This window comes from Delftia sp. K82, from assembly GCF_002193035.1.
Classification (GTDB): domain Bacteria; phylum Pseudomonadota; class Gammaproteobacteria; order Burkholderiales; family Burkholderiaceae_C; genus Comamonas; species Comamonas acidovorans.
In genome coordinates, this window is record NZ_MYFL01000003.1 from 111,702 (window position 1) to 222,703 (window position 111,002).

The 111,002-nt window shown below is 68.4% G+C and carries 99 protein-coding genes (1 of these 99 only partly in view); 41 read left to right on the forward strand and 58 right to left on the reverse strand.

What is annotated here, in order from left to right:
- The 5 genes from KDK82_RS17360 to trpC form a co-directional block, all read left to right on the forward strand.
- Positions 1-828 carry the 3' portion of a VWA domain-containing protein gene (locus KDK82_RS17360; RefSeq protein ID WP_088165737.1) on the forward strand. It extends 783 nt beyond the left edge of the window, so only the last 828 of its 1,611 coding nucleotides appear in the window; the start codon falls outside the window, past its left edge; the stop codon is at positions 826-828.
- A gap of 28 nt (positions 829-856) precedes the next feature.
- Positions 857-1,480 carry a hypothetical protein gene (locus KDK82_RS17365; protein ID WP_088165738.1) on the forward strand — a complete coding sequence of 208 codons (624 nt, stop codon included), beginning with the start codon at positions 857-859 and terminating at the stop codon, positions 1,478-1,480.
- A 398-nt stretch (positions 1,481-1,878) separates the two neighbouring features.
- Entirely contained in the window at positions 1,879-2,466 is a 588-nt protein-coding gene (locus tag KDK82_RS17370; RefSeq protein ID WP_088165739.1) for an aminodeoxychorismate/anthranilate synthase component II, read from the forward strand.
- A gap of 28 nt (positions 2,467-2,494) precedes the next feature.
- Entirely contained in the window at positions 2,495-3,529 is a 1,035-nt protein-coding gene (trpD, locus tag KDK82_RS17375; protein WP_013804671.1) for an anthranilate phosphoribosyltransferase, read from the forward strand.
- 50 nt (positions 3,530-3,579) lie between these two features.
- Positions 3,580-4,383 (forward strand): indole-3-glycerol phosphate synthase TrpC, encoded by an 804-nt coding sequence (trpC, locus tag KDK82_RS17380; RefSeq protein WP_065347113.1) that lies wholly within the window; start codon positions 3,580-3,582, stop codon positions 4,381-4,383.
- Here trpC and KDK82_RS17385 read toward each other — a convergent pair.
- The gene (locus KDK82_RS17385; RefSeq protein WP_088165740.1) at positions 4,380-4,703 is read right to left on the reverse strand and encodes a helix-turn-helix transcriptional regulator; all 324 of its coding nucleotides are present in this window, start codon (positions 4,701-4,703) and stop codon (positions 4,380-4,382) included. The two genes, trpC and KDK82_RS17385, sit on opposite strands and share 4 nt — an antisense overlap.
- Positions 4,704-4,708: 5 nt before the next feature.
- A complete protein-coding gene (locus KDK82_RS17390) occupies positions 4,709-6,037 on the reverse strand; it encodes a type II toxin-antitoxin system HipA family toxin (RefSeq protein WP_088165741.1) in 1,329 nt (442 codons plus the stop codon).
- A 235-nt stretch (positions 6,038-6,272) separates the two neighbouring features.
- On the opposite strand from KDK82_RS17390, the gene KDK82_RS17395 reads away from it, so the two are divergent.
- Positions 6,273-7,004, forward strand: a complete 732-nt coding sequence (locus KDK82_RS17395; RefSeq protein WP_088165742.1) for a uracil-DNA glycosylase — start codon at positions 6,273-6,275, stop codon at positions 7,002-7,004.
- Here the strand turns inward: KDK82_RS17395 and KDK82_RS17400 are convergent.
- The gene (locus tag KDK82_RS17400; RefSeq protein ID WP_088165743.1) at positions 6,998-9,031 is read right to left on the reverse strand and encodes an alkyl/aryl-sulfatase; all 2,034 of its coding nucleotides are present in this window, start codon (positions 9,029-9,031) and stop codon (positions 6,998-7,000) included. The two genes, KDK82_RS17395 and KDK82_RS17400, sit on opposite strands and share 7 nt — an antisense overlap.
- Before the next feature lie 87 nt (positions 9,032-9,118).
- Here KDK82_RS17400 and KDK82_RS17405 point away from each other — a divergent pair, with 87 nt between their 5' ends.
- Positions 9,119-9,832, forward strand: a complete 714-nt coding sequence (locus tag KDK82_RS17405; RefSeq protein ID WP_088165744.1) for a Crp/Fnr family transcriptional regulator — start codon at positions 9,119-9,121, stop codon at positions 9,830-9,832.
- A 27-nt stretch (positions 9,833-9,859) separates the two neighbouring features.
- Here KDK82_RS17405 and KDK82_RS17410 read toward each other — a convergent pair whose 3' ends face one another.
- The 5 genes from KDK82_RS17410 to KDK82_RS17430 all read right to left on the reverse strand — a co-directional run bounded on the left by KDK82_RS17410 (position 9,860) and on the right by KDK82_RS17430 (position 13,258).
- Positions 9,860-10,219 carry a hypothetical protein gene (locus KDK82_RS17410; RefSeq protein ID WP_043820161.1) on the reverse strand — a complete coding sequence of 120 codons (360 nt, stop codon included), beginning with the start codon at positions 10,217-10,219 and terminating at the stop codon, positions 9,860-9,862.
- 95 nt (positions 10,220-10,314) lie between these two features.
- The gene (locus KDK82_RS17415; RefSeq protein ID WP_016449547.1) at positions 10,315-10,698 is read right to left on the reverse strand and encodes a roadblock/LC7 domain-containing protein; all 384 of its coding nucleotides are present in this window, start codon (positions 10,696-10,698) and stop codon (positions 10,315-10,317) included.
- Entirely contained in the window at positions 10,688-11,236 is a 549-nt protein-coding gene (locus tag KDK82_RS17420; RefSeq protein ID WP_043820163.1) for an ATP/GTP-binding protein, read from the reverse strand. Before KDK82_RS17420 ends, KDK82_RS17415 begins: the two co-directional genes overlap by 11 nt.
- Positions 11,233-11,901, reverse strand: coding sequence for a hypothetical protein (locus KDK82_RS17425; protein WP_088165745.1), 669 nt, complete (start codon positions 11,899-11,901; stop codon positions 11,233-11,235). The genes KDK82_RS17420 and KDK82_RS17425 overlap by 4 nt, the downstream gene beginning before the upstream one ends.
- Positions 11,902-12,337: 436 nt before the next feature.
- Positions 12,338-13,258, reverse strand: coding sequence for a LysR family transcriptional regulator (locus KDK82_RS17430; protein WP_088165746.1), 921 nt, complete (start codon positions 13,256-13,258; stop codon positions 12,338-12,340).
- 153 nt (positions 13,259-13,411) lie between these two features.
- Here KDK82_RS17430 and KDK82_RS17435 point away from each other — a divergent pair, with 153 nt between their 5' ends.
- Positions 13,412-14,419 (forward strand): tripartite tricarboxylate transporter substrate binding protein, encoded by a 1,008-nt coding sequence (locus KDK82_RS17435; RefSeq protein WP_065347108.1) that lies wholly within the window; start codon positions 13,412-13,414, stop codon positions 14,417-14,419.
- Between the two features lie 18 nt (positions 14,420-14,437).
- Entirely contained in the window at positions 14,438-16,039 is a 1,602-nt protein-coding gene (locus KDK82_RS17440; RefSeq protein WP_088165747.1) for a gamma-glutamyltransferase family protein, read from the forward strand.
- 22 nt (positions 16,040-16,061) lie between these two features.
- Here KDK82_RS17440 and KDK82_RS17445 read toward each other — a convergent pair whose 3' ends face one another.
- From KDK82_RS17445 to KDK82_RS17470, 6 genes are read right to left on the reverse strand one after another with little or no spacing between them, the layout of a single operon-like run.
- Positions 16,062-16,703 (reverse strand): nucleoside/nucleotide kinase family protein, encoded by a 642-nt coding sequence (locus KDK82_RS17445; RefSeq protein ID WP_088165748.1) that lies wholly within the window; start codon positions 16,701-16,703, stop codon positions 16,062-16,064.
- On the reverse strand, positions 16,700-17,569 hold the full coding sequence (locus KDK82_RS17450) for a sugar phosphate isomerase/epimerase (protein ID WP_088165749.1): 870 nt from the start codon (positions 17,567-17,569) through the stop codon (positions 16,700-16,702). Before KDK82_RS17450 ends, KDK82_RS17445 begins: the two co-directional genes overlap by 4 nt.
- Positions 17,566-18,603 (reverse strand): ABC transporter permease, encoded by a 1,038-nt coding sequence (locus KDK82_RS17455; protein WP_088165750.1) that lies wholly within the window; start codon positions 18,601-18,603, stop codon positions 17,566-17,568. The genes KDK82_RS17450 and KDK82_RS17455 overlap by 4 nt, the downstream gene beginning before the upstream one ends.
- Positions 18,600-19,634: an ABC transporter permease gene (locus tag KDK82_RS17460; RefSeq protein ID WP_088165751.1), complete on the reverse strand. Its 1,035-nt coding sequence runs from the start codon at positions 19,632-19,634 to the stop codon at positions 18,600-18,602. The genes KDK82_RS17455 and KDK82_RS17460 overlap by 4 nt, the downstream gene beginning before the upstream one ends.
- A complete protein-coding gene (locus KDK82_RS17465; RefSeq protein ID WP_088165752.1) occupies positions 19,627-21,126 on the reverse strand; it encodes a sugar ABC transporter ATP-binding protein in 1,500 nt (499 codons plus the stop codon). The genes KDK82_RS17460 and KDK82_RS17465 overlap by 8 nt, the downstream gene beginning before the upstream one ends.
- A gap of 13 nt (positions 21,127-21,139) precedes the next feature.
- Positions 21,140-22,129: a substrate-binding domain-containing protein gene (locus tag KDK82_RS17470; protein ID WP_088165753.1), complete on the reverse strand. Its 990-nt coding sequence runs from the start codon at positions 22,127-22,129 to the stop codon at positions 21,140-21,142.
- Between the two features lie 178 nt (positions 22,130-22,307).
- On the opposite strand from KDK82_RS17470, the gene KDK82_RS17475 reads away from it, so the two are divergent.
- Positions 22,308-23,342 carry a LacI family DNA-binding transcriptional regulator gene (locus tag KDK82_RS17475; protein WP_256974506.1) on the forward strand — a complete coding sequence of 345 codons (1,035 nt, stop codon included), beginning with the start codon at positions 22,308-22,310 and terminating at the stop codon, positions 23,340-23,342.
- A gap of 92 nt (positions 23,343-23,434) precedes the next feature.
- On the opposite strand, the gene KDK82_RS17480 is transcribed toward KDK82_RS17475, so the two are convergent.
- Positions 23,435-23,782, reverse strand: a complete 348-nt coding sequence (locus KDK82_RS17480) for a helix-turn-helix domain-containing protein (RefSeq protein ID WP_143343490.1) — start codon at positions 23,780-23,782, stop codon at positions 23,435-23,437.
- A gap of 34 nt (positions 23,783-23,816) precedes the next feature.
- Positions 23,817-24,734 (reverse strand): LysR family transcriptional regulator, encoded by a 918-nt coding sequence (locus KDK82_RS17485; RefSeq protein ID WP_088165754.1) that lies wholly within the window; start codon positions 24,732-24,734, stop codon positions 23,817-23,819.
- A gap of 111 nt (positions 24,735-24,845) precedes the next feature.
- Here KDK82_RS17485 and KDK82_RS17490 point away from each other — a divergent pair, with 111 nt between their 5' ends.
- The 3 genes from KDK82_RS17490 (at position 24,846) to KDK82_RS17500 (ending at position 27,769) form a co-directional block, all read left to right on the forward strand.
- Positions 24,846-26,081 (forward strand): alpha-hydroxy acid oxidase, encoded by a 1,236-nt coding sequence (locus KDK82_RS17490; RefSeq protein WP_088165755.1) that lies wholly within the window; start codon positions 24,846-24,848, stop codon positions 26,079-26,081.
- 51 nt (positions 26,082-26,132) lie between these two features.
- Positions 26,133-27,119, forward strand: coding sequence for a tripartite tricarboxylate transporter substrate binding protein BugE (locus KDK82_RS17495; RefSeq protein ID WP_012202722.1), 987 nt, complete (start codon positions 26,133-26,135; stop codon positions 27,117-27,119).
- A 146-nt stretch (positions 27,120-27,265) separates the two neighbouring features.
- Complete coding sequence (locus KDK82_RS17500) at positions 27,266-27,769, forward strand: carboxymuconolactone decarboxylase family protein (RefSeq protein ID WP_088165756.1); 504 nt, start codon at positions 27,266-27,268, stop codon at positions 27,767-27,769.
- Positions 27,770-27,784: 15 nt separating this feature from the next.
- On the opposite strand, the gene KDK82_RS17505 is transcribed toward KDK82_RS17500, so the two are convergent.
- The 5 genes from KDK82_RS17505 to KDK82_RS17525 form a co-directional block, all read right to left on the reverse strand.
- Positions 27,785-28,765, reverse strand: a complete 981-nt coding sequence (locus KDK82_RS17505; RefSeq protein WP_179217936.1) for a tripartite tricarboxylate transporter substrate binding protein — start codon at positions 28,763-28,765, stop codon at positions 27,785-27,787.
- 42 nt (positions 28,766-28,807) lie between these two features.
- Positions 28,808-30,010: a tricarballylate utilization 4Fe-4S protein TcuB gene (gene tcuB / locus KDK82_RS17510; RefSeq protein ID WP_047328023.1), complete on the reverse strand. Its 1,203-nt coding sequence runs from the start codon at positions 30,008-30,010 to the stop codon at positions 28,808-28,810.
- A 5-nt stretch (positions 30,011-30,015) separates the two neighbouring features.
- Positions 30,016-31,440 carry an FAD-dependent tricarballylate dehydrogenase TcuA gene (gene tcuA / locus KDK82_RS17515; RefSeq protein ID WP_088165757.1) on the reverse strand — a complete coding sequence of 475 codons (1,425 nt, stop codon included), beginning with the start codon at positions 31,438-31,440 and terminating at the stop codon, positions 30,016-30,018.
- An 87-nt stretch (positions 31,441-31,527) separates the two neighbouring features.
- The gene (locus KDK82_RS17520; RefSeq protein WP_012202727.1) at positions 31,528-32,490 is read right to left on the reverse strand and encodes a LysR substrate-binding domain-containing protein; all 963 of its coding nucleotides are present in this window, start codon (positions 32,488-32,490) and stop codon (positions 31,528-31,530) included.
- Between the two features lie 101 nt (positions 32,491-32,591).
- Positions 32,592-33,398: an IclR family transcriptional regulator gene (locus KDK82_RS17525; protein WP_013804645.1), complete on the reverse strand. Its 807-nt coding sequence runs from the start codon at positions 33,396-33,398 to the stop codon at positions 32,592-32,594.
- Positions 33,399-33,551: 153 nt separating this feature from the next.
- Between KDK82_RS17525 and KDK82_RS17530 the strand changes: the two genes are divergently transcribed.
- From KDK82_RS17530 to KDK82_RS17555, 6 genes are read left to right on the forward strand one after another with little or no spacing between them, the layout of a single operon-like run.
- Complete coding sequence (locus KDK82_RS17530; RefSeq protein WP_088165758.1) at positions 33,552-34,589, forward strand: tripartite tricarboxylate transporter substrate binding protein; 1,038 nt, start codon at positions 33,552-33,554, stop codon at positions 34,587-34,589.
- 56 nt (positions 34,590-34,645) lie between these two features.
- Positions 34,646-36,145, forward strand: coding sequence for a class I adenylate-forming enzyme family protein (locus tag KDK82_RS17535; RefSeq protein WP_088165759.1), 1,500 nt, complete (start codon positions 34,646-34,648; stop codon positions 36,143-36,145).
- Positions 36,146-36,176: 31 nt separating this feature from the next.
- Complete coding sequence (locus KDK82_RS17540) at positions 36,177-36,962, forward strand: citryl-CoA lyase (RefSeq protein ID WP_088166323.1); 786 nt, start codon at positions 36,177-36,179, stop codon at positions 36,960-36,962.
- Positions 36,963-37,010: 48 nt separating this feature from the next.
- Positions 37,011-38,177 carry a CaiB/BaiF CoA-transferase family protein gene (locus KDK82_RS17545; RefSeq protein WP_179217937.1) on the forward strand — a complete coding sequence of 389 codons (1,167 nt, stop codon included), beginning with the start codon at positions 37,011-37,013 and terminating at the stop codon, positions 38,175-38,177.
- 36 nt (positions 38,178-38,213) lie between these two features.
- Positions 38,214-39,218, forward strand: coding sequence for a tripartite tricarboxylate transporter substrate binding protein (locus tag KDK82_RS17550; RefSeq protein ID WP_088165761.1), 1,005 nt, complete (start codon positions 38,214-38,216; stop codon positions 39,216-39,218).
- 11 nt (positions 39,219-39,229) lie between these two features.
- Entirely contained in the window at positions 39,230-40,012 is a 783-nt protein-coding gene (locus tag KDK82_RS17555) for an enoyl-CoA hydratase (RefSeq protein ID WP_013804640.1), read from the forward strand.
- A gap of 2 nt (positions 40,013-40,014) precedes the next feature.
- Here KDK82_RS17555 and KDK82_RS17560 read toward each other — a convergent pair whose 3' ends face one another.
- A complete protein-coding gene (locus tag KDK82_RS17560) occupies positions 40,015-40,941 on the reverse strand; it encodes a LysR substrate-binding domain-containing protein (protein WP_071954083.1) in 927 nt (308 codons plus the stop codon).
- 103 nt (positions 40,942-41,044) lie between these two features.
- Here KDK82_RS17560 and mnmA point away from each other — a divergent pair, with 103 nt between their 5' ends.
- Both mnmA and KDK82_RS17570 read left to right on the forward strand, forming a co-directional pair.
- Positions 41,045-42,163 (forward strand): tRNA 2-thiouridine(34) synthase MnmA, encoded by a 1,119-nt coding sequence (gene mnmA / locus KDK82_RS17565; RefSeq protein ID WP_013804638.1) that lies wholly within the window; start codon positions 41,045-41,047, stop codon positions 42,161-42,163.
- A 141-nt stretch (positions 42,164-42,304) separates the two neighbouring features.
- Positions 42,305-43,864, forward strand: a complete 1,560-nt coding sequence (locus KDK82_RS17570) for a serine hydrolase (protein ID WP_088165762.1) — start codon at positions 42,305-42,307, stop codon at positions 43,862-43,864.
- On the opposite strand, the gene KDK82_RS17575 is transcribed toward KDK82_RS17570, so the two are convergent.
- Entirely contained in the window at positions 43,833-45,785 is a 1,953-nt protein-coding gene (locus tag KDK82_RS17575) for an ATP-binding protein (RefSeq protein ID WP_088165763.1), read from the reverse strand. The genes KDK82_RS17570 and KDK82_RS17575 overlap by 32 nt on opposite strands.
- 5 nt (positions 45,786-45,790) lie before the next feature.
- Entirely contained in the window at positions 45,791-46,474 is a 684-nt protein-coding gene (locus KDK82_RS17580) for a response regulator transcription factor (protein WP_088165764.1), read from the reverse strand.
- Between the two features lie 191 nt (positions 46,475-46,665).
- On the opposite strand from KDK82_RS17580, the gene KDK82_RS17585 reads away from it, so the two are divergent.
- The gene (locus KDK82_RS17585; protein WP_088165765.1) at positions 46,666-47,301 is read left to right on the forward strand and encodes a TetR/AcrR family transcriptional regulator; all 636 of its coding nucleotides are present in this window, start codon (positions 46,666-46,668) and stop codon (positions 47,299-47,301) included.
- A 15-nt stretch (positions 47,302-47,316) separates the two neighbouring features.
- On the opposite strand, the gene paaN is transcribed toward KDK82_RS17585, so the two are convergent.
- A complete protein-coding gene (gene paaN / locus KDK82_RS17590; RefSeq protein WP_088165766.1) occupies positions 47,317-48,975 on the reverse strand; it encodes a phenylacetic acid degradation protein PaaN in 1,659 nt (552 codons plus the stop codon).
- Between the two features lie 148 nt (positions 48,976-49,123).
- On the opposite strand from paaN, the gene paaK reads away from it, so the two are divergent.
- From paaK to paaE, 6 genes are read left to right on the forward strand one after another with little or no spacing between them, the layout of a single operon-like run.
- A complete protein-coding gene (paaK, locus tag KDK82_RS17595) occupies positions 49,124-50,443 on the forward strand; it encodes a phenylacetate--CoA ligase PaaK (protein WP_088165767.1) in 1,320 nt (439 codons plus the stop codon).
- 45 nt (positions 50,444-50,488) lie between these two features.
- Positions 50,489-51,511, forward strand: coding sequence for a 1,2-phenylacetyl-CoA epoxidase subunit PaaA (gene paaA / locus KDK82_RS17600; protein WP_012202742.1), 1,023 nt, complete (start codon positions 50,489-50,491; stop codon positions 51,509-51,511).
- The gene (gene paaB, locus KDK82_RS17605) at positions 51,508-51,813 is read left to right on the forward strand and encodes a 1,2-phenylacetyl-CoA epoxidase subunit PaaB (protein WP_016454266.1); all 306 of its coding nucleotides are present in this window, start codon (positions 51,508-51,510) and stop codon (positions 51,811-51,813) included. The genes paaA and paaB overlap by 4 nt, the downstream gene beginning before the upstream one ends.
- Positions 51,814-51,826: 13 nt before the next feature.
- Positions 51,827-52,609: a 1,2-phenylacetyl-CoA epoxidase subunit PaaC gene (gene paaC / locus KDK82_RS17610; RefSeq protein ID WP_088165768.1), complete on the forward strand. Its 783-nt coding sequence runs from the start codon at positions 51,827-51,829 to the stop codon at positions 52,607-52,609.
- Positions 52,609-53,178 (forward strand): 1,2-phenylacetyl-CoA epoxidase subunit PaaD, encoded by a 570-nt coding sequence (gene paaD, locus KDK82_RS17615; RefSeq protein ID WP_088165769.1) that lies wholly within the window; start codon positions 52,609-52,611, stop codon positions 53,176-53,178. Before paaC ends, paaD begins: the two co-directional genes overlap by 1 nt.
- Positions 53,175-54,272 (forward strand): 1,2-phenylacetyl-CoA epoxidase subunit PaaE, encoded by a 1,098-nt coding sequence (gene paaE / locus KDK82_RS17620; protein WP_047218904.1) that lies wholly within the window; start codon positions 53,175-53,177, stop codon positions 54,270-54,272. The genes paaD and paaE overlap by 4 nt, the downstream gene beginning before the upstream one ends.
- 33 nt (positions 54,273-54,305) lie before the next feature.
- Here paaE and KDK82_RS17625 read toward each other — a convergent pair whose 3' ends face one another.
- The 7 genes from KDK82_RS17625 to KDK82_RS17655 form a co-directional block, all read right to left on the reverse strand.
- Positions 54,306-54,998 carry a hypothetical protein gene (locus KDK82_RS17625; protein ID WP_016449342.1) on the reverse strand — a complete coding sequence of 231 codons (693 nt, stop codon included), beginning with the start codon at positions 54,996-54,998 and terminating at the stop codon, positions 54,306-54,308.
- Positions 54,999-55,000: 2 nt separating this feature from the next.
- Positions 55,001-55,309 carry a hypothetical protein gene (locus KDK82_RS33220; RefSeq protein WP_256974507.1) on the reverse strand — a complete coding sequence of 103 codons (309 nt, stop codon included), beginning with the start codon at positions 55,307-55,309 and terminating at the stop codon, positions 55,001-55,003.
- Positions 55,310-55,705: 396 nt separating this feature from the next.
- Positions 55,706-57,160 carry a SulP family inorganic anion transporter gene (locus KDK82_RS17635; protein WP_256974508.1) on the reverse strand — a complete coding sequence of 485 codons (1,455 nt, stop codon included), beginning with the start codon at positions 57,158-57,160 and terminating at the stop codon, positions 55,706-55,708.
- A 351-nt stretch (positions 57,161-57,511) separates the two neighbouring features.
- Positions 57,512-58,765: a type II toxin-antitoxin system HipA family toxin gene (locus tag KDK82_RS17640; RefSeq protein WP_088165772.1), complete on the reverse strand. Its 1,254-nt coding sequence runs from the start codon at positions 58,763-58,765 to the stop codon at positions 57,512-57,514.
- On the reverse strand, positions 58,749-59,069 hold the full coding sequence (locus KDK82_RS17645) for a helix-turn-helix transcriptional regulator (protein ID WP_088165773.1): 321 nt from the start codon (positions 59,067-59,069) through the stop codon (positions 58,749-58,751). Before KDK82_RS17645 ends, KDK82_RS17640 begins: the two co-directional genes overlap by 17 nt.
- 219 nt (positions 59,070-59,288) lie before the next feature.
- A complete protein-coding gene (gene ssb / locus KDK82_RS17650) occupies positions 59,289-59,855 on the reverse strand; it encodes a single-stranded DNA-binding protein (protein ID WP_088165774.1) in 567 nt (188 codons plus the stop codon).
- Positions 59,856-60,015: 160 nt separating this feature from the next.
- A complete protein-coding gene (locus KDK82_RS17655; RefSeq protein WP_034348262.1) occupies positions 60,016-61,191 on the reverse strand; it encodes an MFS transporter in 1,176 nt (391 codons plus the stop codon).
- A gap of 273 nt (positions 61,192-61,464) precedes the next feature.
- Between KDK82_RS17655 and uvrA the strand changes: the two genes are divergently transcribed.
- Both uvrA and KDK82_RS17665 read left to right on the forward strand, forming a co-directional pair.
- Complete coding sequence (gene uvrA, locus KDK82_RS17660; RefSeq protein WP_088165775.1) at positions 61,465-64,578, forward strand: excinuclease ABC subunit UvrA; 3,114 nt, start codon at positions 61,465-61,467, stop codon at positions 64,576-64,578.
- 8 nt (positions 64,579-64,586) lie between these two features.
- Complete coding sequence (locus KDK82_RS17665; RefSeq protein WP_088165776.1) at positions 64,587-65,741, forward strand: FAD-binding oxidoreductase; 1,155 nt, start codon at positions 64,587-64,589, stop codon at positions 65,739-65,741.
- A 3-nt stretch (positions 65,742-65,744) separates the two neighbouring features.
- On the opposite strand, the gene KDK82_RS17670 is transcribed toward KDK82_RS17665, so the two are convergent.
- The 4 genes from KDK82_RS17670 to pyrF all read right to left on the reverse strand — a co-directional run bounded on the left by KDK82_RS17670 (position 65,745) and on the right by pyrF (position 69,765).
- Positions 65,745-66,722: a succinylglutamate desuccinylase/aspartoacylase family protein gene (locus tag KDK82_RS17670; protein ID WP_043825318.1), complete on the reverse strand. Its 978-nt coding sequence runs from the start codon at positions 66,720-66,722 to the stop codon at positions 65,745-65,747.
- Positions 66,723-66,872: 150 nt separating this feature from the next.
- Positions 66,873-67,856, reverse strand: a complete 984-nt coding sequence (locus KDK82_RS17675; RefSeq protein WP_088165777.1) for a tripartite tricarboxylate transporter substrate binding protein — start codon at positions 67,854-67,856, stop codon at positions 66,873-66,875.
- Positions 67,857-68,011: 155 nt separating this feature from the next.
- Positions 68,012-68,917: a LysR family transcriptional regulator gene (locus KDK82_RS17680; RefSeq protein WP_047328043.1), complete on the reverse strand. Its 906-nt coding sequence runs from the start codon at positions 68,915-68,917 to the stop codon at positions 68,012-68,014.
- A 20-nt stretch (positions 68,918-68,937) separates the two neighbouring features.
- Positions 68,938-69,765 (reverse strand): orotidine-5'-phosphate decarboxylase, encoded by an 828-nt coding sequence (gene pyrF / locus KDK82_RS17685; protein WP_034389730.1) that lies wholly within the window; start codon positions 69,763-69,765, stop codon positions 68,938-68,940.
- An 88-nt stretch (positions 69,766-69,853) separates the two neighbouring features.
- On the opposite strand from pyrF, the gene KDK82_RS17690 reads away from it, so the two are divergent.
- The gene (locus tag KDK82_RS17690) at positions 69,854-70,735 is read left to right on the forward strand and encodes a DMT family transporter (protein WP_034389732.1); all 882 of its coding nucleotides are present in this window, start codon (positions 69,854-69,856) and stop codon (positions 70,733-70,735) included.
- A 74-nt stretch (positions 70,736-70,809) separates the two neighbouring features.
- Here the strand turns inward: KDK82_RS17690 and KDK82_RS17695 are convergent, their stop codons facing one another.
- The 8 genes from KDK82_RS17695 to def all read right to left on the reverse strand — a co-directional run bounded on the left by KDK82_RS17695 (position 70,810) and on the right by def (position 76,704).
- Positions 70,810-71,409 (reverse strand): FlgO family outer membrane protein, encoded by a 600-nt coding sequence (locus KDK82_RS17695; protein ID WP_012202758.1) that lies wholly within the window; start codon positions 71,407-71,409, stop codon positions 70,810-70,812.
- Positions 71,406-71,945 carry a hypothetical protein gene (locus KDK82_RS17700; RefSeq protein ID WP_012202759.1) on the reverse strand — a complete coding sequence of 180 codons (540 nt, stop codon included), beginning with the start codon at positions 71,943-71,945 and terminating at the stop codon, positions 71,406-71,408. Before KDK82_RS17700 ends, KDK82_RS17695 begins: the two co-directional genes overlap by 4 nt.
- A gap of 119 nt (positions 71,946-72,064) precedes the next feature.
- The gene (locus tag KDK82_RS17705) at positions 72,065-73,258 is read right to left on the reverse strand and encodes a phosphoglycerate kinase (RefSeq protein WP_043783159.1); all 1,194 of its coding nucleotides are present in this window, start codon (positions 73,256-73,258) and stop codon (positions 72,065-72,067) included.
- A 183-nt stretch (positions 73,259-73,441) separates the two neighbouring features.
- Positions 73,442-73,777, reverse strand: a complete 336-nt coding sequence (locus KDK82_RS17710) for an AzlD domain-containing protein (protein ID WP_012202761.1) — start codon at positions 73,775-73,777, stop codon at positions 73,442-73,444.
- Entirely contained in the window at positions 73,777-74,640 is an 864-nt protein-coding gene (locus KDK82_RS17715; RefSeq protein WP_088165778.1) for an AzlC family ABC transporter permease, read from the reverse strand. Before KDK82_RS17715 ends, KDK82_RS17710 begins: the two co-directional genes overlap by 1 nt.
- On the reverse strand, positions 74,637-75,620 hold the full coding sequence (gene fmt, locus KDK82_RS17720; RefSeq protein WP_065347710.1) for a methionyl-tRNA formyltransferase: 984 nt from the start codon (positions 75,618-75,620) through the stop codon (positions 74,637-74,639). Before fmt ends, KDK82_RS17715 begins: the two co-directional genes overlap by 4 nt.
- Positions 75,621-75,655: 35 nt before the next feature.
- Positions 75,656-76,195, reverse strand: coding sequence for a hypothetical protein (locus tag KDK82_RS17725; RefSeq protein ID WP_063327534.1), 540 nt, complete (start codon positions 76,193-76,195; stop codon positions 75,656-75,658).
- Complete coding sequence (def, locus tag KDK82_RS17730) at positions 76,192-76,704, reverse strand: peptide deformylase (protein ID WP_012202765.1); 513 nt, start codon at positions 76,702-76,704, stop codon at positions 76,192-76,194. The genes KDK82_RS17725 and def overlap by 4 nt, the downstream gene beginning before the upstream one ends.
- Positions 76,705-76,903: 199 nt before the next feature.
- On the opposite strand from def, the gene KDK82_RS17735 reads away from it, so the two are divergent.
- Positions 76,904-78,109, forward strand: a complete 1,206-nt coding sequence (locus KDK82_RS17735; protein WP_088165779.1) for a LysM peptidoglycan-binding domain-containing protein — start codon at positions 76,904-76,906, stop codon at positions 78,107-78,109.
- Positions 78,110-78,134: 25 nt separating this feature from the next.
- Complete coding sequence (gene dprA, locus KDK82_RS17740) at positions 78,135-79,352, forward strand: DNA-processing protein DprA (protein WP_071954104.1); 1,218 nt, start codon at positions 78,135-78,137, stop codon at positions 79,350-79,352.
- 129 nt (positions 79,353-79,481) lie between these two features.
- Here dprA and KDK82_RS17745 read toward each other — a convergent pair whose 3' ends face one another.
- The 5 genes from KDK82_RS17745 to KDK82_RS17765 all read right to left on the reverse strand — a co-directional run bounded on the left by KDK82_RS17745 (position 79,482) and on the right by KDK82_RS17765 (position 89,141).
- Positions 79,482-81,875 (reverse strand): DUF1631 family protein, encoded by a 2,394-nt coding sequence (locus KDK82_RS17745; protein ID WP_088165780.1) that lies wholly within the window; start codon positions 81,873-81,875, stop codon positions 79,482-79,484.
- Positions 81,876-81,914: 39 nt separating this feature from the next.
- Positions 81,915-82,865: a protein translocase subunit SecF gene (gene secF, locus KDK82_RS17750; protein WP_088165781.1), complete on the reverse strand. Its 951-nt coding sequence runs from the start codon at positions 82,863-82,865 to the stop codon at positions 81,915-81,917.
- Positions 82,866-82,878: 13 nt separating this feature from the next.
- A complete protein-coding gene (secD, locus tag KDK82_RS17755; RefSeq protein ID WP_088165782.1) occupies positions 82,879-84,801 on the reverse strand; it encodes a protein translocase subunit SecD in 1,923 nt (640 codons plus the stop codon).
- Positions 84,802-84,892: 91 nt separating this feature from the next.
- The gene (gene yajC, locus KDK82_RS17760; protein ID WP_012202771.1) at positions 84,893-85,228 is read right to left on the reverse strand and encodes a preprotein translocase subunit YajC; all 336 of its coding nucleotides are present in this window, start codon (positions 85,226-85,228) and stop codon (positions 84,893-84,895) included.
- A gap of 331 nt (positions 85,229-85,559) precedes the next feature.
- Positions 85,560-89,141 carry an indolepyruvate ferredoxin oxidoreductase family protein gene (locus tag KDK82_RS17765; protein ID WP_088165783.1) on the reverse strand — a complete coding sequence of 1,194 codons (3,582 nt, stop codon included), beginning with the start codon at positions 89,139-89,141 and terminating at the stop codon, positions 85,560-85,562.
- A gap of 188 nt (positions 89,142-89,329) precedes the next feature.
- Between KDK82_RS17765 and KDK82_RS17770 the strand changes: the two genes are divergently transcribed.
- Together KDK82_RS17770 and KDK82_RS17775 are read left to right on the forward strand one after the other, a co-directional pair.
- Positions 89,330-89,833 carry an Lrp/AsnC family transcriptional regulator gene (locus KDK82_RS17770; RefSeq protein WP_012202773.1) on the forward strand — a complete coding sequence of 168 codons (504 nt, stop codon included), beginning with the start codon at positions 89,330-89,332 and terminating at the stop codon, positions 89,831-89,833.
- A gap of 161 nt (positions 89,834-89,994) precedes the next feature.
- On the forward strand, positions 89,995-91,755 hold the full coding sequence (locus tag KDK82_RS17775; protein ID WP_088165784.1) for an MFS transporter: 1,761 nt from the start codon (positions 89,995-89,997) through the stop codon (positions 91,753-91,755).
- A gap of 210 nt (positions 91,756-91,965) precedes the next feature.
- Here KDK82_RS17775 and KDK82_RS17780 read toward each other — a convergent pair whose 3' ends face one another.
- Positions 91,966-93,150 (reverse strand): murein transglycosylase A, encoded by a 1,185-nt coding sequence (locus tag KDK82_RS17780; RefSeq protein WP_034389752.1) that lies wholly within the window; start codon positions 93,148-93,150, stop codon positions 91,966-91,968.
- Here KDK82_RS17780 and KDK82_RS32830 point away from each other — a divergent pair.
- From KDK82_RS32830 to KDK82_RS17790, 3 genes are all read left to right on the forward strand, one after another.
- Positions 93,149-93,319: a hypothetical protein gene (locus tag KDK82_RS32830; RefSeq protein ID WP_016449371.1), complete on the forward strand. Its 171-nt coding sequence runs from the start codon at positions 93,149-93,151 to the stop codon at positions 93,317-93,319. The two genes, KDK82_RS17780 and KDK82_RS32830, sit on opposite strands and share 2 nt — an antisense overlap.
- A 146-nt stretch (positions 93,320-93,465) precedes the next feature.
- Positions 93,466-94,194, forward strand: a complete 729-nt coding sequence (locus tag KDK82_RS17785) for an OmpA family protein (RefSeq protein ID WP_016449372.1) — start codon at positions 93,466-93,468, stop codon at positions 94,192-94,194.
- 105 nt (positions 94,195-94,299) lie between these two features.
- Complete coding sequence (locus KDK82_RS17790; protein ID WP_088165785.1) at positions 94,300-95,574, forward strand: amino acid deaminase; 1,275 nt, start codon at positions 94,300-94,302, stop codon at positions 95,572-95,574.
- Between the two features lie 5 nt (positions 95,575-95,579).
- On the opposite strand, the gene KDK82_RS17795 is transcribed toward KDK82_RS17790, so the two are convergent.
- From KDK82_RS17795 to KDK82_RS17810, 4 genes are read right to left on the reverse strand one after another with little or no spacing between them, the layout of a single operon-like run.
- Positions 95,580-96,209 carry a response regulator transcription factor gene (locus KDK82_RS17795; protein WP_088165786.1) on the reverse strand — a complete coding sequence of 210 codons (630 nt, stop codon included), beginning with the start codon at positions 96,207-96,209 and terminating at the stop codon, positions 95,580-95,582.
- Positions 96,210-96,225: 16 nt separating this feature from the next.
- A complete protein-coding gene (locus tag KDK82_RS17800; protein ID WP_088165787.1) occupies positions 96,226-98,313 on the reverse strand; it encodes a PAS domain S-box protein in 2,088 nt (695 codons plus the stop codon).
- Between the two features lie 17 nt (positions 98,314-98,330).
- On the reverse strand, positions 98,331-99,146 hold the full coding sequence (locus KDK82_RS17805) for a carbon-nitrogen hydrolase family protein (RefSeq protein ID WP_088165788.1): 816 nt from the start codon (positions 99,144-99,146) through the stop codon (positions 98,331-98,333).
- Positions 99,143-103,288 (reverse strand): YhdP family protein, encoded by a 4,146-nt coding sequence (locus tag KDK82_RS17810; RefSeq protein ID WP_088165789.1) that lies wholly within the window; start codon positions 103,286-103,288, stop codon positions 99,143-99,145. The genes KDK82_RS17805 and KDK82_RS17810 overlap by 4 nt, the downstream gene beginning before the upstream one ends.
- A gap of 133 nt (positions 103,289-103,421) precedes the next feature.
- Between KDK82_RS17810 and glnE the strand changes: the two genes are divergently transcribed.
- The gene (glnE, locus tag KDK82_RS17815) at positions 103,422-106,166 is read left to right on the forward strand and encodes a bifunctional [glutamate--ammonia ligase]-adenylyl-L-tyrosine phosphorylase/[glutamate--ammonia-ligase] adenylyltransferase (protein WP_034389764.1); all 2,745 of its coding nucleotides are present in this window, start codon (positions 103,422-103,424) and stop codon (positions 106,164-106,166) included.
- 374 nt (positions 106,167-106,540) lie between these two features.
- Here the strand turns inward: glnE and KDK82_RS17820 are convergent, their stop codons facing one another.
- Entirely contained in the window at positions 106,541-107,161 is a 621-nt protein-coding gene (locus KDK82_RS17820) for a glutathione S-transferase family protein (RefSeq protein ID WP_013804599.1), read from the reverse strand.
- 115 nt (positions 107,162-107,276) lie between these two features.
- Between KDK82_RS17820 and purB the strand changes: the two genes are divergently transcribed.
- Together purB and KDK82_RS17830 are read left to right on the forward strand one after the other, a co-directional pair.
- Entirely contained in the window at positions 107,277-108,656 is a 1,380-nt protein-coding gene (purB, locus tag KDK82_RS17825) for an adenylosuccinate lyase (protein WP_065347260.1), read from the forward strand.
- 104 nt (positions 108,657-108,760) lie between these two features.
- Positions 108,761-109,321 (forward strand): YaeQ family protein, encoded by a 561-nt coding sequence (locus tag KDK82_RS17830; RefSeq protein WP_088165790.1) that lies wholly within the window; start codon positions 108,761-108,763, stop codon positions 109,319-109,321.
- A 26-nt stretch (positions 109,322-109,347) separates the two neighbouring features.
- Here the strand turns inward: KDK82_RS17830 and KDK82_RS17835 are convergent, their stop codons facing one another.
- The 3 genes from KDK82_RS17835 to KDK82_RS17845 form a co-directional block, all read right to left on the reverse strand.
- Positions 109,348-110,061, reverse strand: coding sequence for an N-acetyltransferase (locus KDK82_RS17835; protein WP_088165791.1), 714 nt, complete (start codon positions 110,059-110,061; stop codon positions 109,348-109,350).
- Between the two features lie 140 nt (positions 110,062-110,201).
- Positions 110,202-110,336 carry a hypothetical protein gene (locus KDK82_RS17840; RefSeq protein WP_256974509.1) on the reverse strand — a complete coding sequence of 45 codons (135 nt, stop codon included), beginning with the start codon at positions 110,334-110,336 and terminating at the stop codon, positions 110,202-110,204.
- Between the two features lie 125 nt (positions 110,337-110,461).
- Positions 110,462-110,893, reverse strand: coding sequence for a DUF3717 domain-containing protein (locus KDK82_RS17845; protein ID WP_012202788.1), 432 nt, complete (start codon positions 110,891-110,893; stop codon positions 110,462-110,464).
- Positions 110,894-111,002 lie beyond the last annotated feature (109 nt).

Sequence of the window (111,002 nt, forward strand, 5' to 3'; positions counted from 1 at the left end):
ATGCTGCTCAACGCTGCGCGGCGCGCAGACTATGACCGGCTGGTCGCCCAGTTCAAGGCCCCCGCCTTCCAGGGCCCGCCGCTGCGCCAGGCCCAGCTGCGCCCCGCCAGCCCCGAGGCGCAGGCCAGCCCGGCGCTGCCCACGGCGCCCGTGGTGGAGTTGAGCTTTCCGAACCGGCTGGAGGTGATCGATGCCGTGCTCTCGGCCTACCAGAGCGATCTGCGCCGCCCGGCCACCAGCATCTTCGTGCTGGACGTGAGCGGCTCCATGAAGGGTGCGCGGCTGGCGCAGATGAAGGAGGCGCTCAAGCTGCTGTCCGGCGCCGAGGCCTCGGCCGCCAGCCAGCGCTACGCCGCCTTCCAGGCGCGCGAGCGCGTGCTGCTGATTCCGTTCTCGGGCCTGGTCGGCCAGCCCGCGCGCGTGCAGTTCGCGGCGGGCGACCTGCAGGCCGCAAGCGCCCAGGTGCTGGCCTATGCCGACAGCCTGGTGGCCGACGGCGGCACGGCCATCTACGACGCGCTCACGCTGGCGCAGCAGCAGGCACGCCAGGAACTGCGGGCCGATCCCGAGCGCTTCGTCAGCATCGTGCTGCTGACCGATGGCGCCAACACGGCCGGCCGCGACTGGGCCGCGTTCGAGCGCGAGCAGCGCATGGCGCGCGACGGCGGCGCGCCGCTGGTGCGGGTCTTTCCCATCATCTTTGGCGAGGCGCAGTCCGGCGAAATGCAGGCCCTGGCCGCGCTGACGGGCGGGCGCGCCTTCGATGCGCGCAACACCGGCAAGAGCGGGCTGCCGCTGGTGTTCAAGGAAATCCGGGGCTACCAGTGACAGCGCCGCCAGCGATGGGACCCGCCTGATGCGCCGCCTGCAGCTTTTCTTCTACGGCAACGGCAACCTCGCCGGCCTGGCGCTGGCCCTGCTGGGGCCGGTGCTGCTGTTCGCGGGCGTGATCGGCGCCGGCTGGGGCTGGATCACCCTGGGCCTGTACGTCGCGGGCCTGCTGCTGGGCTGGGCCCTGCAGCCCGCGGGCGCCAGCTTCGAGCGGGCGCTGCAGCAGCACTGGAGCGCCGAGGACATCCGCGAACGCATCGACGAGCTGGTGCAAAAGGCCCGCCCGATGCTCACGCCCGAGATGCAAAAGCACCTGGACAGCGTGCGCGGCTCGGTGCACGAGGTGCTGCCCTCGCTGGCCGACGCCGGCCCGGTCTTCAACGACGGCCTGTTCACCGTGCGTGAGACGGTGCTGGAGTACCTGCCCGCCACGCTGTCGCACTATGCGGCGCTGCCGCCGCTGTTCCGTGTCACCCAGCCCGTGCAGGACGGCAAGACGCCCAGGCAATTGCTGACCGAGCAGCTGGCGCTGCTGGCCGGGCAGATGCAGCAGGTGGTGGCCCATGTGGCGGCCAGCGACGCGCAGGCGCTGCTGGCCAATGGCCGTTTCTTGAAGCAGAAGTTCGACCAGCCGGATTTCCTGAAGTGAGGCGCCTGCAGGGTCGTCCCGCCACGCTGCGCGGACCCTGTGTTAGCATGCTCCGCCATGCAGCCTGCTGCATTCCCGTCTTCCAGACACTTGAACTCTCGATCCAAGACAGCCATGAACGGTACGCCCGTTTCGATCATCGTTGCACAGTGGTGGCGCTTCCAATAAGGAAGCGGCACGTCGTTGCGGTTGCGTACCGCGCCTTGCCGCCGTGACGGCAGCAAGGCTCACCCAGCAGATGGCTCCCCGGCACGGCGGCTCCCAGAACCCAGGAGATTGCCCAGATGCCCTCAGATTCCCCCTTCCAGACCCAGGCAGCATTGCGCGCATTCCCGCGCCAGCCTTCGCTGCGGCATGCCCGCGCCACCCGTTTTTCCCTTTGAGACCCAGGAGCCGGTATGACCAGACTGCTGATGATCGACAACTACGACAGCTTCACCTACAACATCGTCCAGTACTTCGGCGAGCTGGGTGCCGATGTCACCGTGGTGCGCAATGACGAGGCCACGCTGGACGAGGTGATCGCCCTGGTCGAGCGCGAGAAGATCGACCGCCTGGTGATCTCGCCCGGCCCCTGCTCGCCGGCCGAGGCCGGCATTTCCGTGGCGGCCATCCAGCACTTTGCAGGCCGCCTGCCCATCCTGGGCGTGTGCCTGGGCCACCAGAGCATTGGCGCGGCCTTCGGCGGCGACATCGTGCGCGCGGGCCAGCGGATGCATGGCAAGACCAGCGTCATCACCACCGACCGCAAGGGCGTGTTCGCCGACCTGCCCGAGCAGTTCACGGTCAACCGCTACCACTCGCTGGCCATTGCGCGCTCCAGCCTGCCCGAATGCCTGGAGATCACGGCCACCAGCGAGGACGGCGAGATCCAGGGCGTGCGCCACACCAGCCTGGCCATCGAGGGCGTGCAATTCCACCCCGAGAGCATCCTCACCGAGCATGGCCACGCCATGCTCAAGAATTTCCTGGAACAGAAGGCCTGAGCAGGCCGGCACCAACCGAGACACCGCAATGACCCAGATCACCCCCCAGGAAGCGCTGCAGCGCACCATCGAGCACCGCGAAATCTTCCACGACGAGATGCTGCACCTGATGCGCCTGATCATGCGTGGCGAGCTGTCGCCCGTGATGACGGCGGCCATCGTCACCGGCCTGCGCGTGAAGAAGGAGACCATCGGCGAGATCACGGCCGCGGCCGAGGTCATGCGCGAGTTCTCCAACAAGGTCCATGTGGAGGACAAGCGCCACCTGGTGGACATCGTGGGCACGGGCGGCGACGGTGCCAACACCTTCAACATCTCCACCTGCTCCATCTTCGTGATCGCGGCGGCGGGCGGCAAGGTCAGCAAGCACGGCGGGCGCAGCGTCAGCAGCAAGAGCGGCAGCGCCGACGCCATGGAGGCTCTGGGCGTCAACATCCAGCTCAGCCCCGAGCAGATCGCGCGCAGCATCGCCGACGTGGGCATCGGCTTCATGTTCGCGCCCAACCACCACCCGGCCATGAAGAACGTGGCGCCCGTGCGCAAGGAGCTGGGCGTGCGCACCATCTTCAACATCCTGGGTCCGCTGACCAATCCGGCCAGCGCGCCCAACATCCTCATGGGCGTGTTCCACGAGGACCTGGTCGGCATCCAGGTGCGCGCGCTGCAGCGCCTGGGCGCCGAGCACGCCATCGTGGTCTATGGCCGCGACGGCCTGGACGAGATCAGCCTGGGCGCGGGCACCCTGGTGGGCGAGCTCAAGGACGGCGTGGTGCGCGAGTACGAGATCCATCCCGAGGACTTCGGCCTGCGCATGGTGGGCACGCGCGCCTTCAAGGTGGACAATCCCGAGGAATCCAAGGCCATGCTGCTGGGCGTGCTCCATGGCGAAAAGAGTGCCGCGCGCGACATCGTCTGCCTGAACGCGGGTGCCGCCCTGTATGCGGCCAACGTGGCCTCCAGCATCGAGGACGGCATGGCCCGCGCCCAGGCGGCGCTGGACAGCGGCGCGGCCCTGGCCAAGCTCAACGAACTCGTGGCCTACACGGCCCGGCTGACGGCCTGAGCCGCGCAGCCCCCATCGACCACCGAATACAAGAAACCAAGGAAAGCAACGTGTCCGACATCCTCAAGCAAATCTGCGACGTGAAAGTGCAGGAAGTGGCCGCCGCCCAGAAGCGCATGCCCTTCGCGGACATGCGCCGCGACGCCGAAAGCCGCGTGCTCACGCGCGACTTCGTGGGCGCGCTGCGCGCCAAGATCGCCGCCGGCCATGCCGGCGTGATCGCCGAGATCAAGAAGGCCAGCCCCAGCAAGGGCGTGATCCGCGAGGACTTCATCCCCGCCGACATCGCGCAAAGCTATGCCGATGGCGACGGCAAGGGCGTCAGCGCCGCCTGCCTCTCGGTGCTGACCGACAAGCAGTTCTTCCAGGGCAGCGTGGACTATCTCAAGCAGGCGCGCGCCAGCTGCCACCTGCCCGTGCTGCGCAAGGACTTCATGGTCGATCCCTACCAGATCTACGAATCGCGGGCCATGGGTGCCGACTGCGTGCTGCTGATCGCCGCCTGCCTGGACGACGCGCAGATGGCCGAGATGGAACAGATCGCCCACAGCCTGGACATGGCCGTGCTGGTCGAGGTCCATGACGGCGCCGAGCTGGATCGCGCCCTGCGGCTCAAGACGCCGCTGGTGGGCATCAACAACCGCAACCTGCGCAGCTTCGAGGTCAGCATCCAGACCACGCTGGACCTGCAAAAGAACGTGCCCGCCGACCGCCTGCTGGTCACCGAGTCGGGCATCGGCAGCCGCGAGGACGTCAAGGCCATGCGCGATGCCGGCATCCACAGCTTCCTGGTGGGCGAGGCCTTCATGCGCGCCAAGGAGCCGGGAGAGGCGCTGGCCAAGCTGTTTGCCTAAGACGCGTCGTTGTGCGGGTCGGCCGGTGAATCCGGGGTCCGCACGATGCGCACCACCCCGAGCTTGAGCCCCAGCATGGCCAAGATGCGGTTCATGGTCTGCACGCTGCCTTCGCTGCGCTCCTGCTCGATGTCCTGCAGCGTTCTGTAGGAAACGCCGCAAAGCTTGGCCATCTCGGCCGTGGTCAGCCGCATGGTCTTCTTCAGATGCCGCACGGCCTGCGGCAAAGACCATTCGGGGTGGGCCAGCACATCGTCAATGGCCTGCCTGCGCAGCTCCAGCTGCTGGGCAATGGGAATGGGGGTGAAACGCTTGTCCATGGTCTTCAGCGCAGCGCAGCGAGCTCCTGCGCACGTGCCAGGAGGGCGGGACGCAGGTGGTCGAGAACCTCGGGCTCCAGCCCTAGCGCCAGACCGTCTGCGGCGATGCGCTCCAGCGCGGGAATCATGGCCTTGAGGCCTTTCACCAGTGGATCGCGCTGCAACGGATCCGAGTGCGTGCCCCGGCGTTTTCGAGGGAGCTGCGCGGCCAGCGCACAGACGCTATCCAGCACACGGCCCCAATCGGGCCGGCCGCCCTGTTCATCCCGCCAGCGGATGCGTCGGGCAATGCCGTCCGGGTGGAGATACATGGGCGCAAAGTCGTACAGGGGCGTGAGCGCGATGCGGCCATCGAAACCGCGCTGCACGGCGGTGTTGCGCGCGTGGTTGTCCTTGTTGCCCAGGGCCAGGTTGGCAATGTCGCGTTTGATGTATTCGAGCACTTCCTGCTGCGGGTGGCTGCAGTGCCGCATCAGCTCCAGGCAGACCGTGTCATGGTCGGGCACGGCTTCGAAGCCTGGCATGCCGGTCAGCGTGGCAATGCTTTCCTGCGCCAGTCGCGTGACCGCGCCTTGGCGCACCTGCCGGTCAAACCGTCGTATGAACAGCGCACGCTGGTGCAACTCCAGCGGTGCATGCACCCGCAGTCCCAGATCGGCGGCCAGACGCATATAGGTGGCCTCATGCCTGAGGATGCAGGCCAGCTGCGGGTCGGTGCCGCGTCCGAACTTGACGATGTAGTGCTGCACCGCCTGCTCGTCCGCAAGGGTGTGGTCCAGGTACAGCAGACCATCCTGGGCGCGTGTCAGCAGCACCTTGGGCCACTCGCCTTGTATCCCGGAGGACCCGGCAACAAACAGGCCATGCGAGGCAAGGTACTCGGAGAACTCGTCGCCGCGTTGCGCAACCTCCTCGTCGGTGAACCCGCGCATGCCCCCCGCATGGTTGCCCAGCCATTGCGCCGCTTCCTTGACGCGCAGGTTTCCTATGGGGTTACCTGCCCCGGCCAGCAGCAACTGCCAGTCGGCAACCGCACCTGCCAGGGGAGATTGGCCCAGGCGTTGCAGCAGCTCGCGCCGACCAAAGCCTTGAGGCAGCATGTCGATCAGAAAGACTGGCCAATGCACCTGCTGCAGGGGCTCCAGCCCCACAGGCCAACGGGCACAAAGGGCGCGGGCATCGGTGGCGCCCGCATGCTGGACCGCCCAGTCCACGGTATAGCCGGAGTAGGTGCTGGCCTTCCAGCCTTCTCCTTGCTGCCCGCGCAGGTCCACGCTCGCGACGTCGTGCCAGGCACTGCAGTGGTGCAGTTGTAGAGTGCAGTTTGCGGTCATTTACACGAAATTCTAGGTAAAGCATTGGGCTGACTCAAGGTTTTTCGTATGTTTTTCCGTGTAACCATTGTCTGTCTTTGGGGCGCCATTGGACGCGGACGTACCTCCCCGCCGCTGGGAAAGGTATGCTTGCCGTGATCCAACAGGCATGGCGCTTGCGCCCATGCATTTCAGCTGTACTTTTTTTTGAGGGAGGCTGCTGCCTCGGCATGTGGCGGCGGTGCCCCCATCCGCCATGGCCCTTCAAGACGACGCAATCGCCCCGGCGCAAGCCGACCAACTCCAATCCGCCGATCCCGCCGACTGGCCCGTTGCGCCCGACTGGCAGCCCCTGGTCGAGGACTTCTTCGCGGGTGCCACGGGCCAGCAGCTGCTGACCTTTCTGCACCAGCGCCTGGAAGCCGGCGCGGTGATTTTTCCGCCGCAGCCGCTGCGCGCGCTGGAGCTGACCCCGCCCGAGGAGGTGCGCGTGGTCATCCTGGGGCAGGACCCCTACCACGGCCGGGGGCAGGCCGAAGGCCTGTCGTTCTCGGTGGCGCCGGGCGTGCGCATGCCGCCCTCGCTGCAGAACATCTTCAAGGAGATGCAGCGTGACCTGGGCGTGCCCTTCCCGCCGTTCCCCAACCCGGGCGGCAGCCTGGTCAAGTGGGCGAAGAACGGCGTGCTGCTGCTCAACACCTGTCTCACGGTGGAGGAAGGCCAGGCGGCCAGCCACTCGGGCAAGGGCTGGGAGCTGCTGACCGATGCGGTGATCCGACACATCGCCCAGGGCGCGCGCCCCGTGGTCTTCATGCTCTGGGGCAGCCATGCGCAGTCCAAGCGCGCCTTCATTCCGGCCGACCGGGGCCATCTGGTGCTGACCAGCAACCACCCCTCGCCGCTGTCGGCGCTGCGCCCGCCCGTGCCCTTCATCGGCAACGGGCACTTCGGCAAGGCGCGCGACTTCCGCGCACAGCACGGTTACTGAGCGGCCCTCTCGGGGCGTGGCTCCACGATGGGGAACACGCTGTCGAAGCGGTCCAGCATGGACATGAGCGCCGTCACCTTGGAGGCGTCGCCCTCGATGCGCAGCTGGCCGCTCTTGATGGCCTCGGCCATCGTGGTCTCCTGGCTTGCAATGGCGTCCAGCGTGGCGCGCGTCAGGCGCAGGCTGGCATGGGCGGAGGGCGCAAGGCCCGGGCTCTGGGTGAGGGCGCTGTTTTCCAGGTTCAGGCTGCGCTGCTCGCCGGTGTCGGTGAAGGTCCAGTTGAGCACGATGCGCTGGCCTGCGGCCTTGCCGGCGTCCAGCCGCACGCCCAGGTAGTCGAAGAACATCTCCAGCGGCAGGCTGCGCACCAGGTCGCGCGCGGTGCTGCCGGGCCTGGGCAGCTGGGGCACGCCCTGGCGCAGTTCCGCCGCGCCCTGCAGGAAGGCGTTGCGGGCCGTGGCCGACTCCATCTGGTAGCCCAGCTGTTCATAGGCATTGGCCGCCAGGCGGCGCGCAGCCTGGTTGGCCGGGTCGGCAAAGACCAGTTGCGAGGCGATCTGCGCAACCCAGCGGTATTCGCCGCGCTCGTAGTCGGCCTGCGCACGGCGCAGCACGGCATCGGCGCCACCCATGTATTCCACGGTCTTGCGTGCGGCGGGCACGGGCGGCAGCGCCTCCAATTGCGCCGGATTGCCTTCGTAGTAGCCCAGGTAGTGCTGGTAGATGGCGCGGATGTTGTGGCGCAGGTGGCCGTAGAAGGCATGCGTTGCGCCGTCGCGGGCCAGGGATTCGGGCATCTTCAGCATCTCGGCGATCTCCGAGCCCACGTAGCCGTGGTTCATGAGGCGCACGGTCTGGTCGTGCAGGTATTTGTAGGTGTCGCGCTGGCCGGCCAGCAGGTGCTGCAGCCGGGGCTGGCCCCAGACCGGCCAGTGGTGCTGGGCAATCATGATCTCGGCCTTGCCGCCATAGGTGTGCAGGGCGTCGTTCAGGTGGCGGGACCAGCCCAGCGCGTCACGCACCTGGGCGCCGCGCAGCGGCAGCAGGTTGTGCTGGGTGTGCACGGCGATCTCGGCCATGTTCAGCACTTTGAGCTGGGGGTAGTACATGATCATCTCGGCCGGCGCCTCGGCCCCGGGGGTGAGCGCGAACTCGATGTCCACGCCGTCGATGCGCAGGGTCTCGCGCGGCTTGTCGATCACGCGCGTGGGCGCGATCAGCCCCATGGTGCCGGGCGCACCCGCCTTGCCCAGCCCTGCGTCCACCTGTCCCCTGGCATCGCGCGGCAGCAGCATGCCGAACTGGTAGAGCGCGCGCCGGCCCATGGCGTGGCCGGCGATCACGTTCTCGCCCACGGCCTCGGCCATGAAACCCGCCGGGGCGATGACCTGGATGCGGCCTGCATCCACCTCTTCCTGGCGCACCACGCCGCGCACGCCGCCGAAATGGTCCACATGGCTGTGCGAGTAGATGACGGCCACCACGGGCTTGCGCGGGCGGTGCTGGAAGTACAGGTCCATGGCGGCCTGGGCGGTCTCGGTGTACATCAGCGGATCGACCACGATCAGGCCGGTCTCGCCCTCGATGATGCTCATGTTCGACAGGTCCAGGCCGCGCACCTGGTAGAGCCTGTCCGTCACCTGGAACAGGCCGCTGACGCGGTTGCGCTGGGCCTGGCGCCACAGCGCGGGGTGCACGGTGTCGGGCGCCTGGTCCTGCTCCAGGAAGGCATAGGACTGCATGCTCCAGATGGGACGGCCCTGGGCATTGCGCACGACCAGGGTGTCCGCCGGTGCGATCAGGCCGCGCCGGGCGTCCTCCATGGCCTGCGCATCGTCCAGCGGCTGCTGTGCCAAGGCCGCCTGCTGGGCCGCGCGCGTGGCGGCGCTGGCCGGCTGGGGCCTGGCCATGTCGGAGACGGGCAGGGTGCCGTGGGCGCAGGCGCTCAGCAAAGCGGCTGTGGCCAGGCTGGCCAGCAGGCGGGAAGGGCGCGCCAGCGCGCGGGGCAGGGGGTGTGAGGCTTGCATGGGAAGGTCTCCTGGCATGTTCGATGTCAGCGGCGAAAATACGCAGGCCCGCCGACTGTGTCTGTCAGCCACCCGACATCCCCTCTCATGCAAACTGCCCACGCCTTTTCCTACCTGCCCACGCTGCGCGCCGGCCGCTGGTTCAGCGCATTGGCGCCGCAGTTTGCCGATTTGCTGCTGGCGCTGGCCCAGCCGCGCAGCCTGGAGACGGGCGAGGCCCTGTTCCTGCGCGGCGATGCGCTGGAGGGTGGGCTGTTCGCCGTGGTCCGGGGCAGCATCGGTTTCTCCGGTGTGGGTGGCCAGAGCGAGCAGGCGCGCGAGGCCCTGCTCACGCGCATGGGACCGGCCACCTGGTTTGGCGAGATCGCGCTGTTCGACGGTTCGCCGCGCACCCACGATGCCCACGCCATGGAGCCCAGCGTGGTGCTGCAGGTGCCGCGCCAGCCGCTGCTGGACTGGCTGCAGCAGCGCCCCGCGCACTGGCATGACCTGGGCGTGCTGATGTCGGGGCGCATGCGCGCGGCCTTCGCGGCGCTGGAGGATCTGGCCCTGCTGCCCGCGCCCCAGCGCCTGGCGCGCCGCCTGGTGGCCATGGCGCGTGGCTACGGCGAGCGGCTGGACGATGTGCCGGCCCGGCCGCGCCTGGATATCACGCAGGAGCAACTGGCGCGCATGCTGTCGATCTCACGCCAGACCACCAACGTGCTGCTGCAGGGCCTGCAGGCGCGCGGCCTCATCCGGGTGCAGCGCGGCGAGATCGAGATCCTGCAGTGGCAGGCGCTGTGCGCCGAGCGGTTCTGAGCGGCGCAGCCAGTCAAGGGCTGTTGTTCAGACCACCAGCGCATTCTCCACGTCCTGCACCTTGCGGCGCGCCAGCGCGAGATTGGCCTTGGTCTTGTCGAGCACCAGGTACAGGAACAGGCCCTCGTGGTGGGTGGAGGGGCGCAGGATGTGGTACTGCTTGCTCAGCGTGATGAGGATGTCCTCGATGGTGTCTTCCAGGCCCAGCGAGCGCATGGTTTTGAGTTTGGCGCGCACCAGTTCGGTGTTGCCGGCGGCAGCCAGCTCCAGGTCCACGCCCGAGCCTTCCTGCCCCAGGATCATGCCGCTGTTGTAGTCCACCAGTGCAGCGCACATGGCGCCGTCACAGCGCATCAGTTCATCCATGGTTTGCTTGATATTGGCCATTGTTTTCCTACCTCCCTTGTGTTGCGAAAATGTTCTGCACCTTCGCGGTGCCTTCTTGCCGGATGCATATGAGCAGCCCTTGCCTGCCTTTGCCATCACGCTTGTTCCAGCGTCCGCACGGCCTCGCGCGAGACATAGAGAACCTGGCCCAGAACGGCCTCGCGCGAGGCCACCACGCTGATGACCAGCGTCAGGCCCGGGCGCTGTGCCTGCAGCATGACGATGAAGCCCTCGGCCGCCTCGACCACCACGTTGGCGCAATGCCCGAGCTGGTTCTCCTCGCCGGCGATCATGCCCAGCGCCGCCATCGAGCTGGCCATGGCCGACAGCCGCGCCGTGCTGCCCTGGCCTTGCGCACGGGCGGCCACCTCGAAGCCGTCCTCGGTGCTGACCACGCAGCCACGCACGCCGTGCAACCTGCTCATCAGCGACTGCACCGCCGCCTGGGCTGCAGCCTTCAAGGCAGCGTCATTCTTCATGGGACTTCTCCTGGGCAAGGGCTTCAATCTGCAGCAGCAACAGCTCGATCAGGGCCACCACCTGCTGGGGGTTGCGCACATCGGCCGGCACCACGGGGCACAGCAGGCCGCGCGATTGCAGGTGCACGGCAAAGCTGTCCAGATCAGGCGCTGTGTACTCCTGCATGCGGCATACCGCCACCACGCATGCCGTGCTGCGCAAGACATCGGACAGGCCCTGGACATAGATATCCAGGTCGGCCAGCGGATCGGAGCGGCTGTTGTCGATCAGCAAGATCACGCCCAGCGCGCCGCGCGAGAGGATGCGCCACATGAAGTCAAAGCGCTCCTGCCCGGGCGTGCCGTAGAGGTACAGCTTCTCGCCGTTGTCCAGGGTCAGCTCGCCATAGTCCATGCCGGCCGTCGTCAGCGCCTTGTCCAGGGTGTCATCGGTGTTGCGCACGTCGGTGCTCACGGGGGCGATCTCGCTGACGCAGCGGATGGCCGTGGTCTTGCCTGCGCCTGGAGGGCCGGAAATCAGGATCTTGAGTTCGCTCATGGGCGCGCTCCTGCAAACCGGGCCAGGCGAAGGCGTATGCGTTCGAGCACGCCCCTGTCCGGCGCAGGGTTGCCGGGGGGCGGTGCGGCGGGCGGGCGGGCCGAGGCCCAGCGCAGCAGGCCGGCGGCGTCCAGCTCGTTCAGAAAACCGGCACAGATCTCGGGCGGCAGGCCCGAGCGCTGGCACAGGGTCTGCATCGTCGTGGGCTGGCCTGTCAGCAAGGTGGCCAGGCGGATATGGTGGGATCTCGTCAGCAGTTGCGGCGACGGCCAGCGCCGCAGCTGCAGCAGCATCAGCTGATGCTGCGTGTGCAGGCCGCTGGCGTGTGCCTTGGCGCTGGCCGGTTTGCCGTGCACCGACAGGATGCGTGCGCCCATGGTGTTGAGGCATTCCTCCAGCGCATCGGCGCGCAGGGGCATGCTCAGATGACCGCCCGCAGGAAAGGCCCCCTTGGGCTGCCCGCCCACGCGCAGCGTCAACGCGGGCGGGGCGGCAGGCGCTTCGGCCAGTTCGCCATGCGCCACCGTCATGTCCGCCTGGGATTCGCGCCACGTCCAGCGGTGCCGTGTGCGGTGATTCACCATCAGCACATAGGAGCGGAACAGCTTGGCGTCGCGTTCCGACAGGCCATGCAGCATGAAGGTAAGTTCGGTTCGCTCATCCATGCTGTGCCTCCCGCTGCAATTGCCGCTTGCGCCCTCCGGTCTGGTTCGTGTACATGCCTTGCCTCTTGTTTGCAGGTCCGGCGATGGCCGGGTTGTCCGTGTATTCATTCAGGAGCGGGAGTCAAGGGGTTCCGTAAAGGAAGCCCGGCGACAGAGGTACGAATGATAGGAACGGCGCCGGCGGCTGGCTGTCCGGTCGCGCAGGAGAATCCGAATCGGCTGAGTCAGAATCAGAGTAGTCCTATCCGATTCATGCCCGATCCGCTCCCGTCTTCGGTGGACCGATCAGGGCGATGGATGAATCACGGGTCTGCAGGGCAGTAAAAACCGGAGCTTTCCGAGTTTTGCCCCTCCGCCCATGTTCGGACTGTGGTCTCTTTTCTGGCCGGCCCTGTTTCCGTGGTGTCTGGCGGGCGATGCCCGCGATGCCCTCCGGTTACCAGGGACCGGGCAACCGCAGCTGCAGCATTTCCAGGAACGACTGCGCCGCATGCGGCAGCGTGCGGCCGGCCAGGGTCTGCACCTCGATGTCGCGCAGGTCCATGCCCCGGTCGCTGAGCGCCACGGCCACCAGTGCGCCTGTGGCCACCATGTGGCGCGCGGCGATCTCGCTGGCCACGGCCACGGCGGCGCCCTGGGCTGCAAAGTTCAGCAGGGTCTTGCCGTGGTTGCTCTCCATCACCGGCATCAGCATCAGGCCCTGGCGGCTGCAGGCCGCGTCCAGCAACTGGCGCACGGCAGTATCGGCCGGTGTGAGTGCCAGGGGGTGGCGCACCAGCTGGGCCAGCGACAGGCGCCGCGCCTGCGCCAGTGCATGGCCGGGGGCGACCAGGGCCACCAGCGGCGCCGCCACGCGGCAGGCCACGGCAATTCCTTTTTCAGGCGCGCGGCTGAAGCACAGGCCGATGTCGGCCGTGCCGCTGCGCACGGCCTCTGGCACGGCAGGCGTGGGCAGCACCATGACCTCGAAGACGATGCCGGCGTGCTCGCGCTGGAAGGCCGCGCACAGGCGCGGCAGGAATTCGTTGGCAAAGGCGTCGGAGCTTGCGATGCGCACGCGGCCGCTGCGCAGCCCCTGCAGGGCCTCGATCTCGCCCAGCGCGCGCTCGGCATCCAGGCCGGCGCGGCGCACATGGTCGGCCAGGATCTCCCCGGCCGCATTGAGCACCATGCCGCGCGGGTGGCGCTCGAACAGCGGCGTGCCCAGCAGCGACTCCAGTGCGGCGATCTGGCGGCTGATGGCCGAGGCCGCCACGTGCAGCCGCGCCGAGGCCTCGGTCAGCGATCCGCATTGCGCCACTTCGTGGAAGTAGCGCAGCGCGGTGTCCTGCAAAAGAAGGTGGCGGGCGTCGGGCATGTCGCCCCGATTGTCATCAATTTGCCGCAGAGGCAACGCAGGTTTGCAAATTTGCTGATGGCGGCAAAGGGGAGAGGGTTCTACGATGGCCTGTTGCGGCGTTGCTGGGGAGCAGCGGCTGCAGCCGTCCAACCCCTGTCCAGGAGTGTGCCCATGAAGGCATTGCCCAGCGTTTTACTTCCACGCCGCGCCATCGTGGCTGCAGCCTGTGCCCTGGCTGGCGCCATCGCCCTGCCCGCCGTGGCACAGGGCCAGGCGTCCTGGCCCTCGCACCCGGTGCGCCTGGTCGTGCCCTTTCCGGCCAGCGGCGCCACCGACCTCGTGGCGCGCGTGGTGGCGCAGCGCATGTCCCAGGACCTGGGCCAGCAGCTGGTCATCGACAACCGCCCCGGCGCGGGCGGCACCATCGGCACGGGCGAGGCCGCCAAGGCCTCGCCGGACGGCTACACGCTGCTGTTCACCACCAGCAGCACGCATGCCATCTCGCCGCACCTGATGACCCGTCTGGCCTACAAGGCCGACAAGGATTTCACGCCCATTGCCGAGATCGGCGGTGCGGCCAGCATCCTGCTGGTCACGCCCTCGCTGCCCGTGCGCAACGTGCAGGAGCTGATCGCCTATGCCAAGGCCCATCCGGGCGCCCTCAACTACGCCAGCAGCGGCAACGGCACCATCGTCCACCTGAACGCGGCGGCCTTCGCGGCGCGCGCGGGCCTGCAACTGACCCATGTGCCCTACAAGGGCACGGCCCAGTCCATCACCGACCTGGCCGCTGGCCAGGTGCACCTGCTGTTCGACTCCATTCCCACCGGCATGCCCCATGTGGCCAGCGGCCGCCTGCGCGCCCTGGCCGTGACCGGCGACAAGCGCAGCGCGCTGGCGCCCGACCTGCCCACGGTGGCCGAGTCCGGCCTGCCTGGCTATTCTTCGGTCACCTGGTTCGGCGTCTATGGTCCGGCCGGCATGAAGCCCGAGCTGGTGGCGCGGATCAATCAGGCCTTCAACAAGGCCATCCAGAATCCCGAGGTGGTGGCCAGCCTGGCCAAGCAGGGCGTGGAGGCCGCATCGCCCCGCACGCCCGCGCAGTTCGCTGCCATGGTGCAGGCCGACAGCGTCCGCTGGGCGCAGGTCATCAAAGACAACAAAATCACCCTTGACTAACCTTTTCCCCATCGAGACATGACAAGCACCATCAAGGACTGGACACTTCCCTACGCCTCGCACCGCTCTTCGGTGCTGGGTCGCAACATGGTCTCCACCTCGCAGCCGCTGGCCGCGCAGGCCGGCCTGTCCATGCTGCTGGCCGGCGGCAATGCCGTGGATGCGGCCATTGCCACGGCCATGGCGCTGACCGTGGTCGAGCCCACGGGCTGCGGCCTGGGCAGCGATGCCTTCTGCATCCTGTGGGACGGCAAGGAGCTGCACGGCCTCAATGCCTCGGGCCGCTCGCCCGAAGCCTGGACGCCCGAGTACTTCGCCGCGCTGGGCGGCATCCCCGAGAAGGGCTGGAACGCCGTCACCGTGCCCGGCGCCGTCTCGGCCTGGGTGGAGCTGTCGCGCCGCTTCGGCAAGCTGCCGTTCGAGCAACTGGCCCAGCCCGCCATCCGCTATGCGCGCGACGGCTTTGCGGTCTCGCCCACCATCGCCACGCTGTGGGCGCTGGGCGGAGCCAAGCTCGGCGACCAGCCCGGTTTTGCCGAATGCTTCCTGCCCGATGGCAAGGCCCCCAAGGCGGGCGAGGTCTTCCGCAGCGAAGCCCATGCGCGCACGCTGGAGGAGATCGCCGCCACCAAGGGCGAATCCTTCTACCGTGGCGCACTGGCGCGCTCGATGGCCGAGCACGCCAAGGCCTGCGGCGGCGCCATGACCGAGGCCGACCTGGCCGCCCACCAGGCCGACTGGGTCGGCACGGTGTCGCAGACCTTTGGCGACTCGGTGATCCACGAGATCCCGCCCAACGGCCAGGGCATTGCCGCGCTGATGGCGCTGGGCATGCTGGACGCACTGGGCGTGGGCGCCGAGCCGCTGGACGGCGTGGAGTCCGTGCACCTGCAGGTCGAGGCCATGAAGCTGGCCCTGGCCGACCTGCACGAATACAACGCCGACGGCGACCACATGCGCGTCGAATCCGCCCATCTGCTGGACGCCGGCTACCTGCGCGAACGCGCGGCGCTCATTGACCGCGAGCGCGCCAGCGCGCCCACCTACGGCGCCCCGCGCCCCGGCGGCACGGTCTACCTGGCGGCGGCCGATGCCAGCGGCATGATGGTCTCGTTCATCCAGTCCAACTACATGGGCTTCGGCTCGGGCGTGGTCGTGCCGGGCACCGGCATCAGCCTGCAAAACCGCGGCCACGGCTTCACCACGCAAGCCGGCCATGCCAACGAGGTCGCGCCGCGCAAGCGCCCCTCGCACACCATCATCCCGGCCTTTGCGATGAACGCCGACGGCACGCCCCAGATGGCCTTCGGCGTGATGGGCGGCCCCATGCAGAGCCAGGGCCACCTGCAGATGGCCCTGCGCGTGCTGCGCTACGGCCAGAACCCCCAGGCCGCCGCCGACGCACCGCGCTGGCGCGTGACGGGCGGCAAGGGCGTGGCCGTGGAGCCGGCCTTCGACGCCGAGGTCGTCGCCGCCCTGCGCGCACGCGGCCACGAAGTCACGATCGAGGAAGGCCATGGCGTCTTCGCCTTCGGCGGCGCGCAACTGGTGCTGCGCGACGGCGACCACTACATCGGCGGATCGGACCCGCGCAAGGATGGGGGCGTGGTGGCGTTCTGAGCGAGGGCTGTGTTCGGCAGCCTCATCCCCAGCGCAACACCCAATCCGCCCGCCCCCGCGTTGCCGCAATGCGGCGCGCATTGGGCTCGTCCACCTGCGCCACCCAGTCGCGTGCGGTCTGGGGGCTGCGGCCGTGGAGTTCGTGGCGGCGGGTCAGGCGTTCGATGCGAAGGCGGTCGTCCATGTCCACGTACCAGACCTCGTCCAGCAGCGCGTGCACGGCATGCCAGTGCGTGCCCGGCGCATCCTGTTCATCCATCAGCAGGTAATTGCCTTCGGTGATGACCAGGGGCACGCCGGGCGCGATGGCGATGGCGCCTGCAATGGGCTCCTCGACGGAGCGCCGGAATTCGGGGGCGTAGACCGTTTCACCGGCCACGGGCGCGCGCAGGCGGTGCAGCAGAGCCACGTAGCCGGCCGAGTCGAAGGTGTCGGGTGCGCCCTTGCGCTGCGCGCGGCCCAGGCGCTCCAGCGCGGACTGCGCCAGGTGGAAGCCGTCCATGGGCACGGCCGCCGCCAGCGGGTCCAGCGCCTGCAGCAGGGCGGCGCAGACCGTGCTCTTGCCTGCGCCGGGCGGGCCAGCCAGGCCCAGCAGGCGTCGGGGGCCGGAGCGTGCCAGCGCAAACGCACGCGCCAGGGCTTCGGGCGGCAGGATGGCCGTCATGCGCGTGACTGCTGCGCGCTGGCCAGCCCGTCGGCCATGAAGCCGCGTGCGTGCAGGGCCAGGTCCATGCCGTCTTCCCACAGCGGGCGCCAGATGGCCAGCGCGTTCGACAGCTGCTCGTTGACGATGGCCGACGAGAAACTCTCGAAGGTGACGGTGCCCTGGTAGCCGATCTGCGCGAGCGCACCGAAGAACTGCGCGAAGTCGATGTGGCCCGCGCTCAGGTAGCCACGGTGGTTCTCGCCGATGTGCACGTAGCCCAGCCGCTGGCCGCAGGTCAGCACGGGCGCGGCCAGGTCGGCCTCCTCGATGTTCATGTGGTAGGTGTCCAGGTGCACGCAGACATTGGGCTGGCCGACTTCGTCGATGAACTCCAGCGCCTGCTCGGCCGTGTTGAGCAGGTTGCTTTCGTAGCGGTTGACCACCTCCAGGCCCAGCGTGACGCCGCGCTCGCCCGCGAAGTCGGCAATGCGCCGCACGGCCTCGATCGCGTTGCGCCGGCCCCGTGGCGTGCAGGGGTGACCGTATTTCGCCATGGCGCCGTAGAGGATGCCGCCGAAATAGCGCCCGCCCAGGCGCGCCGTGATGTCCACGCCCTCTTGCAGCAGCGCCAGGCCGCGCGCGACCACGGCGGGGTCTTCGCTGGAGACATCGGCCTCGAAGGTCAGGCCCCGCGAGCAGCCCACGCCCAGGCCGTGCTCCTGCAGCAGATCACGCGTGAGCGCCAGGTCCATGAGCCGGGGGCCGTGAAGGGACAGCTCGACCAGGTCGTAACCGGCCTGGCGCGTCTGCTCGATCACATGGCGGGTGGAGGCCGGCGACAGGTCGCCGGCCCATACAAGGGCGTGGATGCCGAGGGGGTTCATAGGGGCTCCGGGTGGACTCTGCGAGAGCGTGAAGGGGAGGGTTCGGCGGGTGCCCGGGCACGGCCCCGCCAGCGCGCGAGCAGGTGGCGCGCGGCCACGGCGGCGATCATGGTGGCGCCCCACAGGGCCTGCGTGAGCTGGGCATTGGCGCCCAGCAGGTTCACTCCGCTGGACAGCACCTGCAGGATGAGCAGGGCGACGAACAGCCCCGACACCCGGCCGAAGCCGCCCATGGGATCGGTGCCGCCCAGGATGGCCGCAAGCACCGTGACCAGCAGGTAGGACTGGGCGTAGCCCGCGCTGGCCGAGTTGAAGCGCGCCATCATCAGCACGGCCGTGATCCAGCACAGCAGCGTGGACAGGGTGTAGACACCGATCAGCACGCGGCGCGTGTCGATACCCGCATGGCGCGTGGCCTCGGCATTGGAGCCGACCATGCGGATGGCCAGCCCGTGGCGTGTGCTGCCCAGGTACAGGCCCACCAGGAGGCACACGGCCGCGAAGATCCAGAACGGCAGCGGCAGGCCCAGCCACTGGGCGGAGCCCAGGGCCTGGAAGGCCTCGGGAAAGCCTGCAATGGGCTTGCCGCGCGTGAGCCAGACGCACAGGCCGTTGATCAGCGACATGGTGCCCAGCGTGACGAGGATGGGATGGGCATGGACGCGCGCCACCAGCCAGCCGCTGGCCAGTCCCACCAGCAGGCTGGCGAGGGCGCCCACGGTCAGTGCTGCGGCGATGAGCAGGCCCTCATGGCCCGACAGATCCAGGCCCAGCGCCGACAGGCCTCCCACCAGCACCCAGGCCATGGCCAGGCCCGCCATGTTGGCGCTGGCGACCACGGCCAGGTTGATGCCGCCACTGACCAGCGGCAGCATCTGCGCCAGTGCCAGCAGGCCCAGTTCCGGGATTTGCAGCAGCACCGATTGCAGCGTGCCCAGGGTGGCGAAGCTGCCGGGCAGCAGCAGCGTGAACACGGCGCACAGCAGCGCCAGCAGCGCGATCAGGCCCAGCGGCGCGCCAGTGCTGCGGTTCATGGCGCGGCCCCCGCCAAAGGCGCTGCAGGAGTGGCGTCAGCGCTGCGCTGCTGGTTGCGTCGCTGCGTGCGCCGCAGTCCCGTTGCGGCGGCACAGGCCAGCACCACGGCGCCCAGCAGCACCTGGAAGAAATACGGCGACACGCCCATCAGATTCAGCCCGTTGCGCAGCACGGCCAGCAGCAGCACGCCCATCAGCACGCCGCCCACGCTGCCCGTGCCGCCGAACAGGCTTGCGCCGCCCAGCACGGCGGCCGCGAGCACGAACAGCTCCGTGCCGACCAGGGCGTTGGGCACCGACTCGCCCACGCGGTGCGCCTGCACCAGGCCTGCGATGGCCGCCATCATGCCGAGCCAGCCATAGGCCACGCCCTGGATGGCGCCCAGCCCGATGCCCATGCGGTGGGCGGCCTCGGGGTTGCCACCGAAGGCGTACAGGCGCCGCCCCAGCGCGCTGCGGCCCAGCAGCAGTGCGGTCAGCAGGGCGGCCGCAGCGGCCACGGCGATGGGCAGGGTCAGGCGCACGGGGTCTGTGCCGTTGGCGCCCGCGAAGCGGGCCAGCACCACGGAATCGCTCCACCACGACGGCAGGTCGTAGATGGACCGGCCGCCCGTGCCATGCATCAGCAACGCGAAGTACAGGTTCAGCGTGGAGATGGTGATGATGATGGAGGTGGCGCGCAGGCGGTGGATGAGCAGGGCGTTGAATGCGCCCAGCGCCAGTCCCGTGGCCAGGCCCAGCGCGATGCTGGCCGCCGGTGTCCAGCCCAGGCGTGTGGCCGCGAGGGCCGCAAGGTACTGCGCCACCGTGGCCGTGGCGGCAAACGAGATGTCGATGCCGCCCGCGACCAGCACCACCAGCAGGCCCACGGCCATGATGGCGGTGACCGATGCGCCCTCGGCCACGTCCATCCAGTTGCCCAGCGTCCAGAAGCCCGGCGCCAGGGCGCCGAACAGCAGGGCCATGGCGGCAATGGCCAGGCCCAGCCGGGCCACGGGGTGGTGCAGCAGCGCGTGTGCGTGTTCAGGCATGGACGGCCTCCTCGATCTGGCTTTCGGAATGCACCCCCGGCACGAACTCGCCGGCCATGCGCCCGCCGCGCATGTGCAGCACGCGGTCGCAGTGGGCATGGACCTCGGCCACTTCGTCCGAGATGACGATCACCGCCATGCCCTGTGCGGCGAGCCCGTGCACGATCTCGAAGATGCCCTGGCGGTTGCCGATGTCCACGCCCACGGTGGGCGAGTCGAGGATCAGCAGGCGTGGCGCGGTCGCCAGCCAGCGGGCCAGCACCACGCGCTGGGCATTGCCGCCCGACAGCTGGTGCACGGGGGCGTCCAGCGCGGGCAGGCGCATGTGCAGGCGGTCGCGCCACTGGGCTGCAGTGGCGGCGCGGCGGCTGGCGGGCAGCCAGCCCAGCGGGCCGGACAGGCGCGGCAGCATGGCCAGCACCAGGTTGTCCTGCACGGACTGGCGCAGGTTCAGGCCGATGGACTGGCGGTCCTCCGGCACATAGGCAATGCCCGCCGCCATGGCGTCGCGGTTGCTGCGCAGCACCAGCCTGCGGCCGTCCAGGCGGATGCTGCCGCGGTCGGGCCGGCGCATGCCGAACAGGCCCAGGGCCAGCTCGGTGCGGCCTGCGCCCAGCAGCCCGGTCAGGCCCAGGATCTCGCCCTCGCGCACGTCGAAGCTCACGTCCTCGTAGTCGCCGTCGCGGCCCAGGCCGCGCACTTCCAGCAGCGCGGGCGCGGCGGACATGTCGCGCGCATGCAGTCGCTCATCCACTTCCTGCCCGGTCATCAGCGTGGCCAGTTGCCGGCCCGACAGTTGCGCGGCGGGCCAGGTGCCCAGCTTGCGCCCGTCGCGCAGCACGGTGACGCGGTCGGCGATCTCCATGACCTCATCCAGCTTGTGGCTCACGAAGACGATGGCCATGCCATCGGCCTGGAGCCGGCGCACCACGGCCAGCAGTGCATCGACCTCGGCGCGCGTGAGCGAGGCCGTGGGCTCATCCATGAACAGCAGCCTGGCCCGGGCCGCCATGCCCCGGCAGATGGCCACGAGCTGGCGGCCCGCAATGGGCAGATCGCCCACCCGCGCATCCAGCGGCAGCGCAATGCCCAGGCGCCGCATCACGGCCTGGGCCGCCTCGCGCTGGCGCCTGCGGTGCACGGGCGCCCACCAGCAGCCCATGGCCTGGTCGAAGGCAATGTTCTCGGCCACGCTCAGGTTGGGAAACAGCGACAGGTCCTGGTAGATCACCTGAATGCCCAGGGACTTGGCCAGCGCCGGGTCCAGCCGCTGCACGGGCTGTCCGCCGATGTCGATGCGCGCGCCCGGCTGCGGCGCGTGCACGCCGCTGAGCACCTTGATCGCCGTGCTCTTGCCGCTGCCGTTGCTGCCCATCAGGCAGTGCACCTCGCCGGGCATCACGTCCCAGTCCAGCGCATGCAGCGCGGTGGCGTCGCCAAAGCGCACGGTGACCGCCTGCATGCGGACCAGTGCCGTTGTGGTGGCATCCATGGCAGCGCGCGGCTCACAGGCCCAGGCCGACCAGCCGGTCTATGGTCTGCCGGTTGATCGGCTCCAGCTTCTGGCCCTGGATGTTGCGGCGCTCGCGGTCCACCTGCACCTTGCCCAGGCCCGGTATCTCCATGCCGTCCGTGGGCTCGCGGCCGTCGATCAGCATCTTGCCCACATGCACGATCACCTCGCCGGCCAGCGCGGGGTTCCAGATGAAGCCCTCGCGGATCACGCCGTCGCGCACCAGCTTCGCCCCCTGGCCCGGCGAGAACGAGCCCACCACGGCAATGCGCTCGGCTTTGCGCGCATCGGCCACCGCGCGGCCCGCGCCAATGGGGCCCTGGCTGCCGAAGGCCAGAAAGCCCTTGAGGTCGGGGTGCGCGCGCATCAGGTCCTGGGCGCTGCGGTAGGAGTCGTCCAGGCTCTCGGCCACGCCGAAGCGCTCGGACACCAGCTGCATCTTCGGCCACTGTTTTTTCTGGTGGGCGATGGCCGCATCGGCCCAGGCGTTGTGCAGCGGCACGGTCAGCGAGCCCACGAAGACCACGTACTTGCCTTCGCCGCCCATGGCCTTGCCCAGGCTGTCCATGTGGCGCTCGCCAAATCCAGCGACGCTGCTCAGCTCGATGTTCCAGTCGGCGCCCTTCTGGTCGGGCGACTCGTGCGTGAGCACCCTGATGCCCGCGCTGCGCGCACGCCGGAACACGGGCTCCAGCGCCCTGGCGTCGTTGGGCACCACGGCGATGACCTTGCTGCGGCGCGCGATCAGGTCCTCGACCGCGCGCACCTGCTGGGCCGCATCGGCCTCGGTGGGGCCGACCATGCCGCTGGAGATGCCCAGCTCGCGGCCTGCCTTGCGGATGCCGGTCTCCATGGCGTTGAACCACGGAATGCCCCCGACCTTGGCCACCACCGACACATCCTCGGCGCCGGCCGCGCCTGCCAGCACCGCCAGGGTGCAGGCCAACAGTGCCCTCGAGAACCGGCTGAATCCATGGAACATGGCGCTCCTCCCTCTGTTTTGCACAATCGATTGCGCAAACTATAGACAGATGGACTTCCATTGCCGATGCGGGATTTCCCGCGCCGCTGCTGCGTGCCGGTGCCGGTCCGCCCGAATCGCTGCCGCAGCGGCTACGATGGCCGCCGAGCGCTCCCGTCCCAACCCCCTGCAGAGCACCGTGAACCGCCCCCGAACCTCCACCATCTACGACCTGGCCGAACTGGCCGGCACCTCGGCCTCGACGGTCAGCGCCATCCTCAACGGCAGCTGGCAGTCGCGGCGCATCAGCGAGGAGACCGCGCGCCGCGTGCAGCAGCTCGCCCAGGAACACAGCTTTGCCGTGAACCGCCAGGCCAGCGGCCTGCGCCGCCAGCGCTCGGGGCTGATCGGCATGGTGATTCCCACGCACGAGGACCGCTTCTTCGGCGCGCTGTCCCAGGCCTTCGAGCGCATGGCCCACGCGCGCGGCCTGTGCCCGCTGGTGGTCAGCACGCTGCGCGACGGCGCGCTGGAGGTGGAGACCGTGCGCTCGCTGATCGCCTTTCGCGTGGAGCACCTCATCGTCACGGGCGCCACCCGGCCCGACGCCATCAGCGCCGAATGCCGCAAGGCCGGCGTGCGCCATGTCAACGTGGATCTGCCCGGGAAAAAGGCGCCCTCCGTCACCAGCGACAACCGCTGGGGTGCGGCCGAACTCACGCGCCTGCTGCTGGCGCGCTCCAGGCCCCCGGCAGGTGCGCCGCAGGACGCCATCTGCTTTCTGGGCGGCGTCCGCAAGGAGTACGCCACCGAGCAGCGCCTGGCCGGTTTTCGCGAAGCCCTGGCGCCCCACACGCCGGTGGCGGACGAGCACATCCTCTGCTGCGGCTACGACCCCGAAGCGGCCCGCCTTGCCATGGCAGCGCTCTACCAGCGCCTGGGCGGCCTGCCGCGCGCCCTGCTGTTCTCATCGGGCATCACGCTGCAAGGCGCCATCCGCTTCCTGCGCGCACTGCCCGATGCGGAACTGGCGCAATGCAGCTTTGGCAGCTACGACTGGGACCCCTATGCCGAATGCCTGCGCTTTCCGGTGCACATGGTGCGCCAGAACGTCGAAGGCCTGATGGCCGAGGCCTTCTGCGCCATCGACGGCGAAGGTCTGCGCGCGGGGCAGGTGGTGCAGGTGCGGCCGCAGTTGGTGGAGTGGGGGGAGGGCGTGCATCCCACGCCATAGGCGCGAAACATCGGCTGGCTCAGTGCGCGCCAGCAGTGTCTTGCTGCGCAATGTGGCTGACGTGGATCACGCCGCTGCTTTGCCTGTTGCGCTCACGGATTGCCGCTGCGGGCTGGCCGCAGCAATTCCCATGGCTCCACTTCCAGGGCCCTTGCCAGCATCTCCACTTCGGTGAGCTTGGCGGAGCCGGCCTTGCCATCCTTGCCCGGCTTGCGCCGATCCGGGCTCAGATACAGGCTGATCGTTGTCTGGCCCACTCCGCATTTTTTGGCCAGCGCCATTTGCTTCAAGCCCTTTTTCTCCATGTGGAGAGCCAGGTTGTCGGCAAGGATCTGGTTGAGGGAGCTTTCAGGCATTGGGCGAGTGTGCAGAACTTTGCCCACAAAGTGTTGTTTGACATTGCGGAAAACCGGTCGCGTCGATTCTTGATCCCAGGTCATACCGCAGGCATGCGGATAGTCCGCTGCCTTGCCTTCATCGCCCTGCACCCACCAACCCCGGCATCACCGTGAAATCCACCTGCGCCTGCGCCAGTTGCTGTATGGCCGGGATCAGGGCGCGGGCGTCGCCGCGCCGCCATTGGAAGGCGTAGTGCAGGGGCGCGAGAGCGGCCTTGGGATGGGCGCCCCCGACGGCGCGCAGGCCCAGGGCGGCGATCCAGCCGGTGGGCAGGAAGCCTACGCCCAGGCCGGCGCGCAGCATGCCGGCCACGGCGCCCCAGCTGTTGCACAGGATGCGCTCGCGCACGCTGGCGCCCTGGGCCAGCAGCCAGTCGTCCAGCAGGCGCGTGGTGCCGGCCTGCGGGGGCAGGGTGACCAGTGCATGGCGCTGCAGCAGGGCCGTGGCGCCCAGGCGGCCCGCGCCTGCCAGGCCGGGGGCCACGGCCCAGGCAAAGCGTGCGGCGCCCACGGGGCGGGACAGCAGGCTGCTGCGCGAGGAGCGGCCCGCGATGACGGCAAAGTCCAGCTCGCCGTCGTCCAGGCGCTGCTCCAGCACGCCGCCCACGTCCACATGGGGCTCCAGCACCAGTTGCGGATGGGCCTGGCGCGCGGCGGCCACGAAGGCCGGCAGCCAGGTCAGCGCCGACAGGTCGCCCACGCCGAAGCGGCAATGGCCGGCCAGCGCCTCGCGCGTGTCCAGGGCCTGGCCCAGCGCGGCCATGGCGTTGAGCACCTCCAGCGCGGCGGGCAGCAGGCGTTGGCCGGCGTCGGTGAGCACGGCGCGGTGGCCGCTGCGATCGAACAGCGGCTGGCCCAGCGCGGACTCCAGTTCCGTGATGCGCTTGGACAGCGAGGACACGGACAGGTGCACGCGCTGCGCGGCCGTGGCGAAGTTGCTGCAGGTGGCGGCCCACCAGAAGGCTTCGAGCTGCTTGACCGAGGGTGTGGACATGGGTTTGTCATTGGCAAAAAGCGAACAAGTGCATTCTAAATAATCCACTTTCATTCAATGGATGCGCGGCCTACAGTGGCGCCGGCTCCTGAACATTCCGAGGTCCGCACCATGGCCGCCATCGCTTCCTCCTCTGCCTCTGCCTCCACGCCTTCGGCATCCGCCCTGCCGGCGCCGCGCGCCCCGGCCGTGCTGCGCCGCATGCTGTCGCTGCATGATTTCGAGGAGGCCGCGCGCCGCAGGCTGCCCCGGCCCATCTTCGGCTACATCGCCGGGGCGGCAGAGGACAACGCCTCGCTGCGCGACAACCGCGAGGTGTTCGGCGAATGGGGCCTGACCACCCGCGTGCTGGCCGATGTGTCGCAGCGCTCGCAGGCCGTGGAGCTGTTCGGCGAGCGCTATGCCAGTCCCTTCGGCATTGCGCCCATGGGCATTAATGCGCTGTCCACCTACCGGGGCGACCTGGTGCTGGCGCGCTCGGCCCAGCGCGCGGGCATTGTGTCGGTGATGAGCGGCACTTCGCTGATCCCCATGGAGGAGGTGGCGCGCGAGAGCCCGGCCACCTGGTTCCAGGCCTATATCCCCGGTGACCAGACCCGCATCGACGCGCTGATCGACCGCGTGGAGCGCGCAGGCTTTCGCACCCTGGTGGTGACGGTGGACATACCGATCTCCGCCAACCGCGAGAACAACATCCGCACCGGCTTTTCCACGCCGCTCAAGCCCAGCCTGCGCCTGGCCTGGGACGGCATGGTGCGCCCGGGCTGGGTGGCCGGCACCTTCCTGCGCACGCTGCTGCGCCACGGCATGCCGCATTTCGAGAACTCCTTTGCCACGCGCGGCGCGCCCATCATGTCGTCCAGCGTGATGCGCGACTTTTCGGCACGCGACCACCTGAGCTGGCGCCACATCGAGGCCATCCGCCGCCGCTGGAAGGGACCGCTGGTCATCAAGGGCGTGCTCAGCGTGGAGGACGCGCTGCAGGCCCGGCGCGTGGGGGCCGACGGCATCGTGCTGTCCAACCATGGCGGGCGGCAGCTCGACGGCGCGGTGTCGGCCATGCGCATTCTTGAGGACGTGGTGGCGGCCCTGGGGCCGGACTATCCGGTGCTGATCGACGGGGGCTTCAGGCGCGGCTCCGATGTGCTCAAGGCCGTGGCGCTGGGCGCGCGCATGGTGCTGGTGGGCCGGCCCTTCAACTACGCCGCCGCCGTGGGCGGCGAGGCCGGCGTGCTGCACGCCATCGGCCTGCTGCGCGACGAGGTGGACCGCAACCTGGCCATGCTGGGCGCCTCCTCCTGCGGCGCGCTGGACCGCTCGCACATCGTGCGCCGCGCATCGGCCTGACAGAAACCTCCACCGTCCGTTCAAAACACAGCCATTCCCAGGAGACATCCCATGAACCACTTCACTTCACGCCGCAGCCTGTGCGCCCTGCTGCTGGCCGCTGGTGCCGCACCGGGCGCCATGGCGGCCGATGCCGGCGCCTATCCCACGCGCCCGGTGCGCCTGATCGTGCCGTTTGCTGCCGGCGGCACCACCGACATCGTGGCGCGCGCGATTGCGCCGCGCATGGCCGAGGCCCTGGGCCAGCCGCTGGTGGTGGACAACAAGGGCGGCGGCGGAGGCGCCATCGGCGCGCACGAGGCCGCGCGTGCCCAGCCCGACGGCTACACGCTGGGCGTGGCCACCGTGTCCACCACGGCCACCAATCCGGCCATCAACCCGCGCCTGCCCTACAACCCGCTCACCGATTTCACGCCCATCACCAACATTGCGGCCACGCCCAATGTGCTGGCCGTGCATCCGGGCTTCAAGGCGCAGAGCTTTGCGGCCTTCGTGGACGAGGTGAAGAAGAACCCCGGCAAGCATGCCTACGGCACGGCGGGCACGGGCTCCATAGGCCACATGCTGATGGAGCTGATGTCCAGCCGCTCGGGGCTATCGCTCACGCATGTGCCCTACCGGGGCTCGGGCCCTGCGCTCAACGATGCGGTGGCGGGCCAGGTGCCCATCGTCTTCGACAACCTGCCTTCGGCCCTGCCCTTCATCAAGGCGGGACGGCTTACCGCGCTGGCGGTGGCCGCGCCCGAGCGCCTGGCCCAGCTGCCCCAGGTGCCCACCTTCAAGGAGCTGGGGCTGGAGCCTGTCAACCGCAGCGCCTTCTATGGCATCTACGGCCCCAAGGGGCTGTCGCCCGAGATCGTGGCGCGCCTGCATGCGGCCGCCCAGCGCGCACTGGCCAGCCCCGAGGTGCGCCGCCAGATCGAGGACACGGGCTCGCGCGTGATCGGCAACCGCCCCGAGGAGTTCGCACGCGAGATCGCGGCCGAGAACGCCCTGTACCGCAAGATCGCCACGGAGCGGCGCATCGTGGCGGACTGAGCGCCAGCCGGGGCGGGAATGGGGGATGGGGGCCGGGGCTGCGAAAAAATTTCGCCAACGCTGTCACAACGCGCACGCCCCGTGCGTCTTGAAGGTATGGGCCAGCCATTCCGGCCGGCTGCTACATCCCTCAAGGAGTGTTTTCCATGACCGCTTCGTCTTCCGCTGCCACCGGCGCCCGTCCTCTCGCCGCCCCCACGCCGCGCCTGAACTTCCAGGCCGTCGCCCCCGAGCTGTACAAGGCCCAGGCCGGCATCAACGCGCTGCTCAACCAGTCCAGTTTGGGCATCCAGCTGCTGGAGCTGGTGTTCCTGCGCGTCTCGCAGATCAACGGCTGCGCCTTCTGCGTGGACATGCACACGCGCGAACTGCTGTCCCGGGGCGAGGACCTGCAGCGCATCAACAGCATCGTCACCTGGCCCGAGGTGGATTTCTACGACGGGCGCGAGCGCGCCGCCCTGAACTGGGCCGAGCGCTGCACGCGCCTGAGCCAGGCCCATCCCGAGCAGCAGGATTTCGAGGCACTGCGCCTGCATTTCAGCGAGCGCGAGATGGTGGAGCTGACCTATGCCATCGGCAGCATCAATGTCTGGAACCGCCTGTGCGCGGGCTTTGCAGCGCCCGTGGCACGCAAGCCGATCAAGCTCTGAACGCCTGCAAGCCGCTCACTCCGCGGAGAGCTTTCGCTCCTTCACCAGCCTGCCCCACTGCTCGTATTCTTTCTTCATGAAGGCCGCGAACTCGGCGCGCGTGGTGGGCTGGGGCGTGAGGCCGTGCTTGTTCAGCGCCTCCTTGACGCCAGGGTCATTGAGTACCTTGACGATCTCGGTGTTCCAGCGGTCCAGCATCGGCTTGGGCGTCTTGCCCGGTGCCACGAAGGCATACCAGTTCAGTGCCTCGAAGCCGGGATAGCCGGCTTCGGCCACCGTGGGGATGTCGGGCATGTACGCCGGGCGCATGAGGCCCGTGGTGGCCAGCGGGATCAGCTTGCCGGCCTCGATGTGGGGCAGGGCCGTGGGCGGCGCGGCGAAGTAGCTGGTCACGCGCTCGCCCAGCAGGTCCTGCAGCGCGGGCGCGCCGCCCTTGTAGGGCACGTGCACCATGTCGATGCCCGCGCGCTGGTTGAACAGCTCGCCTGCCAGGTGGGAGGCCGAGCCCGCGCCCGTCGAGGCGTAGTCCACCGTGCCCGGGTTCTTCTTGGCCTTGGCCACGAACTCGGCCAGGGTCTTCACGCCCGCGCCCTTGTGCACCACCAGCACGTTGGGAAAGTTCACGCCGCCCGAGATGGGCGCCAGGTCCTTGAAGGGGTCGTAGGGCAGCTTCATCAGGTGCGGCGCAATGGTCAGCGGCCCCACCGAGCCGAACAGCAGCACCGAGCCGTCGGCCGCCGCGTTGGCCACCTGCTGGTGGGCGATGTTGCCGCCCGCGCCGCCCTTGTTCTCCACCACCACGCTCTGGCCGATGTTCTCGCCCAGCTTCTTGGCGATCAGGCGCGCGGCCGCATCTGCGGCGCCGCCGGCGGCGAAGCCCACGACCAGGGACACGGGCTTCTTGGGAGGAAAGTCCTGGGCCTGCGCACTGGCGGCCAGTGCGAGCAGGGAGGCGGCCAGGGCGGTGGCGTGCAGGAAGTTGCGCTTGTTCATCATGGGGTTGTCTCCGTCATTGGCTGGGAATCGGGGCGGATGCGGCTAGTCGGCGCCCAGCCCGATGGGGCTGGGCTGGCGCTTTTCGGTGTTGTGGCGCAGCAGGGATGCCGTGCGGAACACGCCGTGCGCGAACTTGCCGTAGGGCAGGGTGGCGAACAGGGCGATCACCGCGCCCAGGTGCAGGCACAGCAGCAGGGCCAGGGCCGGCGTGCCGCGGCCCAGCCACAGCGCCATGCCGCTGGCAGCGACCAGGAACAGCAGGGCGATGAAGCCCAGGTCCATGGGTTTCTGGCGCGCGTCGCCATGCAGCGGGTGGCGCCTGCGGTTCAGGCGCCACAGGCCTGCGGTGCCCAGCATGAGGCTGGTGCCGCCCACGGCGCCCAGCAGCTTGGGCAGGCTGGGGAATTCGTAGGGCGCGGCCCAGCCGAACACGTAGTGGTAGACCGTGGCCAGCGCCGTGGCCGCAAAGCACAGCATGAATCCGTAGAAGGTCAGGTGGTGAAAGCGCCTGCGGCTCAGGGTGTAGGCATCGTCTTCGTTGTGGCAGCCCTCGCCGTGGCCGCCGTCCAGGTATTTGAGGCGCAGCACGTCGTGCGCGGCCTCGGCCGCCGCTGGCGTGCCCACATCCACGCCGCCGGTGGCGGGCTTGACGTCCTTCCAGAAGCGGCGCACGCCCATGGCCAGCGCCAGCACCACGAACAGGAACACGGGCGCGAAGATGCCCACCAGCAGGTTGTGCGGGAACAGGTTGTAGAAGTTGGCGCCCAGGTCGGCGCCCCACAGCCGGCCCAGGCCGCCCTGCAGGGCCACGGCCAGCACCAGGAACAGCGACAGGCCTGCGGCCAGGGCCAGCGACAGCGTGAGCCCGTTCCTCTGGTACAGGCGCCCCAGGGCGGGCGGCCAGGCGTAGTCGGCATAGGTCTGGCCGCGCACCTCGGCCATGGCCTTGGGGATGTTGATGGCGAATTCATGCGGCGGCGCGTACTGGCAGGCATGCAGGCAGGCGCCGCAGTTGTGGCACAGGTTGGCCAGGTAGTGCACATCGGCCTTGCCGAACTCCAGGCGCCGCGTCATGGCCGGGAAGACCGCGCAAAAGCCTTCGCAGTAGCGGCAGGCGTTGCAGATCTGCAGGGCGCGTGCCACCTCGCCTTCGGCGGCGGTTTCGGTGGAGACCGGCAGGATGGGAATGACCCGGCCGGCGGCCAGGTCCTGGGCTTCTTGGGCCAGGGCGTTCAGGGTCTGCATCTCGGTCAAGCCTTCTCTGTCACTGCGCCGCGCACGGCGGGGTGGCCCGTGGCGGCCAGGGCCGCATTGCGGCCCGCGATGCGGCCGAAGGCCGTGCCGATGGACATGCCCACGCCGGCCGTATAGCCCTTGCCCAGCACGTTGCCGGCCATCATTTCGCCGGCCACGAACAGGTTGGTGCTGGGCTGGCCGGCAAAGCGCACGGCCGCCGTGTCGTCGGTCTCCAGGCCCAGGTAGGTGAAGGTCACGCCGGGGCGCAGCTGGTAGCCGTAGAAGGGCGCCGTGTCGATGGGGCGGGCCCAGTGGGTCTTGGCGGGCACCAGGCCCTCGGTGTGGCAGTCGTCCAGCGCCGTGTGATCGAAGTGGCCGACGCGGCAGGCGCCGTTGTAGGCATCCAGGGTCTGCATGAAGCGTTCCTCGTCCAGGCCCAGCTTGCGTGCCAGCTCGGGCAGGGAGTCGGCGCGCACGCCCGGGAAGACCGGCGGCATGAAGCGGCCAATGGCCTTGGCGTCGATGACGGACCAGGCGGTCTGGCCCGGCTGCTGGGCCACCAGGCGGCCCCAGATGGCATAGCGCTTGGGCCAGAAGTCCTCGCCCTCGTCGTAGAAGCGCTCGGCCTCGCGGTTGACCACCACGCCCAGCGAGACGCAGTCGATGCGCGTGCAGATGCCGCCGTCGTACAGCGGCGCGCGCGCATCGATGGCCACCATGTGGGCCTGGGTGGGGTCGCCGATGCGGTCGGCGCCATGGTCTTCGAGCAGGTGGCGCAGCAGCACGCCGCGGTTGAAGGCCGTGCCGCGGATCAGGAAGTTGTCGGACGGCCACTCGCCGCGCGCGTTCTGCCCCCAGGCCTCGCGCAGCCACTCGCGGTTGGACTCGAAGCCGCCCGCCGCCAGCACGCAGGTCTTTGCGGTGATGCGCTGCTCGCCCACCCAGGCGGCCTTGAACTCTCCGTCCTCGATCTCCAGCCGGTCCACGGGCGACGCGTAGCGCACCTGCACGCCCAGCCGTTCGGCGCTGCGGTAGTAGGCATTGACCAGGGCCTTGCCGCCGCCCATGAAGAAGGCATTGGTGCGCGCCACATGCAGGGCGCCCGACAGCGGCGGCTGAAAGTGCACGCCGTGGCGGCGCATCCAGTCGCGGCAGGTGGAGGAGGCACGGATCACCATGCGCGCCAGGTGCTCGTTGGTGATGCCGCCCGTGACCTTGAGGAGGTCCTGCCAGAACTCCTCCTCGGGGTAGGCCTCGACCAGCACGTCCTGGGGCGCGTCGTGCATGCAGCGCAGGTTGCGCGTGTGGCCGGAATTGCCGCCGCGCCAGTCGCGCGGCGCCGCCTCCAGCAGCAGCACGCTGCGGCCTGCCTCGCGCGCCATCAGGGCCGCGCACAGGGCGGCATTGCCGCCGCCTATGACCAGGACATCGGGGTCCATGGAGTTCTCCTTGCATTCGCCATCGTGGGGATTGCGAATGTAGGGAGAACGCCGCGCGGCGGGCAGGGGCCCGCCGGCATGGGGGTATCAGTCTTCGTGATGGATGAGGGCCGTGCCAGCCCAGGCACCGCCGCGCAGCAGCTGGCGCACGCAGTCGATCAGCACCACGCGCGCGGCCAGGGCGGCGGGCGACAGCTCATCCTCGGACAGGCTGCACAGCAGGTTGGTGCGCAGGGCATCTTTGTCCGTGATACGCGACCACTCGAAGCGCTGCGCGGCATCGGCATAGCGGCCCATGGAGGCCCAGGGCTGCACCGTGCTGCCCAGGCCCGCATCCACGGCCGCCATGACCATGGACAGCGAGTCCACCTCCAGCACCAGATGCGGCGTGAAGCGCGCCTGCGAGAAGGCCGTGTCCAGCGTGCTGCGCAGGCCGTGCAGGCCTGTGGGCAGGATCAGCGATTCGCCGGCCAGGTCGGCCAGCGCCATCTGCGGCGGCAGCGGCTCGGGGTGGTGGCCGCGCGCGCGGATCAGGAACAGCTCTTCCTCGATCAGCGGGTGCACCTGCCAGCGCCGCCCGCCTGCGCGGGCCTGACCGCCGTGCAGGCGGGCGTCGAACAGCACGGCCATGTCCAGCGCGCGCGCATTGAGCATGTCGGTCAGGTGGCCGGACATGCCCTCCACCATGTGCAGGCGCACATCGGGGTAGCGCGCGCGCATGGCCTGCATCATGGGCAGGCCCAGCATGGCCGAGGTGGTGGGCGCCAGGCCCACGCTGACCGAGCCCGACAGCCGTGCCTGCTGCGCGCTGCGCACGGCCTGCTCGGCATGGCGCAGCGTGAGCTGGGCCTCGCGGAAGAAGGCCACGCCTGCCTCGGTGGGCACCACGCCGCGCGGCGTGCGCTGCAGCAGCCGGGTGGACAGCTCGCTTTCCAGGCGGCTGACCTGCTGGCTCAGCGCGGACTGGACCATGTCCAGGTCCAGGGCGGCGCGGCTCATGGAGCCCAGTTCGACGATGCGGACGAAGTAGCGGAGTTGTCTCAGTTCCATGGGGGCGGCGCTTGTGGATGGCAGCGGCGATTGTCGGTGCAGATCGTCGGCCCAGATTCTCGGTGCAGACCGGGCGGGCCGCTGCACCGGGGGGCTTGGCCTCAGATGCCGCGCGGCAGCAGGGCCGCCAGGGCCTCGCCTATCGAGCGCGCAATCAGCTTCTGGCGCTCGCCGGGCATGCGCTCCAGCGTGGAGGCCACGCTGACGGCGGCCACGGGCTCGCCTTCGGCATTGCGCACCGCCATGCCCACGGCCAGCACGCCGCGCGTGGCGTGGTTGCCGATGACGGACCAGCCGCGCTGGCGCGTGGCCTTCACCAGCAGTGCCATGCGCTCGGGCGTCATGCCGCCGTACTGCTCCAGCACGGGCGCGTTGGCCGCCATCGCGGCCTGCACCTCGGCATCGGGCAGGGCGGCCAGCAGGGCCAGGCCCGCCGCTCCCACGCCCAGCGGCTGGCGCGTGCCCACCTGGATCACCAGGATCTGCACCGGATGCGTGCCCACATGGCGGGCGATGCAGTGCGATGCCGCGCCTTCGCGCACGATGGCAAAGGCCGCATCCGCGCAGCCCGCGCTCACGCGCTCCAGCACGGGCTGCAGCCGCACGGCCATGTTGGGCTGGCCTGCGCTGGCGGCCGTGGCCGCCAGCCGGTGGCCGGCCGCATAGCCGAAGCGCCCCCTGTGCGCCACATAGCCGCTGTCCACCAGGGTGGACAGCAGGCGGTACACCGTGGCGCGCTCCAGCCCCGTGGCGCGGCACAGGTCAGCGACGCGCAGGCCCTCGCGGCCTGCGGCCAGCACGGCGTCCAGCACCTGCAGGCCACGGCGCAGCGTGCGGCTGCCGGCATCGTCGGCGGAGACTGGAATGTCCGCTGGCCGGACGTTTGGATTGGTGCTGCGCGAAGGCATGGAAAAGAATTTCCCGGTGATTGCAGGCAGGGCAGAAAAGGGCCTGCGTGCAGCGCGCAGTGTGCCGCAGGCCGTCGAAAGCCCACACAGGCAGACGTAAGCGGACATAAGCAGACATAAGCAGACATCAGAACGATCACCTGGAGACAAGACATGACAACCCCTGCCCGTTTCAATCCGTGGGCGCGCCGGCGCCTGCTGGCCTGTTCCTTCACCTGCGCACTGGCCGGCATGGCCGCCGCGACCGTCGCGGCCGTCGCGTTGGCGCCCGCGCCCGTGCTGGCGCAGCCGGCGGCCTGGCCGGCCCGGCCCGTGCGGCTGGTGGTGGGCTATGCGGCCGGCGGCGCCACCGATGTGATCGCACGCCTGGTGGCCGCCCGGATGGGCGAGCAGCTGGGCCAGAGCGTGGTGGTGGACAACCGCACGGGCGCCAACAGCAATGTGGGCGCCGAAGCCGTGGCGCGGGCGCCTGCGGACGGCTACACGCTGTATGTCTACACCATTGCCAACACCATCAATGCCTCGCTCTACCCCCGGCTCGGCTATGACCCGGTCAAGGACTTCGAGCCCATCGGCCTGATCGCCAAGATTCCCAACATCCTCGTGGTCAACCCGCGCCTGCCCATACAGAACGTGGCCGACTATGTGCGCTACGCCCGGCAGAGTGCGCAGGGCATCAGCTTCGCCTCGTCGGGCAGCGGCTCGTCGATCCACCTGTCGGGCGAGATGTTCCGTCAGCTGTCGGGCCTGCGCATGCTGCACGTGCCCTACCGGGGCAGCGCACCGGCCATCACCGACCTGCTGGGCGGGCAGGTGGATTCCATGTTCGACAACGCGCCCTCGGCCCTGCCCCATGTGCAGGCAGGCAAGCTGCGCGCGATCGCCATCACCAGCGCCCGGCGCTCGGCGCTGCTGCCCGATGTGCCCACGCTGGCGGAGTCGGGCTATGCGGGCTTCGACGTGCAGTCGTGGTTCGGCCTGGCCGCCCCTGCGGGCACGCCGCCCGCCGTGATCGAGCGCCTGAACCATGCCCTGAACACCGCCCTGGCCGCACCCGAGCTGCGCCAGCGCCTGGGCGAGATGGCCGCCACGCCCGAGCCCGGCACCCCGGCGCAGATGCGCAGCTTTGCGGCGTCGGAGATCAAGCGCTGGCGCGAGGTGGTCAAGGCCTCGGGCGCCACCGCCCAGTAGTTCGGCACACGTTCGGCAAAAGCTCAACACAACCGCCCCACAAGGAGACGACCCCCATGCAACCCATTGATTTTTTCTGGCGCGCGGCCGAGCGCTGGCCGCAGCGCATCGCCATCGACGCACCGGGCGGCTGCATCCGCTATGACGCGCTGGCCCGCAAGGTGGCCGCGCTGGCGGCCGGCCTGCAGGCGCTGGAGCCCGCCGTGCAAAGCCGCGTGGGCATCTGCGCGGGCAACAGCGCAGACCATATCGCCGCCCTGCTGGCGGTGATGGCCAGCGGCAAGGTCTGGGTGCCGCTCAATCCCAAGAGCACGCAGTCCGAGGTGCGCCGCATCATCGATGCCACCGAGCCTTCCATCGTGCTGTGCGACGCGGGCGGCGCTGCACTGGTGCAAGGGGCGCCGGGCATCCACCTGGTGCTGGGCGAGGGCACGGCGGCCCTGGAGCAGGCGCAGACCGGCGCTTTGCCTGTGATGCCTGACCTGCCCGCCGATGCCATCCAGGCCATCAAGTTCACGGGCGGCACCACGGGCCTGCCCAAGGGCGTGATGCAGCCCTGCCGCGCCTGGATGGCCGGCATTGCCAACCAGATCCAGGCCTGGGGGTTCGATGAGCATGACCGCTACGTCATGGCAGCGCCCATCACGCATGGCACATCCACCTATCTGCTGCCCATCCTGGCGCAGGGCGGCTGCCATGTGCTGCTGGATGGTGCGGGTGCCGAGGCCGTGCGCAGCGCCTTTGCCCTGCGCGGCGGCACCGTGTGCTTCATGCCGCCCACCCTGATCTACATGCTGATGGCGCTGCCGGGCGCCAGCCGTGCGGACTTCCCCGGCCTGCGCCGCCTCATCTACGGCGGCGCCGCCATGCCGCCCGAGAAAATCCGCCAGGTGCGCGCCTTCTTCGGCCCCGTGCTGGCCACCACCTATGGCCAGACCGAGGCGCCGCAGATCCTCACGGCCATGCGGCCCGAGGACTTCGAGGACGAAGGCCTGTGGACCTCCGTGGGCCGGGCCACCTGGTTCAGCGACCTGGCCATCATGTCGCCCGACGGCCGTCTGCTGCCCCGGGGCGAGGTGGGCGAGGTCGTGGCGCGCGGCGATCTGCTGATGAGCGGCTACTGGCGCCTGCCCGGCAAGACCGCCGAGACCCTGGTGAACGGCTGGCTGCACACGGGGGACCGGGGTCTGATCGATGCGCAGGGCTACCTGCACCTCAAGGACCGCCTGAAGGACCTGGTCATCACGGGCGGCTTCAACGTCTATCCCGTGGATGTGGAAAACGCCCTGGGCCAGCACCCGGCCGTGCACGAGTGCGTGGTCTTCGGCATCCCCGACGACCATTGGGGCGAGGCCGTGCAGGCCGCCGTGCAATTGCGCGCCGAACTGCGCCCCGACCAGCGGCCGGACGAGGCCGAGCTGATCGCCTTCGTGCGCCAGCGCCTGGGCCCCGTGCAGACACCCAAGCGCATCCACTTTCACGCCAGCCTGCCGCGCTCGCCCGTGGGCAAGCTGCTCAAGACGGCCGTGCGCGAGCTTGCGCTGGCACCTCGCTGATCCCGCACACCATCACAAGGAAACCCTGGCCATGGCAACCCCCCAACCCCCCGTCACCCGCCTGTGCACCCACACCCTCACCAGCCTGCATTACCGCGATGCCGACCTGGTCGAGGATCTGATGGGCAAGAAGACCTTCACCGAGGTGATGCTGATGCAGATCCTGGGCCGCACGCCGCGCCCCGTGGACCTGCGCATCGCCGATGTGGTGCTCATCGTGCTCATGGAGCATGGCCTCACGCCCAGCGCCATCGCCACGCGCCTCATCTACATGAGCGCGCCCGAGAACCTGCAGGGCGCCGTCTCGGCCGGCCTGCTGGCCGTGGGCAGCTCCTTCGTGGGCACCATGGAGAACTGCGCCGCGCTGCTCGACCGCATCGCCGCCGCCGCCGACCCCGAGGCCGAGGCCCGCGCCATCGCCCAGCACCACAAGGCGTTGAAAAGCCCCGTGCCCGGCTTTGGCCACCACCTGCACAAGCCCGTGGACCCGCGCGCCTACAAGCTGCTGGACATGGGCCGCGCCGAACCCGAACTGGCGGGCAGCAGAATCCGCGCGCTCGAAATCCTCTCTGCCGCCGTGGACGCCGCAGCGGGCCGGCCCATCACCATCAATGCCACGGGGGCCGTGGCCGCCCTGCTGGGCGAGATCGGCGTGCCCACGGCCGTAATGCGCGGCTTTGCCGTCATCTCGCGGGCGGCCGGGCTGGTGGCGCATGTGGTGGAGGAGCAGCAAAGCCCGTCGGGCCGGTTCATCTGGGAAACGGTGGAGGAGGCCATCCCCTACGCGGGGCATGCAGTTTCCGCGAACGCTGCGTGAAGCAATGACCGATGGACCACTGCGCCCCATGCCGCGAGCATGGAGTCCATGCAACAAACCCATGGATTGTCCGGCGCCCTCGACGGCCTGCGCGTGGTGGACCTGTCCCGCATCCTGGCGGGACCCTGGTGCACCCAGAACCTTGCCGACCTGGGCGCATCGGTGCTCAAGATCGAGCGTCCCGTCACGGGCGACGACACGCGCGCCTGGGGCCCGCCCTTCGTGCAGGCCCCCGGTGGCGAGGCCGTGTCGGCCTACTTCCTGTCCTGCAACCGCGGCAAGCAGTCGGTGGCGCTGGACTTCACCGAGCCGGCCTCGCATGCCTGGCTGCTGCGCCAGATCCGCGATGCCGACGTGCTGGTGGAAAACTACAAGGCCGGCGCGCTGGCGCGCCACGGGCTGGACTACGCGGCGCTGGCCGCCATCAACCCCGGGCTGATCTACCTGTCGATCACGGGCTTCGGCCAGAGCGGCCCGTTTGCGCACAAGCCCGGCTACGACTATGTGTTCCAGGGGCTGGGCGGCCTCATGGGCTACACGGGCGTGGCCGATGGCGAGGAGGGCGCGGGCCCGCTGCGCACGGGCGTGGCCGTGGTGGACCTGATGACGGGCATGTATGCCACCAGCGCCGTGCTGGCGGCCGTGGTGCAGCGCCAGCGCACGGGGCGCGGCCAGCACATCGACCTGGCGCTGCTGGACGTGGCCGTGGCCATGAATGCCAACCAGGCGGCCAACTACCTGGTCAGCGGCGAGAACCCGCGCCGCACGGGCAACGCCCATCCCAATTGCGCGCCCTACGAGGTGTTTGCCTGCGAAGACGGGCATTTCATCCTGGCCATCGGCAATGACGGGCAGTTCGCCGCCCTGTGCTCCGTGCTGGGCACGGACTGGCACCTGGACGCGCGCTTTGCCACCAATGCCGCGCGCCTGACCGGCATGGCGCAGCTGCGCCCGCTGCTGCGCGCGGTGCTGGGCCGCTGGCCGCTGCAGGCCCTGACCGATGCGCTGGACACCGCCCAGGTGCCCTGGGGCTGCATCAACACCATGGAGCAGGTCTTCGCCCATCCGCAGGTGCGGCACCGCCAGATGCTGCAGACGGTGGAGCACCCGCAGCTGGGCACGCTGAAGCTGGTGCGCAACCCCATGGTGCCGGCCGGCGGCGGCGCCCAGGTGCAGCCGCCGCCCGTGCTCGGAGCGGCGCCGCAGGACCTCTGAATCCCTAGACATCGACAAGCCAAGAAGGAGACAAGGATGACGAAACGCATGAAAGCACTGAAGGCCGCCGTGGCAGCCGCCGCGCTGGCGGCGCTGCCGCTGGCATATGCAGCGGGGGCGGCCGGGGCGGCGGGGGCAGGAAGCTATCCCGACCGGCCCGTACGCCTGGTCGTGCCCTATGCGGTGGGCGGCGCCACCGATGTGATCGCGCGCGTGGCGGCCCGCTACCTGGGCGAGACGCTGGGCCAGCCCGTGGTGGTGGAAAACCGCCCCGGCGCGGGCGGCAGCACGGGCTCGGCCTATGCGGCCAAGCAGCCGGCCGACGGCTACACCCTGGTGATGATGGTGGAGAGCTCGCATGCCGTGAACCCCAACGTCTACGCCAAGCCCGCGTATGACCCGGTGAAGGACTTCACCCCCATCACCAACATCGCCAATGTGCCGGGCGTGATGGTGGTCAGCGCAGGCTCGGCCTACAAGAGCGCCAAGGATGTGAGCGACGCGGCGCGCGCCGCGCCGGGCAAGCTCAACTACGGCTCCTCGGGCAATGGCGGGCTCAGCCACCTGAGCGGTGCGCTGTTCGGCAGCACCACGGGCACCACCCTCACCCATGTGCCCTACAAGGGGCTGGGGCCGGCGCTCAACGACCTGATGGCGGGGCAGCTCGATGTGGTGTTCGACAACATGCCGTCCTCGGGCGCGCTGATCGCGGGCGGCCAGCTGCGTGCCCTGGCCGTGTCCAGCCCCGTGCGCCTGCCGGCCCTGCCCGGCGTGCCCACCTATGCCGAGGCCGGGCTCAAGCCCATGAACGACATGTCCTGGTACGGCCTGGGCGCGCCTGCCAGGCTCGATCCCGCCATTCTTGCCAGGCTCAGCGAAGCCCTGCGCAAGACCTTGCAAAAGCCCGAGCTGATCAAGACCATAGAGCAGCAGGGCGCCGTCGTGGACTTCCAGGAGCCTGCGCAATTCAGGCAGACGGTGGAGCGCTCCAACCGTGCCTGGTCCCAGCTGATCCGCGACATCGGATTCGAGAAACTTTGAGGAGATCTGCCGTGCATGCACAAGTGACCTTTCCCACCCCGCAGACCGCCGTGCTCACCATCACCGGCGGCGGGCCGCTGAACATCCTGGGCACGCCCGTGATCCGCGCGCTGACCGCGCAATTGGCCGAACTGGCCGAGCGCCCCGATCTGCACTGCCTGGTGCTGCGCGGATCGGGCACGCGCGCCTTCGTTGCGGGGGCGGACATCCGCGAGATGGCGTCGCTCAACGCCGCCTCGGCACGCGCCTTCATCAGCGGGCTGCGCGACCTGTGCAACGCGGTGCGGCATTTCCCCGTGCCCGTGATCGCCCGGCTGCAGGGCCATACGCTGGGCGGCGGGCTGGAGCTGGCCATGGCGGCCGACCTGCGCATCGCGGCCGATGATGCCGTGGTGGGCATGCCCGAGGTCAAGGTCGGCATTCCCTCGGTGATCCACGCGGCCATGATGCCCGCGCAGATCGGCGGCACGCGCGCCAGCTGGCTGCTGCTCACGGGCGAGAACATCGGCGCCCTGCAGGCCGAGCGCTGGGGCCTGCTCAACGAATGCGTGCCCGGCGACCAGCTCGATGCGCGCATCGCGCAGATTGCCGAGGGGCTGGGCGGGATCGGCATCGAGGCGCTGCGCCAGCAAAAGCGCCTGCTGCGCCGCTGGGAAGGCATGGGCGTGGACTCGGCCATCACCGACAGCGTGGCCGAGTTCGGCGCGGCCTTCAACACGGGCGAGCCGCAGCACCACATGAATGCCTTCCTGGAGCGCAAGCAGGCCAAGGCCCAAGCCCAGCCCCAGCCCTGAACCTAGGCCTTGTCGGCCAGCCCTTTCAGAAAGCTGCGCAGCCGCTGCGCGGTGGGCGTCAGCGGCCGTTCGCTGGAGCGCACCAACTGCAGCGGGCGCCGTGCCCAGGTTTCCTCCAGCGGCAGGCAGGCCACCGCATGCGCGGTGCCGAGCCTGCGGTAGATGCTGTGCGGAATGATGGCCAGGCCCACGCCCTGCGAGACCAGCCGCACGATGGAGGTGAAATCATCCACGTGGATGCGGCAGCGCAGCGGCCGGCCATGGCGCTTGGCCAGCTCGCGCAGAAAGGCGTAGTTGCTGCTGGTCAGCGCCATGCCCACGAAAGCATGGGACAGGGTGTCGAAGAACCGGCAGGAAGGGCCTTCGCCGTCGTCTTGCCTCTCGCCCGGCTGGGGCACCAGCGGATGGCCGGGCGGGGCAATCACCACCAGGCGGTCCAGCGCAAAGGTCTCGCAGGCCACGGCGCCCGCCATGGGCTCGCCCGCGTAGACGCCCAGGTCGGCCTCGCCCTCGGCCACGCTGGCGGCAATCGTCTCGCTGGTCTGCTCGACCAGGGTGAGGTTCACCTCGGGAAAGGCGGTCAGGAACTCGCCGATGTGCGGGCCGATGAAGCCGTGCAGCGAGGAGCTGTTGGCCGCCAGCGTTGCCTTGCCCTGCAGGCTGCTGCCCAGCAGGGCGGCCTCGGCCTCCATGCCGTCGATGGCGGCGAACACGCCGCGCGCATGCTCGAGCATGGCGTGGCCTTCCTCGGTCAGCCGCATGCCCTTGTGCTCGCGCGTGAACAGCTGGCAGCCCAGGGCCTGCTCCAGATTGCGCAGGCGCTGGCTGGCGGCCGAGGGCGTCAGGTGCCGCGCCTGGCTGGCACGCGAGAGATTGCCGGCCTGGGCGATGGCCATGAACAGCTTCAGATCGGTCAGGTCGTAGCGCATGCGGGCGTTTCCTAGGGGGCAAGAGGGCCATTATTCCTGCTGGCGCAGGGCTGCAAAGCCCGTGGCGCGCAGCCTTTGAAGGGCGCGGGGATAATCGCTGCCCATGACTAAACACCGCGTCGTGGTGGGCCTGTCGGGCGGTGTGGACTCCGCTGTCACGGCCCATCTCCTCAAGCAACAGGGCCATGAAGTGGTCGGCATCTTCATGAAGAACTGGGAAGATGACGACGACAGCGAATACTGCTCGTCCAATGTCGATTTCGTCGATGCCGCTGCCGTGGCCGACGTGGTCGGCATCGAGATCGAGCATGTGAACTTCGCCTCCGAGTACAAGGACCGCGTCTTCGCCGAGTTCCTGCGCGAGTACCAGGCCGGCCGCACGCCCAACCCCGATGTGCTGTGCAATGCCGAGATCAAGTTCAAGGCCTTCCTGGACCACGCCATGCGCCTGGGCGCCGAGAAGATCGCCACGGGCCACTACGCCCGCGTGCGCCAGAACCCCGGCACGCAGCTGTTCGAGCTGCTCAAGGGGCTGGACCCGGCCAAGGACCAGAGCTACTTCCTGCACCGCCTGAACCAGGCCCAGCTGTCCAAGTCCATGTTCCCCGTGGGCGAGCTGAAGAAGACCGAGGTGCGCCGCATTGCCGAGGAGATCGGCCTGCCCAACGCGAAGAAGAAGGACTCCACGGGCATCTGCTTCATCGGAGAGCGGCCGTTCCGCGACTTCCTGAACCGCTACATCAGCAAGGAGCCCGGCAACATCCTCGACGACCGCAACCGCAAGCTGGGCAAGCATGTGGGCCTGTCGTTCTACACGCTGGGCCAGCGCTCGGGCCTGGGCATCGGCGGCGTCAAGGAAAAGGGCGCGCCGCGCGGCGGCGGCGACCATGAGCCCTGGTTTGTGGCGCGCAAGGAGCTGGACACCAACACGCTGCGCGTGGTGCAGGGCCATGACCACCCCTGGCTGCTGTCGCAGTCGCTGCTGGCCGACCAGGTCAGCTGGGTGGCCGGCCATGCGCCCGCCGAGGGCAAGGCCTACGGCTCCAAGACGCGCTACCGCCAGCCCGACTCGCCGGCCCTGATCTCGGGCGCCACGCCCGAGGGCTTCCGGCTGGATTTTCCCGAGCCGCAATGGGCCGTCACGCCCGGCCAGTCGGCCGTGCTCTACGACGGCGACGTGTGCCTGGGCGGCGGCATCATCGCGGCGGTGGATCCGCACTGATGCGGCACTGATGCGGCACTGATGCGGATTGACGCCGGGCAGGATTCGGCCCGGCGCGTTTTGCTATCGTCACGGGGGGCGGCACAACCGCCCCTTTTTCTTTTTCCTTTTGTTCTTCACGACAGCACCACAGGAGACCCCATGGCTTCATCGATTCTTGCGCGCCGGCATTTTCTGGGAGCGGCCCTGGGCGCCGTGGCCACGGCCGGATGCAACGGCGAGGTGTCCTGGGGTGATCCCATCGATCCGCCCGTGACGGACCGCGTCAAGCGTGCGCTCGATCAACTCGACGGCCAGGTGCGCGCGCAGATGCGGCGCACGGGCGTGCCCGGCGTGGCCGTGGCGGTCGTGCATGAAGGCCGCCTGGTCTATGCCCAGGGCATGGGCGTGCGCCGTCTGGGCTCGTCGCTGGCCGTGGATGCGGACACGGTGTTCCAGCTCGCCTCCGTCTCCAAGTCCGTGGGCGCCACCGTGGTGGCGCAGCAGGTGGGCCAGCGCCGCGTGTCCTGGGACACGCGCGTGCAGCAGGGCCTGCCCTGGTGGACGCTGGAGGACGCCGACGCCGCCCAGCGCATCACCGTGGGCGACATGTATGCCCACCGCTCGGGCCTGCCCGGCCAGGCTGGCGATGCGCTGGAGGAGCTGGGCTACAGCCAGCGCCAGATCCTGGAGCGCCTGCGCTACCTGCCGCTGCGGCCCGTGGGCACCCAGTACGCCTACAGCAACTTCGGCCTGACCACGGGCGCCGAGGCGGTGGCCGCCATCGCGGGCCAGTCCTGGGCCGCGCTGTCGCAGCAGGCCGTCTACGGCCCGCTGGGCATGACGCAGACCAGCTCGCTGTTTGCCGATTTCGAGGCGCGCGCCAACCGCGCGGCCGGCCACCTGCGCGTCAATGGCGTGTGGCAGACGGGGCCGGTGCGCCGGCCCGATGCGCAGTCGGCCGCCGGCGGCGTCAGCTCCACGGTGCGCGACATGGCGCGCTGGATGACCATGCTGCTGGACGAAGGCCGCTTCGAGGGCCGCCAGGTGGTCGATGCGCAGGCGCTGCGCACGGCGCTGTCGCCGCAGATGCTGCAGTCGCCGGCCGGCAACGGCGAGCCCGCCCGCTACTACGGCTTCGGCTTCAACGTGGGCGTGTCCGAGGCGGGGCGCACCACCTACAGCCACTCGGGTGCCTTCGGCACGGGCAGCGCGACCAGCTTCACCGTCATGCCCGAGCTCAAGCTCGGCATCGTGGTGCTGACCAACGGCATGCCCATCGGCGTGCCCGAGATCGTGGTCTCGCAGTTCCTGGACCAGGTCGAATGGGGCCGCCAGCGCCAGGACTGGGAGAGCATCTGGACCAAGCGGCTGGCACCCATCATGCAGCCGCACGGCGAGCTGGCAGGCAAGACCCGGCCCCCTTTCCCCCGGCCGCCCCGGCCGCTGGGCGCCTATGTGGGCAGCTACGCCAACCGCTTCTACGGGCCGGCCCAGGTCAGCCTGCAGACGGGCGGCGGGGGGCTGCAGGTCAGCCTGGGTTCGCAGCGCATGCTGCTCGGCCACTGGGATGGCGAGGTCTTCAGCTTCGTGCCCGAGGGCGATTCGCCGGGCAGCCTGTCCAAGGCCACGTTCGACGGCAACCAGCTCACGCTGGAGTATTTCGACGATGTGCTGACGCCGGCCGGCGTCAGTGCGGGGATAGGGCGCTTTTCCCGCTGAGGGTGGCCTGCTCCGTGCCGTCGTGCAGGTGATCGCCGGGCACGGGCAGCCAGGCGGCCAGCACGGTGGCGCCGGGCTCTGAATCCATGTCCAGATGGCCGCCCAGGCGCTGCAGGCGCGCCTGCATGCTGCGCAGGCCCACGCCCATGCCGGCCTGCTGCACGGCGGCCACGTCAAAGCCTGCGCCGTCGTCGGTGATGCGCAGCATCAGCCAATGCGGCTCGGGCCACTGCAGCTGCACCTGCACGCACTGGGCGCGGCTGTGCTTGATCACATTGGCCAGCGCTTCCTCCAGCACGCGCGTCAGCGCCAGGCACTGCAGCGCACCGGGTGGCTGCGGCCAGGCGGCCGGCACCTGCCAGTCGGACTGCATGTCCAGCGCGTCGAACAGGCTGGCAAAGCGGTGGCGCAGCGGCGCGATCCACGCCTGGGGCGTGTCCGGCACGGTGACGGAGACGCTGGTGCCGCTGTCGATCATCTGGCGCAGGTCGTCGCGCAGCAGCTTGAGCACGGACAGGAACTGGCGGTTGTGCATGGGGGTGCCGGCCTGCTCCACCATGGCGATGGAGCGCACCAGGGAGCCGCCCAGGCTGTCGTGCAGGTCGTGCGCCAGCTGCATCCGTTCCTGCAGCCGCGAGTGGCTGAGCGCCAGCGCATGCTCGCGCGCCAGCGTGCCGCCGAGCTCGTCGCAGGCACGCGCCACGCTGTCGGTCAGCTCCTGGTTGAACTGTTCGATGCGGCGCATGCTGAGCACGAACTGCCGGCCCAGGACCATGGACAGGGCCAGCATGGTCAGCGGCGCGGTATAGGGCATCCAGGGCGTGGCGGGGCCAATCACTTTCTTGAGCGCCAGCATGTCGTGCAGGCCCGCGCACAGGAAGACCAGCAGGCAGGCCGCGTAGACCAGGTGGCCCGGCTCGCGCGTGCGCCAGGCGTGCAGCGGAAAGTGCAGCGACACGGCCACGCAGATGCCGAAGTACACCAGGCCGATGTGCAGCACGCCGTCCACCAGCGACCAGGGCGCGAAGATGGCGGCGGCCATGCCGGCCAGCGTCAGCGCCCACAGCAGCTTTTCCAGCCGGGGCAGATGCAGTTTTCCGAAGCGCCAGGTGAACAGGCAAAAGCTCTGGCTGAACAGCAAAAAGACCAGCAAATTGCCGCGTGCCACGGCCAGGGTGTCGGGGAAGGGCCAGGCCTCGGTGGCGAGGATATTGGCCAGGAACAGCGCCCAGCAGAAGGCATTGAGCGCGTACCAGCCAAAGGCCTTGCTGGCGCGCCGCTGCAGCCAGGCAAAGGCGAACAGCACGCCCAGCACCAGCGAGACCACGATGTTCATGGCAAACAGCGTGCGCTGGTTCCACCAGGTCTGCTCGTGCCACCGGCGCAGCGCCTCGGGCTCGCCCAGGCGCACCTCGCCCAGGCCCGGCGTCTGCTCGGCCAGGCCGTGCACGCGTATCCACACGCTGTTGGTGCCCGCATGCAGGGCGGATTCGGGCAGCAGCCAAAAGCGCGGCATGTTCCAGCTGCGCGACAGGGGCTCGACCAGGTGCCGGTCGCGCCACAGCAGGTCGCCGTTCACGAAGACCTCGCCGGCCATGACCATGGAGTGCAGGGCCAGCGCCACGGGATCTGCGGCGGCGGCAGCGGGGTGAGCGCAGCCGCGCTGCCAGTCGATGCGGTACCAGGCGGCGCCGCTGTAGCCGGGCCAGCGGTCCAGCCAGTGGTCGGGCAGGGTCACGTTGTGCCAGTCGCGTACCGCGCTGGCGATGGGCGGCGGTCCCTGGCCTGCGGCCTTGGCGGACTGGATGGACAGGATCTGCGGCAGGCAGGCCTGGGCCAAGGCGCAGGGACTGCACAGGAGGACCGCCAGGCCCAGGGCGAGGCGCCGCACCGGGCCGAACCACCGGCGCCACCCGCCCATGGCCGTCAGCCCAGCAATCCGCGCACGCGTGCCGTGTTGACGGCGCGCGTGCGCGAGGACACGGCCAGCTTGCGGTAGATGTGCTTGATGTGGCATTCCACCGTGTAGCGCGACAGGTGCAGCTGCTCGGCGATCTCGCGGTTGGTCAGGCCATCGGCCACAAGACGCAGGATCTGGCTTTCGCGCGCGCTCAGCGTGGACTCGGTGCCGCCGCTTTCCGGCGTGGCGGGTGCCGCGCCCTGCAGCTCGGCGATCACGCGGCGCGCGATGAAGGGGTCGATGGGGGCGCCGCCGCGCAGCACGCTGCGGATGGACAGCGACACTTCCAGGTCGTCGCGTTCCTTGAGCACATAGCCGGTGGCGCCTGCGCGCAGCGCCGCTAGGATGGCATCCTCCGTGCTCCAGGCCGAGATCACCAGGATGCCCACGGCCGGATCTGCGCTGCGCATCTCGGCGATCAGGTCGATGCCGCTGCCGTCGGGCAGGCCCAGGTCCACCAGGGCCAGGGCCACGGGCTCGGCCAGGCAGGCGCGGGCCTGGGCCAGGGAGCCGGCGAACAGCAGGGCATCGGGCGTGTAGCCCAGCTGGCCCAGCACGGACTGCAGCCGCTGGCGGATCAGCGGCTCGTCCTCCACCACCAGCACCGGGGCCGGAAGCGTGGACTCTGGGACAAGCAGGTGGGCGGGCATGGAAAAGGCGTGCGCAGCGGCGGGCGTAAAAAGGGGCAGGATGGCCGCCCGACTGTGGGCGAAGCCCGCATCTTTGCATATCCCTGAAAACTGGTAATCGCGGGGGCGCGCGCCGCTGCGCCGTCCATAATTCCGGCCCGGGCCGCACGGGCGGACCCTGGCAACGACACCTACCGAAAGGACGCCGCCGCATGGCACGCGTACGTGACCCTGCTGGCTACGATGGCCAGCGTGAAATGATCCTCTCCCACGCCGCCCAGCTGTTCGCGCAGCGCGGCTATGCGGGCACCTCCATGAACGAGGTGGCTGCGGCATGCGGCGTCTCCAAGGCCACGCTCTACCACTATGTGATCGACAAGCACGACCTGGCCGTGCGCATTGCCGAAGAGCATGTGCTGCGCCTCGAAGCCCTGGTCAACGACACCCTGCAGGCCCATGCCGATCCCGAGCAGCGCCTGCATGCGCTGATCCGCGGCTTCGGCCAGGAGTACGCCCAGGCCCAGAATGCCCACCGCGTGCTGACCGAGGACGTGCGCTTCCTGCGCGAGGAAGACCAGCAGCGCATCCTGGACGTGGAGCGCCGCGTGGTCGCCGCCTTTGCGCAGACCATTGCCCAGGTGCGCGGCGAGCCCGCCGACAGCGCCCTGGGCAAGCCCCTGGCCATGCTGCTGTTCGGCATGATCAACTGGACCTTCACCTGGCTCAAGCCGGGCGGCACGCTGGACCATGACGCCATTGGCACCATGGTGTCCCAGCTGTTCTTCGGCGGCGTGCGCGCGGTCAGCGCGCCTGACGGCAAGAAGCCGCGCAAGGCCCGCCAGGCCTAGGCTCGGCCCGGTCCCTTACCACCGGCGCTGCACGACCACGAAGCGGTCGGCCACGAAGGCCAGCGTGGTGTAGCTGGCATTGGCCGCGGGATTGCCGCCCGTGGCGTGGAAGTCCGAGAAGCCTGCCGACTGGTTGACCATCACCCCCTGCGTGAGGTTGATGGACAGGGCCACGCGCGAGCGCAGCGCCGAGGCCGCCACGGCATCGACAAAGGCCGCATCCGTGGAGTACAGGCCCAGCGTCATCGCGCCATGCGCGCGCACGCTGCGCTCGGCCAGCTCGCGCGCGGCCTGGGCCGAGGGCACGGCCACCAGGTAGGAGACCGGGCCGAAGCATTCGCGCTCGTAGATGGCGGCGTCCGCCACGTCCAGTGCGCGCAGCGCGGGCGTGCGCACCTCGGCCTGCGGGTACTCGGGATGGGTGAGCTTTTGCGAGGCGCGCACGGCGCGGCCCACGGTGGCGGCCTGTTCCACGCGCTCCACGGTCTGCGCAGAGCCTATGGCGCCCAGCACGGTGAAGGCCACCTTGGGATCGGCCAGCAACTGGTCGATGGCGGTGGCCAGATCGGCGCCGACCTGCTCGAAGCTCTTGTGGCCCTGGTCAGTCTCTATGCCGCCGGCCGGAATCAGCAGGTTCTGCGTGGTGGTGCACATCTGGCCGCTGTACAGCGACAGTGACAGGGCCAGATTGCGCAGCATGCCTGCGTAGGCATCGGTGGACTCGATCACCACCAGGTTCACGCCGGCCATCTCGGCATACAGGCGTGCCTGCGGCACATGCGCCTGCAGCCACTGGCCGAAGGCATTGCCGCCCGTGAAGTCGATGGAGGCCACGGCCGCATGCGTGGCCAGGGCCCGGGTCAATTCGGGCTTGTCGCTCACGGCCAGGGTCACGAGGTTGGGGTCCAGGCCCTGCTCGGTCAGCACATCGCGCAGCACGCTCACGGTGAGCGCGGCCGGCAGCACGGCGTTGGGGTGGGGCTTGACGATCACGGGGTTGCCCGTGGCCAGCGCGGCGAACAGGCCCGGGTAGGTGTTCCAGGTCGGGAAGGTGGCGCAGCCGATGACCAGGGCCACGCCACGCCCCACGATCTCGAAGCGCTTGTGCAGCACGGCGGGCGCATGCTTGCCCTGGGGCTTTTCCCAGACGGCCTCGGCAGGCACGTCGGCCATGGCCTTCCAGGCCACGGCAATGGCTTCCAGGGCGCGGTCCTGGGCATGGGGGCCGCCGGCCTGGAAGGCCATCATCGCGCCCTGGCCCGTGGTCAGCATCACGGCATGCGCGATCTCGAAGCTGCGCTGGTGGATGCGCGTCAGCGCCTCCAGCAGCACGCCGGTGCGGCCCTGGGGTCCCAGCGCCTGCCATGCGGGCTCGGCCGCCTGGGCCGCGTCCACCAGCGCCTGGGCATCGCACTCGGGATAGCGGATGTTCAGGGCCACGCCATAGGGCGATTGCTCGGTGGCCACGCGGGCGCGTTCACCGGGCTGGCGCAGCGGATAGTCCTTGCCGAACAGCGCCTGCACGGCGGCGTGGCCCTGGGCCTGGGCGGTTTCGCCATAGACCTTGGGCGAGGGCGCCTCGGGGAAGGGCGACCAGTGGCCCCGGCGGGACAGGGCCTGCAGCGCGTCGTCGAGCAGGGGGCGGTGGCGTTCGTAGAGGGCGTGGGCGGGCATGGGATGTCTCCTGGGTTGGAATGTGGCGTCGCTATCAGGGTTAGTACCGGACAACAAGCCTTGTTGCTCAAGAAAGCTGCATCTTATAATCCTACCGTCCGGTCGGTCAATTATTCTGAACCCCTTGCCTCACGACGCCAGAACCCCGATGAACAAAGACCTGCGCCCCGCCCCCGGCGACCTCGACCCCATCGAAACCGCCAGCCGCGACGAGATCGCCTCGCTGCAGCTGCAGCGCCTGCGCTGGTCGCTGCAGCACGCCTACGACCATGTGCCGCACTACCGCCGCGCCTTCGATGAGAAGGGCGTGCACCCCTCGGACCTGCGCACGCTGTCCGACCTGGCCCGCTTTCCCTTCACCACCAAGAAGGACCTGCGCGAGAACTACCCGTTCGGCATGTTCGCCGTGCCGCGCCAGAAGGTGGCGCGCGTGCATGCCTCCTCGGGCACCACGGGCAAGCCCACGGTCGTGGGCTACACGTTGAATGACATCGACAACTGGGCGAACCTGGTGGCGCGCTCCATCCGCGCGGCGGGCGGGCGGCCTGGCGACATGGTGCATGTGGCCTACGGCTACGGCCTGTTCACGGGCGGGCTGGGCGCGCACTACGGTGCCGAGCGCGCGGGCTGCACCGTGGTGCCCATGTCGGGCGGGCAGACCGAAAAGCAGGTGCAGCTGATCCAGGACTTCCGGCCCGACATCATCATGGTCACGCCCAGCTACATGCAGGTGATCGTGGAGGAGATGCAGCGCCAGGGGATGGACCCGCGCGAGAGCTCTTTGCGGATCGGCATCTTCGGCGCCGAGCCCTGGACCGAGGCCATGCGCCGCGAGATCGAGGGCAAGGCGGGGCTGGACGCCGTGGACATCTACGGCCTGTCCGAAGTCATGGGCCCGGGCGTGGCCAGCGAATGCGTGGAAAGCAAGGACGGGCCGGTGATCTGGGAAGACCATTTCTACCCCGAGATCATCGACCCCGACACGGGCGAGGTGCTGCCCGACGGCAGCGAGGGCGAGCTGGTCTTCACGTCGCTGTCCAAGGAAGCCATGCCCATCATTCGTTACCGCACGCGGGACCTGACGCGGCTGCTGGCGCCGACTTCGCGCAGCTTCCGGCGCATGGGCAAGATCGTGGGGCGCAGCGACGACATGATGATCATCCGCGGCGTCAACGTCTTTCCGACCCAGATCGAGGAAATCGTGCTGGCCAATGCCAGCCTCACGGGCCTGTACCAGATGCACATCAGCCGTGAAGGCCTGCTGGACACCGTCGAGGTGCACTGCGAGCTGCAGCCGCAGCGGCGCGGCCTGGGCGATGCCGAGCGCGGCGAGATCGCGCAGTGGGTGCAGCAGCGCATCAAGACCCTGGTGGGCATTTCCACGGCGGTGCGCGTCTTCGATCCCGACACCATCGAGCGCACGCAGACCGGCAAGGCCCGGCGCGTGTACGACAAGCGGCCGCGCTGAGGCACCGCCGGCCGTCGTCAACCATTTCATTCAAGGAGATCGCACATGTATACCCAGGCCATGGACACCATGGGCAAGGAAGCGGGCGATGGCGGCAAGGCCGTGCGCTCGGCCGACGAAATGCGCCTGCAGCAGCGCTTCGACGAGCGCATCGATGCCGGCGAATTCATCGAGGCCAAGGACTGGATGCCCGACAACTACCGCAAGACGCTGCTGCGCCAGATCAGCCAGCATGCGCACAGCGAGATCGTCGGCATGCTGCCCGAGGGCAACTGGATCAGCCGCGCGCCCACGCTCAAGCGCAAGGCCATCCTGCTGGCCAAGGTGCAGGACGAGGGCGGCCATGGCCTGTACCTCTACGCCGCCGCCGAGACGTTGGGCAGCAGCCGCGACCAGATGCTGCACGCGCTGCACACGGGCAAGGCCAAGTACAGCTCCATCTTCAACTACCCCACGCTGACCTGGGCCGACATGGGCACCATCGGCTGGCTGGTGGATGGCGCGGCCATCATGAACCAGGTGCCCATCTGCCGCTGCTCCTATGCGCCCTATGCGCGCGCCATGGTGCGCATCTGCCGCGAGGAGAGCTTTCACCAGCGCCAGGGCTACGAGGCGCTGCTGACCATGATGCAGCAGGGCACCGAGGCGCAGAAGGCCATGGTGCAGGACGCCGTCAACCGCTGGTGGTGGCCGTCCATCATGATGTTCGGCCCGCCCGACGACCAGTCGCCCAACAGCGCGCAGTCCATGCGCTGGGGCATCAAGCGCATCTCCAACGACGCGCTGCGCCAGAAGTTCATCGACGCCACGGTGGACCAGGCCAAGGTGCTGGGCGTGACCCTGCCCGACCCCGACCTGAAATGGAACGAGGCCCGCCAGGCCCATGATCACGGCCCCATCGACTGGGACGAGTTCTGGCGCGTGATCGCCGGAGACGGCCCCTGCAACCGCGAGCGCCTGGGCGCACGCGTCAAGGCCTGGGATGAGGGCGCCTGGGTGCGCGAGGCCGCGCTGGCCCATGCCCGCAAGCAGACACAGAGAAACCAGACCCGCAAGGAGGCCGCATGACCACCGTCGAACAGAACATCACCAACGAATGGCCGCTGTGGGAAGTCTTCGTCCGCAGCAAGGCCGGCCTGGACCACAAGCACTGCGGCAGCCTGCATGCGGCCGACCCGCAGATGGCGCTGCAGATGGCGCGCGATGTCTACACGCGGCGCCAGGAGGGCGTGAGCGTCTGGGTGGTGCGCTCGGACCAGATCGTGGCCAGCGACCCCGGCGACAAGGACATGTTCTTCGACCCGGCCCAGGACAAGGTCTACCGCCATCCGACCTTCTACCAGCTGCCGCCCTCGGTGGACCACATGTGAGCGGGGTGCAGCCATGAACGCCTCCGCCTCCTCCATCGCCATCGACGCCCGGCCCGAGGTGCAGTACCTGTTGCGCCTGGGCGATACCTGCCTGATCCTGGCCCAGCGCCTGGGCCAGTGGTGCGGCCACGCGCCCATCCTCGAAGAGGACATCGCCATGACCAACATGGCGCTGGACCTGGTCGGCCAGGCGCGTGCGCTGCTCACGCGCGCCGGCCAGCTTGAAGGCCGCGCGCACGACGAGGACCAGCTCGCCTTTCTGCGCGACGAACGCGACTACTTCAACGCCACGCTGGCCGAGCTGCCGCGCGGCGACTTCGCCTTCACCGTGCTGCGCAACGCCATGGCCGCCACCTGGCTGCGCCTGATGTGGGAGCGCCTGGTGCACTCCAGCGACGCCGAGCTGGCCGCCATCGCCGCCAAGGCGCTCAAGGAAGCGCGCTACCACGAGCAGCACGCGGGCGACTGGGTGGTGCGTCTGGGCGACGGCACCGAAGAATCGCGCCAGCGCATGGAGGCGGCGCTGGCCCAGCTGTGGCGCTATGCGGCCGAGCTGTTCACCGACGACGCCACGGACGCCGCCGCGCGCGCCAGCGGCCTGGGCCCGTCCTGGTCCGAGCTGCGCGAGCCCTGGCAGACCGAAATGGCCGCCCTGCTGCAGGAGGCCACGCTGGACATGCCGGCCGAATCCGCCTTCCGCAGCACGGGCCGCAACGGCGTGCACAGCGAGCACATGGGCTTCATCCTGGCCGAGATGCAGCACCTGCAGCGCGCCTATCCGGGCGGGGTGTGGTGATGGCTGCCGCACGGCTTGTGGCCGTCACATCCGCCTCGGCCGAGCGCGAGCGCCTGGCCTGGGCCGCGCTGCAGGAGGTGCCCGACCCCGAGGTGCCCGTGATCTCGGTCTGCGAGCTGGGCATCGTGCGCGAGGTCCATGCCCTGCCCGAAGGTCAGGGCATGGAGATCGTGCTCACGCCCACCTACTCGGGTTGCCCCGCCACCGAGGTCATCGAGCGCAGCGTGCTCGATGCCATCGAGGCCGCGGGCCTGGGTCCTGCGCGCGCAGTGCTGCGCCGCGCCCCGGCCTGGACCACGGACTGGATCAGCGACGACGGCCGGCGCAAGCTGCGCGAGTACGGCATCGCGCCCCCCGGGCGCTGCGGCGACTCCGGCCTGCCGGAGGGCACTTCGCCCATCCGCCTGGTGCGCCGCCGCCAGGGCATCGCCGCGCCCGAGCCCGTTGCCTGCCCGCACTGCGGCAGCGTGCACACCGAGCGGCTGTCGGCCTTCGGCGCCACGGCCTGCAAGGCCCTGCACCGCTGCCTGGACTGCCGCGAACCCTTCGAACACTTCAAGCCGATATGACCACGACCACGATGTTCCACCCGCTGCGCGTGCGCAGCATTGCGCCCGACACGGCCGAGGCCGTGGTCGTCTCCTTCGACGTGCCGCCCGCGCTGCGCGAGGTCTTCGGCTTCACCCAGGGCCAGTACCTCACCCTGCGCCACCAGATCGACGGCCAGGACCTGCGCCGAAGCTACTCCATCTGCGCGGGCGTGGATGACGGCGAGCTGCGCGTGGGCGTGCGCAAGGTGCGCGGCGGCCAGTTCTCCAACTGGATCAACGAGCATCTGCGCCCCGGCGACACGCTGCAGGTCATGGCGCCCCAGGGCCGCTTCTTCGTGCCCATCGAGCCCGGGGCCGCGCGCCACCATGTGGGCATCGCCGGCGGCAGCGGCATCACGCCCATCCTGTCCATCATGAAGACCGTGCTGGCGCGCGAGCCCGCCAGCCGCTTCACGCTGATCTACGGCAACCGCCAGCTGCAGTCCACCATGTTCAAGGAGGAGATCGAGGACCTCAAGAACCGCTACATGTCGCGGCTGTCGCTGCAGCATGTGTTCTCGGACGAGCACACCGACCTGCCGCTGAACATGGGCGTGATGGACCGCAGCAAGATCGCCGAATTCCTGCAGGGCGTGGTGCCGGCCGCGCACATCGACCATGTCTACATCTGCGGACCCTTCCAGATGAACGACGAGGCCGAGGCCGCCCTGCTGGCCGCCGGCGTGCCCGAGGAGCGCATCCACATCGAGCGCTTCGGCGTGGCCCTGCCGGCCGCAGGCCAGGGCACGGTGGGCGCCGTGGTGCACGAGGCCCAGCCCGGCGACGCCGCCACCGCCCGCATCACCCTGGTGCGCGACGGCCTCTCGCGCGAGATCCCCTTCACGCGCGGCCAGGCCAGCATCCTGGACGCGGCCTCCTCGGCCGGGCTGGAAGTGCCCTATTCCTGCACCTCGGGCGTCTGCGGCACCTGCCGCGCCAAGGTGGTCGAGGGCGAAGTGCGCATGGAGCGCAACTTCGCCCTCGACAAGAACGAGGTCGCCTGCGGCTTCGTGCTGACCTGCCAGGCGCATCCGCTGACCGAGCGCGTGGTGCTGTCGTTCGATGAGCGGTGAGGGCGCCTGCGTTCTGGCGCAGGGCAGGAAGACTCAGGGAAACAGTGTCGAAAGCATGTGCTTTGGCACTGGCAGCCCATCAGATGCTTCGATGAAGTGCAGACCCTTGGATGCGGGCTGTATGGACTGAAACGCGGAAGGAAAGCGCGGCAGCTGCACATGGTGCTTGCTCTTGCATTCCTCGCAGGCGTGGAACTGCGGCTGGAAGACTTTGTTTTTATGGCTTCCCACGGGGCCGTTGGCATCCCAGACGGCCAGCGATGCCTCGGTGGAAACCGGCTTGCACAGGTTCTTCCAGTCCAGTGCCCCGTGCACGACCATGTAGAAGCCAATCAGGTTGGAAACGAGGTCTTCCTGGCTGAATCCACTGTCTGTGAGGAGCGACATGGATGCCTGCAGGCTCTCGAAGCCCATGGAAACCTCCATGAATATGGCCAGGGCCACGGAGCGCTTCGCTGAAAGAGACAGGCCTTTCTTGACGAGATAGAACTTGGCAAATTCCTGGGTCAGGCCAAAGCGCCCCATGGATTGCTTGTATTGAATCAGATGGCTGTCGGAGTGACCGGGAATCCCGATGCCGCGCTCATGCAGTATGTCTTTCCAGAGATAGGCCGCACTGGCGTAGCGATTGCGATGGCTCTCGACCGATTGGAGGTGGCCCAGGTCAATCCATCCGCAGTTGCAGGTATAGATGAGTCTTCGGGGTATGTGGGATCTGCTGGACATGTTCAGTCGTAATGGGTGAGCGTGACCTTGCACAGGCCTGTTGCCATTGCCTGGGTGACCGCCAGTACGGCAACTTCGCCGGCCGATGACGCGTATTGCGCGTATTGGACAAGGCGCTCTCCCTCGGGGACAAACGATGCGGCGGCATTTCCGGCATCGATGGATCTCTGGTGGAAATCCTTCTGGCGCAGGTAGCTGGTGATGGCCGCAGTGGCCTCGGTGATGTCCTTGGCGCTGGTCTCGAAGGTCATCTCGGACTGCGGGGGCTTGTTGCCATCACCGACGGAGCCGAAGTAGGTGGGCTGCGCCATCGTCCCTGTCGCTGGCGCATTGCGTATCAGGGAGGAGATGCCTACGTAATATCTGAGCGATCCCCGCTCAGGCGAGTAGTCCTCCTGGGAGATGAGAAACCCATACACGGCCAACCAGGATGCGGATGCGGCAAAGACCAGGAGGACAAGGCCCAAGATAACGGATCTGAGTCGCATGGAAGAGGTGGGACGGGTTTGGGGAGGTGACAGCGGTCCAGATCCTAAATGAGCGGGCTGAAATCTTTATTTCAAAAGAGTAACTCTTTGAAATAGAGAAATTTCTGAATGACCCATTTGATATTTGACGGATTTCTCTTTGCGAAAGAGCAGGCCGCGTCTGCCCCAGGAAAGCAAGCGGTCTGCCAGCGCTGGAAAACCATGCCCGGGGCAGGTTTCCTACTCGATGCCGATATCCAGCCGCGACACCAGTGCCCGGCCGTGTTCGTTCAGGCCCGTCACCTCGACCGTGCTGCCGTGCTTGCGCAGGCGCTGGCAGACCTTGTCCAGCGCATTGACGGCCGTGATGTCCCAGAAATGGGCGTTGTCGAGCGCGATGCGCACCGGCCGGCCTTCGATGTCCCGCACGTCGAAGGCATCGACCAGCAGGTCGGCTGAGGCGAAGAAGACCTGGCCCGAGACGCGGTAGGTCAGGCCTGCGCCGTCCTCCTTCTTCTCGACGGACAGCAGCCTTGAGACCTTGAAGGTGAAGAACACCCCGCTGAGCAGCACGCCGACGCCCACGCCGGCGGCCAGGTTGTCCGTGGCGACGGTGACCACCACGGTGGCCAGCATGACGGCGCTGGACAGCTTGGGATGCCTGAGCAGGGCGCGGGCCGATCCCCAGTCCAGCGTGGAGGCCGACACCATCACCATGATGGCCACCAGCGCCGCCACCGGCACCTGCGACACCCAGGGCTTGAGCAGCACCATCAGGATGAGCAGGAAGGCGCCCGCGAACAGCGTGGACAGCCGGCCCCGGCCGCCGTAGCGCACATTGCCCACGGTCTGGCCGATCATGGCGCAGCCGGCAATGCCGCCGAACAGGCTGGCCGCGATGTTGGCCACGCCGATGCCGCTGCACTCGCGGTTCTTGGAGCTGGGCGTGTCCGTGAGTTCATCGACCACGCTGGCCGTCATCATGGACTCCAGCAATCCCACCATGGCGATCGCCAGCGCGGGCAGGGCGATCAGGCGCAGCGTCTCCAGCGACCACGGCACCTGCGGCAGGCCGAAGCTGGGCAGGCCGTCCGGCAGCAGGCCCAGGTCGGCGACCGTCTTCAGGGGCAGGTCCAGCCAATTCGCCGCCACCGTCAGCACCACGATGCAGACCAGGGGCGAGGGCACTGCCGTGGTCAGCCGGGGCAGGCCGTAGATGATCAGCAGGCCGGCGCCCACCATGGCCCAGGTGGCGGCATTGGCGCCGATCAGGTGCGGCATCTGGGCCGAGAAGATCAGGATGGCCAGCGCATTGACGAAGCCCGTGCGCACCGAGCCCGACACATAGCGCATCAGCACGCCCAGGCGCAGCAGGCCGAACAGGATCTGCACGGCTCCCGCAAGAATGCCGGCCGCAAAAAGGTACTGCACGCCATGTGCATGCACCAGCGGAGCGGCCACCAGGGCGACCGAGCCCGCAGCCGCCGACACCATGGCCGGGCGCGCGCCCGTGAAGGCGATGACGATGCTGATGATGAAGGAGGCGAACAGCCCGACGGCGGGATCGACGCCAGCCACGAAGGAGAAGGCGATGACCTCGGGGATCAGCGCAAAGGTGGCCACGGCGCCGGCCATGAGCTCGCGCGGAATGCTGGGCGCCCACTCGGCGCGAAAGGGATGGGGGTGTTTCGACATGGAAATGGCCGGCCCCGCCGCGCTGGGTGTGACAGGGCGGGGCAGGGTTTTGTAGACGGGAATGAACATGCCGGGCGTCGGGCGATGCCCGAAACCTGGCGGCTTGTGCTGTTCGACCGTGCTACGGCGGCGCCAGGCGGGTGCAGCCCGAGCGCCGGCTCTGCGAGCCGCGCGCGATGCGGGCCAGCGTGAAGCTGTGAAGGCGCGCGGCATCGCGGCTGCGCGCATGGCGAGCCCCTGGTTGACGGTGCCGGTGGACTGAAATCACGGGCGCGATTGTACGAGGGGGTGGGTGTTCGGGGGGGGGCGGGAAGCACCGCTCCGATCACGAAGGCGCCATGGATGCGGCGCCTATGATGTGGCCGCTTTGATATTCTCTTGCAGAATTCTCGAGATATTCTGTTCTGTTTGCCTGCGGATGGCGCCATCGTATTCCTGCACTCGTGCAGAGAATAAAGATGCCTCCTGCGCAACTCTCGAAATGATTTCCATTGTTTCTTTTTTGCTGACTCCAGCTTCCTTGCCGAGCTGGTGCAGATGCGCCAATCGAATAATGGATGCCTCGCCTGCTACGTCCATTTGATGGTAGCCGCCCGGCCCTCTATTGAAGGTTATGTCATAAACCGGGGCAAGCTTCCAATGGCCATCCTTTCCCATCCTGAAGGAGAAATTCTTTCCGTGGTCATCCCGATTGTTGAAAATCACGTTGAACACAGCGCGTTCAAAGGCTTTTTTCACTTCCCTTGAATCTCTGGTCAGGAATCGTGTTGCCTGAATCAAGGTGATATAGCCGATGGACCCGGCAACCCGGAAATCAGCGCCAACAAATGCAGCCAAGGTGTGGACAGGAACGCGGTACTTGCCTTCTCTGTCGAAGCGTTTGATGCCAAAGGCAGACAGCCCCTGTCCCAAATCCAAGCTGACGGTAGGCGGCGCCTCAAGCCCGCATGCACTGGCAGACTTGACGTAGAGGTCCTCAATGGCACAAACCTCGGAGTGTTCATTCATTGCGGGAAATTTCACCAGCCAAGGTTCAGCGCCCTCCATGGGTACAGTGCTCGCGCGATGTGTCTCGCTATTCAGATAGACCAGCGCCTTGGGCCGAGCCCCATGAGGCGAGCCACCCACCAGGGCAAGTTGCGCGAGCAGAGCTGTGTCCTTGTCCTCAAGCACTTGTTGCACTTCTTGTGCAAGCATTGCCATAGGAATATCTGCTTGAGGCTGTTTCATGAAACTATCAGCAGGTGCAAATGTCATTGCACCTAAGGCGCTGTCACCGACATATGCCAATCGATCCAGTGCAGATAACCGAGCAGGATCCAATCCACGTTTTTGGAATAGTTTGTCCATCAGGAGCAAACCCCATCCATCCGGCAAAGAATCGTAGACAGGGCCTGGTAGACCTAATTGGTGTCTTGGTAGAGATTTGGAGAAATCTCGTCCCTTTACAAGCGGGAAAAGGTAGGGCGATAGCTCCAGCCCCTTGGCAAAAGCCTCGTCGGTATATTCAAAAATAATGCTGCTTCTGGCGTTAACTGCACCAAGGGTAGCCCAATGGAATTTTTCGCCCCAGCCTTCGTAGTAGACATTAATCTTCTGAACCATGTGAAGCTTTCGGGGAACGCACCCGCTGAGGAAGAGTTGAAATCCTTTCAAGCTCTTCAATCGTGCGTGGTTGATAAAGAAACAGCTCTTCAAGCTGAATGGCAAGGCCCAGCACCTGTACAACGGCAATCACCGTCTCGAATGAGACGTTCTTGCCTGCCTCCATGTTGACGATGGTTGCCTTGGATACGCCTACACGGCTGGCCAGTTCCGCCTGAGTGAACTTCTGGGCGATGCGATGCTTGCGCAGCCGTGACGATAGCTCTGCCGCGATTTGTGAGGAAGAGTAAAGTCCAATATTCATTATTTTTGTCTTTAAATATTAAATACTCATTCAAAGATAAATATTTTATTCTTTATACAGAAGATTATCAAGTCTGGCTGGCTTGCACAGCTGCGGCACATCCGCTGGGGCCTGGGCCTCGGTTCGCTTCAGCGGGGTCAGCATGCGACAGGCAAAGAAAAAGCCCGCCTCTCCGAAGAGCAGGCGGGCCCGAATCAACAAAAACAATCCTCGTCGGATTTAAAACGGAATGTCGTCATCCATATCGTCAAAACCCGAGGCTGCGCGCTGCGGCGGGGGTGCCATGGGTGCGGGAGCGGGGCGCTGGGGAGGGGCCTGGCGCGGTGCGGGCGCTGCCATGGGGGCAGGGGCCGGACGGCGCTGCTGCTGCTGGGGAGGGGCGTCGTAGCCGCTGTCGCCGTAGCCTTCATCGCCGTAGCCGCCGCCTTGCTGGCCACCGCCGCCGCCCTGGCGGCTGCCCAGCATCTGCATGCTGTCGGCGCGGATTTCGGTGGCGTAGCGTTCCTGGCCGCTGGCCTGGTCGGTCCACTTGCGGGTGCGCAGGCTGCCTTCGACATAGACCTGGCTGCCCTTGCGCAGGTACTGGCCCACGATTTCGGCCAGGCGGCCGTTGAAGACCACGCGGTGCCACTCGGTGGCTTCCTTGTTCTCGCCGGTGTTCTTGTCGCGCCAGCGGTCGGTGGTGGCGATGGTCACGTTGGCCACCTGATCGCCACTCGGGAAGGTGCGCATTTCGGGGTCGCGCCCGAGGTTGCCGACGATGATGACCTTGTTGACGGATGCCATGAGTGAAATACCTTTACATAGGGAAGTGGCCCGGGCATAGAGGGATGGATCCCGGGCCAGACGCGCCATTGTGCCGCAAGCCGTCCGCCGATGGCAGGGGGCGGATATCCCGTGGCAACCGCCTGTGGCGGCGGCTTGTAACCGTCTGAAAATCCGCCGTTCAGCCGTGGCGGCCCACGGGGCGCAGCGGCCAGGTGACGACCAGCCACAGCACGGCCAGGACGCTCGTCAGGGTGAACAGGCCCGGCATGCCGGCCCATTTGGCGACGGCGCCGCCCAACGCGCCGCCTGCGAACAGGCCCAGCGATTGCAGCGTGTTGTAGGCGCCCAGCGCCGCGCCGCGCAGCGGAGCCGGCGCCATGCGCGATACCAGGCTGGGCTGGGTGGCCTCCAGCGCGTTGAAGCCGCAGAAGAACACGAACATCAGCACGGCCATGGCCCACAGCGGTGGCTGCGTGCCGCCGGCCGCCAGCAGGCCCAGGCCGATCTGCACGAGGGTGATCAGGGCGATGGCGCCCAGCAGGGCCGCGCGCAGGCGCCCGCGCCGCTCCATGGCGAACAGGCCGCCCATGGCGGCGAAGGACAGCACCACGGCCGGCAGGTAGACATGCCAGTGCGCCTGCTTGTCCAGGCCCGCCTGCACCAGCATGGCGGGCACGGCCACCCACATGGACATCTGTACGGTGTGCAGCACGAACACGCCCAGGTTCAGCCGCACCAGGTCGCCGTGGCGCCACAGCTCGGCCATGCGGCCGCGCGGCTGGTCGGCGTGGCGCGCGGGCTCGGGCGGGACGACCCAGAGCACGACGGCAATGCCCGCCAGCGCCAGGGCGCAGGTCAGGCCGAAGATGCCGGGCAGCCCGCCCCAGGCCGCCAGCAGGGGACTGAGCACCAGGGCCAGCGCGAACATGAGGCCGATGCTGCCGCCCACCATGGCCATGGCCTTGGTGCGCACGCTGTCGCGCGTGAGGTCGGCCAGCAGCGCGGTCACGGCGGCCGAGACGGCGCCCGCGCCCTGCAGGCCCCGGCCCCACATCAGGCCCAGCAGCGAGTCGGCCGTGGCCGCCAGCAGGCTGCCCGCCGCAAAGACCAGCAGCCCGGCGACGATGACGCGCTTGCGCCCGAAACGGTCCGAAGCCAGGCCCAGGGGCAGCTGGAACACGGCCTGGGTGAGCCCGTACAGGCCCATGGCCAGGCCGATCATGGCCGGATCATCCCCGCCCGGGTACTTGCGGGCCTCCAGCGCGAACACCGGCAGCACCAGGAACAGGCCCAGCATGCGCAGCGCAAAGATCAGCGCCAGGCTGGCGCTGGATCGGCGTTCCTGCGAGGTCATGCGGCCCGATGCGGCCGAGGAGGGGGCTGGCGCCTGGGCGCCGTGGACGGGTGTGGGGGAATCGAGCACGGGGTGCACTGTTGTGGGGGCAAGCAATCCGCCATTCTCGCCCATAGGCCGGCGCTGCGGGGTGGCTGGGTTATGCAAGGCAGTGCAAGACAGTTTTGTGAAGGGGCGCCGCAGAAGGCCCTGCCGCCCCGCAGACCGAGCCGCCATGCGGTGGCACGGGTTCTGACCTATCATGGCGGGTTCGCCTTCGCAGGGGTTTTCCCGATGCCTGGTTCCCACACGATTTCCGAAGACGGCGGCCTGGACCGGGCCGCCGACTCCCGCTCCCAGCCCGACGGCCGCTACCTCGGCCAGGCGCTGGCGCAGTCACGCATCGCCATCCGCGGTGCGCGCACGCACAACCTCAAGAACATCGACCTGGACATTCCGCGCAACCGGCTGGTGGTGATCACCGGGCTGTCGGGCTCGGGCAAGTCCAGCCTGGCCTTCGACACGCTGTATGCCGAGGGCCAGCGCCGCTATGTGGAGAGCCTGTCGGCCTATGCGCGCCAGTTCCTGGGGCGGCTGGACAAGCCCGATGTGGACCTGATCGAGGGCCTGTCGCCCGCCATCAGCATCGAGCAGAAGGCCACCAGCCACAACCCGCGCTCCACCGTGGGCACGGTGACCGAGATCAACGACTACCTGCGCCTGCTGTTCGCACGCGCCGGCACGCCCTACTGCCCCGACCACAACCTGCCGCTGCAGTCCCAGACCATCAGCCAGATGGTGGATGCGGCCCTGGCCCTGCCCGAGGACACGCGCCTCATGGTGCTGGGGCCGCTGGCGCGCAACAAGAAGGGCGAGTTCGCCGAGCTGTTCGCGCAGATGCAGGCCCAGGGCTATGTGCGCTTTCGCATCGACGGCAAGATCCACGAGTCCCATTCCCTGCCCGCGCTGGAGAAGAACGAGCGCCACGACATCGACGTGGTGATCGACCGCCTCAAGGTGCGCGCCGACGCCCAGCAGCGCCTGGCCGAGAGCTTCGAGGCCGCCCTGCGCGCGGGTGGCGCCGACGCCGGCGGCCGCGTGATCGCCCTGGAGATGGACAGCGGCAAGGAACACCTCTTCAGCGCCAAGTTCGCCTGCCCGCTGTGCAGCTATTCGCTGCCCGAGCTGGAGCCGCGCCTGTTCTCGTTCAACTCGCCCATGGGCGCCTGCCCGGGCTGCGACGGCCTGGGCTGCACGGAGTCCTTCGACCCCGAGCGCGTGGTCGCCTTCCCCACGCTGAGCCTGGCCAGCGGCGCCGTCAAGGGCTGGGACCGGCGCAATGGCTACTACTTCTCCATGCTGGAGAGCGTGGCGCGCCACTACGGCACCGATGTGGAGCTGCCCTTCGAGGAGCTGCCCGAGAAGGTGCGCCATGTGGTGCTCTGGGGCTCGGGCGAAGAGGAAATGCCCTTCAGCTACGTCTTCGACAGCGGCGCGCGCAAGGGCGAGTCCATGGTCAAGAGCCATCCCTTCGAGGGCATCATCCCCAACATCACGCGGCGCTGGCGCGAGACCGAGTCCAGCGTGGTGCGCGACGACCTGGCGCGGCTGCGCAGCGTCGCCGTCTGCCCCGACTGCGGCGGCACGCGGCTGCGCCGCGAGGCGCGCTTCGTGCGCATCGGCGAGGGCGAGCAGGCCCGCGCCATCTACGAGGTGGGCCATGCCACGCTGGCCGAGGCCCATGCCTGGTGCGCGTCCCTGCAGCTGTCGGGCGCCAAGGCCGAGATCGCGGGCAAGGTGGTGCGAGAGATCGCCTCGCGCCTGCTGTTCCTCAACGACGTGGGCCTGAGCTACCTGAGCCTGGAGCGCGGCGCGGACACCCTGTCCGGCGGCGAGGCCCAGCGCATCCGCCTGGCCAGCCAGATCGGCAGCGGCCTGACGGGCGTGATGTATGTGCTGGACGAGCCCAGCATCGGATTGCACCAGCGCGACAACGACAAGCTCATCGGCACGCTGCAGCACCTGCGCGACATCGGCAACAGCGTCATCGTGGTCGAGCACGACGAGGACATGATGCGCGCGGCCGATCAGATTATCGACCTGGGGCCCGGCGCGGGCGTGCATGGCGGCCGCGTCATGGCCCAGGGCAGCTACGAAGAGGTGCGCGCCAACCCCGATTCACCCACGGGCCGCTACCTGGCGGGCACCCAGCGCATCGAAGTGCCTGCGCGGCGCACGCCCTGGCAACCCGTGCTGGAGGCAACGGCCGAGGGCGAGGCCCGGCCAGCGGCCAAGGGCTTCCCTGCCCGCACCCAGCAGCCCCCCGCCAATCCCGACAACGCAACTGCCCCCGGCGCGCCGCAACTGCAGGCCCTGCGCGTGGTGGGCGCGCGCGGTCACAACCTCAAGGGCGTGACGGCGGACTTTCCCGTGGGCCTGCTGACCTGCGTGACCGGCGTCTCGGGCTCGGGCAAGAGCACCCTGGTCAACGACACGCTCTATACCGAGGCGGCGCGCCAGATCCACCGCGCCGGCGGCGAGGCCGCGCCGCACGACGACATCATCGGCATGGGCCATTTCGACAAGGTCATCAATGTGGACCAGTCGCCCATAGGCCGCACGCCGCGCAGCAACCCGGCCACCTACACGGGCCTGTTCACGCCCATCCGCGACCTGATGGCCGAGACCAACACCGCCAAGGAGCGCGGCTACGGCCCCGGGCGCTTCTCGTTCAACGTGGCCGGCGGCCGCTGCGAGGCCTGCCAGGGCGACGGCGTGGTCAAGGTGGAGATGCATTTCCTGCCCGATGTCTACGTGCCCTGCGACATCTGCAACGGCCAGCGCTACAACCGCGAGACGCTGGAGGTGCAGTGGAAGGGCCGCAACATCTCCCAGATCCTGGAGATGACGGTGGAGGACGCCCATGCCTTCTTCAAGGACGTGCCCACCATCGCCCGCAAGCTGCAGACCCTGCTGGACGTGGGCCTGTCCTATATCCGGCTGGGCCAGAGCGCGACCACGCTGTCGGGCGGCGAGGCGCAGCGCGTCAAGCTGGCCCAGGAACTGTCCAAGCGCGACACGGGGCGCACGCTCTACATCCTGGACGAGCCCACGACGGGCCTGCACTTCGCCGACATCGCCCTGCTGCTCAAGGTGCTGCAGCAGCTGCGCGATGCGGGCAACACCATCGTGGTCATCGAGCACAACCTGGACGTGATCAAGACGGCCGACTGGATCATCGACATGGGCCCCGAAGGCGGCTCTGGCGGCGGCCAGGTGGTGGCCACGGGCACGCCCGAGGACGTGGCGGCCAACCCGGCCAGCCATACGGGGCGCTATCTGCGGCCCTATCTGGAGGCAGCGTCGGCTCCCGCGCAGGCCAAGCCAGGCCGCAAGAACGCAAAGTGAGGCCGGCCATGGACAGCAGCATCCGTGATTTCGTGGTGGTGGGCGCGGGCATGGCCGGTGCCTCGGTCGCCTGGCAGCTGGCGCGCGATGGCGGCGCCTCGGTGCTGGTGCTGGAGCGCGAATCCCAGCCCGGCTACCACAGCACGGGCCGCTCGGCCGCGCTGTATGAGGAGCACTATGGCCCGCTGCAGGTCCAGGCGCTGACGCGCGCCAGCCGCGCCTTCTACGAGCAGCCGCCGCAAGGCTTTGTGCAGGCTCCCATCCTGGCGCCGCGCGGCGTGCTCTATGTGGGCACGGCCGCGCAGAAGGACCTGCTCGATGCTGCCCATGCCGAGGCGCTCCTGCACTCGCCCCAGGCGCGGCGCCTGGGCCCCGATGAACTCAAGGCCCTGGTGCCCTGCCTGAACACCACGCTGCTGGTCGATGGCTTTGCGGACGACGGCGCGCGCGACATCGACGTGCATGGCCTGCACCAGGGATTCCTGCGCGGCCTGCGCCAGTGCGGCGGCGAGCTGCGCTGCAGCGCCGAGGTCCGCGCGCTGGCGCAGGACGCAGGTGTCTGGACCGTGGACCTGGCCGACGGCAGCCAGGTGCGCGCGCGCTGCGTGGTCAACGCAGCCGGCGCCTGGGCCGATGCGCTGGGCGCGCTGGCGGGCGCAGCGCCCATCGGCCTGGTGCCCAAGCGGCGCAGTGCCTTCACCTTTGCCGTGCCCGAAGGCATGGACGCCGCGCACTGGCCCGCCGTGATCAGCGCCGACGAGGGCTTTTACTTCAAGCCCGATGCAGGCCAGCTGCTGGGCTCGCCCGCCAACGCCGACCCCGTGGCGCCGCAGGACGTGGCGCCCGAGGAGCTGGACGTGGCCACGGGCATCTGGCGCATCGAGGAAGTGACCACGCTGCAGATCCGCCGCCCCTCCCACACCTGGGCCGGGCTGCGCAGCTTTGTGGCCGACGGCGAGATGGCCGTGGGCTGGGATGCCTCGCCTGCGCCGCTGCCGGGCTTTTTCTGGGTGGCCGCCCAGGGCGGCTACGGCATACAGAGCGCCTTCGGCTACAGCCTGCTGGCGCGCAACCTGCTGCGTGGCGAGCCGCTGGATGCGCGCCTGGCCGAGCAGGGCGTGCAGCCTGAACGGCTGTCGCCTGCGCGCTGCCAGCGCCCCTGAGGCTCAGAGCGGCGAGCGCCGCGCAAAGCGCACCACGGTCACGCCCGCGCGCGCCTGGCGCACCGAGGGCATGACCAGCACGCAGTCGCCATAGGGCGTGATCACCGGCTCGCCATCGTTGTCGCCGATCACCGTGCCGGCCTTCTCGAAGCGCTCCAGCCCCGTGAACGGCGCCGTGAAGCGAAAGCCGCTGCTCTTGGCCACCACGGGCGCCGTGACTTCCAGCGCCCACTGGGCCGGTGCGTCGGCCTGCTTCCAGCCGGGCAGGGCGGCGTGCAGCGCGCTGTTGTCGAAGATGGCGGCCACTTCGAGGAAACGCAGACACTGGTCGTGCGCCACGTCGCGGCTGGCCAGATCGCCGTGGAAGCCGCATTCGATCAGCAGCGAGCGCGAGTCGCCGGCCTCGGCGTCGGGCAGGCCGAAGCGCCCGTAGTCGCGCAGCCGCGTGCCGTCCTTGTGGCCGGCATCCACGACGATGTTCGCCGGCGCGCCCATCTGGCGTGCCAGATCGCGGTTGCGCGGCTGCATGCCGGTCAGCAGCAGCGGGGCCGAGGGCTCGTGCATGGAATGCAGGTCCAGCAGCCAGTCGGCCTGCTGCACGAAGGGGCGCAGCGCGGCGGCGCGGCGGCGTTCGCGGGTGCTGCCCTCGTCGATGCGTGCGTCTATCCACTGGCGGTTCATGTCCTCGTCCACGAAGCGCGAGGCATCGTGGCTGGCCGCGTCGAAGCGGTCGAAGGCATCGAGGTTGGCCAGCACCAGGGTCAGGCGGCCGTTGTCCAGCGCCAGGCCGTTGTTCAGGGCCTGAAGCAGCCCGGACACGGCCCAGGCGCCGCAGATCTCGTTGCCGTGCACCAGCGCGGAAATCATCACGTGGCGGCCCGGGCGTCCCGAGTCGAATTGCCACACGCCCTCGGTGCCGGTATTGCCCGCGCGCCAGGCGCTCAGGTCGGGCAGGGGAAGGTCAAATCGCAAAGTTTCCATCACTCACTCCGTGGTCTACAACCCTGATGCAATGCGCACTGCCTTTGGAACTGGCGTGACCCAGGCGAGGGACAGCGAGCAAGGGCCGCCCCGCAGCGAGGCTGTCGTCCCCCTTCAAGGGGGAAGGCGCGAAGCGACTCAGGGGGTTATTTAGTTCTCAATATGGGCAAATTGGACGATCTTGGTGTACTTGGCGATCTCGGCGTTGATGTACTTGCCGGCATCGGTCTTGGGATCGGCCACCACCGAGCCCGACTCTTCCATCTTCTTGCGGAACTCGGGCGAGGCCATGGTCTCGTCCAGCGCCTTCTTGACCTTGGCGGCCACGGGTGCGGGCAGGCCCTTGGGCGCCATCAGCGCGAACCAGACGTTGATGTCCACGTTCTTGTACTGGGGCAGCTCGGACAGGGCCGGGATGTCGGGCGTGATGGCCGAGCGCTTGGCCTCCGTCGTGCCCAGGGCGATGACCTTGCCCGCGCGGATCTGGGGCAGTCCCGAGGACAGCACGAACATGCCGAACTCGATGTTGTTGCCCACCAGGTCCGTGGTCAGGGGCGCCACGCCGCGGTAGGGGATGTGGGTCATGTGAAGCTTGCCCTGCTCCTTGATCATCTCGCCGGCCAGGTGCGGTGCCGTGCCCACGCCCGAGCTGCCGTAGCTGAACTTGCCCGGGTTCTTGGCCACCAGGGCGCTGAACTCGGCGGCTGTCTTGACGCCGGCCTTCTGCGAGGCCACCAGCACCATGGGCTGGGAGCCGATCATGCCGATGGGCGTGAAGTCGCCGATGGAGTACTTGATGCTCTTGTTGATCAGCCGTGCGATGGCCAGCTCGTTGTTGGCGCCCACGAACAGCGTGTAGCCGTCGGGCGTGGCCTTGACGGCCTTTTGCGCGCCGATGGCGCCGCCCGCGCCTCCCAGGTTCTCCACCACCACGGGCTGGCCCAGGCGCGAGGCCAGGCCATCGGCCACGAAGCGGCCCACCAGGTCGGTGCTGCCGCCGGCGGGGTAGCCCACGATCATGGTGATGGCACGGTTGGGGTAGCTGGCGGCGTCGTCGGCGAAGGCGCTGCCGGTGGCGGCGATCAGCAGGCCGCAGGCCAGGGTGGTGCGGCGCAGGAGGGATTTGCTGGGCATGGGGTTATTCCTGAAATGTATGAGATTAATTGTGCGAAGGACTACCCAGGCATTTGGTGCTGATTCGGCACGAGGCGGAGCCATTGCAGCACCAAAACTCTCTTGTTCCACAGCGCGGTGCGGGTTTGCACCAGGAGGGCGCATGCATGCACCCGTCAGGCGCCCGTGATGTCGCTCCAGAACTGCTCGGCCGCGGGGCCCAGGTGGCGCTTGGGACGGTACAGGCGCACGTCGAAGTGCACTTCCAGGCCCGGGTCGCCGGCCACGGCCAGGCGGCCGGCCTGGCAGTCGCCGCGCACCATGGACCACGGCATCCAGGCCAGGCCCAGGCCGCGCAGCACATATTCGTAGTGGGCGTCGGCCGAGTCGCAGTCCACGCAGCGGCGCAGGCGCGGCGCCAGCGGATGCCGGGCCAGGTGGTCTTCCACCAAGCGGCCCAGGGCCATGCTGTGCGAGAAGGCCAGGTAGGGCACGGGAGAGACGGGCTGGTGGCTGGCCGACAGCTCGTACAGCGGACGGCCCTGGGCATCGGCGCGGGCCACGGGCACCAGCCTGTCCTGCATCACCGTCAGGTAGCTGAACTGGCGGCCGTCCAGGCGCACGCCAATGGCGGCGTGGTGGTAGACCAGCGTGAAGCTGACTTCGCCGCGCTGCAGCATGGCCACGGTCTCGTCCAGCGTGCGTGTGACCACGCGCAGCTCGGCCGTCTGCAGCACGCTGCCGTGGCGCGTCAGCCAGTCGGCCACGATGGTGCGCGCCAGTGTGCGTCCCGTGGCCAGGGTGATCACGCGGGCCTGGCGCCCGGCCACGGCCTGCAGTTCATCGTGCGACTGGGCCAGCGTGCGCACCAGTTGCTCGGCCGTATCGCGGAAGGCTTCGCCGGCCGGCGTCAGCCGCACGGGGCCGCCGCCGGGCTCGACCAGGGGCGTGCCGGCCCAGGCCTCCAGCGCGCGGATGCGCCGCCCGAAGGCCGGATGGGTGACATGGCGCAGCTCGGCCGCGCGCGTGAAGCTGCGCTCCTGGGCCAGCAGCAGGAAGTCTTCCAGCCATTTGCCTTGCATGGCCGGGCTTCCCTGCTGTCTCAGGCGGCGGCTGCGTCTTGCAGCGTCTGGCGCGTGGCCTGGGCGGCGGTGCGCGCGGCGGCAGCGAAGTCTTCGCCCTGCGATGCATAGAGCACCGCACGCGAGGAATTGATGATGATGGGGCCGCCGCCGATGCGCGCCGCCTTGACCGTGGCCACGGCATCGCCCCCCTGGGCGCCCACGCCGGGAATCAGCAGCGGCAGCGAGGGCGCGAATTCACGCACGCGCTCGATTTCCTGCGGGCGCGTGGCGCCCACCACCAGGCCGAGTTGGCCGTTGGTGTTCCAGGGGCCTTGCGCCAGGCGCGCCACATGCTCGAACAGGTGGGGCTGGCCCGGCAGGTCGGCCAGGCGCTGGGCCTGCAGGTCGTCGCCGCCGGGGTTGGAGGTGCGGCACAGCAGGAAGGCGCCCTTGCCCTCGTACTGCAGGTAGGGCGTGATGGAGTCGAAGCCCATGAAGGGCGACAGGGTCACGGCGTCGGCGCCGTAGCGCTCGAAGGCTTCCTTGGCGTATTGCTCGGCGGTGGAGCCGATGTCGCCGCGCTTGGCGTCCAGGATGATGGGCACATGGGGCGCGACGGCGCGCATGTGGGCCATGAGCTTTTCCAGCTGGTCTTCGGCGCGGTGGGCCGCGAAGTAGGCGATCTGGGGCTTGAAGGAGTTCACCAGATCGGCCGTGGCGTCGACGATGGCGGCGCAGAAGTCGTAGATTTTGCTTGCATCGCCGCGCATGGCCGCAGGAAAGCGGCTGGGTTCGGGGTCCAGGCCCACGCACAGCATGGATTGGTTCTGGGCGGTGGCATTGCGCAGCATGTCGAGAAAGGTCATGGGGCGCGATTTTAGCGATCGGCCCTTCCCGGGGCCTGTCGCCGGGCATCCAGCGGGCCTGGCGGCCCGCGGGCACAATCGGCGGCCTATGCCTGCCTTCACCGCCCGACAAATTCTTTTGCTGATCGCGCTGACCCTGATCTGGGGCATCAACTGGCCGGTGATGAAGCTGGGCGTGCAGCATTTCCCGCCGCTGAGTTTCCGCATGGCCTCGATGTGGGTGGGGCTGCCCATCCTGGCGGCCTTCGTGGTCTGGCGCCGCCTGCCGCTGGCCGTGCCGCGCGCCTATTGGCCCCGGCTGGCGCAGCTGACGCTGTTCAACATGGTGCTGTGGAACAGCCTGATCATCATTGCCATCCCCATGCTGTCCAGCGGGCGGGCGGCCATCCTGGGCTACACCATGCCCATCTTCTCGGCCGTGCTGGGCAGCCTGTTCTTCCATGACCGGCTGGCGCCGCGTGCCTGGGCGGGTGTGGCGGCGGCCTTGGCGGGCGTGCTCCTGCTGCTGTGGCACGAGGTCGGCGCCCTGGGCAGCCGCCCCATCGGCGTGGGCCTGATGCTGGCCGCCGCGCTGAGCTGGGCCTTCGGCACGCAGAAGCTGCGCCGCGCCGAGGTGCCCGTGCCCCTGCTGACGATGACGCTGTGGATGGTGGCGCTGACCGCGCTGACGCTCACGGTGCTGGCCTTCGTCTTCGAGCGCCACCTGTGGCACTGGCCCGACGCCCAGGCCACGGGCGCCATCGTCTTCAACGGTGTGCTGGTGCTGGGCTTTGGCCAGACGGTCTGGTTCTTCCTGGCGCGCAGCCTGCCGCCCGTGGCGTCCACGCTGAGCGTGATGATGATCCCCGTGCTGGGCGTGTTCAGCGGCGCCTGGTGGCTGGGCGAGGTGCTGCACTGGCAGGACTGGACGGCCGTGGCGCTGATGGTGGTGGCCATCGCCTCGGTGCTGTGGCCGGCGCGCGGCCGCTGAAGGGAATCAGGCGAAGGTCGGGAGAAGAAGACGCAGCCTGACTGCGCACACAGGCGCAGTCAGGCCGCAGGGCCTCAGCGTTGCGCTGTGGCCGGGGCGCCCAGCAGGCGCTGGATGTCGATGTTGTTGGGCAGCGCGTAGTCGTGGCTGCGCACGATGCGGCTGTCGTCGGTGCGAACCAGCTTCAGGCTCACATAGGTGTACTTGGCAGCCGCCGAGTACGTGCCCACCAGGACCAGGGCCGCATTGTGGTTGCGGGCGATGTCCTTGATCTCGCGTGACAGCAGCAGCTCGCCCGTGCCTTCCTTGACGTACACATCGCCGCGCAGCTTCAGCTCCTTGACGTTGTAGCCCTTGGCGGACAGCTGGGAGGCGTACAGCTCGCTGAGCGTGCGGCCCAGTGGGGCCGAGCGCGTCAGGTCGTTGACGTTGACCACGGTGGCCACGAGCACGGGCGCCTCGCCCAGTTCCTCGGTGTTCAGGCCCTTGACCAGCTCGTCCACGGCAGCGCGGCTGCTGGCGATGAAGGGGTTGGCTGCGGCCGACTGGTAGGTGGGCTCGCCGCGGCGCGCGGCCGACGATTCGGGCGTGGTCGCGGGAGCGGGCACGGCGCAGGCGGACAGCAGGGCCGCCGCAGCCAGCGCGGCAGGCAGGAGGGGCGTGCGCAGCGTCATTGGCCCACCACCTTCAGGTTCTTGGCGGGGAATTCGGGGCGCTCGTCCTCGGCCGTGAACAGCACGGCGTCGCTCTTTTCGAGGTAGTAGACGTCGGTCTTGCGCGCCAGGTACTGGTTGTTGCGCACCACCGTCGTCGTCAGCACGAGTTCGGGGTTGGGCAGGCGCTTGCCGTGGCGCACGACCTGGGCGCCGTAGCTCACCTGCAGCTGGGCCTGGGCCGGCTGCTGCATGACGGTCACGCCGCTTTGCACGAGCTTGGTGATGATCAGCTCACGAAAGCCCTTGTCGAACTGGCTGGGCTCGGCCGGCAGGGCCACGTGGACCGGCGTGGTGCGCTCGATGCCGGTCTTTTGCAGTGTTTCCAGCGTCTTGGCGACGACATCGTTGGCCACGGAGTCCCAGTGGCCGGCAGCGCCGATCTTGGGCTGGGCCGTGGCTTCGAAGTAGCTGGTCATCGGTGCATTGACGCAGCCCGCCAGGGCCAGGCAGAGGCCCGCCAGGGCCAGGCCGCCAGCGGATTTGAACGATCGCATGGATTTCTCCTCGGTGCGGAGCGCGCTGCGGCGGATTGCTGCAGCTGCGCAAAGTGTCGATTGTGGCTTCGCCGCGAGGCACTGACAAGAAAGTGCCCCGTATCCGGATGTTGCCGTGCTCAGCCGTTGGCGCGCTTTTGCAGGATCTCGAAGGCGGGCAGGGTCTTGCCTTCCAGCACCTCCAGGAAGGCACCGCCGCCCGTGGAGATGTAGCCGACCTTGTCCTCGATGCCGTACTTGGCGATGGCGGCCAGGGTGTCGCCGCCACCGGCGATGCTGAAGGCGTCGGACTCGGCAATCGCCTGGGCCACGACCTTGGTGCCGTTGGCGAACTGGTCGAACTCGAACACGCCCATGGGGCCGTTCCAGACGATGGTGCCGGCCTTGCGCAGTTGCTCGGCCAGGCGGGCGGCGGTCTCGGGGCCGATGTCCAGGATCATGTCGTCGTCAGCCACTTCGGTGGCCTTCTTGACGGTGGCGGGCGCGTCGGCCGCAAAGGTCTTGGAGACCACCACGTCGGTGGGAATCGGCACCTCGGCGCCGCGTGCGGCCATGGCGTCGATCACGGCGCGGGCCTCGCCGACCAGATCGGCCTCGGCCAGGCTCTTGCCGATGTTCAGGCCCGCGGCCAGCATGAAGGTGTTGGCAATGCCGCCGCCCACGATGAGCTGGTCCACGTTCTTGGCCAGCGACTGCAGGATGGTCAGCTTGGTCGACACCTTGGAGCCGGCCACGATGGCGGCCAGCGGGCGGCGCGGGTTGGCCAGGGCCTTTGTGATGGCGTCGATCTCGGCCGACAGCAGGGGGCCCGCGCAGGCAATGGGCGCGAACTGGGCGATGCCGTAGGTCGTGCCTTCGGCACGGTGGGCAGTGCCGAAGGCGTCGTGCACGAAGATGTCGCACAGTGCGGCCAGCTTGCGAGCCAGTTCTTCCTTGTTCTTCTTCTCGCCCACGTTCACGCGGCAGTTCTCCAGCAGCACGACCTGGCCGGGCGCCACCTGCACGCCGTCCACCCAGTCGGCGACCAGGGGCACTTCGCGGCCCAGCAGCTCGCCCAGGCGGCGGGCGACGGGCGCCAGCGAATCGGCGGGCTTGAACTCGCCTTCGGTGGGGCGGCCCAGGTGGCTGGTCACCATCACGGCGGCGCCGGCCTTCAGCGCCATCTCGATGGCGGGCACGGAGGCGCGCACGCGCGTGTCCTCGGTGATCTCGCCGGCATCGTTCAGGGGCACGTTGAGGTCGGCGCGGATGAAGACGCGCTGGCCCTGGGCCTTGCCCTGGGCGCACAGATCGGAGAAACGGAGAATGTTCATGACGGCGGCGTTGCGATCGGTGGCGATCGCCATGGAATTGAAACGAAAAAGAGGTAAAGCGCGGCCATTGTAGGCGGCGTGCCCGCCCCGGCAGCGGGCGGGCGCACCGGCGATCCGGGGCATCGGGAGCCGCCTGTAATCCGGTTTCAGCCGGGGAGCCGGGCGCTCTCGGCCGCGCTGCGCCTACCAGCCCAGGCCGATATGCAGTGGCAGATAGACCGCCATGCCAAGCGCGATCGTGCCCATGATGCTGCGCTTGTAAAAAAAATACATGACCGCGCAAGCCAGGGCCGGCAGGCGCGCATCGACCACGGTGGAGATCAGCCGGCCGTTGGTCATCACGATCTCGGGCGCAATCACGGCCGCCAGGGCCGCCAGCGGCGCGTACTTGAGGCCGCGCTTGAGCCATTGCGGCAAGGGCACCTCGCGCTCGGGAATCAGGAAGAAGGCGCGTGTGAACAGCGTGATGGCCGCCAGGCCCACGCAGGCCAGCCAGGGCCACAGCCAGGACAGATCCATCAGAGCGTTTCCTTTTCCTTGGTTTCCACGGGCCGGGCGTCTTCGTCCAGCGGCAGCCGGGCATGGCGCTCGCCATGGGCTGTATCGGGCGGGAGAATCACCGGGCCCGGCTCCCCTTTTTCAGGCGCCTGCAGGGCGCGCAGGCGCTGCTGCAGCGTTTCTGCCAGCAGGCCTGCGGCCACAGCTGCAGCGATGGCCACGAGGATATTGAGCTTGAGCGGCAGCGCAAAGGCCGCCACGGCCGCGCTGGCCGCAACCACGCCTGCCACCCAGGTGGCACGGTCGTTGAGCATGGACAGCAGCACGCCCATCAGGGCCAGCACGCCCGCAAAGCCCAGGCCCCAGGACAGGGGCACCTGGTCGGCCAGCAGGATGCCCAGCGTGGACGGGATCTGCCAGGCCAGCCAGTTGGTCGAGGCGGCACCCCAGAAATAGGGCAGCTGCTCGGGCTGGGGCCGGGCATCGGGGTAGCGCTTCATGAAGCCCACGAAGATCACGTCGCCGCTGAAATAGGCGATGGCCAGGCGGTGGCGCAGGCGCAGGTGGGCAAAGTAGCTGCGCCACATGCTGCTGAGGATGACGAAGCGCAGGTTCACGCAGATGGCCGTGAACCAGACCACCCACATGGGCGCGCCCACGGCCATCAGCGGCAGCACGGCCAGCTGGGCACTGCCGGCATAGACCAGAAGGCCCATGAACAGCGCCAGGGGCAGGGACATGCCGCTCTTGATCATGGCCACGCCCGTGACCAGGCCCCAGGCGCCTATGCCCAGCGCCGTGCCCGACATGTCGCGCACGCCGGTCATGAAGGCGGGATCGCGCGCAATGCCGCGTGCGCGCTCCACCAGGGGCTGCAGGTTCATGGCGTGCCGCCGCTGGCAGCACCGTCCAGAACGGCTCCTTCAGGCAGATCGAAGCCGCGCAGGAAATCGCCCGCCGCCAGCCGCTTGCCGCCCGCGCGCTGCAGCAGCGTCATGCACAGCACGCCATGGCCGCAGGCCACGCGCACGCCGTCGGCGCCTGCGGACAGCACGGTGCCGGGGGCTGCCGTCGCCACGGCGATGGCGGGGTCGGCGTGAGCCTCCCAGACCTTGATGGCTTCATCGCCGTACTGCGTGGCGCCGCCCGGGAAGGGGTTGAAGGCGCGCAGGCGCCGGGCAATGGCCTCGGCATCCTGGTGCCAGTCGATCTGGCTTTCGGCCTTTTCGATCTTGTGCGCGTAGTTCACGCCCTCGGCGGGCTGGGGCGTGCGCGGCAGGCCGCCGCAGGCGCTCATCTCCAGCGCCTCGACGATGAGGCGCCCGCCCAGGTCGGCCAGCTTGTCGTGCAGGCTGGCCGTGGTGTCGTCGGCGGTGATGGGCAGGCGCTCGATGAGGCACATGTCGCCCGTGTCCAGGCCCGCATCCATCTGCATGATGGTGACGCCGGTCTCGGCATCGCCGGCCTCGATGGCGCGGTGGATGGGGGCGGCGCCGCGCCAGCGCGGCAGCAGGCTGGCGTGGATGTTCAGGCAGCCGCGCGGGGGCGTATCGAGCACCCACTGCGGCAGGATCAGCCCGTAGGCGGCCACGACCATGACATCGGCCTGGGCCGCTTCGATGGCGGCGCGGGCGGCGGCGGCCTCTTCGGGGTATTTGCCGTCCAGGCGCAGGCTGCGCGGCTGGGCCACGGCAATGCCGTGCTCCAGCGCGCACTGCTTGACGGGCGAGGCCTGCAGCTTCATGCCGCGCCCGGCGGGACGGTCGGGCTGGGTCAGCACCAGGGGGACGGTAAAGCCCGCGGCGAGCAGGCGTTCAAGGGCAACGCGCGCGAACTCGGGCGTGCCGGCAAAAATGACTCTCATGCAATCCAGTAGGGACAGTGGGACGGTGTGCCGGCTCAGCGACGGTCGTCGTCGTTGAACACTTCGTCGGTGAACATCACGCGGCGCACCACGCCGGCGGGGTCGATATGCACATGGGCCTGGCGGCGAATGCCATTTTCCAGAATACGGTAGGTCCAGATGTCGCCGTTGAAACTGTAGACCCTCTCGATCAGCGCAGGCGGGCCGAAGAGCTGACGCACGCTTTCCCGGGTGTCCTCGCCATTGCGCAGGGCGTGGAAGCGTTCGATGGTGAGCGCCTGCTCCACGCGCACCAGGCGCTGGCTGGCGTCGAAATCCATGTGGTAGACCTGCTGGCCCGCAGGCTGCCGGCTGTAGACCAGGCGCGTGCCGCCGCCGTCCAGCGGCAGGCTCAGGGTCGGGCGGCCCATGGAGCGCTCGATCTCGGAGCGCGGCGTGCCGGGCTTTTGCCACTCGGGCACGGCGCAGCCGGCAAGCAGCAGGGACAAGGCCAGGGCAAGCAGCGCCCAGGCAACGAGGCCCGCGCCGTCCATCTTCCAGCGCGGCATGAAGCGAAGCGCTGGCAGGTGGGTCATGCGCGTTCTGCCTGTTTCTGCTGCTTGAGCAGCTTGGTCTTGATGCGGTTGCGCTTGAGCGGCGACAGGTACTCGACGAAGACCTTGCCCATCAGGTGGTCCATCTCGTGCTGGATGCAGATGGCCTTGAAGCCTTCGGCCTCGATGATGCGTTCGTTGCCGTTCTCGTCCAGCGCCTTGACCTTGATGGCGGTGGAGCGCTCGACGCCGTCGTAGATGCCGGGCACCGACAGGCAGCCTTCTTCGCCCAGCTGCGTTTCCTCGCTGGCCCAGAGCAGCTCCGGGTTGATCAGCGCAAAGGGCTCGTCACGGCCTTCGGAGACATCGACCACGACCACGCGCTCGTGCACGTTCACCTGGGTGGCTGCCAAGCCCACGCCCTGGGCGTCATACATGGTGGCGTACATATCCTGGACCAGCTGGCGAATGCGGTCATCGACCTTGGCAACCGGCTTGGCGACGGTGTGCAGGCGGGGGTCGGGATAGCAAAGAATGGGCAGAATGGACATGGCGTGGTCGGTGAATGTCGTTATTTTCGCCACTTTTCTGCCTGGGCGCAGCGGGACGACGCAATAAGCGTTGCCCTCTCATGGCCTTGCACGCAGAATCTTTGCTGATTTGTAAGACCTGTATGGCCGTTCATGACAAGATCGGTCGTGCCGCAGTGCCTAGGAGGGACGCTGCGTCAGCCACAAGAAGAGGAATTCCATGACTGCATTCGCCACAGCTCGTACCTGGACTGTCGCAACGGCCCTGATCGCTGCGTTCGCAGCGGCCCACGCGCAGCAGCTTCCGGTGACGGCATCGCAGCGCTCGGTCGCCCAGCAGGTGGCCCAGCAGGGCGTTCCCGTGGGCGAGCTGGCGCCCGATGCGCCCGACAGCTACACCGTCAAGCGCGGCGACACGCTGTGGGGCATCTCCGGCATGTACCTGCGCCGTCCCTGGCGCTGGCCCGAGCTGTGGGGCATGAACATGCAGGCCATCGCCAATCCCCACCTCATCTATCCGGGCCAGGTGCTGTACCTGGACAAGCGTGATGGCTATGCCCGCCTGAGCACGGCGCGTCCCATGGGCGACGGTGGCGAGCCCGGTGTGGTGCGCGTGTCTCCGAGCACGCGCAGCGAGTCGCTGGCGCAGGCGGCCCTGCCCACGCTGCAGCCCCATCTGATCGAGCCCTTCCTGGCCGAGCCGCTGGTGGTGGATGCCGAAACGCTGCTGCGCGCACCCCGCCTCATCGCCACCACGGACGAGCGCGTGCTCATGGCCAGCGGTGACCGTGCCTATGCACGCGGCACGGCCGAGGCGCCGCTGCGCAAGGGCGACGGCCTGCCGCGCCAGTACCGTGTCTTCCGCGATGCGGTGGCGCTCAAGGACCCCATCTCGGGCGAGGTGCTGGGCTACGAGGCCAAGTACCTGGGCCTGGCCGATCTCATCGAGGGCGAGACCTCGCTGGAGATCGTGGACAGCAAGGGCGAAAAGCACGAGCAGGCCTCTCCCGCCACGGTGGACCTGTCGCGCGCCAAGACCGAGATGCGTGCTGGCGACCGCCTGCTGCCCGCACCGGAACGAACCTACATGAACTATGCGCCGCATGCGCCGCAGGCTGCCGTGAAGGCCCATGTGGTGTCCCTGTACGGCGACCAGGCCGTGCGCTGGGCGGCCAACAACCAGGTCATTGCCATCAACAAGGGCACGCAGGACGGCATGGACGTGGGCACGGTGCTGGAGCTGATCCGCCGTGGCGTGCGCATCGTGGACAAGACGGGCGACAAGAAGGAAGAAGTGCAGTTGCCCGACGAACGCAATGGTTACGCCATGGTGTTCCGTACCTTCGACCGCGTCTCCTACGCGCTGATCCTGGAGGCACGGCGCGGCGTCGAGGTGGGCGACAGCCTGACCTCGCCGGCTCCCTGAGCCCCAGCGGCCTGCCGGCAACGCCATGGCGGCCGCCTTGCAGCCCACCGACCGGCTCGCTCCCGAGGAGCTGTCCGCCTGGCTTCGGCTGCTGCTGACGCCCGGCGTGGGCCGCACCACGGCGCGGCGCTTGCTGGCGGCCTGCGGTGGCGCGCAGAACATCTGGAGCGGCCCTCCAGCCGCCTGGCACGGCCTGGTGACGGCGGCACAGGCCCATTCGCTGCAGACCGTGCCCCAGCGCCTGGAGCAGCTTGTGGCGGCCACGGCGCAATGGCTGGACCAGCCCGCTTCCGGGCAGTTGCATGCCGTGCTTGCGCTGGGCCATCCCCAGTATCCGCAGTCGCTGCTGCAGACCGAAGATCCGCCGCTGCTGCTGCATGTGCAGGGCAGCGAGCGCTGCATGGCAGGTTCTGGTCCCTGGTTCCCCTATCCACAGTCCCTGGCCATGGTCGGCAGCCGCGGGCCGACGGTCCAGGGCGCGGCCAATGCGCGCGCCATGGCGCAGGCGCTGGCCGAGGCCGGCCTGTGCATCGTCTCCGGACTGGCGCAGGGCGTGGATGGCGCTGCCCATGAGGGCGCACTGCGCGCGGTGCTGCGCACGGGCGCCCAGGCGGCGCCCGTCACCATTGCCGTCGTCGGCACGGGCCTGGACCAGGTCTATCCACGGCGCCACATCGGCCTGGCCCGCGAAGTGGCCAGCCATGGGCTGATCGTCAGCGAGTATCCGCTGGGCACCGGCCCCATGGCCGCGCACTTTCCGCAGCGCAACCGCATCATTGCGGGCCTGTCCCAGGGCACGCTGGTGGTCGAGGCGGCCCTGCAATCGGGCTCGCTGATCACGGCCAGGCTGGCCAGCGAACAGGGCCGCGAGGTCTTTGCCATCCCCGGCTCCATCCACGCGCCCCAGTCGCGCGGCTGCCATGCGCTGCTGCGCCAGGGCGCCAAGCTCGTGGAAACGGCGCAGGACGTGCTCGATGAGCTGCAGGGAACGGTCGTGCGCCTGCCGCTTTCCAAGCCCGTACCGGCAGCAGCGGCGGCAGCGGCAGCTGTTCAGTCCGCACAGGACCATGAGAACGACGCCACCCTGCGCGCCCTGGCCCACGACCCGTTGTCGCTGGACGAGCTCATGGACCGCACAGGCATGGACGCCGCAGCCCTGCAGGCCCACCTGCTGGAGCTGGAACTGGAAGGCCGCGTGGAGCGCCTGCCCGGCGGCCTGTTCCAGCGCCTGGCCCAGGCCTGATCTCAAAAACTGGCGCGTCCCCAAGCGGGAGATGCCGAGCAAGAGCCGCCTCGCGGTGGGGGCGCCCAGCCGAGGGCATCGTCCCCCTACCCCGCGAAGCGGGTAGAGAGGGGGAAGGCGCGTAGCGCCTCAGGGGGAGCTTAGCCTTTCAGGGTTCGCCTGAATCTTCTCCAGCGCATCGCGCGTCGCGCGCACCGTGAGCGCCTCTTCGTCATGCACGGACAGCAGGCCGGACTGCAGGTAGGAGGCCATGCGCCGCAGCTGCAGCAGGTGGCAGGTGCCATCGAGCGCGGCGAACAGGTGCAGCTGCTTGCGGCGGCTGCGCCAGGTGTATTGCACCTGGATGCGCGCGCCGTTGTGGTCCAGCGTGAACCAGCGGCCCGGCTCCAGCGAGGTGGCCCACTCCAGCATCACCGGGTCCACGGGGGTGTTGGTGCTCGGGATGACGTTGAGCCCGGCCGTGTCCACGCCCAGGATCATCTCGATGTTCTCGGGCGACAGCGGCATGTCCTCGTCGAGCATGCCGTCTTCGCTGATGTACTGCTCCAGATGGGACAGCCGCTGGGCCATGGCCTCGATGCGGGCCGGTGCGATGGTCGCTGTCTTGGAGACGAAGGCTTCGGCCAGCGTGTCGGTGACCAGCTTGATGCGTGCGGACTGCCCCTCGCCCGTGACGCCGATCAGGGCCAGCCCTTCGCGCAGCGTCTGCAGCAGCGTCGGCAGCGTCTGGATCACGCGCGAGCGTTCCTGGCGCGTGGGCTTGGCGCTGGCGGCCCAGACCAGTTCGCTGGCGGCCTGCTTGAAGCGCATGGTGCGCGCGTCCTTGGCGCCGTGGCGCACGGCGGCCAGGGCCAGCACCTCGGTCCAGGTCTTGAACAGGAACTCGCGGATCTCCTCGCGCACCGGCATGTCGGTGAGCAGGTGGCGCAGCTCTATCGTGTACTGGATGGCCAGGGTTTCCTTTTGCTCCACCTGCTGGGCCACGCTGACGATCTTGGCCTTGTCCTGCGACTGGGTCAGGTAGCGCGCCAGGAAGTCCTCGAACTCGCGCAGCACCAGCACGAAGACCTTCTGGCCGGTCTCCGGGTACTGCTCGATGACCTGGACGATGCGCCGGATCTCCGACTCCAGCGCGCTGCCGCTGATGCTGGAGGCGTCGAACCCCATCACGCACGAACCCAGGCGGTCGATCAGCAGCCGGGCCGGGTGGCGCAGGTTGCTGAAGAATTCCGGCTCGGCCAGCGCCACGCGCAGCACGGGCACCTGCAGCCGGGCAAACCAGACGCGCACCGAGGGCGGGATGCGGTCCTCGGTCAGGATGGCCTGGAACATCAGGGCCACGATCTCGATGGTGGCCTTTTCACCCGAGGTGGTGGCCTTGCGCTTGAGCTCGGCCGAGCGCTCGCGCACCTGGCCCACCAATTGGCCGATGGCGGCCGGGCTGGCATCGATTTGCAGCGTGGTCAGTCCCCGGGCCAGCATCTGCTGGTACTGCGTCTGGGCCACGACGCGCTGCTCCAGCAGGGCCTGGGTCAGCGCGGCCGATGCGGGGGCCTGCTGCAGGCCACCGCCCACGCCGCCCACGCCGGGCACCAGGCCCGGCACGCCCACGCCCGGCTGCATGAGCAGGCGGCGCAGTTGGCCCACGACTTCATGGGCGCGGTGGCGTGCGCGCGAAAGTGTTGTCAGGCCCACGGGCATCTGGCCCTGGGGCAGTGCTCCGTTGGGCGGATAGGAGGCGGCAGCGCCCGGCACGCCGCCCATCTGCGTGGGCGCATAGGCCGAGGAAGGCTGCGAGGTCGAGACAGGCGCCGTGGCCGGGCCCAGGCCCATGGCGCGCGTGGAGTGGCCGCCCTCGGTGCGCCGCACCCGCATGGCCACGTCCTGCGAACGGGTGACGCCCTGGCCGTCCAGCAGCTGGTGGGCCGCCTGGTATCCGGCCACCAGCAGCGGTGCCAGGGCTGTCTGCAGCAGATCGTTCACGCGCTGCAGATCGCCGCGCTGCAGGCCGCTGGCGAGCCATTGCTCGACCAGATGGCGGCACACGGACTCGCTGCGCAGAATGTCGTCGGATGGCAGTTCCTGGTTTTCGATGGCCTGCATGCGCAGGCGCAGCGTATCGAAGACGGGTGCCGTGGTTTCCCCCATGGCCAGCGCCATGCGGGAGGCCAGGATCTTGTTCTCCACCACATCGTCGCTGAGCAGTTCGAACTGCAGCGCCCCGCGCTGTGGCACGGAGGCCGGTGTGGCCCTGCCCGGCTGCAGTGCGCCCTGCAGCGCCTGCATGCAGGCATTCAGCCAGGCCGCCTGGTGCTGGCGGTAGCTGGACCAGGCCTCGCGACGCTCCTGCATTTCACGTGCGGTGCCCACGGCCTGGGCCTGTTGTTCCATCTGGGCCAGCAGCTGCTGGGCCACGCCGGGTAGGCCCTTGCACAGTCCACGCACCCAATGCAAACGCGCCTGCTGGCCCAGTGAAGACTGGGTGCCAGCAGGCGCGTTGGAGGGGGTGGGCAGGGAGGGCATGCCCGCGAGTGTAAGCCGGTCTGGGGCTAGAACATTCGCTTACACAGTGGCGCCGGCGTTGGGATCGTTGGGGTCCGTGGAAGCCTTGGGTGCCTTGATCAGATCCTCGCGCTTGACGCCCAGCCACATGGCGATGGCGGCGGCCACGAAGACCGAGGAATAGATGCCGAACAGGATGCCGATGGTCAGAGCCAGCGCGAAGTAATGCAGGCTGGGACCGCCGAAGAAGAACATGGACAGCACCATGGCCTCGGTGGAGGCGTGGGTGATGATGGTACGGCTCATCGTGCTGGTGATGGCGTGGTCGATCACCTCGGTGGTGCTGAGCTTGCGGAACTTGCGGAAGGCTTCGCGGATACGGTCGAAAATCACGACCGACTCGTTGACCGAGTAGCCCAGCACGGCCAGCACGCCGGCCAGCACGGACAGCGAGAACTCCCACTGGAAGAACGCGAAGAAGCCCAGGATGATGACCACGTCGTGCAGGTTGGCGATCACGGCGGCCACGCCGAACTTCCATTCGAAGCGCATGGCCAGGTAGATCACGATGCCCAGCACCACGAAGCCCAGTGCCATCAGGCCGTTGTGCATGAGCTCGTCACCCACCTGCGGGCCCACGAACTCGGTGCGGCGCAGCGTGACTTCGGAGTCTTCCTTCTTGAGCGCCGTGAGCACCTGCTCGCTTTGCTGCGCGGAGGACACGTCCTTTTGCACGGGCAGGCGGATCATCACGTCGCGCGATGTGCCGAAGTTCTGCACCGTGACGTCGCTGTAGCCCAGCTTGGAGACGGTATCGCGCACCTTGGCGATGTCGGCGGTCTGGGTATAGGCCACCTCCATCACGGTGCCGCCCGTGAACTCCACGGACAGGTGCAGGCCGCGCGTGAGCAGGAAGAACACGGCCAGCGCGAAGGTGATGAAGGAGATCGCGTTGAGGACCAACGCGTACTTCATGAAGGGGATGTCTTTGCGGATGCGGAAGAACTCCATGGTCTTCCCCCTTTCAGTTGTTGGCGCCGGAATCGGCGACGCTGGAACCCTTGGCAGCCACGGAGCGCAGCTGGCTGGTGTCTTCCGGCTTCCAGACTTGGCCGATGGAGATGCTCTTGAGCTTCTTGCGGCGGCCGTACCAGAGGTTGACCAGGCCGCGCGAGAAGAACACGGCCGAGAACATGCTGGTCAGGATGCCGATGCAGTGCACCACGGCGAAGCCGCGCACCGGGCCGGAGCCGAAGGCCAGCAGCGCCAGGCCCGCGATCAGCGTGGTCACGTTCGAGTCCAGGATGGTGTGCCATGCGTTCTCGTAGCCCGCATGGATGGCGGCCTGCGGCGAGGCGCCGCCGCGCAGCTCCTCGCGGATGCGCTCGTTGATCAGCACGTTGGAGTCGATGGCCACGCCCAGCGCCAGCGCCATGGCGGCGATGCCGGGCAGGGTCAGCGTGGCCTGCAGCATGGACAAAATGGCCAGCAGCAGCAGCACGTTGACCGACAGGGCCACCGTGGAGATCACGCCGAACAGCATGTAGTACACGCACATGAAGGCCGCGATGGCCACCAGGCCCCAGACCACGGAGTGGATGCCGCGGTTGATGTTGTCGGCGCCCAGGCTGGGGCCGATGGTGTATTCCTCGATGATCTCCATGGGCGCGGCCAGCGAGCCGGCACGCAGCAGCAGGGCCGTGTCGTTGGCTTCCGCCGTGGTCATGCGGCCCGAGATCTGCACGCGTCCGCCACCGATCTCGGTACGGATCACGGGAGCCGTCACGACCTCGCCCTTGCCCTTTTCGAACAGGATGATGGCCATGCGCTTGCCCACGTTCTCACGCGTGATGTCCTTGAAGATGCGCGCGCCCTTGGCATCGAGCACCAGGTTGACCGTGGGTTCCTGGGTCTGGCTGTCGAAGCCGGGCTGTGCGTCGGTGAGGTTCTCGCCGGTCAGCACGACCTGCTTTTGCACGATCACGGCCTGGGCGTTGCGGTCCAGGTAGCGCTCGGAGCCGAAGGGCACGGGGCCCGAGCCCAGCTCGGCGCCGCGCGCCTCGGAGGATTCGTCGACCAGGCGCACTTCCAGCGTGGCCGTGCGGCCCAGGATGTCCTTGGCCTTGGCCGTGTCCTGCACGCCGGGCAGCTGGACGATGATGCGGTCCAGACCCTGCTGCTGGATCACGGGCTCGGCCACGCCCAGCTCGTTGATACGGTTGTGCAGGGTGACGATGTTCTGCTTGAGCGCCTGTTCCTGCACCTTGCGCAGGGCTTCGGGTTTGATGGAGGCCAGCAGCTTGAAGCCGGCGCCATCAGGCTCGGAGGTGGCCGCCAGATCGGGGAACTGGTCGGTGACCAGATTGCGTGCGGCCGTGAGCATGGCCTCGTCGCGCACGCGGATCTCGACGGTGTTGCCGTTGCGCGAGACGCCGCCGTGGCGGATGTTCTTGTCGCGCAGTGAGGTGCGCAGGTCGCCGGCAAAGGAGTCGGCCTTCTTGGTCAGGGCCGCAGCCATGTCCACCTGCAGCATGAAGTGCACGCCACCGCGCAGGTCCAGGCCCAGGTACATGGGCTTGGCGCCGACGGCCGTGAGCCATTGCGGCGAGCGCGACACCAGGTTCAGCGCCACGATGTAGGCCGGGTCGTTGGCATCGGGGATCAGGGCCTTCTGGATCACGTCCTTGGCCTTGAGCTGCTCGTCGGGCGTGTTGAAGCGCGCCCGCACCGAGGTGCCCTCGATGGTCAGCACATCGGGCTTGACATCGGCAGCCTTCAGGGCCTCCTCGACCCTGTGCAGCACCGCGTTGTCCACCTTGACGGTGGCCTTGGCCGAGGAGACCTGCACCGCAGGCGCCTCACCAAAAAAATTGGGCAGGGTGTAGAGCACCCCCACCAGCAGCGCGATCACGATGATCGCGTACTTCCAGACCGGATATCGGTTCATGATCGCGCTCTTCGCTCTTTGTAGACAGCAACGCACAAAAGGGTGTGCTGCCGCCTGCGCGGTCCGCACACCCGCAAGACAGGGACAGCGCTTACTTCAGCGTGTCCTTGGGCAGCACCTGTACGACGGCGCTGCGCTGGATCTGGACTTCCACACCCGAGGCGATCTCGATGTGCAGGAATTGCTCGGACATGCGTGTCACGCGGCCGATGATGCCGCCGGACGTTGCCACTTCGTCGCCCTTGGCCAGCGCCTCGATCATGGAGCGGTGCTCCTTCTGGCGCTTCATCTGGGGGCGGATCATCACGAAGTACAGCACCACGAACATCAGTGCCAGCGGTGCCATGCCGTACAGCTGCGACATGAAGTCGCCACCGGAGGCTGCTGCTGCGGGTGCGGTCTGGGCAAAAGCGGAAGAAATAAACACGGGCAAGACTCCAGGATTGGAAGGTCGAAAAAGGGTCGCTGCGCACGCCGTATGCACGGGCCCGCGCAGGAGAACGGAGCATTGTATGCGTCAGCCCTGACCCACATGGGCTGCCAGGATCTGGCGGCTGCGGGTTTTTCGGCGACGATGGCTGCAACTGGCTGCCATCTGCCGTTTTTAAAGGGGTGGAGCGCGGTTTTTCGTGATTTTTGCGCCCGGCTTGACGGTCCATGGAACGGACCCTGACGGAGCCGCGCCGCCCACACCTTGCGGTGCGTACGGCGGCAGCGATCTTACAGGAGGCCCCTGGAACGGGGCGGTCCGTGTGGTTTCAGGCGACGCCGACGGCGGGCTTGCCCGTGCTGCCCGCACCCCGTGACGGTGCGCTCCAGCGTGCCATAAGCGCCTTCCACTTGATGCGGGCCGCTGCCAGGTTGCGCTCCTTGACATGGCCGTAGCCGCGGATGTCCTCGGGAATGCTGGCGATCTCCACGGCCAGTGCCAGGCGCTCTGGCGTGAGTTCGGCCAGCAGGCCTTCGATGCACTGGCGGTATTCCTGGATCAGGGCGCGCTCGGTGCGGCGCTCCTGCGTGCGGCCGAAGGGGTCCAGCGCCGTGCCGCGCAGGCCCTTCATCTTCGCCAGCACTTCCATGGCCTTGCGCATCCAGGGACCGTAGGACTTCTTGACCAGATGGCCGTGCTCATCCTTGCCGGCCGACGATGGCGGCGCCAGGTGGTGGACCACGCGGTAGTCGCCCTCGAACATGCCGGCGATGCGCTGGCTGAAGGCCGCATCGGTGTGCAGGCGCGCGACCTCGTACTCATCCTTGTAGGCCATGAGTTTGAACAGATAGCGGGCCACGGCCTCCGACAGGCGCGTGCCGGAGCCCGCCACGCCGCGCTCGGCGGCATGGATCTTGTCCACGAAGGCCTGGTACTCGGCCGCATAGGCGGCGTTCTGGTAGCCCGTGAGGAAGTCCACGCGCTTGGCCACCATCTCGGTCAGCGAGGGCTTCTTGACGAACTGGATCACCTGGGCCGTCTGGAACAGGGCGCGCACGGCAGCCAGGTCATGGGCGCAGCGGCGGCCCCACTCGAATGCGGCCTTGTTGTTGTCGGCCTGCACGCCGTTGAGTTCGATGGCGCGCATCAGCGCCGCATGCGACAGCGGCACGCGGCCCTTTTGCCAGGCGTAGCCCAGGATCAGCGGATTGGTGTAGATGCTGTCGCCCAGCAGTTGCACGGCCACCTGCTCGGCGTCGAAGCTGCCCAGCAGCTCCGGGCCCACGGCCTGGGCCAGTGCGCTGGCGCAGCGGTCGTCCGGCGCCTGCCAGTCAGGGTTGGTGACGAAGGCTGCCGTGGGCGAGCCGTGGCTGTTGAGCGCCACGAAGGTGCGGCCCGGCTGCATCACGGACATGGTGGTCGGCGTGGCCGTGACGATGGGGTCGCAGCCGATCACCAGGTCGGCCTTGGCCATGTCCACCTTGGTGGTGTAGATGGCCTCGGGACGGTTGGCGATCTGGATGTGGCTCCAGGTGGAGCCGCCCTTTTGCGCCAGGCCGGCCGCATCCTGGGTGATCACGCCCTTGCCCTCCAGGTGGGCGGCCATGCCCAGCAGCGAGCCGATGGTGATCACGCCCGTGCCGCCGACGCCGGCCACGACGATGCCCCAGGCCTGCTCGGCCACCGGCAGCACGGGCTCCGGGATGGCGGGCAGCATGGACAGGTCGCCCTTCTTCTCCTTCTTGGGCTTCTTGAGCTGGCCGCCTTCGATGGTGACGAAGCTGGGGCAAAAGCCCTTCACGCAGGAGTAGTCCTTGTTGCAGGTGTTCTGGTTGATGCGGCGCTTGCGGCCGAACTCGGTCTCCACCGGCTCGACCGACAGGCAGTTGGACTGCACGGAGCAGTCGCCGCAGCCTTCGCAGACCAATTCGTTGATCACCACGGTCTTGTCGGGCGTGGCCAGCGTGCCGCGTTTGCGGCGGCGGCGCTTTTCGGTGGCGCAGGTCTGGTCGTAGATGATGGCCGTGCAGCCCTTGAGGGTGCGGAACTCGCGCTGGATGCGGTCCAGCTCGTCGCGGTGGTGCACGGTCACGCCCTCGGCCAGCGGCACGCCGTCGTACTTGGCAGGCTCGTCGGTGACGATGACCAGTTTGGCCACGCCCTCGGACTTGAGGCTGTTCATGATCTGCAGCACCGAGTGGCCCTCGGGCCGCTCGCCCACGCGCTGGCCGCCCGTCATGGCCACGGCGTCGTTGTACAGCAGCTTGTAGGTGATGTTCACGCCGGCCGCGATGCTCTGGCGTATCGCCAGCAGGCCGCTGTGGAAGTAGGTGCCGTCGCCCAGGTTGGCGAAGACATGGGCGTCCTTGGTGAAGGGCGCCTGGCCCACCCAGGTCACGCCCTCGCCGCCCATCTGCGTGAAGGTGCTGGTGGAGCGGTCCATCCACACCGTCATGTAGTGGCAGCCGATGCCGGCCACGGCGCGGCTGCCCTCGGGCACGCGGGTGCTGGTGTTGTGCGGACAGCCGCTGCAAAACCATGGCACGCGGTCGCCCGTGGGCTGGCTCTGGGCGACCTTGAGCGCGGCCTCGCGGGCGTCCAGCACGGCAATGCGCTCGTGCATGCGCTGGGCGATGTGTTCGGGCACGCCGATCTTGGTCAGGCGCTGGACGATGGCGCGCGCGATGAGGGCCGGCGTCAGGTCCGCATTGGGGCGCAGCAGCCAGTCCTGGCTGGGATTGGGCACCGACCATTCGCCGCCGTGCTCATCGCTGAACTTGCCGACCACGTTGGGCCGCACGTCGGAGCGCCAGTTGTACAGCTCTTCCTTGATCTGGTATTCGATGACTTGGCGCTTTTCCTCCACCACCAGGATTTCCTGCAGGCCGCGCGCGAAGTCGCGCGTAATGGTGGCCTCCAGCGGCCAGACCACGTTGACCTTGTGCACGCGTATGCCCAGCTGGCGGCAGGTGTCGTCGTCCAGGCCCAGGTCGGCCAGGGCCTGGCGCATGTCGTTGTAGGCCTTTCCGCTGGCGATCAGGCCGAAGCGGTCGTTGGGGCCGTCGATCACGTTGTGGTTGAGCCGGTTGGCGCGCACATAGGCCAGGGCCGCATACCACTTGTAGTTCATCAGCCGCTGCTCCTGCTCTAGCGGCGCATCGGGCCAGCGGATGTGCAGGCCGCCGGGCGGCATCTGGAAATCCTCGGGCAGGATGATGTTCACGCGGTCCGGCTCCACCGACACGCTGGCCGAGGACTCCACCACCTCCTGGATGGTCTTCATGCCCGACCACAGGCCGGAGAAGCGGCTCATGGCAAAGGCGTGCAGCCCCATGTCCAGGATGTCCTGCACATTGCTGGGAAAGAACACCGGCGTGCCGCAGGCCTTGAAGATGTGGTCGCTCTGGTGGGCGGCCGTGCTGCTCTTGCTGATGTGGTCGTCGCCGGCCAGCGCGATCACGCCGCCGTGCCTGGCCGTGCCCGCCATGTTGGCGTGCTTGAACACGTCGGAGCAGCGGTCCACGCCCGGGCCCTTGCCGTACCACAGGCCAAAGACGCCGTCGAACTTCTTGGTCTCGGGATAGAGATCCAGTTGCTGCGTGCCCCAGACGGCCGTGGCGCCCAGTTCTTCATTGACGCCGGGCTGGAAGACGATGTTGTTGGATTCGAGGTGCTTTTTCGCGGCCCATAGCGCCTGGTCATAGCCGCCCAGCGGGGAGCCCCGGTAGCCGCTGATGAAGCCTGCGGTGTTCAGGCCCGCTGCAGCGTCGCGCTGGCGCTGCAGCATGGGCAGGCGCACAAGGGCCTGTACTCCGCTCATGAACGCACGGCCGTGCTGCAGAGCGTATTTGTCGTCGAGAGTGACCGTCTCCAGGGCGCGGCGCACGTCTTCGGGCAGTGGGGCATTCATGGCTTGTCTCCATCGATGGTCGGCGCCCTGTCATGTCCTGCCCGGAACGGGAAAGAGGCATGCACGGCACTCGTTGTCTGAACCAAATCGCCTTTTTTCAGTGTATTCGTGCTCGTCTGATAGGTCTTTGCTTTCTTTGCGCTGTTTCAAGTATTCTTGGCAAGAATCTTTCTTGAAAACGGTGTTTTGTGCAAACTTTGGACAAATTCGACATTGCCATCCTCGGCCACCTGCAGGCCGATGCGCGGCTGACCAATGCCGAGCTGGCCCAGCGCGTTGGCCTGTCGGCCGCGCCCTGCTGGCGCCGTGTGCGGGCGCTGGAGGAGGCGGGCTTCATCCGCGGATACCACGCCGACATCGACCGCCACAAGATCGGCCTGGGCGTGCTGGCCTTCGTGCGGCTGGATGCCGTGCGCACGGCCGGCACGCTGACGCTGGAGATGGAGGACGCCATCCGCAAGCTGCCCGAGGTCGTGACCTGCCACTACATCAGCGGCACCGGCACCTTCGAGCTGCAGGTGGTGGCGCGCGACCTGGACAGCTTTGCGCAGTTCGCGCGCAACACGCTGCTGAATCTGCCCAATGTGAAGGACATGCAGACCAGTTTCTCGCTGGGCGAGATCAAGTCCAGCCATGCGCTGCCCCTGTCCCAGCTGGGGCCCATGGCGGGCAAGGGCCTGCCGGACCAGTAGCCGCAGGCCGGCGGACTGGCCTGTGAAGGTCGCGCCGAAGCGACAGTGTGCTCCTGCAAAAGGAGCAAAAAGCGCCTGCCGTGCAAGGCGTTGATCGTGGTTCTTAGTGCAACAACCATTTCTGGCGCCACCCCCGCGTTTGGGCCGAGAATCAGGGGCACATGGCCGCAGAACAAACAACACCAGTCCCCGCCCAGCCGCCTGCCTCTGAATCCGAGCCTTCCACCCCGCCCCCGGCCGAGCCTTCGGGCATGGGGGCGCCGGGCACCCTGATCGAAGACCCGTCAGGCATGACGGCCGCCGACAAGGCGGCTGCCGAGGCCGAAGGCCAGAAGGCGGCCCAGGCCCAGCAGGGAGTCTGGGCGCCGCTGTCCGGCCCCACTTTCCGCATGCTCTGGCTGATCTGGATGGCGGCCAATACCTGCATGTGGATGAACGATGTGGCGGCGGCCTGGCTCATGACCTCGCTGACCACCTCGCCCGTGCTGGTGGCCCTGGTGCAATCGGCCTCCACGCTGCCCGTCTTCCTGCTGGGCCTGCCCAGCGGCGCGCTGGCCGACATCCTGGACCGGCGCCGCTACTTCATCGTCACCCAGTTCTGGGTGGCGGCCGTGGCCCTGGTGCTGTGCCTGTTCGTGCTGTCCGGCCAGATGACGGCGCACTGGCTGCTGGTGCTGACCTTTGCCAACGGCATCGGCCTGGCCATGCGCTGGCCCGTGTTCTCGGCGCTGATCCCCGAACTCGTGCCCAAGCACCACCTGCCTTCGGCCATGGCGCTGAACGCGGTGGCCATGAATGCATCGCGCATCATCGGCCCGCTGGTGGCCGGCGCCATCATCGCCAGCCTGGGCAGCGCATGGGTGTTCGTGCTGAACGCCGTGCTGTCCATCCTCTCGGGCATCGTGCTGATCCGCTGGAAGCGCCGCCATGTGGCCAACCCGCTGGGCCGCGAGCGCCTGCCCTCGGCCATGCGCGTGGGCCTGCAGTTCGTGCGCGAGTCGCCCCGCATGCATGCGGTGCTGGCGCGCACGGTGTGCTTCTTCCTGCAGTGCACGGCCGTGATGGCCTTGCTGCCCCTGGTGGCCCAGCGCCTGCACGGCCCCACGGAGGGCGGGGGCGGCGCCGAGACCTTCACGCTGCTGCTGGCCTCCATGGGAGCGGGCGCCATCGTGGGCGCCATGTTCCTGCCGCGCCTGCGCCAGGCCATGTCCAAGGAAAGTCTGATCCGGTCGGGCTCTGCCGTGCATGCGCTGGCCACGCTGGCCGTGGCCCTGTCGCCCAATGTCTACATGGCCGTGTCGGCCATGATGCTGGCCGGCATGGCGCTGATCTCCACCGCCAACGTGCTGGGCGTCTCGGCTCAGATGGCCCTGCCCAACTGGGTGCGGGCGCGCGGCATGTCCATCTACCAGATGTCCATCATGGGCGGTACGGCGACAGGCGCCGCGCTCTGGGGACAGGTGGCCAGCATGGTGGGCGTGAGGGGCAGCCTCATGGTGGCCGCCGCCAGTGGCGTGGTCTGCATGCTGCTGGTCCAGCGCCTGGTGCGCGACCGCCAGATCGAGGAGGATTTGAGTCCCTCCAAGGCCTTCCAGCGCCCCGAGGTCAACATCCCCGAAGCCGGCCGCGTGGTCGTCACCATCGAGTACCAGATCGACCCCACCCAGGCCGAGGCCTTCCGAGCCCTCATGCAGGAAAGCCGCCGCAGCCGCATGCGCCAGGGCGCGCTGGGCTGGAGCCTGCTGCACAGCATGAGCCATCCCGAGCGCTATGTGGAGCAGATCATCGACGAATCCTGGACCGAGCATCTGCGCCGCTTCGACCGCGTCACCGCCGCCGATGTGGCCCTGCGCGACCGCAAGCTGGCCTATCACAAGGGCAAGGAACCGCCGCGCGTCACGAGGTATTTTGATACCCCCTGAGGCGCTGCGCGCCTTCCCCCCGAGGGGGACGGCGCCCTCGCCGCGAGGCGGCTCTTGCTCGGCGCCCCTGGCGCTGGGCCGCGCCAGAGCGAGAGACAGTGGATAGAGGTGTGTCTGCGCTGGTCTTTTGCCATGCGTGGCGAGCCTTGGCGCAAAGGATAAAACCGGCGCACCCCAAAGCGGGGGGAAGCGGCGTAGCCGCTCAGGGGGTCACCTCAAGTGCGGTGCCTGGCTGGCAAGGCTGCGCGGCCAGAAGGCCCACAGGCGCAGATTCTGCTTGATGCGGCCGGCCAGGTCGCCGGCTTCGGGTCCCCAGCCCATGAAGTAGTCGGCGCGCACGGCGCCGACGATGGCGCTGCCGGTGTCCTGGGCGAATACCAGGCGGTTCAGGGCCACGGTGGGCCCGGATGTGGACAGCCAGACCGGCGTGCCATAGGGAATGCTCTGCTTGTCCACGGCGATGGAGCGGCCCGGGGTCAGGGCCACGCCCTGGGCGCCTTTGGGGCCGAATTGCAGGTCCAGGCCTTCCAGCGGCTCCTCGCGGAAGAAGACATAGCGCGGGTTGCTCCACAGCATTTCATTGACGCGGCCGGGATTGGCGGCCACCCAGGCGCTGATGCCGGGCCAGGTGGCGTCGCGCACCAGTCCCTGGTCCAGCAGCCAGCGGCCCACGCTCTTGTAGGGCTGGTCATTGGTGCCCGCAAAGGCGACGCGGATCGTGCGTTGCGCGCCTGTGGGCTCGGTGATGTTCAGGCGCCCCGATCCCTGGATGTGCAGCACCATCGCATCGACGGGGTCGCGCAGCCAGGCGATGGCGCGGCCGGCCAGGGCCGCCTGGGCCTCGGGCATCGTCTCGATCTGCTGGCGCGAGAACCAGGGCTTGCGGCTGCCGAAGCCGGCGCCGGCCGGCGTCTTGTACAGCGGCACGTTGAAGCCGTCGCCCGGCAGGCGCCGTGCCTCGAACAGCGGCTCGTAGTAGGCGGTCAGCATGCCGTCCGGGCCACCGCCCAGCGCTTCGATGCGGTAGGGCTGCAGATTGGCCATGAGCCAGGCGCGCTGCTCGTCGCCCGTGGCAATGCTCAGCTGGCGCACGTCCCGGCACAGGCCCGCGAAGACCGAGCTGGGCCGTTCGCAGTTCTTGAGCCAGGCATTCCAGGCTTCGTGCAGCGCGTCTTCCTGCAGGCCGGGCAATTCGCTCCAGTCGGCTGCGATCCAGCGGCTCTTGGTGGGGGTGCTGGTGACCAGCGGGGGCCTGGGTGTCACGGTGACCGGGCCTCCCGGCTGCAGGTCGGGCACGGGCGAAGGGTCATAGACCGGCTTGGTGGTGGTCGTGCAGGCGACCAGCGTCCCTACAATCAGCGCCATCGCGGCATGGCGCAGGAGGTGGAAATTCATGGGGTTGATTTTGCTCGAAGCACTGCTGGCCTTGGTGATTCTGGTCGCTATTGTGTGGTGGACCATGTTCTCCGGGCGCCGCAAGGGCGAGTTGCCCGTGGACACGCCACGGGATTCGCATCCGTCTCCAGACAAACCCTCTCCCGGGCAGGATCGCAGCGGCCCGTGACGGCCGTGGAGGCGGCCTCGCGGAGCGGGCGCCGTCCTACGGGTATGCCCTGCCCGCACTGATAGGCTGTGCTCAGCCTGCTTTCCACAATGGGGACCCTGGCGCTACCGCACGGTGCGTTCCCAAGATTCAAAAAGGAGTTTCCCATGCGCAAGCACATCGTTCTGGCCGCCGCAACGGCTGCCGCACTGTTCATCTCCGGCTGCGCGAACATGAGCGACACCCAGCGCCGCACGGCCACGGGTGCTGGCGTGGGCGCTGCAGCCGGCGCCGTGCTGGGCGCGGTCACCGGCGGCAGGGCCGGCACGGGCGCCGTGATCGGTGCCGGCGTGGGTGCACTGGGCACCTACATCTGGTCGCAGAACATGGAAAAGCAAAAGCGCGAGATGGAGCAGGCCACCCAGGGCACGGGCGTGAACGTGAGCCAGACGGCCGACAACCAGCTCAAGCTCGACATTCCCAGCGACATCTCGTTCGATACCAACCGTTCCGACATCAAGGGCAACTTCGCCCCCATCCTGGACCGCTTCGCCGAAGGCCTGCGCAACAACCCCAATGCCGAGGTGCGCATCATCGGCCACACGGACAGCACGGGCTCGGACGCCATCAACAACCCGCTGTCGCTGGACCGCGCCAACAGCACGCGCAACTACCTGACCATGCGCGGCGTCTCGGGCGCTCGCATCGCCACCGAAGGTCGTGGCTCGCACCAGCCCGTGGCTTCCAACGACTCGGCCAGCGGCCGTGCCATGAACCGCCGCGTGGAAATCTTCGTGGGCGAGATCCCGCAGCAACATCAGCAGCAGCCCCAGTATCAACAGCAGCCGCAATACCAGCAGCCGCAATACCAGCCCCAGTACCAGCAGCCCCGCTGATCCCGGCTCTGGCCCGGATGCAACGCCCCGCAACGCGGGGCGTTTTTGCGTGGGCGGCCACCTGCCTTGCCCTATGCTGGCACCCATCCATCAATGGGGAGTCGTATGAGTGAAGCAAGCACAGCAGGCATGGCCGACGTGGTCAGCCCGCTCGACAAGGGCCTGGGTGCACTGTCGGCGCCCTGCGCGCCGCAGGACGCTGCAGCGCAGGGCTGGAACCTGCTGCGCGAGGATCTGGGCCTGCCGGCCGCCGTGCTCTCGCAGTCGCGCCTGGCGCACAACCTGGCCTGGATGCAGCGCTTTGTGAACGCCTACGGCGCCAAGCTCGCGCCCCACGGCAAGACGACCATGGCGCCCCGCCTGTTCCGCCAGCAGATCGATGCGGGCGCCTGGGGCATCACCTTGGCGACCGCCCAGCAGACACGCGTGGCCCATGCCCACGGCGTGCGCCGCGTGCTCATGGCCAACCAGCTGATCGGACGGCGCAATATGGCCGCCGTGGCCGAGCTGCTGGCCGATCCCGGTTTCGAGTTCTTCTGCCTGGTGGACTGCGCCGAGCAGGTCGAGCAACTGGCGGCCTTCTTTGGCGCGGCGGGCCAGTCCGTGCAGGTGCTGATCGAGCTGGGCCCGCCCGGCGGGCGCACGGGTGTGCGTTCCGATGCGCAGATGCAGCCGCTGCTGGACGCGTTGGCAAGGGCTGGCGCGGCCGTGCAACTGGCCGGCATCGAGGTCTACGAGGGCGTGCTCAAGGAAGAGGATGCCATCCGCACCCTGCTGCGGCGCGCCGTTCACTGGCTTGAGCGGCTCGCAAGCGACGGACGATTGCAGCGCAGCCCGGCCGTGCTCACGGGAGCCGGCTCGGCCTGGTACGACGTGGTGGCCCAGGAATTCGGCAAGGCCGATATAGGGGGAGCGCTGGATCTGGTGCTGCGCCCCGGCTGCTATCTCACGCATGACGCGGGCATCTACCAGGCAGCGCAGCAGCGCATCGACCAGACCAACCCCGTGGCGCAGCAGATGCGTGCCAGCCTGCTGCCTGCGCTGCAGGTCTGGGCCTATGTGCAGTCACTGCCCGAGCCTGGCCGCGCCATCGTGGCGCTGGGCAAGCGCGATACCGCCTTCGAGGCCGTGCCGCCCCGGCCCGCGCTGCGCTACCGCCCCGGTGATGCAGCGCCGGTGGCCGCACCGCCCCATTGGGAGGTCACGGCCATGATGGACCAGCATGCTTTCCTGAAGGTGGCCGAGGACGATGGCCTGCGCGTCGGCGACATGCTGGCATTCGACATCTCCCACCCCTGCCTGACCTTTGACAAATGGCGGCAGATGGCCGTCGTCAATGATGGCTACGACGTGGTGGACGTGATCGCCACGTATTTCTGAAGGAGTCAGCCGTGCGTGCGCAGCAGGTTGGCCAGTTCCACGGCCGACTTGACCTGCATCTTGTCGAAGACGCGCGCGCGGTGGACTTCGACGGTGCGCACGCTGATGTCCAGCTGGTCGGCGATGAGCTTGTTGGGAATGCCCTCCACCACCAGCCGCATCACGTCGCGCTCGCGCTCCGTCAGTTCGTTGAAGCGCGCACGCACGGCCTCGCGTGCGCGGGTCTCGGCCTGGTGCTGGGCTGACAGTTCCAGCGCCTGCTCGATGCGGTCCACGAGCGCGTTGTCCGAAAAGGGCTTCTCGCAGAAATCGAAGGCGCCGCGCTTGACCGTGTCCACGGCCGTGGGTACGTCGGCATGGCCGGTCAGGAAGATCACGGGCATGCCCTCGATCTGGTTGCGCTCCAGCATGAGGTTGAACAGCGCCAGCCCGCTCATGCCGCCCATGCGCATGTCCAGCAGCAGGCAGCAGGGATTGCGTGGTGGCGGGCGCGATTGCAGCATGGCGTCGAAGGCCTCTGCGCTGTCATAGCATTCGCTGAGCAGGCGGCGCGAGCGCAGCAGCCAGGCCAGCGCTTCGCGTACATCAGTGTCGTCATCGACGATGTAGACGGTGGCGTCGGGTACAGGTTCCATGTGCCTATTGTTCCATCTATGGTTCCACCTGTGCCGGGTTGTGGGTCGGCAGCGTGAAGGCGAAGACGGTTCCGCGCGGGCTGTGCGGGCTGTGCTGCAGGTGGCCGCCATGCTGTTCGACCACGGTGCGGCACAGGCTCAGGCCCAGGCCCATGCCCTCGTTGCGCGTGGTGAAGAAGGGCGTGAACAACTGCTCCGCCACATGCTTGGGGATCCCGCTGCCGCAGTCGATGACGGCGAATTCCACCCAGCTGCGGCGCGTGCTGGCGGCCGCACGCCGCACGCGCAACTGCAGTTCGCGGTCCACGGTCTCGGGAGAGTCCATGGCCTGCATGCCGTTGCGCGCCAGGTTGAGCAGCACCTGCTCGATCATGGTCGGATCGCAGAGCACGGGCGACAGGCCGGGCTCGATATCTGTGGTCACGCGCACGCCCAGGTTGCGCGCCTGCAGGCTGACCAGCGGCAGCACGGCGTCTATGAGTTCGGCGGCACCTATGACTTCGCGTGACTGGTCGCGACGCCGCACGAAGTCGCGCACGCTCTTGATCACGCGGCCTGCACGGTCGGCCTGGAAGCTGATGCGCTCCATGGCCATGCGCAAGTCCTGCAACTGCTGGCGCAGATGGGCTTCGTTGCCGGCGCTACCCTCCGCACCGTCGTCGCTGCCCAGCATGTTCAGCGATCCTGTGGCGTAGCTGGAGATGGCCACCAGCGGCTGGGTGAGTTCATGGCTGAGCAGCGACGCCATTTCGCCCACGGTGGCCAGGCGGGCCGTGGCCTGCAGGCGCTCCTGCGAGGCGCGCGAGATCTCTTCCATGCGCTTTTGCTCGCTGATGTCGATGAAGGCGCTCATCCAGCCCGTGTGCTGGCCCTGGGCGTTGATCAGCGGCGCCTCGAAGATCAGCACCGGAATGCGTGTGCCGTCCTTGCGCATGAAGATGCTTTCGTGGCCCTCGCGCGGCGGCGGCGCGTTGCCGGACAGGCGGTTGTCGCGCCGGCGCGCGTAGATTTCGGCGCGCTCGGGCGGCCAGTAGGGCGCGATGCTCAGGCCCAGCAGCTCCTCGGCCGTAAAGCCCACCATGTTGCAGAAGGCCGGATTCACATAGCTGATGCGGCCCTGCAGGTCGCGCGCGCGCAGGCCCGTGACCAGCGAGTCCTCCATGGCCTTGCGAAAGGCCAGCGCATCGCCCAGGTCACGCTCGGCACGCAGGCGGCGGCGGTTGTCGCGCACCAGCACGGCGACCACGGAGACCAGGGCGATGGACATCAGCGTCACCAGGGCCGTGAGCACGTTGGGGAACACGCTGGGCGCGCGGTGCCAGCTGTCCATGCGCAGCACCAGGGTGCTGCCGGGCAGGTCCAGCAGCTGCTGCGCCGTGAACATGCGCGTGCCGCGCCAGGATGCGCCCAGCAGGGCCAGGCGCGTGCCGTCGGGCTCGGTGAAGGACACTTCCTGGGTGCGCGGCAGGTTCTTGCTGACCTGGGTGATGAGCAGGCTTTGCAGGCTGTAGGTGCCGATGACGAAGCCGATGATGTGGCCGCTTTGCGTCAGCGGCAGGCAGACCTCCATCATCTCCGTGCCCAGGCCCTCGGCCAGCAGCTGGAAGTAGCTGGGCGAGTAGGCGGGGCCGTTCAGGCGGCGCGCGTGGGTGCAGGTCAGCACGGCCTCGGGGTGGGTGTTATTCGTGCGCAGCTGGTCTTCCCACTGCACGTTGCGATAGGGGGTCTCGGCATGGGAGCGGATCTGCAGGCCCGCGTCACGCCACTCGATGCGCATCAGCTCGCGGCGCACCTGCAGCAGCTCGGCGGCGCGGGTCTTCCATTCGGCGGGCTCGTTGTCGGGCGCGTTCAGCGCCTGCAGGTCCTGCAGGTTGCGGTTGAGCGCGGCGCGTATGTCAGCCACGGCATTGGCCGTGTCGCGCTCCAGCTTGTCCTGGACCTGGGAGGCCTCGTAGCGCCCGGCCAGCCAGACCATGGTGACGAGCATGCTCAGGACCAGGGCGACCAGCAGGCTCCACAGCGACCAGCGGCGCCAGGCCGTGCGCCAGCGGCGCCAGGGCCAGCGGCCTTCGGGCATGGGCGACATCGGTGACATGGCCGGCATGGGCGGGTGCGTTGGATTCACAGGACGCGGTGCTCCAGGGCCGGCAGCTGGCGGCGCACATGCGCCAGGCGCTCGCGCTTGATCTCGCCCAGCACCACGCCGGCGCCCTCGGCCTGCTGGGCCAGCACCATGCCCCAGGGATCTGCCAGCAGGCTGTGGCCCCAGGTGCGGCGGCCGTTTTCATGGTGGCCCCCCTGGGCGGGCGCCAGCAGGTAGGCCTGGTTTTCGATGGCGCGGGCGCGCAGCAGCACTTCCCAGTGCGCCAGCCCCGTGATGTGGGTGAAGGCGGCGGGCACCAGCAGCAGGTCGGTGCCCTGCTCGGCAAGGCGGCGGTACAGCTCGGGAAAACGCAGGTCGTAGCACACGCTCAGACCCAGGCGCCAGGTCTCGCCCTCGCGCGAGGTGATGTCGCAGGTGACGGGCGTGTGGCCCGCCTGGACCACGGCGGCTTCCGTGTAGCGCTCGCGTCCGTTGTCGTAGTGGAACAGGTGGATCTTGTCGTAGCGCGCCACGCATTCGCCCTGGGGCGAGAACACCAGCGAGCTGTTGAGCACGTGGGCGTCGTCATCGGCCACCAGGGGCAGGGTGCCGCCCACGATCCACAGCTGCAGCTCGCGTGCTGCGCGGCGCAGGAAGTCCTGGATGGGGCCTGCGCCGAAGCTCTCGCGGTAGGCCAGCTTGTCGGTGTCGCGCAGGCCCATGGCGCAGAAATACTCGGGCAGGGCCGCGAGTTCGGCCCCCTGGTCGCGCGCCTGGCGCAGCAGTGCCAGCGCCTGGTCGAGGTTGGCGCGCACATCGGGTTCCGACACCATTTGCAGGGCTGCGATTTTCATGGGTTCTCTCCTGAAGAAGCGGGCTCGGTGGCGCCGGAGGGCGTGCTGGCGGGGCTGTTGGCGGCAGGATCGGAGGGTGTCGTGGCCCGGCGCCGCGGCAGGGCCGTGACCTGGGGCTCGTCCCAGCTGCCGTCGATGCGGAATTCCTTGGTGGCCGCCGCGATCAGCGGGCCGCGCAGCAGCACCTGCGCCAGGAAGCTTCCCAGGCCGACCACGGGGTTGATGGCCGTGGCCACCAGGGAGGCCGTCATGGCATTGATCTCGGGCACCACCACCACATGCAGATTCTGCGTTTCCTGGACCAGGTCGGCCGTGCCCTCCATCAGCACGGCGGCGTTGACGCCCTTCATCTGCATGTTGTTGGTGCGCGCCACGCCATCGGTGATCTGCACGTCGCCGCGCATGAAGTCGAAGGCGAAGCCGTTGCTGAACACATCGCGGAAATCCAGGGTCAGCCGGCGGGGCAGCGCCTGCAGGCTGAGCACGCTCAGCAGCTTGGCCAGGCCCGGCTCGGCCTTGAGGAACTGGCCGGTCTGCACATCCAGGTGCATGGAGCCAGAGAGGCTGCGGAAGTCGGGCGTGATGGGCGAGCCCGTCCAGCCCGCCGATCCCTGCAGCACGCCCTTGCCGTTGCCCACCACGCCAGGCATATCGAAGCGCGTGAGCAGCTTGCCCACGTCGCGCAGGTCCAGCTGGAACTGCAACTGGCTGCGCCCCGGGTGCTCGGACTGGCCTTGGGGCAGGCGCCACTGGCCGCTGGCCGTCAGCGTGGCCTCGGGCGTGGCGATGTTGAAGCGCGACAACTGCCATTCGCGCGCCGCCGCATCGCCGGGAACGGGGCGGTTGCGGGCCTCCACTTCCAGGCGGCCCAGGGCGTGGCCTGACAGGTGCATGTCGTCCACCACGATCTGCAGGGCCGGCAGTTGGCGCGGCCCCTCGCTGAACAGGGCATCCACGCGGTCGGATTTGGCCTCGGGCACCGTCAGGCGCGACAGCCGGGCCACCAGCTGCCCTTCGGGCTGGGCATCCGTGCCTTCGCGAAAGCCCACGTAGCCGTCAAGCTCCTGGGAGGCGAGGTTGCTGTGCCACGAGCCGCCATCGCGCGAGATGCCCGCCACCACGTCGTGCAGCTGCCGCCCCTTGGCCTGCAGCTGCTTGACGCGCAGGGTCAGCCGGTCGGGGAGGTATTCGCGCGCAGGGTCCGCGGCATCGGCGGGCTCCGGCTTGGCGCCGCTGGACTGCGGCGCCAGTGCCAGCCAGTCGTCGAGATTGAAGAGAGGCAGCTGCACATGGGCCTGCACGCCCTGGCCCGAAGTGGAAGCCGTGCCCGCTTCCTGGCCGATGAGGATGCTGCCGTGCAGCACACGGCTGTGCTTGCCGCTGATGTCGCGCTCATAGAACACCGAGCCCGTATCGCCCAGTTGCACGCTGATCTGGTCGCGCAGCGGGGCATCGGGCGAGGTGAAGCTGGCGGGTGCTAGCTGGTGGCTCACGTTCAGTGGCTGGATGGACTCCGCCGCCTTGCCCAGCGGGGCGGGCAGGTTGATGCGCATGCCTTGCAGGCTGGACTGGACCTGGATTTCGGGTGTTCCGCGCCGCACCTTCAGCAGCAGGGAATAGGGCGACTGGCCTTCGGCATGGCGGGCCAGGTCGGCCACCCAGCCCAGTTCCCTGGCTTCGCGCAGCCCCTGTGCCGTGGCCGTGCCCTGCACACGCACCTTGACGGAGGATTCGGTGGCCGGCGCATTGCGCGCCAGCGCCTGCATGCCGCCATCGGCGCGCAGCTCACCGCCCAGCGCGCGCGCCTGCAGGCCGGCCAGCGAGAAGCCGGTTTCGGAGAACTTGACGGCCCCGCGCAGCTGGCTCAGATGGGGCGTCTGATCATCGAGCTGCAGGGAGTTGCCCGCCAGCGTGACCTGTCCGGACACCTTGCTGCGGTCCAGATGGTCGATGGGCAATTGCAGCTGCAGGGCCAGTTGCGCGGCGCCCGTGGCCTCGCTGCCGTCCAGCACGTGCCCGGTCAGCGCCGACAGGGCCGAGGTCTTGACCACGCCCAGCATGTCGGCCAGCGGGCCCTGGCCCTTGGCGGTGACGGCCACCTCGGTGTGGCCCAGGTTGGGAATGCTGGCCTGGATGTCGCGCATCTGCAGCTGCGGGTAGCCCGCGAACTCGCCGCGTGCATTGCGCACGGCCATCGACGAGCGGTCGAAGACCAGCTCGCCCGACAGATCGACCAGGGCCGGCCAGGGCGCCTCGCCATGCGTGAGCAGATGGGGCGGCACATATTCATAGTGCACGTCATGCAGCTTGGCTGCGATATGGAACTCGCCCTGGCTGGGCTTTTCGGCCGGCACGTGGTCCAGATGGCCGCGCACCTTGAAGTTCACCGTGCTTGCGCGCCCGGCGTGGATGGCCTCTCGCACGTAGTGGCGCGCATCGGCGGGGATTTCCAGCGGCAGGTAGCGGTGCACGCGCGTGCCGTCTGCGTTGCGCAACTGGCCCTGCAGGTCCAGCACGCCCGGAAAGCGCGGGTGCTTGTCGCTGCCGTCGCCGGTGTGCCATTGCGCGCGGGCCTCGCCCTCGGTGTCGTCATTGGCAAAGCGCAGGCTGGGCACCTGCACGCTGATGGCCTGTCCGCGCAACTGCCAGCGCAGGCTGGCCTGCAGGCGGTGCAGCGGGATCTCGGGTTCCTCGAAGACGCCAGGAAAGGACAGCGCAGCCGGCTGCTGCCCCGTGCCCTCCATCTCCAGCTGGGCCTGTCCGCCGTCCTGGTCCAGCGAGAAGCGCGCGTTCAGGCCCTTGATGCCGGGCATGCCCGGCTTCGTGGGGCCTTCGGACGATGCCACGCCGTCGATCGACAGTTGCTGCAGTTCGCCACTGGCCTTGTACTGCTGCAAGGACTCCAGCGGGCCGCGCCAGCTTCCCTGGAACTGGCGCAGCTGGCCGGCAGGGGCCATGTCGGCCAGATGGCGCTGCACCTGCTCTGGCAGCGGCAGGCGCTGGCCCAGCTGGGCGAGGATGGCCAGGTCAATGCCATCGGCCTGGAACTCGCCCTGCTCGCCCAGCGCCCCCTGCGTGCTGGCGCCGGCGGGGTTGTAGCGCGCGCGTAGATTGCCAGCCGGCCAGTGCAGACCGTCGCCCGTGGAAAATTCCAGGTTCTGCGCGGCGAAGCGCCAGCCGTCCTGGTGCTGCACGCTCAGCCTGCCCGTCAGCGCCTGCAGTTGCAGCGGCTCCAGGTGTTCGCGCCACTGCAGTTGCAGGGCATTCACCGCCACATCGGCCATGGCACCCACGGGCTGGCCCTGGCGCAGGTCGATCCAGGCGCGCAGTGCGCCCCGGCCCTGCTGCAGGCGCAGGTCGGACGTATCCATGTACTGCCCGAGCCGGGACAGGTCGATCTGCGTGAACATCGCATGGGCCTGTCCGCTCCAGCGCTGCCAGTTGCCCTCGTGCGTGGACAGCAGCGGCTCGCGGAACAGGCCGGCGAGCATGAAGCGCTCGCCCCAGCCTTCGGGCGGCGTGGCATCCAGGCGCATTCCGTGGCTCCAGCCCTTGTTGCGCAGCACCAGGTCCACATCGCGCAAGGCCAGCGGCGGTGCCTGGCGCAGTTCGTCCACCCACAGCAGGCTGCCGCCGCGCAGGGCCAGCTCGGTTTGGGAAAACAGCCAGTCGGCAGCGGCATTGTCCCCGCCCGATGAAGGGCTGATCTCGATGCCGGCCACGAAGACACGGCCATCGGCCGCGCGGCGGACCACGAGTTCGGGGCGGTCGATGTAGATCTGCTCCACGCCCAGGCGCATCAGCGAGCGGGCCGAAACGGCTACCACCACGCTGGGCAGGCGCAGGGCGTCCGCGGTGTGTTCTGGGTCTTCGACCACCACGTCGCCCAGCTCGAACCGGGGGACCAGTCCCTCGCTGCGGGCCGTGATGCTGCCTATGCGCACGGGTAGGCCCAGCGTGCGTGAGGCCAGGGATTCCAGCTGAGGACGCCATTCGCCGATTCGCGGCACAATCCAGCCATGGAGCACCCCCCACACGGAGCCCAGGACCAGCCAGAAGGCCAGGACCAGCCCCAGTGACCACCGCGCAAGGCCGGCCATCCAACGGGTCAGGCGTGTGGGGTGCGGTTTCGGTTCGATCATCGGCGGCATCAGCTATGACGGGAATTATGACCGGCACCCTCAGGGGCCGGACGGTAACCAAGGGTTGCTGCGATCCCTCTGCGCGTGAGTGGCCGCTTCTTTCGCGTTCCGTATGCAATCCTCAGAGCACGCAATGGCAGACACGGCCTTGAATGTCCCCGCACAGGCCGCCTATTCCCGTTTCCACCAACGGCTGCATCGTCGCTATGGCGACGAGTTGAGCCTGTTGCCGCCGGGCCCGCCCGAGCGCGCCTCCATGGAGCAGGCCCTGTCGGCGCTGCTGGAGCGCGGGCTGGACCTGTCGGCTGCGCTGCGTGTGCTGCGCCAGCTGGTCATGGAGCGCACCATGGTGCTCGACTGCGAGCAGCAGGCGCCGCTGGCCGTGGTCACGCGGGCCGTAACCGAGCTGGCCGAGCTGGCGCTGGAGCGCGCCTGCATCCAGGTGCGCGCCGAACTCGATGCGCGCCATGGCGCACCGCAAGGCCCCGAGGGCCGGCCCGTGCAGCTGTGGATCATCGGCATGGGCAAGCTGGGCGCGCGCGAGCTCAATGTCTCCAGCGACATCGACCTGATCTACGTCTACGAGCAGGACGGCGACACGGCCGGCCTGCCTGACGGGCGCGGCGTTCTCTCCAACCATGAGTACTTCGCGCGCGTTGTCAAAGGCATCTATGGCCTGATCGGCGACACCACCGAGCACGGATTCGTGTTCCGCGTGGACCTGGCGCTGCGGCCCAACGGCAACTCGGGGCCGTCGGCTGTCTCGCTGGCCTCGCTGGAAGAGTATCTGCAGACCCATGGCCGCGAGTGGGAGCGCTTCGCCTGGCTCAAGAGCCGGGTGGTGGCGCCCATGGACAGCGTGCGCTCCACGCAGGTGCAGGCGCTGCGCGCCGTGGTCCTGCCCTTCGTCTTTCGCCGCTATCTGGATTACGCGGTCTTCGATGCGCTGCGGTCGCTGCACCGCCAGATCCGCGAGCATGCGGCGCGGCGCAGCGCGGGCCATCCCGGCCGCTCCAATGACGTCAAGCTCTCGCGCGGCGGTATCCGCGAGATCGAATTCACCGTGCAATTGCTGCAGGTGGTGCGTGGCGGCCAGTTCCCCGAGTTGCGCTGCCGCCCCACGCTGGAGGCGCTGGGGCGCCTGGCGCGCGCCGGCCTCATGAGCCAGGAAGTGGCCGACGCCCTGGGCGCGGCCTATACCTTTTTGCGCCGTGTCGAGCACCGCATCCAGTACCTGGACGACCAGCAGACCCATGTGCTGCCCACGCGCGATGACGACCTCGAATGGATTGCGCGCACCATGGGCTTTGCCGATACCTGCGCCTTCCTGCACCAGTTCGACGCCCACCGCGAAAAGGTGGCCGAGGAGTTCGACACCCTGCTCGGCGGCTCGGCCCCCCCGCAATGCAGCGCGGGCCGCTGCAACGGCGCCCGCAGCCCTGCACAGGGAGGAACGCCGCGCGAGATCGATGGACTCATGGAGCAGCTGCCGCCCGCCCTGGCCGCCCACGTGGCCGACTGGCGCGGCAACGCCCGCATCGCCAACCTGCGCGACGAGGCGCGCAGCCGGCTGTTCCGCCTTGTGCAGCGCACGGCGCAATGGGTGGCCGAGCGCAGCGTGCCCGAAGACGCCGCAGTGCGCTTTCTGAACTGGCTGGAGCCGCTGCTGCGCCGCGAAAGCTATCTGGCCCTGCTGCTGGAGCGCCCTGCCGTGCACGAGCGGCTGCTGGACCTGCTGGGCGCGGCGCGCTGGCCCGCGCGCTATCTGCAGCAGCACCCGGGCGTGATCGACGAGCTGGCCAACGACGCCATGCTGGGCGAGCGCTTCTCTCCCATGGATTTCGAGCATGAGCTGGCCCTGCGCCTGGCCGCGCTGCAGACCACGGGCGAGGACGACGACGAAACCCTGCTGAACCTGCTGCGCCGCGCCCACCATGCCGAGGTCTTTCGCACGCTGGCGCGTGATATCGAGGGCCGCATCACGGTCGAGCAGGTGGCGGACGATCTCAGTGCGCTGGCCGACTGCGTGCTGCGCGTGACGGCCAGCTGGTGCTGGAGCCGGCTCAAGAACCGCCACCGCGAGTCGCCGCAGTTCGCCATCATTGGCTACGGCAAGCTCGGCGGCAAGGAGCTGGGCTACGGCAGCGACCTGGATATCGTCTTCGTCTTCGATGACGACGACGAGCACGCCTCCGAGATCTATGCCGCCTTTGTGCGCAAGCTCATCAACTGGCTGGCCGTCAAGACGGGCGAGGGCGATCTGTTCGAGATCGACACCGCGCTGCGCCCCAACGGCAACTCCGGCCTGCTGGTGACCAGCTTTGCCTCCTATGCCAACTACCAGCAGCAGCGCGGCAGCAACACGGCATGGACCTGGGAGCACCAAGCCATGACGCGGGCGCGCTTCGTGCTGGGCAGCGACGATCTGCAGGCCCGCTTCGACGCCGTGCGCGAGGCCGTGATCACCGCGCCGCGCGACGCCGCGGCCCTGCGCGACGAGATCGTGGCCATGCGCGAACGCGTGCGCAGTGCGCATCCGGTGCGCGGCGGCCTCTTCGACGTCAAGCACAGCCCCGGCGGCATGGTCGATGTGGAGTTCGCCGTCCAGTACCTGGTTCTCTCGCAATCGGCCCTGCATCCGGGGCTGATGGCCAATCTGGGCAACATCGCGTTGCTGCAGCGTGCGGAAGAGGCGGGGCTGCTGCCTGCAGGCGTGGGCCAGCAGGCCGCCCGGGCCTACCGTGAACTGCGCCGCCTGCAGCACGTGGCGCGGCTGGACGAGCGGACGGCCCAATTGGTGCCGGGCCAGGCCGAGCCGCTCAGTGCGCCGGTCAAGGCCCTGTGGGAAGCGGTTTTCACAGGGGCCGCTTTGGTGTGAGGATGCGCGGAAGGAAGGTGGTCGGCTCTGGCCGACGCCATCCCGTCAGCATCCATCGAACACGGCCTACAGCAGAATGACGCTACTCGTCAAAATGTTACATTTTTCCCGCCCCCGACCCCTGGAACTTCTGCAAAAGTAGCTCATCTATTGGACAGGTTGACGAGAGAGGGTATCCAGACCGAATTTCACGTTGCGAAGCCTCTGGGGCCACAGTCCTGAACTGTTCCGCCCGAAGCGCTTCTCCTCCCTCCCTCTCTTTATTCGTTTCGGGATGCTTCGCAACTTTTTTATGCCAGCAAAAAGGCCACCCATCGGGTGGCCTTTTTTGTTGCCGCTGCAGTTGCCGTTGTCGTTGCGGGGGTGACCCGTTTTCAGGGCTGGGGCGGGCGTGTGGCCGCAAAGCTGGCGCGTTCCGCCAGCTTGGCCTGCAAGGTGGCCAGATTGGGGTGGTCGGCGCGCCAGTCCAGTTCGGGAAAGCGAAAGTCCAGCCAGCCCAGGGCACAGCCCACGCACACGTCGGCCAGGGTGAAGTGGATGCCGCAGCAATAGGGCTTGTCGCCCAGGCCCTGGGACATTACGTTCAGTGCGGCGCGCACCTTGGCCAGCTGGCGGTCTATCCAGGCCTGGCAACGCTGCTCTTCGCTGCGGCCATCCCAGGTGGCTTCGAGGCGGGCCAGGGCTCCGGCGTCCAGCACGCCATCGGCCAGGGCTTCCCAGGTCTTGATCTCGGCACGCTCGCGGCCTGTGCCGGGGATCAGCTTGCCTACCGGGGAAAGTGTGTCCAGATATTCGACGATCACGCGCGAGTCGAACATGGCATCGCTGCCGTCCATGACCAGGCGCGGCACCTTGCCCAGCGGGTTGCCGGTGCCCGGCGACAGCTCGCGGCTCCAGGGGTTTTCCTCGACGAACTGATAGTCGAGCCTTTTCTCGGCCAGTACGACGCGTACCTTGCGTACGTAGGCGCTGGTGGAGGAACCTATCAGTTTCATGGCTGTTTTCCGTGGCGAAGAGGCGGCCCATGGGCGGGCAGCCGATTCTATGCGCTGCCCGGCGATCTCCCCCTACAGCCCCCGTTTTTGCCGCGCGCACCTACAATCACGGCCCATGAATCTGCCGCACATCTCCGCCCTGTCCCCGCTCGACGGCCGCTACGCCGCCAAACTGTCTCCTCTGCGCCCGATCATGAGCGAGATGGGATACATGCACCGCCGCGTGCAGGTGGAGGTGACCTGGTTCATCGCCCTGTCGGACGCCGGCTTTGCCGAGTTCAAGCCCCTGACCGAAGGCGCCCGCGTCTATCTGCAGGATCTGGTGAAGAACTTCTCCGAGGCCGATGCCGTGGCCATCAAGGACATCGAAAAGACCACCAACCACGACGTCAAGGCCGTGGAGTACTGGATCAAGGGCAAGTTCGACGGCCGTCCCGAGCTGCTCAAGGCCGCCGAATTCGTGCACTTCGCCTGCACCAGCGAGGACATCAACAACACCAGCCATGCGCTGCAACTGCGCGCCGGTCGTGACAGCGTGCTGCTGCCGGCCTTGACGGGCATCACCGCCAAGCTGCGCGAGATGGCCCACGCCTACGCGGCCGTGCCCATGCTCAGCCGCACGCACGGCCAGACCGCCAGCCCCACCACCGTGGGCAAGGAAATCGCCAACGTGCTGGTGCGTCTGGAAAAGGCCGCTGCCCGCATCGCCGAGGTCAAGCTCCTGGCCAAGATGAATGGCGCCGTCGGCAACTACAACGCCCATCTGTCGGCCTGGCCCGAGTTCGACTGGGAAGCCTTCAGCAAGAAGGTGATCGAGTCGCCCGAGCCCCAGGGCCTGGGCCTGAGCTTCCAGCCCTACTCGATCCAGATCGAGCCGCATGACTACATGGCCGAGCTGTTCGACGCCATCGCGCGCGCCAACACCATCCTCATCGACTTCTCGCGCGATGTCTGGGGCTATGTGTCCCTGGGCTACTTCAAGCAACGCCTGAAGGCCGGCGAGATCGGCTCGTCCACCATGCCGCACAAGGTCAACCCCATCGACTTCGAGAATGCCGAAGGCAACCTGGGCCTGGCCAACGCGCTGCTCAAGCACCTGGCCGAAAAGCTGCCCATCTCGCGCTGGCAGCGCGACCTGACCGACTCGACCGTGCTGCGCAACATTGGCGTGGCCATGGGCTATGCCACGCTGGCCTACAGCTCGCTGATGACGGGCCTGAACAAGCTCGAACTCAACGAAGAGCGCCTGCAGGAAGACCTGGACCACGCCTGGGAAGTCCTGGCCGAGCCCATCCAGACCGTCATGCGCCGCTACGGCGTGCAGGGCGCCTACGAAAAGCTCAAGGAAGTCACGCGCGGCAAGACCGTGCAGGCCGAAGACCTGCACCGCCTGATCAACGGCCTGGAAATCCCCCAGGCCGACAAGGACCGCCTGTTGGCCATGACGCCTGCCTCCTATGTGGGCAAGGCGGCCGAGCTGGCCCGCCGCGTCTAATCCATCCTTTGCCGCGCCATGAAGGGCGCGCTTCAACCATTCAGGGCTGCCGATGCAAGCACAGGCTTGCTGCGGCAGCTCTTGTTTTTGATAGGTTCTGTCTCATGGCCCTCAAATCCACCATCTTCAAGGCGAACCTGTCCATCGCCGACATCGACCACGGCTACTACGCCGACCATGCGCTGACCTTGGCGCGCCATCCCAGCGAGACGGACGAACGCATGATGGTGCGCCTGGTGGCCCTGGCCCTCAATGCACACCAGCTCAATGACATGTGCAAGGGCGACGGCACGCTGGCGTTTGGCGCAGGCCTGTCCGATCCCGAAGACCCCGATGTCTCGCTGACCGACTTCACGGGCGCCAAGCGCCTGTGGATCGAGGTCGGCCAGCCCGAGGAAAAGCCCATCGTCAAGGCCTGCAACAAATCCGATGCGGTGGTGCTCTACGCCTTCCACCATGCGGCCGAGGTCTGGTGGAAGGGCCTGGAGGGCAAGCTGGCGCGGCTGAACAAGCTGCAGGTCTGGCGCATTCCCTCCGAAACATCCCAATCCCTGGCGGAGCTGGCAGAGCGCAGCATGCAGCTGCAGGCCACCATCCAGGAAGGCGCGCTGACGCTCAGCAGCAACCTGGGCACGGTCTTCATCGAGCCGCTGCGCTGGAAGTAAACGGGCTCCCGCTCAAGGTCCCCGTCTCAACCCGGCAACTGCATCCGTACGGCCTGGGCGAAGGACTCCACGGTCCAGCCCGCGCCCAGCAGCATGCGGCGCGTGGACAGGCGGTCCATGACATCGTCCGGCACATTGCGGCCCAGATGGATGAGTGACTTGCTGTCCGCAATGCCCACATATCGGCCGTCATAGCTTCGCGCCAGATGGTTCCACAGGCCGTGGGCGCCCGGTGACTGGCGTGCGCCGCTGACCAGGCAGGTGCCTTTGTCCAGCACGCTGCGATACACGGCGCTGGCAATGCCGCGCCGCTGGTAATGCGGCGCAAAGCGCGAATGCGGCGAGCGCACGCGCCGGTCGGTGCGCTTGTCCACCTCGACCAGGCGATTGAACACCGTGTAGCCGGCCAGGCAGCGCCGCTCCATGTCCTCCACGTAGGCAAACCATTCGCCGTCGGCTTCACGCCAGTGCAGCTGGAACTGCGGGTCGTGCAACGGGCGGCGCTCCAGGCCATGGAGCTTGTTGCCGGGCTGGTACAGGTGCTCGTGAATGGCTTCGAGCTCGCCCTCCACCAGCGGCTGCATCACGTCGATGCGCAGTTCGGTGACGTGGCGTGGCGCGCAGCGGGGCAGGGCGCGATGCGCCACGGTATCGCTCAGATGGCGCAGATGGCGCAAGAGCGTGGAAAAAGAGGGGGCGGCAAAAGAGGGCCCGGCTGGGGCAAGGGCTAGACAGGTCACGGCAGGGCTCGCTTCGTCGGCTGGCCTTGAGGCCGGGCAGACGCGTGAAAATCCAACCGCCTTCAGCCTAGAGATGAAGGCGGCGCAAGAAGAGCGGATTCAGTGAAGCGACGCTGCCCGGTTCCGCGCAGGGCAGCGCATCAAGACCGTGCGGCCTGTCGGGGGCCGATGTTCAGCCGTGCTGCGTCACGCTCGCGCAGGCGCGTGGCCGTGGCGGGCCAGGCCTTGCCGGCCGGCACGCGCGTCTCGCCCGCATCACGTGCCGTGAGGCGCAAGCAAAGGCGGAGGTGGCTGTGGCGGTAAGCGGCGGTCTGCAGCATGGCGGCCGATGTTAGGCCGTCTGCAACATCGCACTGGTCCGGTGCGGTATCCGGCAGATCAGCCGGCAATCAACCAGCAATCAGCCAGAGTCACGCGATGTGTCCGTGCGCTCGGCCGCACGCTCTGCATAGCGGGTGAAACGCCAGGAGTCGCCCTCTGCCGTGATCCTGCGCCAGACCATCCGCTTTTGTGCCGGCTCCATCGCGGTCCACAGCTGCACTTCATCAAAGCTGCGGCCGCAGCCCTTGCATCTTTCGTCGCCCTGGCTGGTGGAGCAGATGGCGATGCAGGGCGTATCGGGCGTGGTGTCGTACCAGGCCAGCCAGGCCGCCATGGCGTGCGAGGGAAAGCCCTCAACCTGTACTTCGCTCTCATGCCAGAAGATCATCAGCGCGTACACCTCGGCCAGGGCCCGTACTTCGGGCTGCAGCAGCACGCCGTCCGGGGACGGATGGCGCTCGCGCCAGTAGTTGATGGCGGCTTCGATGTCGGTGATGTGCAGTGCGGTCATGGACGGTCAGGGGCAAGGGACAGCGATGATAAGACGCATGCCCGCGCACGGCCGGGCATGGCTGCAACACTCCGTTGGTTTAAGGGTTGCTATGGATAGTGAAGCATTT

What these genes read in the sequence shown, in the direction of transcription:
- KDK82_RS17365 (WP_088165738.1), top strand. Translation starts at nt 857, where the DNA reads ATGCGCCGCCTGCAGCTTTTCTTCTACGGCAACGGCAACCTCGCCGGC.
- KDK82_RS17370 (WP_088165739.1), top strand. Translation starts at nt 1,879, where the DNA reads ATGACCAGACTGCTGATGATCGACAACTACGACAGCTTCACCTACAAC.
- trpD (WP_013804671.1), top strand. Translation starts at nt 2,495, where the DNA reads ATGACCCAGATCACCCCCCAGGAAGCGCTGCAGCGCACCATCGAGCAC.
- KDK82_RS17385 (WP_088165740.1), bottom strand. Translation starts at nt 4,703, where the DNA reads ATGGACAAGCGTTTCACCCCCATTCCCATTGCCCAGCAGCTGGAGCTG.
- KDK82_RS17390 (WP_088165741.1), bottom strand. Translation starts at nt 6,037, where the DNA reads ATGACCGCAAACTGCACTCTACAACTGCACCACTGCAGTGCCTGGCAC.
- KDK82_RS17395 (WP_088165742.1), top strand. Translation starts at nt 6,273, where the DNA reads ATGGCCCTTCAAGACGACGCAATCGCCCCGGCGCAAGCCGACCAACTC.
- KDK82_RS17400 (WP_088165743.1), bottom strand. Translation starts at nt 9,031, where the DNA reads ATGCAAGCCTCACACCCCCTGCCCCGCGCGCTGGCGCGCCCTTCCCGC.
- KDK82_RS17405 (WP_088165744.1), top strand. Translation starts at nt 9,119, where the DNA reads ATGCAAACTGCCCACGCCTTTTCCTACCTGCCCACGCTGCGCGCCGGC.
- KDK82_RS17410 (WP_043820161.1), bottom strand. Translation starts at nt 10,219, where the DNA reads ATGGCCAATATCAAGCAAACCATGGATGAACTGATGCGCTGTGACGGC.
- KDK82_RS17415 (WP_016449547.1), bottom strand. Translation starts at nt 10,698, where the DNA reads ATGAAGAATGACGCTGCCTTGAAGGCTGCAGCCCAGGCGGCGGTGCAG.
- KDK82_RS17420 (WP_043820163.1), bottom strand. Translation starts at nt 11,236, where the DNA reads ATGAGCGAACTCAAGATCCTGATTTCCGGCCCTCCAGGCGCAGGCAAG.
- KDK82_RS17425 (WP_088165745.1), bottom strand. Translation starts at nt 11,901, where the DNA reads ATGGATGAGCGAACCGAACTTACCTTCATGCTGCATGGCCTGTCGGAA.
- KDK82_RS17430 (WP_088165746.1), bottom strand. Translation starts at nt 13,258, where the DNA reads ATGCCCGACGCCCGCCACCTTCTTTTGCAGGACACCGCGCTGCGCTAC.
- KDK82_RS17435 (WP_065347108.1), top strand. Translation starts at nt 13,412, where the DNA reads ATGAAGGCATTGCCCAGCGTTTTACTTCCACGCCGCGCCATCGTGGCT.
- KDK82_RS17440 (WP_088165747.1), top strand. Translation starts at nt 14,438, where the DNA reads ATGACAAGCACCATCAAGGACTGGACACTTCCCTACGCCTCGCACCGC.
- KDK82_RS17445 (WP_088165748.1), bottom strand. Translation starts at nt 16,703, where the DNA reads ATGACGGCCATCCTGCCGCCCGAAGCCCTGGCGCGTGCGTTTGCGCTG.
- KDK82_RS17450 (WP_088165749.1), bottom strand. Translation starts at nt 17,569, where the DNA reads ATGAACCCCCTCGGCATCCACGCCCTTGTATGGGCCGGCGACCTGTCG.
- KDK82_RS17455 (WP_088165750.1), bottom strand. Translation starts at nt 18,603, where the DNA reads ATGAACCGCAGCACTGGCGCGCCGCTGGGCCTGATCGCGCTGCTGGCG.
- KDK82_RS17460 (WP_088165751.1), bottom strand. Translation starts at nt 19,634, where the DNA reads ATGCCTGAACACGCACACGCGCTGCTGCACCACCCCGTGGCCCGGCTG.
- KDK82_RS17465 (WP_088165752.1), bottom strand. Translation starts at nt 21,126, where the DNA reads ATGGATGCCACCACAACGGCACTGGTCCGCATGCAGGCGGTCACCGTG.
- KDK82_RS17470 (WP_088165753.1), bottom strand. Translation starts at nt 22,129, where the DNA reads ATGTTCCATGGATTCAGCCGGTTCTCGAGGGCACTGTTGGCCTGCACC.
- KDK82_RS17480 (WP_143343490.1), bottom strand. Translation starts at nt 23,782, where the DNA reads ATGACCTGGGATCAAGAATCGACGCGACCGGTTTTCCGCAATGTCAAA.
- KDK82_RS17485 (WP_088165754.1), bottom strand. Translation starts at nt 24,734, where the DNA reads ATGTCCACACCCTCGGTCAAGCAGCTCGAAGCCTTCTGGTGGGCCGCC.
- KDK82_RS17490 (WP_088165755.1), top strand. Translation starts at nt 24,846, where the DNA reads ATGGCCGCCATCGCTTCCTCCTCTGCCTCTGCCTCCACGCCTTCGGCA.
- KDK82_RS17495 (WP_012202722.1), top strand. Translation starts at nt 26,133, where the DNA reads ATGAACCACTTCACTTCACGCCGCAGCCTGTGCGCCCTGCTGCTGGCC.
- KDK82_RS17500 (WP_088165756.1), top strand. Translation starts at nt 27,266, where the DNA reads ATGACCGCTTCGTCTTCCGCTGCCACCGGCGCCCGTCCTCTCGCCGCC.
- KDK82_RS17505 (WP_179217936.1), bottom strand. Translation starts at nt 28,765, where the DNA reads ATGATGAACAAGCGCAACTTCCTGCACGCCACCGCCCTGGCCGCCTCC.
- tcuB (WP_047328023.1), bottom strand. Translation starts at nt 30,010, where the DNA reads ATGCAGACCCTGAACGCCCTGGCCCAAGAAGCCCAGGACCTGGCCGCC.
- tcuA (WP_088165757.1), bottom strand. Translation starts at nt 31,440, where the DNA reads ATGGACCCCGATGTCCTGGTCATAGGCGGCGGCAATGCCGCCCTGTGC.
- KDK82_RS17520 (WP_012202727.1), bottom strand. Translation starts at nt 32,490, where the DNA reads ATGGAACTGAGACAACTCCGCTACTTCGTCCGCATCGTCGAACTGGGC.
- KDK82_RS17525 (WP_013804645.1), bottom strand. Translation starts at nt 33,398, where the DNA reads ATGCCTTCGCGCAGCACCAATCCAAACGTCCGGCCAGCGGACATTCCA.
- KDK82_RS17530 (WP_088165758.1), top strand. Translation starts at nt 33,552, where the DNA reads ATGACAACCCCTGCCCGTTTCAATCCGTGGGCGCGCCGGCGCCTGCTG.
- KDK82_RS17535 (WP_088165759.1), top strand. Translation starts at nt 34,646, where the DNA reads ATGCAACCCATTGATTTTTTCTGGCGCGCGGCCGAGCGCTGGCCGCAG.
- KDK82_RS17540 (WP_088166323.1), top strand. Translation starts at nt 36,177, where the DNA reads ATGGCAACCCCCCAACCCCCCGTCACCCGCCTGTGCACCCACACCCTC.
- KDK82_RS17545 (WP_179217937.1), top strand. Translation starts at nt 37,011, where the DNA reads ATGCAACAAACCCATGGATTGTCCGGCGCCCTCGACGGCCTGCGCGTG.
- KDK82_RS17550 (WP_088165761.1), top strand. Translation starts at nt 38,214, where the DNA reads ATGACGAAACGCATGAAAGCACTGAAGGCCGCCGTGGCAGCCGCCGCG.
- KDK82_RS17560 (WP_071954083.1), bottom strand. Translation starts at nt 40,941, where the DNA reads ATGCGCTACGACCTGACCGATCTGAAGCTGTTCATGGCCATCGCCCAG.
- mnmA (WP_013804638.1), top strand. Translation starts at nt 41,045, where the DNA reads ATGACTAAACACCGCGTCGTGGTGGGCCTGTCGGGCGGTGTGGACTCC.
- KDK82_RS17570 (WP_088165762.1), top strand. Translation starts at nt 42,305, where the DNA reads ATGGCTTCATCGATTCTTGCGCGCCGGCATTTTCTGGGAGCGGCCCTG.
- KDK82_RS17575 (WP_088165763.1), bottom strand. Translation starts at nt 45,785, where the DNA reads ATGGGCGGGTGGCGCCGGTGGTTCGGCCCGGTGCGGCGCCTCGCCCTG.
- KDK82_RS17580 (WP_088165764.1), bottom strand. Translation starts at nt 46,474, where the DNA reads ATGCCCGCCCACCTGCTTGTCCCAGAGTCCACGCTTCCGGCCCCGGTG.
- KDK82_RS17585 (WP_088165765.1), top strand. Translation starts at nt 46,666, where the DNA reads ATGGCACGCGTACGTGACCCTGCTGGCTACGATGGCCAGCGTGAAATG.
- paaN (WP_088165766.1), bottom strand. Translation starts at nt 48,975, where the DNA reads ATGCCCGCCCACGCCCTCTACGAACGCCACCGCCCCCTGCTCGACGAC.
- paaK (WP_088165767.1), top strand. Translation starts at nt 49,124, where the DNA reads ATGAACAAAGACCTGCGCCCCGCCCCCGGCGACCTCGACCCCATCGAA.
- paaA (WP_012202742.1), top strand. Translation starts at nt 50,489, where the DNA reads ATGTATACCCAGGCCATGGACACCATGGGCAAGGAAGCGGGCGATGGC.
- paaB (WP_016454266.1), top strand. Translation starts at nt 51,508, where the DNA reads ATGACCACCGTCGAACAGAACATCACCAACGAATGGCCGCTGTGGGAA.
- paaC (WP_088165768.1), top strand. Translation starts at nt 51,827, where the DNA reads ATGAACGCCTCCGCCTCCTCCATCGCCATCGACGCCCGGCCCGAGGTG.
- paaD (WP_088165769.1), top strand. Translation starts at nt 52,609, where the DNA reads ATGGCTGCCGCACGGCTTGTGGCCGTCACATCCGCCTCGGCCGAGCGC.
- paaE (WP_047218904.1), top strand. Translation starts at nt 53,175, where the DNA reads ATGACCACGACCACGATGTTCCACCCGCTGCGCGTGCGCAGCATTGCG.
- KDK82_RS17625 (WP_016449342.1), bottom strand. Translation starts at nt 54,998, where the DNA reads ATGTCCAGCAGATCCCACATACCCCGAAGACTCATCTATACCTGCAAC.
- KDK82_RS33220 (WP_256974507.1), bottom strand. Translation starts at nt 55,309, where the DNA reads ATGGCGCAGCCCACCTACTTCGGCTCCGTCGGTGATGGCAACAAGCCC.
- KDK82_RS17635 (WP_256974508.1), bottom strand. Translation starts at nt 57,160, where the DNA reads ATGTCGAAACACCCCCATCCCTTTCGCGCCGAGTGGGCGCCCAGCATT.
- KDK82_RS17640 (WP_088165772.1), bottom strand. Translation starts at nt 58,765, where the DNA reads ATGGTTCAGAAGATTAATGTCTACTACGAAGGCTGGGGCGAAAAATTC.
- KDK82_RS17645 (WP_088165773.1), bottom strand. Translation starts at nt 59,069, where the DNA reads ATGAATATTGGACTTTACTCTTCCTCACAAATCGCGGCAGAGCTATCG.
- ssb (WP_088165774.1), bottom strand. Translation starts at nt 59,855, where the DNA reads ATGGCATCCGTCAACAAGGTCATCATCGTCGGCAACCTCGGGCGCGAC.
- KDK82_RS17655 (WP_034348262.1), bottom strand. Translation starts at nt 61,191, where the DNA reads ATGACCTCGCAGGAACGCCGATCCAGCGCCAGCCTGGCGCTGATCTTT.
- uvrA (WP_088165775.1), top strand. Translation starts at nt 61,465, where the DNA reads ATGCCTGGTTCCCACACGATTTCCGAAGACGGCGGCCTGGACCGGGCC.
- KDK82_RS17665 (WP_088165776.1), top strand. Translation starts at nt 64,587, where the DNA reads ATGGACAGCAGCATCCGTGATTTCGTGGTGGTGGGCGCGGGCATGGCC.
- KDK82_RS17670 (WP_043825318.1), bottom strand. Translation starts at nt 66,722, where the DNA reads ATGGAAACTTTGCGATTTGACCTTCCCCTGCCCGACCTGAGCGCCTGG.
- KDK82_RS17675 (WP_088165777.1), bottom strand. Translation starts at nt 67,856, where the DNA reads ATGCCCAGCAAATCCCTCCTGCGCCGCACCACCCTGGCCTGCGGCCTG.
- KDK82_RS17680 (WP_047328043.1), bottom strand. Translation starts at nt 68,917, where the DNA reads ATGCAAGGCAAATGGCTGGAAGACTTCCTGCTGCTGGCCCAGGAGCGC.
- pyrF (WP_034389730.1), bottom strand. Translation starts at nt 69,765, where the DNA reads ATGACCTTTCTCGACATGCTGCGCAATGCCACCGCCCAGAACCAATCC.
- KDK82_RS17690 (WP_034389732.1), top strand. Translation starts at nt 69,854, where the DNA reads ATGCCTGCCTTCACCGCCCGACAAATTCTTTTGCTGATCGCGCTGACC.
- KDK82_RS17695 (WP_012202758.1), bottom strand. Translation starts at nt 71,409, where the DNA reads ATGACGCTGCGCACGCCCCTCCTGCCTGCCGCGCTGGCTGCGGCGGCC.
- KDK82_RS17700 (WP_012202759.1), bottom strand. Translation starts at nt 71,945, where the DNA reads ATGCGATCGTTCAAATCCGCTGGCGGCCTGGCCCTGGCGGGCCTCTGC.
- KDK82_RS17705 (WP_043783159.1), bottom strand. Translation starts at nt 73,258, where the DNA reads ATGAACATTCTCCGTTTCTCCGATCTGTGCGCCCAGGGCAAGGCCCAG.
- KDK82_RS17710 (WP_012202761.1), bottom strand. Translation starts at nt 73,777, where the DNA reads ATGGATCTGTCCTGGCTGTGGCCCTGGCTGGCCTGCGTGGGCCTGGCG.
- KDK82_RS17715 (WP_088165778.1), bottom strand. Translation starts at nt 74,640, where the DNA reads ATGAACCTGCAGCCCCTGGTGGAGCGCGCACGCGGCATTGCGCGCGAT.
- fmt (WP_065347710.1), bottom strand. Translation starts at nt 75,620, where the DNA reads ATGAGAGTCATTTTTGCCGGCACGCCCGAGTTCGCGCGCGTTGCCCTT.
- KDK82_RS17725 (WP_063327534.1), bottom strand. Translation starts at nt 76,195, where the DNA reads ATGACCCACCTGCCAGCGCTTCGCTTCATGCCGCGCTGGAAGATGGAC.
- def (WP_012202765.1), bottom strand. Translation starts at nt 76,704, where the DNA reads ATGTCCATTCTGCCCATTCTTTGCTATCCCGACCCCCGCCTGCACACC.
- KDK82_RS17735 (WP_088165779.1), top strand. Translation starts at nt 76,904, where the DNA reads ATGACTGCATTCGCCACAGCTCGTACCTGGACTGTCGCAACGGCCCTG.
- dprA (WP_071954104.1), top strand. Translation starts at nt 78,135, where the DNA reads ATGGCGGCCGCCTTGCAGCCCACCGACCGGCTCGCTCCCGAGGAGCTG.
- KDK82_RS17745 (WP_088165780.1), bottom strand. Translation starts at nt 81,875, where the DNA reads ATGCCCTCCCTGCCCACCCCCTCCAACGCGCCTGCTGGCACCCAGTCT.
- secF (WP_088165781.1), bottom strand. Translation starts at nt 82,865, where the DNA reads ATGGAGTTCTTCCGCATCCGCAAAGACATCCCCTTCATGAAGTACGCG.
- secD (WP_088165782.1), bottom strand. Translation starts at nt 84,801, where the DNA reads ATGAACCGATATCCGGTCTGGAAGTACGCGATCATCGTGATCGCGCTG.
- KDK82_RS17765 (WP_088165783.1), bottom strand. Translation starts at nt 89,141, where the DNA reads ATGAATGCCCCACTGCCCGAAGACGTGCGCCGCGCCCTGGAGACGGTC.
- KDK82_RS17775 (WP_088165784.1), top strand. Translation starts at nt 89,995, where the DNA reads ATGGCCGCAGAACAAACAACACCAGTCCCCGCCCAGCCGCCTGCCTCT.
- KDK82_RS32830 (WP_016449371.1), top strand. Translation starts at nt 93,149, where the DNA reads ATGGGGTTGATTTTGCTCGAAGCACTGCTGGCCTTGGTGATTCTGGTC.
- KDK82_RS17780 (WP_034389752.1), bottom strand. Translation starts at nt 93,150, where the DNA reads ATGAATTTCCACCTCCTGCGCCATGCCGCGATGGCGCTGATTGTAGGG.
- KDK82_RS17785 (WP_016449372.1), top strand. Translation starts at nt 93,466, where the DNA reads ATGCGCAAGCACATCGTTCTGGCCGCCGCAACGGCTGCCGCACTGTTC.
- KDK82_RS17790 (WP_088165785.1), top strand. Translation starts at nt 94,300, where the DNA reads ATGAGTGAAGCAAGCACAGCAGGCATGGCCGACGTGGTCAGCCCGCTC.
- KDK82_RS17795 (WP_088165786.1), bottom strand. Translation starts at nt 96,209, where the DNA reads ATGGAACCTGTACCCGACGCCACCGTCTACATCGTCGATGACGACACT.
- KDK82_RS17800 (WP_088165787.1), bottom strand. Translation starts at nt 98,313, where the DNA reads ATGCCGGCCATGTCACCGATGTCGCCCATGCCCGAAGGCCGCTGGCCC.
- KDK82_RS17805 (WP_088165788.1), bottom strand. Translation starts at nt 99,146, where the DNA reads ATGAAAATCGCAGCCCTGCAAATGGTGTCGGAACCCGATGTGCGCGCC.
- KDK82_RS17810 (WP_088165789.1), bottom strand. Translation starts at nt 103,288, where the DNA reads ATGATCGAACCGAAACCGCACCCCACACGCCTGACCCGTTGGATGGCC.
- glnE (WP_034389764.1), top strand. Translation starts at nt 103,422, where the DNA reads ATGGCAGACACGGCCTTGAATGTCCCCGCACAGGCCGCCTATTCCCGT.
- KDK82_RS17820 (WP_013804599.1), bottom strand. Translation starts at nt 107,161, where the DNA reads ATGAAACTGATAGGTTCCTCCACCAGCGCCTACGTACGCAAGGTACGC.
- purB (WP_065347260.1), top strand. Translation starts at nt 107,277, where the DNA reads ATGAATCTGCCGCACATCTCCGCCCTGTCCCCGCTCGACGGCCGCTAC.
- KDK82_RS17830 (WP_088165790.1), top strand. Translation starts at nt 108,761, where the DNA reads ATGGCCCTCAAATCCACCATCTTCAAGGCGAACCTGTCCATCGCCGAC.
- KDK82_RS17845 (WP_012202788.1), bottom strand. Translation starts at nt 110,893, where the DNA reads ATGACCGCACTGCACATCACCGACATCGAAGCCGCCATCAACTACTGG.